The 109,535-nt window shown below is 68.6% G+C and carries 112 protein-coding genes, 3 tRNA genes, 1 pseudogene and 1 riboswitch (2 of these 117 running past the window's edge); of the genes and pseudogenes, 52 read left to right on the forward strand and 64 right to left on the reverse strand.

Annotated elements, in window-relative coordinates; translation table 11 throughout:
* Both L2U69_RS04860 and L2U69_RS04865 read left to right on the forward strand, forming a co-directional pair.
* Positions 1–492, forward strand: partial view of a type 1 glutamine amidotransferase gene (locus tag L2U69_RS04860; RefSeq protein ID WP_236105424.1) — the 3' portion only. The gene continues 240 nt to the left of window position 1, outside the view; only the last 492 of its 732 coding nucleotides appear in the window; the start codon falls outside the window, past its left edge; its stop codon occupies positions 490–492.
* A 55-nt stretch (positions 493–547) separates the two neighbouring features.
* Positions 548–1,735, forward strand: a complete 1,188-nt coding sequence (locus L2U69_RS04865; protein WP_236105425.1) for a type 2 periplasmic-binding domain-containing protein — start codon at positions 548–550, stop codon at positions 1,733–1,735.
* Positions 1,736–1,823: 88 nt separating this feature from the next.
* Here the strand turns inward: L2U69_RS04865 and L2U69_RS04870 are convergent, their stop codons facing one another.
* The 7 genes from L2U69_RS04870 to L2U69_RS04900 all read right to left on the reverse strand — a co-directional run bounded on the left by L2U69_RS04870 (position 1,824) and on the right by L2U69_RS04900 (position 8,092).
* Positions 1,824–4,190, reverse strand: a complete 2,367-nt coding sequence (locus L2U69_RS04870) for an efflux RND transporter permease subunit (RefSeq protein WP_236105426.1) — start codon at positions 4,188–4,190, stop codon at positions 1,824–1,826.
* Positions 4,191–4,415: 225 nt separating this feature from the next.
* Positions 4,416–5,096, reverse strand: coding sequence for a TetR/AcrR family transcriptional regulator (locus L2U69_RS04875; protein ID WP_236105427.1), 681 nt, complete (start codon positions 5,094–5,096; stop codon positions 4,416–4,418).
* 58 nt (positions 5,097–5,154) lie between these two features.
* A complete protein-coding gene (locus L2U69_RS04880; protein ID WP_236105428.1) occupies positions 5,155–5,628 on the reverse strand; it encodes a hypothetical protein in 474 nt (157 codons plus the stop codon).
* A gap of 66 nt (positions 5,629–5,694) precedes the next feature.
* Positions 5,695–6,180, reverse strand: coding sequence for a DoxX family protein (locus L2U69_RS04885; protein ID WP_236105429.1), 486 nt, complete (start codon positions 6,178–6,180; stop codon positions 5,695–5,697).
* The gene (locus L2U69_RS04890) at positions 6,177–6,974 is read right to left on the reverse strand and encodes an HvfC/BufC family peptide modification chaperone (RefSeq protein WP_236105430.1); all 798 of its coding nucleotides are present in this window, start codon (positions 6,972–6,974) and stop codon (positions 6,177–6,179) included. The genes L2U69_RS04885 and L2U69_RS04890 overlap by 4 nt, the downstream gene beginning before the upstream one ends.
* Positions 6,961–7,824 carry an MNIO family bufferin maturase gene (gene bufB / locus L2U69_RS04895; protein WP_236105431.1) on the reverse strand — a complete coding sequence of 288 codons (864 nt, stop codon included), beginning with the start codon at positions 7,822–7,824 and terminating at the stop codon, positions 6,961–6,963. The genes L2U69_RS04890 and bufB overlap by 14 nt, the downstream gene beginning before the upstream one ends.
* A 4-nt stretch (positions 7,825–7,828) precedes the next feature.
* Positions 7,829–8,092 (reverse strand): BufA1 family periplasmic bufferin-type metallophore, encoded by a 264-nt coding sequence (locus tag L2U69_RS04900; protein ID WP_236105432.1) that lies wholly within the window; start codon positions 8,090–8,092, stop codon positions 7,829–7,831.
* A gap of 192 nt (positions 8,093–8,284) precedes the next feature.
* Here L2U69_RS04900 and L2U69_RS04905 point away from each other — a divergent pair, with 192 nt between their 5' ends.
* The 4 genes from L2U69_RS04905 (at position 8,285) to L2U69_RS04920 (ending at position 10,884) form a co-directional block, all read left to right on the forward strand.
* Positions 8,285–8,872, forward strand: a complete 588-nt coding sequence (locus L2U69_RS04905; RefSeq protein WP_236105433.1) for a sigma-70 family RNA polymerase sigma factor — start codon at positions 8,285–8,287, stop codon at positions 8,870–8,872.
* A gap of 19 nt (positions 8,873–8,891) precedes the next feature.
* Positions 8,892–9,560, forward strand: coding sequence for an NrsF family protein (locus tag L2U69_RS04910; protein ID WP_236105434.1), 669 nt, complete (start codon positions 8,892–8,894; stop codon positions 9,558–9,560).
* An 85-nt stretch (positions 9,561–9,645) separates the two neighbouring features.
* Positions 9,646–10,167 (forward strand): gamma carbonic anhydrase family protein, encoded by a 522-nt coding sequence (locus tag L2U69_RS04915; protein ID WP_236105435.1) that lies wholly within the window; start codon positions 9,646–9,648, stop codon positions 10,165–10,167.
* A gap of 84 nt (positions 10,168–10,251) precedes the next feature.
* The gene (locus L2U69_RS04920; protein ID WP_236105436.1) at positions 10,252–10,884 is read left to right on the forward strand and encodes a glutathione S-transferase family protein; all 633 of its coding nucleotides are present in this window, start codon (positions 10,252–10,254) and stop codon (positions 10,882–10,884) included.
* A 36-nt stretch (positions 10,885–10,920) separates the two neighbouring features.
* Here the strand turns inward: L2U69_RS04920 and mscL are convergent, their stop codons facing one another.
* The 3 genes from mscL to L2U69_RS04935 form a co-directional block, all read right to left on the reverse strand.
* Complete coding sequence (gene mscL, locus L2U69_RS04925) at positions 10,921–11,346, reverse strand: large conductance mechanosensitive channel protein MscL (protein ID WP_236105437.1); 426 nt, start codon at positions 11,344–11,346, stop codon at positions 10,921–10,923.
* A gap of 88 nt (positions 11,347–11,434) precedes the next feature.
* Positions 11,435–11,902, reverse strand: coding sequence for a GNAT family N-acetyltransferase (locus L2U69_RS04930; RefSeq protein ID WP_236105438.1), 468 nt, complete (start codon positions 11,900–11,902; stop codon positions 11,435–11,437).
* A complete protein-coding gene (locus tag L2U69_RS04935) occupies positions 11,899–12,252 on the reverse strand; it encodes an ArsC family reductase (RefSeq protein ID WP_236105439.1) in 354 nt (117 codons plus the stop codon). Before L2U69_RS04935 ends, L2U69_RS04930 begins: the two co-directional genes overlap by 4 nt.
* 66 nt (positions 12,253–12,318) lie before the next feature.
* Here L2U69_RS04935 and L2U69_RS04940 point away from each other — a divergent pair, with 66 nt between their 5' ends.
* A complete protein-coding gene (locus L2U69_RS04940) occupies positions 12,319–14,169 on the forward strand; it encodes an SLC13 family permease (protein ID WP_236105440.1) in 1,851 nt (616 codons plus the stop codon).
* On the opposite strand, the gene L2U69_RS04945 is transcribed toward L2U69_RS04940, so the two are convergent.
* The gene (locus L2U69_RS04945; RefSeq protein ID WP_268967218.1) at positions 14,153–14,626 is read right to left on the reverse strand and encodes a low molecular weight protein-tyrosine-phosphatase; all 474 of its coding nucleotides are present in this window, start codon (positions 14,624–14,626) and stop codon (positions 14,153–14,155) included. The genes L2U69_RS04940 and L2U69_RS04945 overlap by 17 nt on opposite strands.
* A 113-nt stretch (positions 14,627–14,739) precedes the next feature.
* On the opposite strand from L2U69_RS04945, the gene L2U69_RS04950 reads away from it, so the two are divergent.
* Positions 14,740–15,720: an SLAC1 family transporter gene (locus tag L2U69_RS04950; protein WP_236105441.1), complete on the forward strand. Its 981-nt coding sequence runs from the start codon at positions 14,740–14,742 to the stop codon at positions 15,718–15,720.
* Here L2U69_RS04950 and L2U69_RS04955 read toward each other — a convergent pair.
* From L2U69_RS04955 to L2U69_RS04970, 4 genes are all read right to left on the reverse strand, one after another.
* Entirely contained in the window at positions 15,717–16,100 is a 384-nt protein-coding gene (locus tag L2U69_RS04955; RefSeq protein WP_236105442.1) for a rhodanese-like domain-containing protein, read from the reverse strand. The genes L2U69_RS04950 and L2U69_RS04955 overlap by 4 nt on opposite strands.
* Positions 16,101–16,127: 27 nt before the next feature.
* Positions 16,128–16,781, reverse strand: a complete 654-nt coding sequence (locus tag L2U69_RS04960) for a Crp/Fnr family transcriptional regulator (RefSeq protein ID WP_236105443.1) — start codon at positions 16,779–16,781, stop codon at positions 16,128–16,130.
* Positions 16,782–16,861: 80 nt separating this feature from the next.
* Entirely contained in the window at positions 16,862–18,586 is a 1,725-nt protein-coding gene (locus L2U69_RS04965) for a bifunctional protein-serine/threonine kinase/phosphatase (RefSeq protein ID WP_236105444.1), read from the reverse strand.
* A gap of 82 nt (positions 18,587–18,668) precedes the next feature.
* Entirely contained in the window at positions 18,669–19,514 is an 846-nt protein-coding gene (locus L2U69_RS04970) for a formate/nitrite transporter family protein (RefSeq protein WP_236105445.1), read from the reverse strand.
* Positions 19,515–19,940: 426 nt separating this feature from the next.
* Between L2U69_RS04970 and L2U69_RS04975 the strand changes: the two genes are divergently transcribed.
* Both L2U69_RS04975 and L2U69_RS04980 read left to right on the forward strand, forming a co-directional pair.
* Positions 19,941–20,549, forward strand: coding sequence for a TetR/AcrR family transcriptional regulator (locus tag L2U69_RS04975; protein WP_236105446.1), 609 nt, complete (start codon positions 19,941–19,943; stop codon positions 20,547–20,549).
* On the forward strand, positions 20,539–21,435 hold the full coding sequence (locus L2U69_RS04980) for a haloalkane dehalogenase (RefSeq protein ID WP_236105447.1): 897 nt from the start codon (positions 20,539–20,541) through the stop codon (positions 21,433–21,435). Before L2U69_RS04975 ends, L2U69_RS04980 begins: the two co-directional genes overlap by 11 nt.
* A gap of 68 nt (positions 21,436–21,503) precedes the next feature.
* Here L2U69_RS04980 and L2U69_RS04985 read toward each other — a convergent pair whose 3' ends face one another.
* From L2U69_RS04985 to L2U69_RS04995, 3 genes are read right to left on the reverse strand one after another with little or no spacing between them, the layout of a single operon-like run.
* Positions 21,504–21,788, reverse strand: coding sequence for a hypothetical protein (locus tag L2U69_RS04985; RefSeq protein ID WP_236105448.1), 285 nt, complete (start codon positions 21,786–21,788; stop codon positions 21,504–21,506).
* The gene (locus L2U69_RS04990) at positions 21,788–22,609 is read right to left on the reverse strand and encodes a helix-turn-helix domain-containing protein (RefSeq protein ID WP_236105449.1); all 822 of its coding nucleotides are present in this window, start codon (positions 22,607–22,609) and stop codon (positions 21,788–21,790) included. Before L2U69_RS04990 ends, L2U69_RS04985 begins: the two co-directional genes overlap by 1 nt.
* Before the next feature lie 11 nt (positions 22,610–22,620).
* Positions 22,621–23,022, reverse strand: a complete 402-nt coding sequence (locus L2U69_RS04995) for a hypothetical protein (RefSeq protein WP_236105450.1) — start codon at positions 23,020–23,022, stop codon at positions 22,621–22,623.
* A 431-nt stretch (positions 23,023–23,453) separates the two neighbouring features.
* Here L2U69_RS04995 and L2U69_RS05000 point away from each other — a divergent pair, with 431 nt between their 5' ends.
* Positions 23,454–23,825 carry an MmcQ/YjbR family DNA-binding protein gene (locus L2U69_RS05000; protein ID WP_236105451.1) on the forward strand — a complete coding sequence of 124 codons (372 nt, stop codon included), beginning with the start codon at positions 23,454–23,456 and terminating at the stop codon, positions 23,823–23,825.
* Between the two features lie 125 nt (positions 23,826–23,950).
* Here L2U69_RS05000 and guaA read toward each other — a convergent pair whose 3' ends face one another.
* The 8 genes from guaA to L2U69_RS05040 all read right to left on the reverse strand — a co-directional run bounded on the left by guaA (position 23,951) and on the right by L2U69_RS05040 (position 33,284).
* The gene (gene guaA / locus L2U69_RS05005; RefSeq protein ID WP_236105452.1) at positions 23,951–25,531 is read right to left on the reverse strand and encodes a glutamine-hydrolyzing GMP synthase; all 1,581 of its coding nucleotides are present in this window, start codon (positions 25,529–25,531) and stop codon (positions 23,951–23,953) included.
* A 155-nt stretch (positions 25,532–25,686) separates the two neighbouring features.
* The gene (locus L2U69_RS05010) at positions 25,687–26,196 is read right to left on the reverse strand and encodes a tetratricopeptide repeat protein (protein WP_236105453.1); all 510 of its coding nucleotides are present in this window, start codon (positions 26,194–26,196) and stop codon (positions 25,687–25,689) included.
* Positions 26,197–26,377: 181 nt separating this feature from the next.
* A complete protein-coding gene (locus L2U69_RS05015) occupies positions 26,378–26,857 on the reverse strand; it encodes a tetratricopeptide repeat protein (RefSeq protein ID WP_236105454.1) in 480 nt (159 codons plus the stop codon).
* A gap of 125 nt (positions 26,858–26,982) precedes the next feature.
* The gene (locus L2U69_RS05020) at positions 26,983–28,602 is read right to left on the reverse strand and encodes an alpha-amylase family glycosyl hydrolase (RefSeq protein WP_236105455.1); all 1,620 of its coding nucleotides are present in this window, start codon (positions 28,600–28,602) and stop codon (positions 26,983–26,985) included.
* Between the two features lie 117 nt (positions 28,603–28,719).
* On the reverse strand, positions 28,720–29,985 hold the full coding sequence (locus L2U69_RS05025; protein WP_236105456.1) for an RsmB/NOP family class I SAM-dependent RNA methyltransferase: 1,266 nt from the start codon (positions 29,983–29,985) through the stop codon (positions 28,720–28,722).
* 23 nt (positions 29,986–30,008) lie between these two features.
* Positions 30,009–31,475 carry an IMP dehydrogenase gene (gene guaB / locus L2U69_RS05030; protein WP_236105457.1) on the reverse strand — a complete coding sequence of 489 codons (1,467 nt, stop codon included), beginning with the start codon at positions 31,473–31,475 and terminating at the stop codon, positions 30,009–30,011.
* Positions 31,476–31,587: 112 nt separating this feature from the next.
* Positions 31,588–32,307 (reverse strand): RlmE family RNA methyltransferase, encoded by a 720-nt coding sequence (locus L2U69_RS05035; protein WP_236105458.1) that lies wholly within the window; start codon positions 32,305–32,307, stop codon positions 31,588–31,590.
* Positions 32,304–33,284: a Ppx/GppA phosphatase family protein gene (locus L2U69_RS05040; RefSeq protein ID WP_236105459.1), complete on the reverse strand. Its 981-nt coding sequence runs from the start codon at positions 33,282–33,284 to the stop codon at positions 32,304–32,306. The genes L2U69_RS05035 and L2U69_RS05040 overlap by 4 nt, the downstream gene beginning before the upstream one ends.
* Positions 33,285–33,553: 269 nt before the next feature.
* Between L2U69_RS05040 and L2U69_RS05045 the strand changes: the two genes are divergently transcribed.
* Together L2U69_RS05045 and L2U69_RS05050 are read left to right on the forward strand one after the other, a co-directional pair.
* The gene (locus L2U69_RS05045) at positions 33,554–33,817 is read left to right on the forward strand and encodes a helix-turn-helix domain-containing protein (protein WP_329605365.1); all 264 of its coding nucleotides are present in this window, start codon (positions 33,554–33,556) and stop codon (positions 33,815–33,817) included.
* A 126-nt stretch (positions 33,818–33,943) separates the two neighbouring features.
* The gene (locus tag L2U69_RS05050; RefSeq protein ID WP_236105461.1) at positions 33,944–35,680 is read left to right on the forward strand and encodes a SulP family inorganic anion transporter; all 1,737 of its coding nucleotides are present in this window, start codon (positions 33,944–33,946) and stop codon (positions 35,678–35,680) included.
* A 19-nt stretch (positions 35,681–35,699) separates the two neighbouring features.
* Here the strand turns inward: L2U69_RS05050 and L2U69_RS05055 are convergent, their stop codons facing one another.
* Positions 35,700–36,911 carry a hypothetical protein gene (locus L2U69_RS05055; protein WP_236105462.1) on the reverse strand — a complete coding sequence of 404 codons (1,212 nt, stop codon included), beginning with the start codon at positions 36,909–36,911 and terminating at the stop codon, positions 35,700–35,702.
* Positions 36,912–37,117: 206 nt separating this feature from the next.
* Between L2U69_RS05055 and L2U69_RS05060 the strand changes: the two genes are divergently transcribed.
* From L2U69_RS05060 to L2U69_RS05085, 6 genes are all read left to right on the forward strand, one after another.
* Positions 37,118–37,621, forward strand: a complete 504-nt coding sequence (locus tag L2U69_RS05060) for a Csu type fimbrial protein (protein WP_236105463.1) — start codon at positions 37,118–37,120, stop codon at positions 37,619–37,621.
* A 118-nt stretch (positions 37,622–37,739) separates the two neighbouring features.
* A complete protein-coding gene (locus L2U69_RS05065) occupies positions 37,740–38,249 on the forward strand; it encodes a Csu type fimbrial protein (RefSeq protein WP_236105464.1) in 510 nt (169 codons plus the stop codon).
* Positions 38,250–38,306: 57 nt separating this feature from the next.
* Positions 38,307–39,014, forward strand: coding sequence for a fimbrial biogenesis chaperone (locus L2U69_RS05070; RefSeq protein ID WP_236105465.1), 708 nt, complete (start codon positions 38,307–38,309; stop codon positions 39,012–39,014).
* Entirely contained in the window at positions 38,977–41,397 is a 2,421-nt protein-coding gene (locus L2U69_RS05075) for a fimbria/pilus outer membrane usher protein (protein ID WP_236105466.1), read from the forward strand. Before L2U69_RS05070 ends, L2U69_RS05075 begins: the two co-directional genes overlap by 38 nt.
* Complete coding sequence (locus L2U69_RS05080; protein WP_236105467.1) at positions 41,394–41,939, forward strand: spore coat protein U domain-containing protein; 546 nt, start codon at positions 41,394–41,396, stop codon at positions 41,937–41,939. The genes L2U69_RS05075 and L2U69_RS05080 overlap by 4 nt, the downstream gene beginning before the upstream one ends.
* The gene (locus tag L2U69_RS05085) at positions 41,939–42,316 is read left to right on the forward strand and encodes a hypothetical protein (RefSeq protein ID WP_236105468.1); all 378 of its coding nucleotides are present in this window, start codon (positions 41,939–41,941) and stop codon (positions 42,314–42,316) included. The genes L2U69_RS05080 and L2U69_RS05085 overlap by 1 nt, the downstream gene beginning before the upstream one ends.
* An 18-nt stretch (positions 42,317–42,334) precedes the next feature.
* Here the strand turns inward: L2U69_RS05085 and L2U69_RS05090 are convergent, their stop codons facing one another.
* From L2U69_RS05090 to L2U69_RS05100, 3 genes are all read right to left on the reverse strand, one after another.
* Positions 42,335–42,814, reverse strand: coding sequence for a hypothetical protein (locus L2U69_RS05090; RefSeq protein ID WP_236105469.1), 480 nt, complete (start codon positions 42,812–42,814; stop codon positions 42,335–42,337).
* A 121-nt stretch (positions 42,815–42,935) separates the two neighbouring features.
* Positions 42,936–43,012 (reverse strand) — tRNA-Arg (locus L2U69_RS05095).
* Between the two features lie 65 nt (positions 43,013–43,077).
* Complete coding sequence (locus L2U69_RS05100; protein WP_236105470.1) at positions 43,078–43,371, reverse strand: ETC complex I subunit; 294 nt, start codon at positions 43,369–43,371, stop codon at positions 43,078–43,080.
* Between the two features lie 99 nt (positions 43,372–43,470).
* On the opposite strand from L2U69_RS05100, the gene L2U69_RS05105 reads away from it, so the two are divergent.
* On the forward strand, positions 43,471–43,692 hold the full coding sequence (locus L2U69_RS05105) for a hypothetical protein (protein ID WP_236105471.1): 222 nt from the start codon (positions 43,471–43,473) through the stop codon (positions 43,690–43,692).
* 4 nt (positions 43,693–43,696) lie between these two features.
* Here the strand turns inward: L2U69_RS05105 and L2U69_RS05110 are convergent, their stop codons facing one another.
* From L2U69_RS05110 to L2U69_RS05135, 5 genes are all read right to left on the reverse strand, one after another.
* A complete protein-coding gene (locus L2U69_RS05110; RefSeq protein ID WP_236105472.1) occupies positions 43,697–44,878 on the reverse strand; it encodes a pyridoxal phosphate-dependent aminotransferase in 1,182 nt (393 codons plus the stop codon).
* A 95-nt stretch (positions 44,879–44,973) separates the two neighbouring features.
* A complete protein-coding gene (locus tag L2U69_RS19125) occupies positions 44,974–46,152 on the reverse strand; it encodes a CCA tRNA nucleotidyltransferase (protein WP_268967219.1) in 1,179 nt (392 codons plus the stop codon).
* Positions 46,149–46,418 (reverse strand): DUF6111 family protein, encoded by a 270-nt coding sequence (locus L2U69_RS05125; protein ID WP_236105473.1) that lies wholly within the window; start codon positions 46,416–46,418, stop codon positions 46,149–46,151. The genes L2U69_RS19125 and L2U69_RS05125 overlap by 4 nt, the downstream gene beginning before the upstream one ends.
* A gap of 2 nt (positions 46,419–46,420) precedes the next feature.
* Entirely contained in the window at positions 46,421–47,050 is a 630-nt protein-coding gene (locus tag L2U69_RS05130) for a CoA pyrophosphatase (RefSeq protein ID WP_236105474.1), read from the reverse strand.
* The gene (locus tag L2U69_RS05135) at positions 47,047–47,700 is read right to left on the reverse strand and encodes a DUF1285 domain-containing protein (RefSeq protein ID WP_236105475.1); all 654 of its coding nucleotides are present in this window, start codon (positions 47,698–47,700) and stop codon (positions 47,047–47,049) included. The genes L2U69_RS05130 and L2U69_RS05135 overlap by 4 nt, the downstream gene beginning before the upstream one ends.
* 103 nt (positions 47,701–47,803) lie before the next feature.
* Between L2U69_RS05135 and L2U69_RS05140 the strand changes: the two genes are divergently transcribed.
* Genes L2U69_RS05140 through L2U69_RS05155 form a run of 4 tightly spaced genes read left to right on the forward strand, consistent with a single transcriptional unit; the run spans position 47,804 to position 54,505 of the window.
* Positions 47,804–48,802, forward strand: a complete 999-nt coding sequence (locus L2U69_RS05140) for an AAA family ATPase (protein ID WP_236105476.1) — start codon at positions 47,804–47,806, stop codon at positions 48,800–48,802.
* A gap of 41 nt (positions 48,803–48,843) precedes the next feature.
* On the forward strand, positions 48,844–49,740 hold the full coding sequence (locus L2U69_RS05145; RefSeq protein WP_236105477.1) for a DUF58 domain-containing protein: 897 nt from the start codon (positions 48,844–48,846) through the stop codon (positions 49,738–49,740).
* Positions 49,740–52,442 (forward strand): DUF4159 domain-containing protein, encoded by a 2,703-nt coding sequence (locus L2U69_RS05150; protein ID WP_236105478.1) that lies wholly within the window; start codon positions 49,740–49,742, stop codon positions 52,440–52,442. Before L2U69_RS05145 ends, L2U69_RS05150 begins: the two co-directional genes overlap by 1 nt.
* Positions 52,439–54,505 (forward strand): hypothetical protein, encoded by a 2,067-nt coding sequence (locus tag L2U69_RS05155; protein WP_236105479.1) that lies wholly within the window; start codon positions 52,439–52,441, stop codon positions 54,503–54,505. The genes L2U69_RS05150 and L2U69_RS05155 overlap by 4 nt, the downstream gene beginning before the upstream one ends.
* On the opposite strand, the gene L2U69_RS05160 is transcribed toward L2U69_RS05155, so the two are convergent.
* On the reverse strand, positions 54,502–55,176 hold the full coding sequence (locus tag L2U69_RS05160; protein ID WP_236105480.1) for a TetR/AcrR family transcriptional regulator: 675 nt from the start codon (positions 55,174–55,176) through the stop codon (positions 54,502–54,504). The genes L2U69_RS05155 and L2U69_RS05160 overlap by 4 nt on opposite strands.
* Before the next feature lie 181 nt (positions 55,177–55,357).
* On the opposite strand from L2U69_RS05160, the gene L2U69_RS05165 reads away from it, so the two are divergent.
* From L2U69_RS05165 to L2U69_RS05185, 5 genes are read left to right on the forward strand one after another with little or no spacing between them, the layout of a single operon-like run.
* On the forward strand, positions 55,358–57,262 hold the full coding sequence (locus L2U69_RS05165) for a DUF1302 domain-containing protein (RefSeq protein ID WP_236105481.1): 1,905 nt from the start codon (positions 55,358–55,360) through the stop codon (positions 57,260–57,262).
* Positions 57,263–57,282: 20 nt separating this feature from the next.
* Complete coding sequence (locus L2U69_RS05170) at positions 57,283–58,641, forward strand: DUF1329 domain-containing protein (protein ID WP_236105482.1); 1,359 nt, start codon at positions 57,283–57,285, stop codon at positions 58,639–58,641.
* A 14-nt stretch (positions 58,642–58,655) separates the two neighbouring features.
* Positions 58,656–59,630 (forward strand): formylglycine-generating enzyme family protein, encoded by a 975-nt coding sequence (locus L2U69_RS05175; protein WP_236105483.1) that lies wholly within the window; start codon positions 58,656–58,658, stop codon positions 59,628–59,630.
* On the forward strand, positions 59,627–61,276 hold the full coding sequence (locus L2U69_RS05180) for a sulfatase (RefSeq protein WP_236105484.1): 1,650 nt from the start codon (positions 59,627–59,629) through the stop codon (positions 61,274–61,276). The genes L2U69_RS05175 and L2U69_RS05180 overlap by 4 nt, the downstream gene beginning before the upstream one ends.
* Positions 61,277–61,299: 23 nt before the next feature.
* Complete coding sequence (locus tag L2U69_RS05185) at positions 61,300–62,400, forward strand: glutathione S-transferase family protein (protein ID WP_236105485.1); 1,101 nt, start codon at positions 61,300–61,302, stop codon at positions 62,398–62,400.
* A gap of 16 nt (positions 62,401–62,416) precedes the next feature.
* Here L2U69_RS05185 and L2U69_RS05190 read toward each other — a convergent pair whose 3' ends face one another.
* Positions 62,417–62,899, reverse strand: a complete 483-nt coding sequence (locus L2U69_RS05190; RefSeq protein WP_236105486.1) for a chemotaxis protein CheW — start codon at positions 62,897–62,899, stop codon at positions 62,417–62,419.
* Between the two features lie 59 nt (positions 62,900–62,958).
* Positions 62,959–63,294, reverse strand: coding sequence for a hypothetical protein (locus tag L2U69_RS05195; protein WP_236105487.1), 336 nt, complete (start codon positions 63,292–63,294; stop codon positions 62,959–62,961).
* A gap of 146 nt (positions 63,295–63,440) precedes the next feature.
* On the opposite strand from L2U69_RS05195, the pseudogene L2U69_RS05200 reads away from it, so the two are divergent.
* From L2U69_RS05200 to grxD, 3 genes and pseudogenes are all read left to right on the forward strand, one after another.
* Positions 63,441–64,334: pseudogene (locus L2U69_RS05200) on the forward strand (YihY/virulence factor BrkB family protein); the annotation flags it as partial.
* A gap of 120 nt (positions 64,335–64,454) precedes the next feature.
* Positions 64,455–65,873: a homospermidine synthase gene (locus tag L2U69_RS05205; protein ID WP_236105795.1), complete on the forward strand. Its 1,419-nt coding sequence runs from the start codon at positions 64,455–64,457 to the stop codon at positions 65,871–65,873.
* 129 nt (positions 65,874–66,002) lie between these two features.
* On the forward strand, positions 66,003–66,341 hold the full coding sequence (gene grxD / locus L2U69_RS05210) for a Grx4 family monothiol glutaredoxin (RefSeq protein WP_236105488.1): 339 nt from the start codon (positions 66,003–66,005) through the stop codon (positions 66,339–66,341).
* A gap of 75 nt (positions 66,342–66,416) precedes the next feature.
* Here the strand turns inward: grxD and L2U69_RS05215 are convergent, their stop codons facing one another.
* Positions 66,417–67,157 carry a PhoH family protein gene (locus L2U69_RS05215; protein ID WP_236105489.1) on the reverse strand — a complete coding sequence of 247 codons (741 nt, stop codon included), beginning with the start codon at positions 67,155–67,157 and terminating at the stop codon, positions 66,417–66,419.
* 283 nt (positions 67,158–67,440) lie between these two features.
* Here L2U69_RS05215 and L2U69_RS05220 point away from each other — a divergent pair, with 283 nt between their 5' ends.
* From L2U69_RS05220 to L2U69_RS05230, 3 genes are all read left to right on the forward strand, one after another.
* Positions 67,441–69,855 carry a penicillin acylase family protein gene (locus tag L2U69_RS05220; protein WP_236105490.1) on the forward strand — a complete coding sequence of 805 codons (2,415 nt, stop codon included), beginning with the start codon at positions 67,441–67,443 and terminating at the stop codon, positions 69,853–69,855.
* An 85-nt stretch (positions 69,856–69,940) separates the two neighbouring features.
* Positions 69,941–70,387, forward strand: a complete 447-nt coding sequence (locus L2U69_RS05225) for a hypothetical protein (RefSeq protein WP_236105491.1) — start codon at positions 69,941–69,943, stop codon at positions 70,385–70,387.
* A gap of 145 nt (positions 70,388–70,532) precedes the next feature.
* On the forward strand, positions 70,533–70,949 hold the full coding sequence (locus L2U69_RS05230; protein WP_236105492.1) for a cupin domain-containing protein: 417 nt from the start codon (positions 70,533–70,535) through the stop codon (positions 70,947–70,949).
* A 57-nt stretch (positions 70,950–71,006) separates the two neighbouring features.
* On the opposite strand, the gene L2U69_RS05235 is transcribed toward L2U69_RS05230, so the two are convergent.
* The 5 genes from L2U69_RS05235 to L2U69_RS05255 form a co-directional block, all read right to left on the reverse strand.
* Positions 71,007–73,679: a valine--tRNA ligase gene (locus L2U69_RS05235; RefSeq protein WP_236105493.1), complete on the reverse strand. Its 2,673-nt coding sequence runs from the start codon at positions 73,677–73,679 to the stop codon at positions 71,007–71,009.
* Between the two features lie 117 nt (positions 73,680–73,796).
* Positions 73,797–74,459, reverse strand: coding sequence for a DUF2497 domain-containing protein (locus L2U69_RS05240; protein ID WP_236105494.1), 663 nt, complete (start codon positions 74,457–74,459; stop codon positions 73,797–73,799).
* A 109-nt stretch (positions 74,460–74,568) separates the two neighbouring features.
* A complete protein-coding gene (locus L2U69_RS05245; protein ID WP_236105495.1) occupies positions 74,569–75,921 on the reverse strand; it encodes a TolC family outer membrane protein in 1,353 nt (450 codons plus the stop codon).
* Positions 75,922–76,098: 177 nt separating this feature from the next.
* Positions 76,099–76,428 carry a rhodanese-like domain-containing protein gene (locus L2U69_RS05250; RefSeq protein ID WP_236105496.1) on the reverse strand — a complete coding sequence of 110 codons (330 nt, stop codon included), beginning with the start codon at positions 76,426–76,428 and terminating at the stop codon, positions 76,099–76,101.
* Between the two features lie 5 nt (positions 76,429–76,433).
* Complete coding sequence (locus L2U69_RS05255) at positions 76,434–77,087, reverse strand: protein-L-isoaspartate O-methyltransferase family protein (RefSeq protein WP_236105497.1); 654 nt, start codon at positions 77,085–77,087, stop codon at positions 76,434–76,436.
* A 150-nt stretch (positions 77,088–77,237) separates the two neighbouring features.
* Here L2U69_RS05255 and L2U69_RS05260 point away from each other — a divergent pair.
* Positions 77,238–77,311: transfer RNA gene (locus L2U69_RS05260), tRNA-Cys, on the forward strand.
* Positions 77,312–77,438: 127 nt separating this feature from the next.
* Positions 77,439–77,513, forward strand: a tRNA-Asn gene (locus L2U69_RS05265).
* A gap of 63 nt (positions 77,514–77,576) precedes the next feature.
* On the opposite strand, the gene L2U69_RS05270 is transcribed toward L2U69_RS05265, so the two are convergent.
* Positions 77,577–78,002 carry an MAPEG family protein gene (locus L2U69_RS05270; RefSeq protein ID WP_236105498.1) on the reverse strand — a complete coding sequence of 142 codons (426 nt, stop codon included), beginning with the start codon at positions 78,000–78,002 and terminating at the stop codon, positions 77,577–77,579.
* Between the two features lie 164 nt (positions 78,003–78,166).
* On the opposite strand from L2U69_RS05270, the gene L2U69_RS05275 reads away from it, so the two are divergent.
* The 5 genes from L2U69_RS05275 to L2U69_RS05295 all read left to right on the forward strand — a co-directional run bounded on the left by L2U69_RS05275 (position 78,167) and on the right by L2U69_RS05295 (position 84,441).
* Positions 78,167–79,618, forward strand: coding sequence for a cryptochrome/photolyase family protein (locus tag L2U69_RS05275; RefSeq protein WP_236105499.1), 1,452 nt, complete (start codon positions 78,167–78,169; stop codon positions 79,616–79,618).
* Positions 79,615–80,916 (forward strand): NAD(P)/FAD-dependent oxidoreductase, encoded by a 1,302-nt coding sequence (locus L2U69_RS05280; protein ID WP_236105500.1) that lies wholly within the window; start codon positions 79,615–79,617, stop codon positions 80,914–80,916. The genes L2U69_RS05275 and L2U69_RS05280 overlap by 4 nt, the downstream gene beginning before the upstream one ends.
* Positions 80,913–81,701 carry a DUF1365 domain-containing protein gene (locus tag L2U69_RS05285; RefSeq protein WP_236105501.1) on the forward strand — a complete coding sequence of 263 codons (789 nt, stop codon included), beginning with the start codon at positions 80,913–80,915 and terminating at the stop codon, positions 81,699–81,701. Before L2U69_RS05280 ends, L2U69_RS05285 begins: the two co-directional genes overlap by 4 nt.
* Positions 81,698–82,966 carry an SAM-dependent methyltransferase gene (locus tag L2U69_RS05290; protein ID WP_236105502.1) on the forward strand — a complete coding sequence of 423 codons (1,269 nt, stop codon included), beginning with the start codon at positions 81,698–81,700 and terminating at the stop codon, positions 82,964–82,966. Before L2U69_RS05285 ends, L2U69_RS05290 begins: the two co-directional genes overlap by 4 nt.
* A 101-nt stretch (positions 82,967–83,067) precedes the next feature.
* Positions 83,068–84,441 (forward strand): MFS transporter, encoded by a 1,374-nt coding sequence (locus L2U69_RS05295; RefSeq protein WP_236105503.1) that lies wholly within the window; start codon positions 83,068–83,070, stop codon positions 84,439–84,441.
* A gap of 9 nt (positions 84,442–84,450) precedes the next feature.
* Here L2U69_RS05295 and L2U69_RS05300 read toward each other — a convergent pair whose 3' ends face one another.
* From L2U69_RS05300 to L2U69_RS05310, 3 genes are all read right to left on the reverse strand, one after another.
* Complete coding sequence (locus L2U69_RS05300) at positions 84,451–84,924, reverse strand: nuclear transport factor 2 family protein (protein WP_236105504.1); 474 nt, start codon at positions 84,922–84,924, stop codon at positions 84,451–84,453.
* A gap of 1 nt (position 84,925) precedes the next feature.
* Complete coding sequence (locus L2U69_RS05305) at positions 84,926–85,585, reverse strand: ChrR family anti-sigma-E factor (protein WP_236105505.1); 660 nt, start codon at positions 85,583–85,585, stop codon at positions 84,926–84,928.
* Positions 85,586–85,734: 149 nt separating this feature from the next.
* The gene (locus L2U69_RS05310; protein WP_236105506.1) at positions 85,735–85,965 is read right to left on the reverse strand and encodes a hypothetical protein; all 231 of its coding nucleotides are present in this window, start codon (positions 85,963–85,965) and stop codon (positions 85,735–85,737) included.
* A gap of 156 nt (positions 85,966–86,121) precedes the next feature.
* On the opposite strand from L2U69_RS05310, the gene L2U69_RS05315 reads away from it, so the two are divergent.
* The 4 genes from L2U69_RS05315 (at position 86,122) to L2U69_RS05330 (ending at position 89,285) form a co-directional block, all read left to right on the forward strand.
* Complete coding sequence (locus L2U69_RS05315; protein WP_236105507.1) at positions 86,122–86,742, forward strand: NUDIX domain-containing protein; 621 nt, start codon at positions 86,122–86,124, stop codon at positions 86,740–86,742.
* 69 nt (positions 86,743–86,811) lie between these two features.
* Complete coding sequence (locus L2U69_RS05320) at positions 86,812–87,810, forward strand: cysteine synthase A (RefSeq protein WP_236105508.1); 999 nt, start codon at positions 86,812–86,814, stop codon at positions 87,808–87,810.
* A gap of 39 nt (positions 87,811–87,849) precedes the next feature.
* Positions 87,850–88,695, forward strand: coding sequence for a 3-mercaptopyruvate sulfurtransferase (gene sseA, locus L2U69_RS05325; RefSeq protein ID WP_236105509.1), 846 nt, complete (start codon positions 87,850–87,852; stop codon positions 88,693–88,695).
* An 8-nt stretch (positions 88,696–88,703) separates the two neighbouring features.
* Positions 88,704–89,285, forward strand: a complete 582-nt coding sequence (locus tag L2U69_RS05330; protein ID WP_236105510.1) for a GNAT family N-acetyltransferase — start codon at positions 88,704–88,706, stop codon at positions 89,283–89,285.
* Here the strand turns inward: L2U69_RS05330 and L2U69_RS05335 are convergent.
* On the reverse strand, positions 89,282–89,917 hold the full coding sequence (locus L2U69_RS05335) for a TetR/AcrR family transcriptional regulator (protein WP_236105511.1): 636 nt from the start codon (positions 89,915–89,917) through the stop codon (positions 89,282–89,284). The genes L2U69_RS05330 and L2U69_RS05335 overlap by 4 nt on opposite strands.
* Positions 89,918–89,976: 59 nt before the next feature.
* Between L2U69_RS05335 and L2U69_RS05340 the strand changes: the two genes are divergently transcribed.
* Positions 89,977–91,317, forward strand: a complete 1,341-nt coding sequence (locus L2U69_RS05340; RefSeq protein WP_236105512.1) for an oxygenase MpaB family protein — start codon at positions 89,977–89,979, stop codon at positions 91,315–91,317.
* A 99-nt stretch (positions 91,318–91,416) separates the two neighbouring features.
* On the opposite strand, the gene ubiM is transcribed toward L2U69_RS05340, so the two are convergent.
* The 10 genes from ubiM to phnG all read right to left on the reverse strand — a co-directional run bounded on the left by ubiM (position 91,417) and on the right by phnG (position 100,050).
* Positions 91,417–92,616: a 5-demethoxyubiquinol-8 5-hydroxylase UbiM gene (ubiM, locus tag L2U69_RS05345; RefSeq protein ID WP_236105513.1), complete on the reverse strand. Its 1,200-nt coding sequence runs from the start codon at positions 92,614–92,616 to the stop codon at positions 91,417–91,419.
* A gap of 35 nt (positions 92,617–92,651) precedes the next feature.
* Positions 92,652–93,632 carry an alpha/beta hydrolase gene (locus L2U69_RS05350; RefSeq protein WP_236105514.1) on the reverse strand — a complete coding sequence of 327 codons (981 nt, stop codon included), beginning with the start codon at positions 93,630–93,632 and terminating at the stop codon, positions 92,652–92,654.
* Between the two features lie 71 nt (positions 93,633–93,703).
* The gene (locus tag L2U69_RS05355) at positions 93,704–94,396 is read right to left on the reverse strand and encodes a DUF1045 domain-containing protein (protein ID WP_236105515.1); all 693 of its coding nucleotides are present in this window, start codon (positions 94,394–94,396) and stop codon (positions 93,704–93,706) included.
* Positions 94,396–95,532 carry an alpha-D-ribose 1-methylphosphonate 5-triphosphate diphosphatase gene (locus L2U69_RS05360; protein WP_236105516.1) on the reverse strand — a complete coding sequence of 379 codons (1,137 nt, stop codon included), beginning with the start codon at positions 95,530–95,532 and terminating at the stop codon, positions 94,396–94,398. The genes L2U69_RS05355 and L2U69_RS05360 overlap by 1 nt, the downstream gene beginning before the upstream one ends.
* A 22-nt stretch (positions 95,533–95,554) precedes the next feature.
* On the reverse strand, positions 95,555–96,247 hold the full coding sequence (gene phnL, locus L2U69_RS05365; RefSeq protein WP_236105517.1) for a phosphonate C-P lyase system protein PhnL: 693 nt from the start codon (positions 96,245–96,247) through the stop codon (positions 95,555–95,557).
* 2 nt (positions 96,248–96,249) lie between these two features.
* The gene (gene phnK, locus L2U69_RS05370; RefSeq protein WP_236105518.1) at positions 96,250–97,029 is read right to left on the reverse strand and encodes a phosphonate C-P lyase system protein PhnK; all 780 of its coding nucleotides are present in this window, start codon (positions 97,027–97,029) and stop codon (positions 96,250–96,252) included.
* Complete coding sequence (locus tag L2U69_RS05375; RefSeq protein ID WP_236105519.1) at positions 97,019–97,870, reverse strand: alpha-D-ribose 1-methylphosphonate 5-phosphate C-P-lyase PhnJ; 852 nt, start codon at positions 97,868–97,870, stop codon at positions 97,019–97,021. The genes phnK and L2U69_RS05375 overlap by 11 nt, the downstream gene beginning before the upstream one ends.
* Entirely contained in the window at positions 97,867–98,958 is a 1,092-nt protein-coding gene (locus L2U69_RS05380) for a carbon-phosphorus lyase complex subunit PhnI (protein ID WP_236105520.1), read from the reverse strand. The genes L2U69_RS05375 and L2U69_RS05380 overlap by 4 nt, the downstream gene beginning before the upstream one ends.
* 8 nt (positions 98,959–98,966) lie before the next feature.
* Complete coding sequence (phnH, locus tag L2U69_RS05385) at positions 98,967–99,560, reverse strand: phosphonate C-P lyase system protein PhnH (protein WP_236105521.1); 594 nt, start codon at positions 99,558–99,560, stop codon at positions 98,967–98,969.
* A 7-nt stretch (positions 99,561–99,567) separates the two neighbouring features.
* A complete protein-coding gene (gene phnG, locus L2U69_RS05390; protein WP_236105522.1) occupies positions 99,568–100,050 on the reverse strand; it encodes a phosphonate C-P lyase system protein PhnG in 483 nt (160 codons plus the stop codon).
* 80 nt (positions 100,051–100,130) lie between these two features.
* On the opposite strand from phnG, the gene phnF reads away from it, so the two are divergent.
* The 3 genes from phnF (at position 100,131) to L2U69_RS05405 (ending at position 102,689) form a co-directional block, all read left to right on the forward strand.
* The gene (gene phnF, locus L2U69_RS05395; RefSeq protein WP_236105523.1) at positions 100,131–100,862 is read left to right on the forward strand and encodes a phosphonate metabolism transcriptional regulator PhnF; all 732 of its coding nucleotides are present in this window, start codon (positions 100,131–100,133) and stop codon (positions 100,860–100,862) included.
* A 271-nt stretch (positions 100,863–101,133) separates the two neighbouring features.
* Positions 101,134–102,297 (forward strand): alpha-D-ribose 1-methylphosphonate 5-triphosphate diphosphatase, encoded by a 1,164-nt coding sequence (locus L2U69_RS05400; protein ID WP_236105524.1) that lies wholly within the window; start codon positions 101,134–101,136, stop codon positions 102,295–102,297.
* 65 nt (positions 102,298–102,362) lie between these two features.
* A complete protein-coding gene (locus L2U69_RS05405; RefSeq protein ID WP_236105525.1) occupies positions 102,363–102,689 on the forward strand; it encodes a hypothetical protein in 327 nt (108 codons plus the stop codon).
* Here L2U69_RS05405 and L2U69_RS05410 read toward each other — a convergent pair.
* The 5 genes from L2U69_RS05410 to gcvT all read right to left on the reverse strand — a co-directional run bounded on the left by L2U69_RS05410 (position 102,671) and on the right by gcvT (position 107,702).
* Positions 102,671–103,180, reverse strand: coding sequence for a TonB family protein (locus L2U69_RS05410; RefSeq protein ID WP_236105526.1), 510 nt, complete (start codon positions 103,178–103,180; stop codon positions 102,671–102,673). The genes L2U69_RS05405 and L2U69_RS05410 overlap by 19 nt on opposite strands.
* Before the next feature lie 84 nt (positions 103,181–103,264).
* Positions 103,265–104,815 (reverse strand): aminomethyl-transferring glycine dehydrogenase subunit GcvPB, encoded by a 1,551-nt coding sequence (gene gcvPB, locus L2U69_RS05415; protein WP_236105797.1) that lies wholly within the window; start codon positions 104,813–104,815, stop codon positions 103,265–103,267.
* Positions 104,815–106,161: an aminomethyl-transferring glycine dehydrogenase subunit GcvPA gene (gene gcvPA / locus L2U69_RS05420; protein ID WP_236105527.1), complete on the reverse strand. Its 1,347-nt coding sequence runs from the start codon at positions 106,159–106,161 to the stop codon at positions 104,815–104,817. The genes gcvPB and gcvPA overlap by 1 nt, the downstream gene beginning before the upstream one ends.
* Positions 106,162–106,173: 12 nt before the next feature.
* Positions 106,174–106,548, reverse strand: a complete 375-nt coding sequence (gene gcvH, locus L2U69_RS05425; RefSeq protein ID WP_236105528.1) for a glycine cleavage system protein GcvH — start codon at positions 106,546–106,548, stop codon at positions 106,174–106,176.
* Between the two features lie 29 nt (positions 106,549–106,577).
* Positions 106,578–107,702: a glycine cleavage system aminomethyltransferase GcvT gene (gene gcvT / locus L2U69_RS05430; RefSeq protein WP_268967220.1), complete on the reverse strand. Its 1,125-nt coding sequence runs from the start codon at positions 107,700–107,702 to the stop codon at positions 106,578–106,580.
* A gap of 173 nt (positions 107,703–107,875) precedes the next feature.
* Positions 107,876–107,974, reverse strand: a riboswitch (glycine riboswitch).
* Between the two features lie 172 nt (positions 107,975–108,146).
* Between gcvT and L2U69_RS05435 the strand changes: the two genes are divergently transcribed.
* Both L2U69_RS05435 and L2U69_RS05440 read left to right on the forward strand, forming a co-directional pair.
* Complete coding sequence (locus tag L2U69_RS05435) at positions 108,147–108,845, forward strand: tRNA-uridine aminocarboxypropyltransferase (protein WP_236105529.1); 699 nt, start codon at positions 108,147–108,149, stop codon at positions 108,843–108,845.
* Positions 108,846–108,897: 52 nt separating this feature from the next.
* Positions 108,898–109,535, forward strand: the 5' portion of a protein-coding gene (locus tag L2U69_RS05440; protein WP_236105530.1) for a class I SAM-dependent methyltransferase. 52 nt of this gene lie beyond the right edge of the window; the window shows 638 of its 690 coding nt (coding positions 1–638); the start codon lies at positions 108,898–108,900; the stop codon falls past the right edge of the window.

Consider the following 109,535-nt stretch of genomic DNA (forward strand, 5'->3'; position numbering starts at 1 on the left):
TCGCTGATCCGGGCCTTCGACGCCGCCGACCGGCCGGTGCTCGGCATCTGCCTCGGCGCGCAGCTGATCGCCCGGGCCTTCGGGGCGCGCGTCTATCCGCGCGGCCTGACCGAGATCGGCTTCCTGCCGCTGGCCCTGGCACCGGCCGCCGCGGCCGATCCGCTGCTGCGCGACCTCGGTCCCGAGGCCCATGTCATGCAATGGCACGAAGACACCTTCGACCTGCCGCCGGGCGCCGAACTACTGATGACCGGCGCCGACGTCCGGCACCAGGCGTTTCGCCTCCATCGTGCGACCTATGGCTTCCAATGCCATTTCGAGGTGACGGCGGACATTGCCCGCGAATGGCTGCGCCGCAACCTCGACTGGGTGGCCCGCGAGAGACCGGACGTGCTCGATCGTTTCGAGGACGGGCTGCACCGCCACCTGCCCGGCGCCGCCCGTTTCGCATCCGCCGTGACCGACCGCTTCCTGGCCCTGATCGCGCCTTGACGCTTCGCGTGCCGAGGCACTGGACCGCGCCCCGCATCTGTGCAGGATGGCGGTCGTGACCGCCGCAACGCAAAGCCGTCTCCAGCCGAATCGTCGCCAGATCCTGGCGGCCGGCGGTGCGCTTGCCTGCGCGGCCGGCTTCGGCCCCCGCGCCGTCGCGGCACCCCGCCCGTCCCACATCCTGGCCCCCGCCGCCTATGGCGACGAAACCTTCCTCGCCGCCCTTGGCAAGCTCGCGGGCGCCAGCTTCGATCACCAGATGCTGGACGGTGACGATGCCGCCGTCGATGCCCTGCGCCCGCTCGGGCCGACCGCGTCGGCCAGCCAGATCCGCGCCCGCCCCGGCCTCGTCGTCACCGCCCATCCCTGGGCGCGCGGCATCCTCTGGCCCGAAGGGGTGATCGACGCGCTGGCCAAGCAGGTCTCGCCCACCACGATCGAACTGGCGCCGGGCCTCGTGCCCAGCCTGTCGGACCTGGAGACGGGGCTGGAGGGGCGCTATTTCCTGGGCCGGGCCATGGCCTTCGACATGGCCGCCATGGTCGTGGACCGGCGCCGTGTCTCGGTCGACGCGGTCGGCGATTTCGGTCTCGGCATTCTCGACGATCCGGCGTTGCGCGGGCGCTATGCCGTGGTCGACGACCGCCGCAGCCTGCTGGCCATGGCCATGCTCTATGCCGGGCTCGACCCCTTCCGCCTGCAGCGGCCGAGCGAATTACGCCGCTTCGAGCCCGCCTTGCGCCAGCTCGTCGCGCGCGCCGCCGTCGTGGTGCCGACGGCGGCGGAAGCGATCGCCGCCATCGCCGACGGCCGGGCCGACCTGGCGCTGCCCGCCGGCCTCGGTGCCATGGCGCCCGCCCGTCTTTCGGGCCAGGGGCATCTGGCACTGGCTTTGCCGGGCGTCGGGCCGCTGGGCGGGCGGGCCGCCTTCTACTGGGTCGAAATGATGACCGTGGTCACCCAGGCACCGGCCGAGATGAAGGCGGCCATGGCGGCGGCCGAGGATAGCGACGCGGTGCTCGCGCTCGCCCGCGCGGGGGGCGGTCTTCGACCGGTCGCCGGCCTTGCCCTGCCCGCCATCGCCGAGAAGCTGGCGCCCGAGGAACGGTCCGCGCTCGATCTCGATCTGCTGCCCGGCTTTCTTGCGCGCTGCGCCCCTATGGGGCTGGTGGCGGAACGCCGCCGCCTCGCCCCCCTGCTGGCCGAGGTGCTGGCCGGCCCGGCGGCCGATCCCGCCCAATAAGCCTTTCGCCGACCTCAACGAATGGGGTCGGCAACGAGAAAGGGGCGCGGTTTCCCGCGCCCCTCGTCTTGTCGTAACGCCTTGCGGCTCAATGCATGCTGCGCATCAGCGCGACGCGCTCTTCCTCCGACAGCGGCGGGTACTTCTTCGGCAGCACCTGCTGGATGACCGCGATCAGGGCCGGCAGCAAGGTGACCGCACCGATCATGTTCACCATGAACATGAAGGTCAGCAGCATGCCCATGTCGGCCTGGAACTTCAGGGCCGAGAAGCTCCAGGTCGAGACGCCGACCGCGAGCGTGAAGCCGGTGAACATGGTCGCCGACCCGACGTCCTTCAGTGCCTGCTCATAGGCATGGAAGGGCGACTTGCCGAGACGCATGTAGCGCTGGATGCGGTTGTACTCGTAGATGCCGTAGTCGACGCCGATACCGACCGCGATCGCCAGCACCGGCAGGGTCGAGATCTTGAGGCCGATCTGGGCGAGCGTGAGGAACATGTTGCCGATGATCGTCGAGAGGATCAGCGGCAGCACGCAGCACAGCGAGCCGCGCCATTCGCGATAGGTCAGCAGGACGAGGCTGATCACCACGCCGTAGACCCAGAGCAGCATGGGGATTTCCTGCTCTTCCACCACCTCGTTGGTGGCGGCGGTCACACCGATCGAGCCGGCGGCCAGACGGATCTGCATGCCTTCGAGGGTGTTTTCCGGCTTGGCGCGGAATTCCTTCACCGCCGTCACCACCCGCTTGATGGTGACCGCCTTGCTGTCCTTGGTGAAGATCAGCAGCGGCATCACGGTACAGGTCGTGTTCAGGGTCATGGTGGAGGTCGGGATCGGGCCGACCGCCTGCGCCAGAACCGCCGTGTTGCGCGGCAGGAAGTACCATTTCAGGTTCCCTTCGCGCCACATGGTGCCGACCATCTTGGCCAGCAGCGGCAGGCCGATGGTGGACTGCACGCCCTGGACGTTCGCCATCTCCCACTGGAAGCGGTCGAGCACGGCCATGTACTTGTGGTCGACGCAGGCGCCTTCGGGCGTCTCGACGATCACGGTCAGGATGTTCACGCCGATGTCGAAATTCTTCACGACATAGCGGGTGTCCTGATTGTAGCGGCTCTCCGGGCGAAGCTCGGCGGCGCCTTCATGCACGTCGCCGATCTGCAGCCCCTTCGAGACATAGACGCCGACGATGCCGAGGATCAGGCAGCCGGCGACCATCATCCAGGCGTTGCGCGGCTTGGCGATGCGCGCGACATAGGGCCAGACGCGCTCGCGCTTCTCCATCTGCTTCTTCACCTGGCGGGCATATTCGCCGGTGGGCGCGATATAGGACGCCAGCAGGGGCAGCATGATCAGGTTGGAGATGATCTTCAGACCGATACCGATCGAGGCGGTGATCGACAGTTCGCGGATCATCCCGATCGGGATCAGATAGAGGGTCGCGAAACCGGCGAGGCAGGTGAAGAGCGCGATCGAGCCCGGCATCAGCAGGAAGCTGAAGGTGTCGCGCGCCGCCTGGTTCTTGCTCTTGCCGTTGGCGATCTCGGCCGAGACCATGTTGATCTGCTGCACGCCGTGGGAGACGCCGATGGCGAAGACCAGGAACGGCACCAGCACGGCGAGCGGATCGAGCCCGAAGCCGAGCAGATCGAGAATGCCGAATTGCCACACCAGCGAGCACAGCGAGGCCGACAGGGTGACGAAGGTCAGCAGCCACGACCGGCAATAGAGCCAGAGCATCATGACCGTCAGGAGGAAGGCGACGCCCATGAACATGAACACGCTTTCCGCGCCGTCCTTGATGTCGCCCATGATCTTGGCGAAGCCGATGACTTTCACCGAGATGCCGTCCTTCTCGTAGGTCTGACGGAATTTCTCGAGGTCTTCGGCGACGCGGAAATAATCCAGGCGCTGGCGGGTGTCGGGATCGATGTCCTGCAGCTCGGCGGAGATCATCGACGATTCGAAGTTGTTCGCCACCATGCGGCCGACGATGCCGGCCTTCAGCACGTTGGCGCGCACGATGTTCATCTGTTCGGCGCTGCCGTCGAATTCCGCCGGCATGACGTTGCCGCCGGCAATGCCTTCTTCGGTGATTTCGAGGTAGCGGGTGTTCGGCGTCCACAGCGAGGCCAGCGTCGGTCGCGCCACGCCGCGGATGAAGAAGACGTCGTCGGTCGCCTTGCGCAGGACTTCGAGATATTCCGGCGTGAAGATCGTCTTGTCCTTCTCGTTCTCGAGAACGACGACGATGCGGTTGGCACCGGCGAAATCATCCTGATACTTCAGAAAGGTCTCGATGTATTCGTGACCGATCGGGAGCATTTTCTCGAAGCCCGTGTCCATGTGCAGGTGGGAGGCGAAATAGCCCATCACCACCGTCAGGACCGCGAGAAAGCCCAGGATAAACGCCCGGAACTTGAACAGAAAATTCTCAATATGCCGAAGCATCGAGTCTCCCCTTCCCCGCCGGTCATTGAACGACCGATCTTTAGTCGCCGGGATGCTGAACCCGGCTGATAATCTTGGCGAACTACAGTCCGACGGGGGCGCAACTCCCCCGAAGTTTCGCTAATTAGGCCCCCGAAGACGCCGCGTCAACGATCTTGACGAACGTTATGGGAGCCGGAACGGGAAGCGCCCCACTAAAGCACCCGAAACGCGGGAATAAATCCTTCATTCCGGCAACAAGGACCGGATCAGCACCGCCATCGTGTTCCGCGTCTGCCGCGGCGTCAGGCGCTGGATGCGGCGCAGCCCGTACCAGGAATGGAAACCGCCGACGGCCGCGATGCGGGCGACGGTGTCGAGACGCTTCTGCTTGCGCAGACCCGTCAGCTCCGGCCGGAAGGCCACCTCGACCTGGACCCGCAGGATGTATTCGACCTTGCGAAACGTATCGCGCAACGTGTCGGAGACGGGCGTCGCGATCTGCCCCGCCCAATAGAGATTGCCGGATTTCTCGAACAGGTCGGCGCGCTGGCGTGCCAGGGCGGTGATCCGGCCGTCGAGCGGCAGGTCATCGGGCACCGGCCGCACCAGGGGCGCGAACCGTTCCACCCCGAGGGCGACCGCGGCGGAGAACAGCGTCTCGAGGTCGGGGAAATGCTGGAAGATCGAGCGTGTCGAGACGCCGGAGCGTTCGGCGATGACCTTGGCCGGGGGCTTGAACTCCCCTTCCTCCACCAGGTCGATCAGGGCGTCGAGAACGGCGGCGCGGGTGCGCAGCGAACGGGCCAGGCGGCCGTCGATCTTGGCGGGTTCGGCGGCGGCGGCCGCTTCCCCGCCACGCCAGGACTCGTCGGCGGCGAGCCCCCAGGGAAAGCGCCCGCCGCGCTCGGTGGCGGTCTTGTTCAATCTATGCTCCGGTTCCGAGGAAGGCAGGCAGGGAATGGCCACGGGGCGGCGGTCGCCGTCAGAAGCCGCCACAGGGCCGGCCCATGGCATCGACCGCCACGCCGTCCAGGAAATAATCGCCGGCGCATTCCCGGCCGCCGAGGCGGATCTGCGGCGGCGCGCCGGCCCGGCGGGGTGCCGCCGTGACGGGACGAACCGGCACCAGCGGTTCGGCGCGGGGCAGGGCCGCGGCCGCCGGCAGGGCCGTCAGCGGCGGCGGCAGGATCGTCGCGTCCCGCGCCCTCGGCTTCGCCGCCGCGGGCGGCAGCGCCGCCGCCCGGGCCGGTGCCTGGGGATGGTCGGGATCGGCCCAGCGCCGGTGCAGCACCTCGCCGGGCAGGAGCATGTCCTTGGGTTTCTTCGGCGCGGGGCGCGTCTCGATGTCGCGGGTCTCGAGCGGCGGCAGTTCGGCCGCCGCCGTGCCCGGCGCGACGACGGGCGCGGCGATGGCCAAGAACAGAAAAAGGCGTGCGATCCGCTTGCTCCCCGTCATGACCGCCTCGCCCCTTCCGCCAAGCCAGCTCGTTTACCAAGAATGGCCGGCAGGATAGCAGCAGTTCTAGCGCCGCCGCAGGAAAAATCCGGCCAGGCCGTCGACCGAGACGAGACCGCCGCCCCGCACCAGCAGAACGAGCAGGGCACCGCCCCAGAGGAAGAATTCGACCGCGTTGAAATTGATGCCGTCGCCGGTGAAGGGCACGACGAGCTGGATCATGGCGGTAACGCCGAGCAGGATCAGGGCGCCGAAGCGCGTGCCGAGTCCGAGGAACAGCAGCCAGGCGCCCCCGGCCTCCGCCAGCGTGCCGGCCCAGGCGGCGAGTTCCGGCGGCAGCAGGGGCACGCGATAGATTTCCTGGAACAGGAAGACGGCGCTGTCGCTGATGCCGAAGCCGTCGAAGCGGGTGCTGGCGCTCTTCCAGAAGACCAGCCCGATGCCGAGGCGGAGCCCGAGCAGGCCCAGGGGTTCGAGGATCTGCGCCAGCCGGCGCAAAGGTTTCGCCAGGGCGGCCGGCGGCGCGCCCGAAAGGCTCTGGCTGAGGGTCATGGCAAGTCTCCGAGGGATTGAACGTCGTCGTGAAGGCAAAGCAGGCCGAGGCCGAGAGGACGCGCCAGGATCGCACCCGGATCGGCGTCGGCTTCGGCATCGAGGGCGGCATCGAGCGCCGGCCCCAGGGCGCCCGCTGCCGGCGCCAGGGCCCGAAGGAAGGCGGCATCGCCGACGCCGAGGTCGGCGGCCCGGATCGCGCCGGCGCCGTCGCGCCAGACCAACAGGCGCCGGGACTCGGCGATGGTCCGGCCGGGGGTGCCGTCGCGCCCGGCCTGATTGATCTCCCAGATGTGATCGACGGCATGGGCCGTCTCGACGATCGAGACGCCGGGCAGCAGGGCGAGGCGCAGCGCGTCGATCGCATCCGGCCCCATGGAAGCGAGGCGCATGGCCTCGAAGGGGGCCACGGCCGGCGCCAGGGCCGCCCGGTGGCGCGCCCATTCGAATGCCGCGACTTCCGCCACCATGGGCAGGGCGGCGAGTTCCGGCAGGCGGGCCAGGAAACCGGGAAAGCGCGCGCCGAACAGCGCGAGACGCGGGTCGTCCGGCGGGCAGTCGGCGATGAAGCGGGTCGCCAGGGCGGCAAATCCGGCCTCCCCGACGAGGCAGGCGACCACCGGGAAATGCAGCGCCAAAGCCGCGCTCAAGGTGGTGCGCACGTGATTGCGGTGGAGGGACAGGCGGTTCGCCGCCGGCACGCCGCCACCGCCGATCAGGGCCAGCAGCGCCGGATCGGCCGTGCCGCCCCGCAGGCTGGCGGCGAAACGGGCCTGGAAATCAGCCAGCAGCACGGCGCGCCTCGCGGGTGTCGGATGAGAGGAAGTGCCCGATGCGCGCCGCCTCCGCCATCAGGACGTCGAGCGCCGGCAGGTCGCTGTCCCATTCGATCAGCACCGGCGCTTCGGGGCACTTCGGGCGCATATGTCCGAGCAGGGCCAGCGCCGCATCCCCCACGGGGCTGCCGTGATCGTCGATCAGCATGGTGGCGGCGCCGAGCTCGACCACGCTGTGCCCGGCGAGATGAATCTCCCCGACCGCCGCGAGGGGCATGGCCGCGAGCTCGGCCCGGGCATCGAGCCCCAGGTTGCCGGCGCTGACCACGATATTGTTGAGATCCAGCAGCAGGCCGCAGCCGGTGCGGGCGACGAGGGCCGCGAGGAACGCCCCCTCGCCCATCTCGTCCTCCGTGAAATTCATGTAGGTCGAGGGATTCTCGACCAGGATCGGGCGGCGCAGCCGCGTCTGCACCCGATCGACGTTGCGGGCGACGACATCCAGCGCCTCGAAGGTCCGGGGCAGCGGCAGGAGGTCGTTCCAATAGTACCCGCCCTCCACCGACCAGGCGAGATGTTCCGACACCAGGGCCGGCTCCAGCCGGTCCACCAGCGTGGCGAGACGCGCCAGATGGGCGTCGTCGATCCCTGCGGCGGAGCCCAGCGAAAGACCGACGCCATGGACCGAGACGGGTCGATCCCGCCGTACCCTCTCGATCAGGACGGCATCGGGACCGTGAAGCATGTGGTTCTCGGCGTGGATTTCGACCCAGGCCGGGTCCGCCTCGCCGCCCGCGACGGCGGAGAGATGCGGCGCGCGCAGGCCGATGCCGACGGCGCCCGGCGGGATCGACCTGCGCGCGATCACGGGATCAGCCCTCGCTGGAGGTCAGGGAGCCGCCGACCAGCTTCTCGCAGGTGCCGGCGGGCAGGAACAGCCAGGCGTCCTTCTGGCCGTCCATGGTCGAGGTGCCGGCGCAGGACGAGCTGGCGGTCTGGCAGTCGTTCTGGCCCGCCTTGGCGACGCCGTAGCACTTCTCGTTGTCGGCGGCATGGGCACCGCCCGCGACGAGGCCGGCGGCGGCGACGGTGGCGGCGAACAGGGTGGCGGTGGCGGTCCGGGACAGGATGGACATGAAGATCTCCTTGGCTGTGGCGGGCCCCGTTTCGGTCGGCCCTTCGTGGAACGAGAGGCCGTCGACGGCCGGTCTCGTTGGAAGGTTCGGCGCCGCCCCGCGAAAGTTACACACGCCGCCGTCCGGCATTGTTTTCTTGTAAATTCCCGGGCGAGGCGGCACGGTTTGCCGGCTCACGGAGTTTGGTGAATCATGACCGACGAGGCCGATCAGCGCCGGGCGGCCGATCAGGCCCGCGAACTGGCGAACCTGATGGCGGCGGCGCAGGACGGCGACCGCCGCGCCTATGCGGCGCTCCTCCAGGCCGTGACCCCCTATCTCAGGGCACAGGCCCGGCGCTATTTCCGCAACACACAGGACGTCGAGGACGTGGTACAGGAAATCCTGCTGACCGTTCATCGTGTCCGCCAGACCTATGATCCCGAGCGCCCGTTCATGCCGTGGCTGACCGCGATCGCCCGCCGCCGCGTGGTCGATCGCCTGCGCGGCAAGGGCCGCCGCGAAACGCGCGAAATCGTCATTCCGCCGGATCATGAAACTTTCACCGAGGTCGCGGCGAACATTGAACCAGAGGCACCCGATCACAGCGCGCTGCATGCCGCCGTGGCGGCGCTTCCGCCGGGCCAGCGCCTGGCGGTCGAATTGCTGAAGTTCCAGGATCTCTCTCTCAAGGAGGCGTCGGAACGCAGCGGCATGTCGGTGGGTTCGCTGAAGGTGGCGGCGCACCGCGCCTACAAGAGCTTGCGCGCCGCGCTGTCGGGCGGCGGGAATGATGCGTGACGAGGTTGAGAGAACGAAGGTGGCTGCGGATACGAACCGGTTGATCGACACTCTGGTGAGCGAAGCGCGCCCCGTGCGGCGGCTGCGGCCGCCCCTGGTGCGCGCCGCGTTCTGGCTGGCGGTCTCCGTCGCGGTCATCGCCGCCATCGCCTATCTGCATGCCGTCAGGGAAGAGCACGGCCTGCGCCACCTGTTCGGCCAGTTCGCCGATATCGGCTTCACCCTGCAATGGCTGGCCAGCCTGCTCACCGGCGTGACGGCCATCGTCGCCGCCTTCGAGCTGGCCCTGCCCGACCGTTCGCGCGCCTGGCGCCTGCTGCCGCTGCCGGCCGTCGTGTTCTGGTTCCTTTCCATCGGCTATGGCTGCCTGACCGACTGGGTGGAGCGCGGACCGGACGGTTTCGTCGCCGGCCACAGTTTCGAATGCTTCGGCGTGATCGTCGGCACCAGCGTGCCGCTCGGCCTGTTCCTGGCCTGGATGCTGCGTTTCGCCGGCGCCGCCTGGCCGATGGAGACGATCACGGCGGGCGCGCTCGGCACCGCCGCGCTCTCGGCCGCCGGCCTCAGCCTCTACCACGATCTCGACGCCTCGCTGATGATCCTGATCTGGCACGGCGGCACCACCGCCCTTGTCGTCGGCGTCAGCCGCATGGTCGGCCGGCGGATGATGCGCCGCCGGCACGCCTGACGCTTTCGCCGCTCGGCTTTCCATTGCACGGCGCCTCGCTTCGGAGGCATGCTGCGGCCGAAAGCGAAGCAGCGGGGCGCCGGCGATGATCTACGAACTGGGCAACAAGAAGGTCGTGCGCGAGGAAGGATCCTGGATCGCGCCCGGCGCCGTCGTGATCGGCGACGTCGTCCTGAAACAGAACGCCAGCATCTGGTTCAATGCCGTCATCCGGGGCGACAACGATCCCATCGTGATCGGCGAGAACAGCAACATCCAGGACGGCTCCGTCCTCCACACCGACGACGGCGTGCCCATGGTCGTCGGCTCCCATGTCACCGTCGGCCACAAGGTCATGCTGCATGGCTGCATCATCGGCGACAATACGCTGATCGGCATCAATTCTGTGATCCTGAACCGCGCGAAGATCGGCAGGAACTGCATCATCGGCGCCAACAGCCTGATCCCCGAGGGCAAGGAGATCCCCGGCGGCTCCCTGGTGGTCGGCAGCCCCGGGCGCGTGGTGCGCCAGCTTTCGGAGGCGCAGGCCCAGATGCTGACCCTCCAGGCGCTGCACTACGTCGAGAACGCCAAACGCTACGCCCGCGACCTGAAGTCCGCCGAATAGACGATTTCATCCGCCCGTTTCGGTGTCATCCCTTCAAAGCCGGCAGGCGATCCCCAGATAGGGTTGGCAACAGCGGAGATGACGATGTCCGACCGTCCCCAGATCTTCGGCATTCCCACCAGCACCTTCTGCTGGACCATCCGCCTGGTCTGCGCCGAGAAGGGCCAGGCCCACGATTTCGTCGAGATGATCCCGGGCGGGGTGCTGGACGGCGTGCGCCACCCCTTCGCCCGGGTGCCGGTGCTGCGCTTTCGGGGTGTCACGGTCTACGAATCGCCGGCGATCGCGCGTTTCCTCGACCGCGAGCTGGAGGGACCGGCACTCCAGCCCCGCGACAGCCTGGCATTGGCGCGGATGGACCAGTGGATCAGCGCCACCGCCGATTATCTCTATGATTCCATGATCGAGGGCGTGGTGTCGGAGCGCCTGATCGCCCCCCTCGACGGGCGCGAGCCGGACGAGGCGGTGGTCGCCGAACAGGCCGAGATCATGCACGGGCAATTGGGCGTCGTCGACGAGATGCTCTGCGCCGAACGCTATCTGGCCGGGCCCGACATCACCCTGGCCGACCTCTTCCTCGCGCCCGTGATCTATTGGGTCGACAAGACGCCCGAGGGCGCGAGCGCCCTCGACGCCTATCCGACGCTGCGCCGCTGGTTCCGCGGCATCGCGGAACGCCCGGCCTTTCGCGAGACGACGCCCCTGGTCACGGTCTGAGACCCCACGGCCCTGCGCGACAGGGGCGCCCCTTTTTCAGCTTTCCTTCGACTTCAGGACGTCGCGGATCTCGGCCAGCAGGCTTTCGGTCGGAGTCGGGCCCGGCGGCGGCGGGGGCGGCGCGGCTTCCTGCTTCTTCATCATGCTGTTCACCCCCTTCACCAGAAGGAAGACGGCGAAGGCGACGATGACGAACTGGATCGCGACATTGATGAAATTGCCGTAGGAGATGACGGCGGCGCCGGCCTCCTGGGCTGCCGCCAGGGACTCATAGTCCGTATCGGTCAGATTGATGTAGAGCTCCGAGAAATCGACACCGCCGACCAGCAGGCCGATGGGCGGCATGATCACGTCGTTCACGACCGACGTCACGATCTTGCCGAAGGCGGCGCCGATGATCACGCCGACGGCGAGATCGATCACGTTGCCCCGCATGATGAATGTCTTGAATTCCTTCAGCATCGAATGCTCTCTCCTGCTTGCCGGCCCCTTCGCCGCTTCCCCTGCATTAGAATGCAACCCGGACGCAAGGCAATGAATTTGTCGACCGTCAAATCTTTCCACCGGGCGGCGCCAGCCACTTTCGCATGTAGATCCGGTCGAAGCCGCGCTCCACGCGCCGGTCGAACACCCGATAGCCGAGCCGCTCGTAGAACGCGACATTCTCGACCATGCGGGCGTTGGTATAGAGGCTGATGGCGCCGAGGCCGGCCGCTCGGGCCGCGCCCTCGGCATGAGCGATCAGGGCCCTGCCGATGCCCCGGCCCGCCGCCTCGGGCCTTACCGCGACATTGTCGAGCAGCATTTCGCCGTCCTTGCGCACCAGCACCAGAAGCCCGGCGACCCCGCTCGCCAGGACGGCCACGGTCACCCGACCGGCGGCGATGGCGGCGGCGTAATCGTCGGCCATCGGCCCCGGCTCGCGCCCGATGCGGGCGACCCAGGGGCGATAGGCGGCCTCGACACAGGCTTCGATCGCCGCCAGATCGCCGGCCTCGGCCGGCCGGAGGACGGTCATTCGCGGCCCAGCGTCGCCGCGTAGGTCTCGGGCTTGAAGCCCGCGAGATAGCGGCCGTCGAGATCGAGCAGCGGGCGCTTGATCATGCTCGGTTGTTCGACCATCAGGGCGATCGCCCGGTCGCGGTCGAGATCGGCGCGCGCCGCTTCCGGCAGCTTGCGGAAGGTGGTGCCGGCGCGGTTCAGCACCTTGTCCCAGCCGAGCGCGTCGCACCAGCGCCCCAGGCTTTCGGCATCGATGCCCGCCTGCTTGTAGTCGTGGAAGACATAGTCGATGCTGCGCGCCTCGAGCCACTGGCGGGCCTTCTTGATCGTGTCGCAATTCTTGATGCCGTACATGGTGATCGTCATCGCCCGTCCCTTTCCTGCTCTGGCGCTTGATGCCACGGCGGGGCCGCTTGCGCTAGATTTTGCGCCATGACGCTGCAACTCGCCCTCGTGCTCGGCCTCCTTGGCGCCGCCGTGGTCATGTTCGCGCTGAACCGGCCGCGCATGGACGTGGTGGCGCTGATCATGATCATCGCCCTGCCCTTCACCGGCGCCGTCTCGACGGCCGAGGCGCTGTCGGGTTTCGCCGACCGCAACGTGATCCTGATCGCCGCCCTCTTCGTGATCGGCGAAGCCCTGGTGCGCACCGGTGTCGCCCAGCGCCTGGGGGACGCCCTGATCCGCCGCGCCGGCGCCAGCGAGATCCGGCTGATCGCGCTGCTGATGATCTTCGTTTCGCTGCTCGGGGCGATCATGAGTTCGACCGGCGTCGTCGCCCTGTTCATTCCCGTCGTGCTGCGCGTCGCCCGCGGCGCCGGCCTCGCGCCCAGCCGCCTGATGATGCCGCTGTCGATCGCGGCGCTGAGCAGCGGCATGACCACATTGGTGGCGACGCCGCCCAATCTGATCGTTCACGGCGAATTGCTGCGCCACGGCCTCGAAGGCTTCGGCTTCTTCGGCTTCTCCCCCTTCGGCCTGCCGGTCCTGGCGCTGTCGATCGTCTATGTCCTTCTCGTGCGGCGCTGGCTGACGCTTCGCCCGGCCGGCGCACCGGCGCCCAGCCGGGGCCCGGGTTTCGCCGAATGGATCGACGATTACGCGCTGGCCGCGCGGGAGCATCGGCTGCGCGTCGGCCCCGCCTCGCCGCTCGCCGGGCAGGCGCTGCGGGCGCTGCGGGCGCTGGCGCTCAGGGCGAGCGAAGGCGCCAACGTGATCGCCGTCGAACGCGGCATCGGCTTCGGCCGGCACCTGTTGCGTCCCCATGCGGACCTGGTGCTGCACGCCGGCGACATCCTGCTGGTCGACGTTTTCGAACCCGCCTTCGACCTGGACGAGACCATGGCCCGCCTCGGCCTCGAGCCCCTGCCCCTCAGCGGGCGCTATTTCGCCGAGAGCCGCCACGAGATCGGCCTCGCCGAAGTGATGATTCCCGCCACCTCCAACCTGATCGGCCAGACCCTGGCGCAGTCGCGCCTGCGCAGCGAACACGATCTGGTCGCGATCGGGCTGCGCAAGGGCCGCAAGGCCGAGACCACGAACATCGCCAGCCGCAAGCTCGACACCGGCGATACCCTGCTGGTCACGGGGCCGTGGCAGGCGATCCGCAAGCTCGGCGACGATCGCCGCCACCTGATGGTGATCGCGCTGGCGGCGGAAGGCGAGGACGTTGCGCCGGCGGCGGAGCGCGCCCCCTTCGCCCTCGGCGTGCTGGCGCTGGTGGTCGGGGCGATGGTCCTCGGCCTCATTCCCAATGTCGCCGCCGCCCTGATCGGCTGCCTGCTGATGGGCCTCTTCGGCTGCATCGACATGAAGGGCGCCTATCGTTCCATCCATTGGCAGAGCCTGGTGCTGATCGTCGGCATGCTGCCGTTCTCGATGGCGCTGGAACGCAGCGGCGGCCTCGCGCTCGCGGCCGAGGGTTTCATTTCGATCTTCGGCCAGGGCGAGCCCCGGCTGGCGCTGGCCGGGCTCTTCGTGCTGACGGCGGGCTGCAGCCTCTTCATGTCGAACACGGCGACGGCGGTCCTGCTGGCGCCGGTCGCCATCGCCGTCGCGGGCGACATGGGCCTGTCGCCCTATCCCTTCGCCATGACCGTCGCGCTCGCCGCCTCCGCCGCCTATGTGACGCCGGTCTCGTCCCCGGTGAATGCCCTGGTACTCGGCCCCGGCGACTACCGCTTCGGCGATTTCGTGCGCATCGGCCTGCCCCTGGCGGTGCTGGTGCTGGCGGTCACCGTTTTCCTGGTGCCACTGATCCTGCCGTTCAGCCCCGGCGGATGAGATCGAGCAGGCCGGCGGCGCCCGCCGTCACCTCCGCCCAGGTGGTCTCGAAACCGGCGTCGCCGCCGTAATAGGGATCGGCCACCGCCTGCCCCGCCCGCCCCGCCACGTGATCGAGCAGGAGGGAGAGACGCGCCGTCCCGTCCGCCGGGCGAAGCGCCCGCAGGTTGCCGAGATTGGCGTGATCGAGGGCGACGACGTGATCGAAGCGCCTGAAATCCGCCGCCGTCACCTGGCGCCCGCGCAGGCCCGAAATGTCGACGCCGTGGCGGCGCGCCGTCGCCTGGGCACGGCGGTCCGGCGGCTCGCCGACATGCCAGTCGCCCGTGCCGGCGGAATCGACCCGCAGCGCGATCCCCGCCTCGCCCGCCAGATGGCGCAGCGCGCCTTCCGCCATGGGCGAGCGGCAGATGTTGCCGAGACAGACGAAGAGGACGGCGGCGCGATCGGACGGCAAGGCAACACCCATCGGGAAGACTGAACGAGCGGATGTGATTTAGTCACATGACCGGCGCCCAAGCCACCGACAGAATGGCGAAAGCGATGGAACTTCGAATGCGAGAAACGACCATGACCGCCCCGACGGCGGCCGGCGGCATCGTCGCCGGCCGGCTGGAACATCTGCCCCTGCCCCTCTTCGCCGCGCCCATGGGCGTCGGCGGCCTCGGCCTCGCGTGGCGGGAAGCGGCGCGGGTGCTCGGCGCGCCCGAGCTGATCGGCGAGGTGCTGCTGGGGACGGCGCTGGCGAGCTGGCTTCTGATCGCCCTGCTGCACGTCATGCGCGCCCTGAACCACCCCGGCGCCCTGGCCGGCGACCTGCGCCATCCGATCCGATCCGCCTTCGCCGGGGCCGTCAGCATCGGCCTCCTGATCGTCGCGGGCGGCTTCATTCCCTATGCGCCCGCCTTCGCCGCCGGCCTGTGGCTGGTCGCGGTCGGCCTGCATCTGGCGATCGGCATCTGGACCGTGCGCGGCCTGCTGACCGCCCCGCGCGAGGCGGCGACCCTGCTGCCGCCCCTGCTGATCCCCCTGGTCGGCAATATCGTGGCGCCGATCTTCGGCGCGAAGCTGGGCTTTCCGACATTGTCGTGGATGTTGTTCGGTCTCGGCATGCTGCTCTGGGCCGGGATCCAGCCGCTCATCCTCGGCCGGATCGTCTCGGGCCCGCCCCTGCCGGGCAAGCTGCTGCCGACCCTAGCCATCATGCTGGCGCCGCCGGCCGTGGGTGCGGTCGCGCTGTCCGCGCTGACCGGCGGTTTCGACACGGGGCCGCTCGCCCTCCTCGGGCTCGCCGCCTTCGTCGCGGCCGTGCTGCTGGCGATGGCCGGGCGGTTCGCGGCCACCCCCTTCGCCGTATCCTGGTGGGCCTGGACCTTCCCCAGCGCCGCCTTCTCGGTCGCGGTCAGCGGCTTCGCTCACGCCCATGCGGCGCCGGGCGTCACCGTCGCCGCATGGGCCGTCCTGGCCCTGGCGACGGCGATCGGCCTGATCGTCGGCGCGGCGACACTGCGTGCGGCCGCCCTCGGCGAGTTGCTGAAGCCCGAGACCTAAGCGGCCTTGGCGACGTGGCGGATGCCGCCCGTCGCCGGATCGGTCGCGATATAGGGCAGGCCCGCCGTCTTCCAGGCGGCGAAGCCCCCCGCCATATGGGCGAGCGGGGCGATGCCCGCGCCGGCGCAGGCTTCCGCCACCCGGCGCGAGCGCATGCCCGAACCGCAGTGGAAGACGATGCGCTTGCCCTGCTGGGTCGGCAGATAGCCCGGCTTGAAGCTGGCGAGCGGGGAGAGCATCCCGCCCTCGATGTGCTCGAAGGCGAATTCCTGCGGGGTGCGGACGTCGATCAGCACGATCTCGCCCTTCTCCTGCGCGGCAAAGACTTCCTCGGGCGTCCAGCATTCCAGCGGGGTCCCGCTCATATCCTCGACATGCATGATCTTCCTCCTAGATGATCGATTGAGTCACATGGCGGCGACCGCGCCGAGGGCGGCGCGGTCCCGAACTTCGATGGCGCCGCGGCCGAGATTGACCCAGCCGCGCTGCCGGAAATCGTGCAGTTGCCGCGACACGACTTCCCGCGCCGTGCGCAACTCGGCCGCCAGTTCCTGATGGGTCGTGGCGACCGTGCCGTCCGCCGCCGCCATGGCCAGAAGCTTGCGCGCCAGGCGGCCGTCGACCCGGCGAAAGGCGATCTCGTCGATGACCTGGAAAAGCTCGGCCATGCGGCGCGAGACCGCGGTGAAGACGAAACGCCTGAAGGTGGGCGAGACGGCGATCGCCTCCTCGAAGGCGGCGCGCGGCAGGGCCACCGCCTCGACCTCGGTCTCGGTCACGGCTTCGGCGTCGTAATCCTGATAAGCCAGCATGCAGGCGGCGGTCAGCACGCAGCTTTCGCCGCCGTGGGCACGGAACAGCACGATCTCGCGGCCCTGTTCCGACCATTGCTGGACGCGGATGGTGCCCCGGATCAGGAGCAGCATGTCGTCCGGGGCGTGCCCCGGTCCGACGATGGTGGTGCCCGCCGGAAAGCGCCTCGTCCGGGCCCTTCCCGCCAGAATCGCCCGCGCCGCCGGTTCCAGGGCCGAGAGGGCGGGGAAATGTTCGATCCAATCCATGGCGCATCCGTCCTTCGCCGCCATCGGAGCAGATCACGGACGGTCCGTCCTTGCGATCGGTCAAATCCGCGCGCCGGCCCTCAGCCGCCGAGCACCAGACGCGCCGCGAGCACCGCCGAGAGGAGCGCGAGCGCGGCCGCCGTTCCCTGCCAGAAGCGCAGGGGATCGCGTTCGATCAAGGGCTTGCGGTTGCGGGCCCGATAGTCCGGGCCCGGTGCCCGCAGCGCCGCCGTGAATTCGGACAGTGCCTCGTGACGGCGGGCGGGATCGGGGTGCACGGCCCGCGCCAGCGCATGATCCACCCAGTCCGGCACCGGGCGACCTTCGTCCCGCGCCGGGCGATAGACCAGACGATGCCGCGCCCGGCCCCGGCCGCGCGCGGCATCGGCGCCGTAGGGCAGCCGCCCGGTCAGCATCTCATAGGCGACGACGCCCAGGGAGAAGAGATCGGCGCGCCAGTCGGCGGCTTCGCCGGCCAGATATTCCGGTGCCGAATATTGCAGGGTGCCCAGCATCGCCTCCCCGGACAGGGGCGGCGTATCGTCCTCGAGGCCGGCGACCCGGACAGCGCCGAAATCGATGATCTTCACCGTGCCGTCGCCATCGACCATGACGTTCTCGGGCCGAAGATCCCGGTGCAGCATCTCGCGCCGGTGGAAGGCGCGGAGCCCGATGGCGATCTGTTCGACGATGCCGCGCACGGCTTCCAGCGAGGGCGCCGGGTGATCGCGCATCCATTGCCGCAGGCTCTGGCCGTCGATGAATTCAGTGACGGCATAGAGCGCGCTGCGCCGCTCGGGCGCCGATGCCGCGGCCATGACATGGGGCGACGCGATGCGCCGCGCGATCCATTCCTCCATCAGGAAGCGGCGGCGCAATTCGTCGCTGTCCAATATGTCGCGCGCCGGAATCTTCAGGGCGACGCGGCCGCCGTCCGCCGTCGCCGCGAGGAACAGACGGGCTCGGGCATCGCCATGGATCTGGCGCAGCACCCGGAAACCGTCGATCACCGCGCCCGGCCGGATCTCGCCCGGCACCGGCAGGTCGGCCCGGACATCCGCAAGCTCGACGGCGCCGGCCGCCGGCAGACCGTCGACGCGCAGCACCTGGACCGTCAGATTGTCCGGGCTGCCGGCTTCGAGGGCCCCTGCCCCGATCAGGCGCGCGATCTCGTCCGGATCGCCGTCGCCCGCGAGGAGGCGGGCGGCGGCGCGCGCGTCCATCCACTCGTGGACGCCGTCGGTGGTGAGCAGGAAACGGTCGCCCGGCGAAACCTCGACGGCGCGATAGTCGATCTCCACCTCGGGCCCGGCGCCGAGGGCGCGGGCCAGATAATTCTCGCCCGGGCCGAGATCGAGGCGGTGATCCTCGGTCAGGGGTTCCAGCGCCTGGCCGGCGAGACGCCAGATGCGGCTGTCGCCGACATGGAACAGATGCGCCTTCCGGCCCTTCAGGATCAGCGCCGACAGGGTGCAGACATGGCCGCGGTCGCGATCGTCCAGCCGGGCGCGGCGGTTCTGGGCATGAAGCCAGGCATTGATGGCGATGATCACCCGCGTTGCCGCGGTCTTCGCCGACCAGGCGTCGGGCGTGCAGTAATAGTCGCTCAGCAGGCTCTTGACCGCGATCTCGGCCGCTTCGGCGCCGACCGGGCTCGAACTGATGCCGTCGGCGATGGCGGCGGCGATGCCCTTGGTGGTCAGTGCCGCGCCCTCCGGCACCAGGGCGCCGTGGAAGTCCTGATGGGCCGGCTTGCGTCCGGCGTCTGACCATTGGCCGATCGCGACCGAGAGGCGTGACATCATGGATCATCCGGCAGGGCGCGGCCCCGCCAGGGGCATGCGGGGCCGCTGGGCGGCCCGAAGGCCGCCGGTTGAATGCCGGTGATTACTCGCCGGGGACGCCGATCGGGCCACCCTTGACCGCCGGCATGCGCTTCGGCGAGGTCTTGTAGTGGGTCGCATAGAGGGTGGCGCCGACGAAGGTGAGGCCGCCGACGAGATTGCCGAGCACGGTCGGGATCTCGTTCCACAGGAAATAGTCGCCCCAGGTGAACTGGCCGCCCAGCATGATGCCCGAGGGGAAGAGGAACATGTTCACGATCGAATGTTCGAAGCCCATGTAGAAGAACACCAGGATGGGCATCCACATGCCGATCACCTTGCCCGAGACCGAGGTGGACATCATGGCGGCGACGACGCCGGTGGAGACCATCCAGTTGCACATCACGGCGCGGACGAAGAGGGTGAGCATGCCGCCGGCGCCATGGGCGGCATAGCCGAGGGTGCGGCCCTCGCCGATGTGGCCGATCTTCTGGCCGATGGCATTCGGCGCTTCCGAGAAGCCGAAGGTGAAGACGATCGCCATGAACACCGCGACGGTCATTGCACCGGCGAAATTGCCGATGAAGACGAGTCCCCAGTTGCGCAGCACGCCGCCGAGGGTGACGCCCGGCCGCTTGTCGAAGAGGGCGAGCGGCGCCAGCGTGAAGACCCCGGTCAGCAGATCGAAGCCGAGCAGATAGAGCATGCAGAAGCCGACGGGAAAGAGCAGCGCGCCGATCAGCGGCTCGCCCGTGTTCACCGTGATGGTGATCGCGAAGGCCGCCGCCAGGGCCAGGATGGCACCCGCCATATAGGCGCGGACCAGCGTGTCCTTGGTCGACATGAAGATCTTGGATTCGCCGGCGTCGATCATCTTCGACACGAATTCGGTGGGGGCGAGATAGGCCATTTCAGGGTTCCTCTGGTTCGGGTTCGGAAAAGGCGTCAGTCCGTCTAAACGTCGTCCAATTCGGCCGCTCGCCATGGGTGGATGGGATCGGGAGAGGAACCCGCCTGCCGCGACACCGGCGTTGAAACGCGAAAAAGGCCGCGCCTCAGAACCCCGGGCCATGCCCGAAGCGCCGAAGTCGCAGCCCCATTGCCGCGCGCCGTATCTAGCGAAATGGCCGCGCCGTTGCGGCCCAAGAAGATTCTTTCTGCCGCTTTTTTCGGCAGACCGGATCTCGTGCATCATTCTTAGGCCAAGGAAAGGATTTCCGCAAGCGCGATGTTGCACCACGGCATGATCGACGCCGGGCCGGCACGCCATCGGACGCGGTTGACAGGCTCCCCCGGTCGCGACAGTCTCGTATTACGTTCATCATACGAGTCGAACATGAGGAAACGATCCGAAGCGACCAGACGGTCGGAGGCCAAGGAAGCGGCGCGCACCCGGATCCTCGGGGCCGGCGCCGCCCGCATTCGCGGCCAGGGGCTGGAGGGGGCGGCGATCGCGCCGATCATGCGCGATGCCGGCCTGACGCACGGCACCTTCTATGCCCATTTCCCCGACAAGGACGATCTGGTGGCGGCCGCCTTTCGCCACGCCCTCTCGATCGGCCGCCCGGCCTGGACCGAGGGCGCGGATGCGGACTGGGACCACCGCCTGGCCCGCCTCGCCCGGCATTATCTGACCGAAAAGCACCGCGACACGCCGGAAGAAGGCTGCGCCTTCGCCGCCCTCGGCGCCGATGCCGCCCGCGCGCCCGACGGCTTTCGCCATGTCTTCGGCGAGGAACTGGAGAAATCGGTCGAGGCGGTCGCGGCCCAGCCCGGGAACGGCCCCGATGCCGGTGCGCGCCGCGCCGACGCCATCCGCCTGCTGGCGCTCTGCATCGGCGGCATGACGCTGGCGCGCGGCGTCGGCCCCGGCCCGCTGTCCGACGAAATCCTGCGGGTCTGCCGCGATGCCCTCGCCCTCAAAGGAGAATCCGATGACCAGTGAACTGGGCACCGCGCCCTTCGCCGAAAAGCGCTTCATCGAGGTGAAGGGCAAGCGCATGGCCTATATCGACGAGGGCGAAGGCCCGGCCATCGTGTTCCAGCACGGCAATCCGACGTCGTCCTATCTATGGCGGAACGTCATGCCCCATCTGCGCGGCCTCGGCCGGCTCGTCGCCTGCGATCTGATCGGCATGGGCGATTCCGAGAAACTCTCCCCCTCCGGCCCAGACCGCTATCTCTACGAGGAACAGCGGGATCATCTCTTCGCGCTGTGGGACAAGCTGGACCTCGGCGATCAGGTGGTGCTGGTGCTGCACGACTGGGGTTCCGCCCTCGGCTTCGACTGGGCGTCCCGGAATGCGGCGCGGGTGCAGGGCATCGCCTATATGGAGGCGATCGTCGCCCCCATGCTGTGGTCGGACTGGGAGCCCGGCACGGCCCGCGTGTTCCAGGGTTTCCGCTCGGAGGCCGGCGAGGCGATGATCCTCGACGCCAATACCTTCGTCGAGCGGGTCCTGCCCGGTTCCATCGCCCGCACCCTCCGCCCGGAAGAGATGGCGGAATACCGCCGCCCCTTCCTCACCCCCGGCGAGGACCGCCGCCCGACCCTGAGCTGGCCGCGCAGCATTCCGATCGAGGGCACGCCCGCAAGCGTCACCGCGATCGCCGAAGGTTACAGCCGCTTCCTGGCGGAAAGCCCGATCCCGAAGCTCTTCGTCAACGCCGAACCCGGCGCCATCCTGACCGGCCGGTTGCGCGATTTCTGCCGGACCTGGCCGAACCAGACCGAAGTGACGGTCAAGGGCATCCATTTCGTCCAGGAGGACAGCCCGGACGAGATCGGCACGGCCGTGGCCGAATTCGTCGGGGGGCTGCGGGGAATGTGATCCCGCCCATCCGGCGCCTTCGGCGGCCTGAAGGGTGCCGGGGCCGCGCCTCGTACCGATTGCGCCGTTCAGACCGGCAACGACGCCGCAAGACAGGCGAAGGTCAGCACGAGACAGATCCCCGCCAGCCAGAGCCACAGGCTCTGGCCATCGGAGAAACGCTGCTGGATGATGAGTTTACGGGCTTCCTCTATGTCTTCGCCCGACATGGCGCCCTTCTTGAGAAGATCCTGAAGCGCCCGGAAATCCCGGCTCTGGGCGACAAGGTCGATCAACGGGATGAAGAGAAAGATCGAGGCCGCCAGCGCGAAGACACCGGAAAGCCATCCGAGATTCAGGCCGATCCAGGACATCACGCGGACAACGGCACGCCGAGCGAGCGGGCCACCTCCACGGTCAAGGGCACGGTCATGAAGTCGAACCTGTCGTCGCCCGTATTGGCCACATCGATGTGCGCGTGATCGCCGGCGACCACGACCTGCGGGGACGTCGAGACATTCGCCTTCGACGCGCGCCGCACCGTGCCGGGCCCGGCGATCGCCACGACGATCAGGCCTCGCTTGGCGGCGAGCGTGCCGACCTGGCCGGGCGCGGCGGACCAGAAGCCGCATACGCCCCGATCGAACAGATTCGCCCTGCCCGACCGCGACGCGACGAGTCTGCCGATGGCGGCCCGTGTTTCCTCGAGTATGGGACCGCGTATCAGCGAACGGATCAGCGCGGTGCATATTTCGAGATTCTCGGTCTCGTCGGTCAACAGCAACGCCTGGTCGCCACCGACCCGCTCCACCCAGTCCTCGATCGCCGGCAATTGCGGCGCATCCATCACGAACTTGACCCCGAGCGACGAAAGAAGCGGCCGAAGTTTCCGGTAGCTCGGCCCCTCCGGCATCTTCCCGCTCTCGATCTCGCTGATCTGTCCCTGCTTGAGACCGGCACGGTCGGCGAGTTCGGTCTGGGTGAGGCCACGGGTCTCTCTGGCGCGCCTCAGGACCACGCCGATCTCGATCGCCGCCGGGTCGAAGGTCTCGAAACCGAGCCCATTCGGGCGGTCCCGGATCGAATCCAGCATGCCCGCGAGATCGGTCGCGTTCCGCATCTCCTTGTCGTGCATGGGCAGCCGCGCCTTGCCGACCCGAGCGAGTCCGCGGTTCTTTCCGGCGATGTCGGTCATGACGGCATCCTTCAGGTCAAAGACAGGACGCGCGGCTCAATCACTCGGGTCCACCACATTTCGGGATCATCGTCGGGATAGCGATAACAGGCCGAGATCGCACAGATCCTGATCGATCCGTCACTCCGCAGGCTGGCCGCGAATGCGAGCGACGGCGTATCCGGGAGCCGGTAGACGTTCCAGTCGTCCGTCATTTTCCACAGAGCGACATTCGCGAGATAGTCGATCATGGCCTTGGCGGACTTCCGTTTGAGCTGCACCTCCAAATAGTCCAAAACGAAACTTCGAAGACGGGATTGAGCCGCACCGTCCCCGACGGCGAGCGCCGCCTTTCCGGCGTCGTTCCAATCCGGCGCGAAAGCGCCGAGACGGCCGCTGTGGTCGACGAAATATTCGATCGAGACCCGGCTCATCACGCCCTCAATATAATGAATTCGTTATAAAACACAAGCCCGCCGACCGATCGCCCTCAGAACCGATCGCCCTCAGAACCGGTCGCCCTCGGAACCGGTCGCCCTCGGAACCGGTCGCCCTCGGAACCGGTCGCCCTCGGAACCGGTCGCCCTCGGAACTTGCCATCGTCCCCGGGCATTCGGCCACGCCCCCAGATTGTATCGAAGAACGCGGTCCCTGTCAGAATTCGAACATGCAACGCGGCGGCCCCAGGTCTCGACCGCGACGGTGATCGTCCCCGCCCTGTCGACGGACGCGACGCCGAACGGCGTGCGCGTCGCCCGGACCTCGCCCGGCCGGATGGAGACCCGGGTCGCCGTTGCGCGTGCCGGGCCGCTCGCGGAAGATACGGGCACGGATCGCGACGGCGGCACCATGCCGATGGTCCGACATGACGGAAGGAGTCCCCTCGACGATCATGACCCGCGACGACTTCAACCACTTCTGCGCCAGCCTGCCGGCCGCGAGCCACGTGGTGCAATGGGGCGGCTCCGACGTCTGGAAGCTGGGCGGCAAGGTCTTCGCCATCTGCGGCCTTCACGGCGGCGTCACCTTCAAGGTCTCGGAAACCGCCTTCGAGATCCTTCGCGAAATGCCGGGGCTGCGCCCCGCCCCCTATCTCGCCTCGCGCGGCCTGAAATGGATCCAGCACCATGGGAAACCGGGCCTCGGCGACGAGGACCTGCGGCACTATCTGACGGAATCATACCGCATGATCGCGGCGGCCCTGCCCCGCAGGACGCGGGCGGCACTGGGGCTGTGAGGGCCGGCACGGCGGCCGGCATCAAGGGCGACCCTGCACCAGTCGCTTTATGCGCTCGACCGCCGTCTGGCGAAAGCCGGCCCGACAACCGGCACGCCCACCCGTCGGCTCGGGTGACCTCCCGCTCACTCCCACTCGATGGTCCCCGGCGGCTTCGAGGTGATGTCGTAGACGACGCGGTTGATGCCCTTGACCTCGTTGATGATGCGGGTCGCGACGCGGGACAGGAAGGCGTGTTCGAAGGGGTAGCTGTCGGCCGTCATGCCGTCGACCGAGGTGACGGCGCGGAGCCCGCAGACCTGATCGTAGGTGCGGCCGTCGCCCATGACGCCGACGGTGCGGACGGGAAGCAGCACGGCGAAGGCCTGCCAGATCTCGTCGTAGAGGCCGGCGTTGCGGATCTCCTCGAGATAGATCTTGTCGGCCTTGCGCAGGATATCGAGCTTCTCCGCCGTGATGTCGCCCGGCATGCGGATGGCGAGGCCGGGCCCCGGGAAGGGGTGGCGGCCGACGAAGGCGGCGGGCAGGCCGAGTTCGCGGCCCAGCGCCCGCACTTCGTCCTTGAACAATTCGCGCAGGGGCTCGACCAGTTTCATGCGCATCCGCGCCGGCAGGCCACCGACGTTGTGATGCGACTTGATGGTGACCGAGGGGCCGCCCGAGAAGGAGACGCTTTCGATCACGTCCGGATAGAGCGTGCCCTGGGCCAGGAAATCGGCGCCGCCGATCGCCTTCGCTTCCTTCTCGAAGACGTCGATGAAGGTGGCGCCGATGATCTTGCGCTTCTGTTCGGGGTCGGTCACGCCCGCCAGCTTGTCGAGGAAGAGGTCGCTGGCGTCGGAATGCACCAGGCGAATGTTGTAGTGATCGCGGAACAGGGTCACCACCTCCTCCGCCTCGCCGGCGCGCATCAGGCCGGTATCGACGAAGACGCAGGTGAGCTGGTCGCCGATCGCCTCGTGCAGGAGGACGGCCACCACCGAGGAATCGACGCCGCCGGAAAGGCCGCAGATCACCTTGCCGTCGCCCACCTGTGCGCGCACGCGCGCGATCTCGGCTTCACGGAAGGCCTGCATGGTCCAATCCGCCTTGCAGCCCGCGACCTCGTGAACGAAGCGCGAGATGAGCCTGGCGCCTTCGGGCGTGTGCACGACCTCGGGGTGAAACTGGACGGCATAGATCCGGCGCTCGTCGTCGGCGATGGCGGCGAAGGGCGCGCCGGGCGAGGTGGCGACGACGCGGAAGCCCGGCGGGATCGCGGTCACGCGGTCGCCGTGGCTCATCCACACCTGGGGCGCGTCGCCCTTGGCCCAGAAACCGTGGAACAGGCGGCAATCGTCGATGATGTCGAGATGGGCGCGGCCGAATTCGCGGTGATCGCCCGGCTCCACCCTGCCGCCCATCTGGTGGCAGATCACCTGTTCGCCATAGCAGATGCCGAAGATCGGTCTGCCCGAATTCAGGATCTCGTCCGGCGCCAGCGGCCCGTTCTCGTCCGTCACCGAAGCCGGGCTGCCGGAGAGGATGACCGCCCTGGGATCCAGGCGCTCATACCCCTCCATCGCCTTGGCGAAGGGGACGATCTCGCAATAGACCCCGGCCTCGCGGACGCGGCGGGCGATGAGCTGGGTCACCTGCGAGCCGAAATCGACGATGAGGATGGTGTCGGTGGCGGAATGGACGGGAGGAAGGGCGGTGTCGGACATGGCGGGCAAGCTACTGTCAAGCGACAGCGCCGTAAACGGCGATTTTCGGCGCCCTGCCCCACCCGATCGGCAAAGGACGGAATCGGCATCCCATGGTCTCATCCGTGGGGTTTGGCCCTGGCCTCGCCCCACGTCGCCCACGGCCCGCCCAGACGTCAGGCACCGGACGCCATCACCACCCGATAGGCCGCGACGGCGGCCCGCAGATCGGTGAATTCGGCGCAGCCCGCCGGGCACAGGCGGCCCAGGGCCGCGAGCTGTTCCTCGGCCTTTTCGATCCGGCCCTGACCGAGGAACACCGAACCCAGGCGCGCGCGGGCTTCGAGATGATCCGGCGCAAGGGCGAGAGCCCGCTCGAAATGGCGCTTCGCCTCGCGCAGATTGCCGAGTTCCTGGAAGGAACGGCCGATCAGGCTTTCGAGATCGGCGCCCTCGGCGCCGGCCACCATGGCGGCGCTGAGGTGGCGGATGGCGGACGCGTGGTCGCCGGCGGCCGAGGCGGCCTCGCCGAGGGCGCGGTGGCCGGCGGCGGGATCCGCGATCTCGGCGGCGAGCGCGCCGGCGGAAAGGTCGAGAACCGCCAGGCTGAAGGCAAGGCCGGCGGCGGTGAGAAGCGATTTGAACATGATGTGGTCCTCGGGGATCTGGGGGAGGATCGCGGCCATCACGGCCGCGACATGAGAGGACCCTACCCGCCGCCCCGGTCCCGCGCTGTTCCACCGGGAACAGGGCCGGGCCCGGGACATGAAAAAAGCCGGCAGCGACGCCCATCGGCATCGGCCGGCCCGATCGTCCGGACGGCGCGGGGGGATGAGGGCCGCGCCGTCCGGAAGCGATGGTTGGAGATCAGCCGGGATTGGCGGCCTTATAGGCGTCGATCGCCGCCTTCAGTTCGTCCAGCTCCTCGCAGCCGGTGGGGCACACGCGCCGCAGTTCGACCAGACGGCCCTCGGCCTTTTCGAGCTGCTTCAGCTCGAGGAAGGCTTCGCCCAGATATTCATGGGCGCCGCGGTGGTCCGGATCCAGCTCCAGGGCGCGCCAGTAGTGCTTCCTGGCTTCGTCGTAGTTGCCGAGCTTGCGGTTCGAGAAGCCGAGCAGGTTTTCGGCATCGGCGCTGTTCGGATCGGCCTCGACGGCGGCGGTCAGGTGACGGATCGCGGTCCTGTAATCCTTGGCGTCGACGGCGGCCTTGCCGGCGGCGTAATAGTCGGCGGCGGCGGGGGCCGGTTCGACGGTCTCGGTGCCGGCCGCGAGCGCGACGCCCGAGATGCCGACGGTGACGAGGGAGAAGGCAAGGCCGAAAGCGGCGAGCGGCGACTTGATCATGGGGTTAGTCCTTCGCTTGGGGAATTGCCTCGAAGCCGGTCCGGCCTCGAAGTCGAGAGAACCCTATGCCCTGGACCGGCGCCTCGTTGTTCCCCGGGGAACAGCCGGTGGAACGGGTGGCGCCGTCATGCCAATGCCGTAAAATGCGCCCCCCAGGGCTCGAGCACCAGAAGTCCGTCGCGCCGCACGCCGCCGAAACCGTGCCCAGCCAGATCCTGCCCCATGGGCAGGCCCGCCACCGGCACCGACAGCGCCTCGTCGCCCAGGTTGAACAGGCAGAGCACGCCGCCGTGATCGTTCCGCCGCTCGAAGGCGAGCAGCGCGGGCGGTCCCGCGTGGAACACCATGCGACCGGTGCGGAACACCGGATGGCGCTTCCGCCAGTCCAGGAACTGGCGCATGCGGTTGAGGGGCGAGCCCGGCTCGAAATCCTGGGCATCGACGGCATGGGCGCGATAGTCGTCCGGCAGGGGCAGCCAGGGCTCGACGCGGCTGAAGCCGCCGTGCTCGCCCGCCGCCAGCCAGGGCATGGGCGCGCGGGCCCCGTCGCGCCCCTTGAAGGCGGGATAGAATTCGACGCCGTAAGGGTCGCGCAGGCGTTCGAAGGGAATGTCGGCATCCGGCAGCGCCAGTTCGCTGCCCTGATAGAGGCAGACCGAGCCGCGCAGACATGCCAGCGCCGCCTGAAGCGTGATGGTGAAACCCGGATGGTTCCGCCCCTGGTGCAGCCGGGTCGGCGAGCGCATGAAGTCGTGATTGTCGAGGGTCCAGCACGGATGGCCGTCGCCCGGCGCATGGCCCAGGATCTCGGCCAGGGACCGGATCGCGGCGCCGTCCAGGTGATGGGCCCAGAGCAGCCAGGAGCCGTAGGCGAGATGCAGCCGGCCGGGCGCCGTGTAGGCACGGTGAAGACGTCCCCCGTCCCGCTCCTCCAGCTCGCCGAGAAGGACGCGGTCGCCGAATTCGTCGGCAAGTGCGCGCAGGCGCTCGACGAAGGCGAGCGTTTCGGGCCGGCCGATGTCGTAGACGTGTTCCTGGAAGAAATAGGGGTTGAAGTTCATGCGCGTGCCGCCGACCGGTTTCGCGGCCGGCGGATTGTCGCGCAGGTCGAGGTCGTGGATGTAGAAGGGACAGGCGTCGAGCCGGAAACCGTCGATGCCGAGGTCGAACCAGAAGCGGCAGGTGTCGAGCAGCGCGTCCTGCACCGCCGGATTGCGGCAGTCGAGATCCGGCTGGGACGCCAGGAAATTATGCATGAAATATTGGTTGCGGCGCGGTTCCCACTGCCAGGACGGGCCGCCGAACAGCGACAGCCAATTGTTGGGCGGCGTGCCGTCGGGCTTGGGATCGGCCCAGACGTACCAGTCGGCCTTGGGATTGCTGCGCGAGGCGCGGCTCTCGCGGAACCAGGGATGACGGTCGGAGGTGTGGCTGAGCACCTGATCCATCATGACCTTGAGGCCGAGGTCGTGGGCCCGGTCGATCACCTGCTTCACGTCGTCGAGGGTGCCGAACAGCGGATCGACCGCCTTCATGTCCTCGATGTCGTAGCCGAAGTCGCGCATGGGGGACTTCTGGAACGGCGAAATCCAGATCGCATCGACCCCCAGCCGCGCGACATAGTCCAGCCGCTCCGCGATCCCCCGAAGATCGCCCACGCCATTGCCCGACGTATCCATGAAGGAGCGCGGATAGATCTGATAGATCACCGCGCCCTGCCACCAGGGGGTCTCCCCTGCCGCCATGCTGCCCCCTTCCCCGCTCACCCCGACTTCCCCCCGGGGTCCCGCGTGCGATGGTAGGGGCGAGCGGGATACCGTCCAACGGCGTTCGTCCCCAGCTTTGGGACAGTCGTTCGAAACTCAGCCCGGATTTCGGCCGAGCGCCGCGACGAAGAAGCCGTCGGTGCCATGGGCGGCGGGATCGAGCGCGATGCCGAGGCGGCCACCGCTGATGCCCGGCGGCAGCGTTTCGTGGTCGAGTACGGTGAAATCGCCGTGGCGGCCTAGAAAGGCTTCCACCACATCCTCGTCCTCCTCGAGGAAGAGCGAACATGTGGCATAGACCAGGCGCCCGCCCGGCTTCACCAGGCGCGCCGCCGCATCGAGGATGCGGCCCTGCAGGCCGGCCAGTTCCCGCACGCGCTCGAGGGTCACGTTCCAGCGCGCCGCCGGATTGCGCCGCCAGGTGCCGGACAGGCTGCACGGGGCATCGACCAGCACCCGGTCGAATGCCCCGGCCTCGCGGTCCAGCAGATCGTCGGTGATGACGGCGCGGGTGACGAACCCCTCGATCCCGGCCCGCGCCAGGCGCGGCATCATGCGCGACAGGCGCCGCTCCTCGACGTCGAGGGCGAGCAGACGCCCCTGCCCCGCCATGTCGGCGGCAAGGGCCAGGGTCTTGCCCCCGGCCCCGGCGCAGAAATCGGCGACGGCCATGCCGGGCCGCGCGTCGCAGGCGAGCGCCACGAGTTGCGAGCCTTCGTCCTGGACCTCGATCCGGCCTTCGGCGAAGGGGGCCAGGCGGCCCAGCCGCTCCCGCCCGGCGACGCGGACACCGGCAGGCGCGAGTGCGCAGGGCTCGACGCTCAGGCCGAGGGCCGCGAGTTCCGCCATGGCGCCCGCCCGGTCGATCTTCGCCGTGTTGACGCGAAGATCCAGGGGCGCGCGCCCGGCCATGGCGGCGACGGCCGCCGCGAGGCGCGTGCCGAAACGGCGCAGCAACAGGGGATGCAATTCCTCGGCATAGTCGCCCGCCACCCAGGGCGGGGCCGGCCGCGGATCCGAGAGGGCGGCGAGGGCCGCGCGTTCCGCATCGCTCAGGGGGGCCGGGGCATGGCCTTCGCCCGTCGCCCAGGCCGCCACGGTTTCGGCATCGGCGGCCCCGGTCAGGACCGCCGCCGCCATGGCGAGGATGCGGGGCGTATCGCCGCCGCCGGTCAGATGGATCAGGGCCCCCCGTCGCCGCACCGCGTACCAGACCAGGGCGGCGATGGCGGCCCGGTCTTGCTTGCCGGCATAGCGCCGGGCGCGGAAATAGCGGTCGACCACCTGGTCCGCCGCCTCGCCGCGCGCGCCGATCTCGGCCAGCAGTTCGATCGCGGCCGACAGCCGCGCGGCGGGACGCATGGGGTCCTATCGGGCGCGCGGGATCAGCGGCCGCCCTGGGGGTAGTTCGGGCTTTCGCGGGTGATGGTCACGTCGTGGACATGGCTTTCGCGCAGGCCCGCGCCGGTGATGCGCACGAATTGCGCGCGTTCCTGGAACTCACCCACGGTCGGCGCGCCGGTATAGCCCATGGCGGCGCGAAGCCCGCCGACGAGCTGGTGGATCACGGTGTGGACCGAGCCCTTGTAGGGCACCTGGCCCTCGATGCCTTCCGGCACCAGCTTCAGGGTGTCCTTCACCTCTTCCTGGAAGTAGCGGTCGGCGGAACCGCGCGCCATGGCCCCGACGGAGCCCATGCCGCGATAGGCCTTGTAGGTCCGGCCCTGATAGAGGAAGACCTCGCCCGGGGCCTCGTCCGTGCCGGCCAGCAGGGAGCCGACCATGGCGACCGAGGCACCGGCCGCGATCGCCTTGGCGAAATCGCCGGACAGCTTGATGCCGCCGTCGGCGATCACCGGCACACCGGCCTCGCGGCAGACGGCGGACGTGTCCATGACGGCGGTGAGCTGGGGCACGCCGACGCCGGCGACCATGCGCGTGGTGCAGATCGAGCCCGGCCCGATGCCGACCTTGATGGCGTCGGCGCCGGCATCGATCAGGGCGCGGGCGGCGTCGGCGGTGGCGACGTTGCCGGCCACCACCTGCGCTTCGTTCGACAGTTTCTTGATGCGGGCGACGGCATCGACCACGCGCTGGGAATGGCCATGGGCGGTATCGACCACCAGAAGGTCGCAGCCGGCGCCGATCAGCGCCTCGGCCCGGGCGAAACCCTCGTCGCCGACGGTGGTGGCGGCGGCGACGCGCAGGCGCCCGGCGGCATCCTTGGCCGCGTTCGGGTGCTGCTGCGACTTTTCGATGTCCTTCACCGTGATCAGGCCGATGCAGCGATAGGCGTCGTCGACCACCAGCAGCTTCTCGATCCGGTACTTGTGCAGAAGCTTCATCGCCTCCGCCCGGTCGATGCCGTCCTTCACCGTGATCAGGTTGTCCTTGGTCATCAGCTCCGAGATCAGCAACTGGTCGTCGGTGGCGAAGCGGACGTCGCGGTTGGTCAGAATGCCCACCAGCTTGCCGTTGGCGGGTTCGACCACCGGAATGCCCGAGATCGAATGGCGGCGCATCAGGGCGTGAGCGTCGGCAAGGGTCCGGTCCGGGGCGATGGTCACCGGATTCACCACCATGCCCGACTCGAATTTCTTCACCTGGCGGACCTGATCGGCCTGCTGCTCGATATCCATGTTGCGGTGGACGACGCCGATACCGCCGGCCTGGGCCATGGCGATCGCCATATTGGCTTCGGTCACCGTGTCCATGGCGGCGGAAATCAAGGGGATGTTCAGCTCAATACCCCGGGTCACCCTGGTGCGGGTGTCGACCTGGGCCGGCAGGACGCTGGACGCGGCGGGGGTGAGCAAGACGTCGTCGAAGGTTAGAGCTTCGCGGATCTGCATCGAATCCTCCGTTGCAGCAAAGAGCAGGGTCCTCAAATCGGGGTCGCGCTCTATAGCACGGGGCGCCCTCCGGGCCTAGCGGTCAGACGCAGGCCCGCCATGCGCCGAGCGGTCAGGCTCTGAAACCCGTGGCGACCACATACATTTCGGACGAATCGCTGCGGCTGGCGGGCGGTTTCATGTGTTTCACCACGGCGAAATGCTTGCGCATGGTGGCCATGAGCTGGTTCTCGGACCCGCCCTGCAGGACCTTGGCGATGAAGGCGCCGCCGGGCTTCAGCACGTCGACGGCGAAATCGAGGGCGGCTTCGCACAGCGCCATGATCTTCAGATGGTCGGTCGCCTTGTGGCCGGTGGCGGCGGCCGCCATGTCGGACAGCACCACATCGGCCGGCCCGCCCAGCAGGGCGCGGAGCCTTTCGGGCGCGTCTTCCGCCAGGAAATCGAACTGAATGACCTCCGCCCCCGGCACCGGCACGACTTCGGTCAGGTCGATGCCCACCACCTTGCCATTGGGCGCGCTGTCGCCGGGGCGCGAGCGCACTCGCTCGCTCGCCACCTGGCACCAGCCGCCGGGGGCCGCGCCCAGATCGACGACGACGGCGCCGGCGCGCAGCACATGCAGCTTGTCGTCCATCTCGATCAGCTTGTAGGCGGCGCGGCTGCGATAGCCGTCGCGCTTGGCGGCGGCGACATAGGGATCGTTCAACTGGCGTTCCAGCCAGCGCGCGGAGGAGACGGTGCGCTTCTTCGCCGTCTTCACCCGGACGTGGAGCCCGCGCGCCGCGCCGGATTTGCCGCCGCCGCCCTTACTGCCCGAACGCGCGGTCATCGTCCGATCCCCGCCATCAGGCCCATCAGCACGCCTTCGCGCAGGCCCCGGTCGGCGATGCGCAGGCGCCGTTCGGGCCAGGCCTCGACGATGGCGTCGAGAATGGCGCAGCCCGCCAGTACCAGATCGGCGCGGTCGCGCCCGATGCAGGGATTGGCCGCCCGCGCCTCGAAGGGCATGGCACGGATGTCGGCGATCACGGCGCGGATCTCTTCCCAGTTCAGCCAGCTGCCGTCGACGCGGGAGCGGTCGTAGCGCGGCAGGCGCATGCGCACGGCGGCAAGGGTGGTGACGGTGCCCGAGGTGCCGAGAAGCTGGAAGCCGTGGTCCGTCACCGCCCGTTCCACCGGATGCTGGCGCGCGAAGGCGGCGAGCGCGCCGCGCACCTCCGCCACCATGCGGGCATAGACCGTGTCGTCGACGGAGACGCCGCCGAAATGTTCCGCCAGGGTGACGACGCCGATGGGCAGCGACGTCCAGTCCAGCATCTCCGCCCGGTCGGGCCCGGTGACCGACAGCCAGGCGAGTTCCGTCGACCCGCCGCCGATGTCGAAGACCAGCGCGCGGCGCCGGTCGGGATCGAGCAGCGGCGTGCAGCCGACGACGGCGAGCCGCGCCTCTTCCGCCGGCGAGATCACTTCGAGGTCGATGCCGGTCTCGCTGCGCGCGCGGTCCAGGAATTCGGTGCCGTTGGTGGCGCGGCGGCAGGCTTCGGTGGCGATGGCGCGGATGTGGGTGACGCGGCGGCGCTTCATGCGCCCGGCGCAGATGCGAAGCGCTTCGATGGTGCGGTCGATGGCGGCATCGGCGATCCGCCCCTGGGAAGCGATGCCCTCGCCCAGGCGGACGATGCGGGAAAAGGCGTCGACGATGCGGAAGGTGCCGTGGCGCGCCGGTTCGGCGATCAACAATCGACAGTTGTTCGTGCCGAGATCGAGCGCGGCGAAGACCGGCGGATCCGAAAATTCCGATTTCATGTCCGGCGCGACCGGGCGCGACACGCCGGGCGCCGGTAGTGGCCCTTCCGGGCGAACATCCGACAATTGAGACCTCTGACCACCGGCACGGCAAAGGCCGTACCACTTAAGTGTCATGATAGCAGCATTCCCGCACCGCCGTGAAGCCCCGCCCCGGCGGCGGGCGGCGGTGCCGACAGACCATCGCCACCCCTGAATACTGAGGGTCAGATCAGCAAATCAGACATATCAGATGTCACATATGATATATTATACATGATCCGCCCATGATGACCGCCGCGCAAATGCGGGCCGCCCGCGCCCTTCTCGGTATCGACCAGAAAGCCCTGGCCGAACTGTCGGGCCTGTCGCTGCCCACGATCCAGCGCATGGAGGCCAGCGAGGGCAATGTTCGCGGTGTGGTCGAAAGCCTGACCCGGGTGGTCGAGGCCCTGGACCGCGCCGGTGTCGACCTGATCGGGGACAATGTGCCGAGCATCGGCGGCGGGCGGGGTGTGCGCCTGAAGGCGCCGAAACCGGCCGAGACTCCCTGACCGGTGGAAGACGCGACGGCGACCGAAGGTCGAAAGCCGACGATCCCGCCGCGCTGGTAGCGGCCTGGACGCATCCCGCCCCCTTCCTTCCGAGGACGGATCGTCCCGTTTCGTGGAGTATCCGTCATGGCCGCAAGGCCCGCCGAACCCGGCTTCATCGAATTGTTCACGCCCAAGCTGGTGACCATCCTGCGGGAGCGTTACGGCCTTGCCGACCTCCGCGCCGATGCCGTCGCCGGCCTGACCGTGGCGATCGTCGCCCTGCCGCTGTCGATGGCGATCGCCATTGCCTCGGGCGTCACGCCCGATCGCGGTCTCTATACCGCCATCGTCGGCGGTTTCCTGGTTTCGGCGCTCGGCGGCAGCCGATTCCAGATCGGCGGCCCGGCGGGCGCCTTCATCGTGCTGGTCGCGCTGACCGCGCAGGTCCACGGCGTCGACGGATTGCTGCTCGCCACCGTCATGTCGGGGATCTTCCTTGCCGCGATCGGTTTCCTGCGCCTCGGCACCTACATCAAGTTCATTCCCTATCCGGTCACCGTCGGCTTCACGGCCGGGATCGCCGTGATCATCTTCGCCAGCCAGATCAAGGAATTGCTGGGCCTGACCCTGGCGGGGCCGGAACCCGCCCCCATCATTCCCAAGCTCGAGGCCATGGCCGGCGCCCTGCCCACGGCCAATCCCGCCACCATCGCCATCGCGATGCTGACCGTCGCCGTCATCATCGGGCTGAAGCGGCTGCGGCCCCATTGGCCCGGCATGCTGATCGCGGTCACGGTGGCGGCGCTTGCGGCGCTCGGCCTCGACCTGCCGGTGGAGACCATCGGCACCCGCTTCGGCGGCATTCCGCAGAGCCTGCCCCTGCCCCATCTGCCGCCAGTGAGCCTGGACAAGATCGTCGAGATGCTGCCCGCCGCGCTCTCCTTCACCCTGCTCGGCGCGATCGAGAGCCTGTTGTCCGCCGTCGTCGCCGACAGCATGAGCGGGCGGCGCCACCGTTCGAACTGCGAACTGGTGGCGCAGGGTGTCGCGAATGTCGCCTCGGGCCTGTTCGGCGGGATCTGCGTGACCGGGACCATCGCCCGCACCGCGACCAATGTCCGGGCCGGGGCGCGCGGGCCGATATCGGGCATGTTGCATGCCCTGTTCCTGCTCGCCTTCGTGCTGCTGGCGGCCCCCCTCGCCTCCGCCATTCCGCTGGCGGCGCTGGCCGGCGTTCTTGCCATCGTCGCCTGGAACATGATCGAGCGCCACGCCTTCGCCGTCCTGTTCCGCACCTCGCGCGGCGATGCGATCGTGCTGATGGCGACCCTGCTGCTGACGGTGTTCCGCGACCTGACCGAAGGCATCGTGGTGGGATTCACCCTGGGCGCGCTGCTCTTCCTGCACCGCATGGCGCAATCGGTGGAAGTCGAGTCCGAAGTGCCCCTGATCGCCGAGGATCGGGCGGACAGCAACGGCAACGGCGGACGCACGCCCTATGATTCCGCCGCCGCCAGCGATCCGGACGTGGTCGTCCACCACATCGCCGGCGCCTTCTTCTTCGGCGCGGCGGCGAGCGTCGCCGCGGTGCTCGACCGCATAGGCCAGAGCCCGCGCGCCTATGTCCTGGACTTCGCCGGCGTCCCCTTCCTGGATTCGACGGCGGCGGCGACCATCGAGGGCTTCCTGCGCAAGGCCGAAAGGAGCGGCGCCGAAGTCTATGTCGCCGGCGCGCGCCCCGCCGTCCGCCGGGTGCTGATCACCCATGGCGTCCGCCCACCCCGCGCCCATTTCACTGCGCGCGTCGCCGACGCGACGGAACGCGCGCACCGCCACTTGGCCAGCCTCGTCGCCGAGCCCGGAACGGCGGATCCGGCCTGATACGTCTCACCTGATCGTCTCATCGGCGCTTGGGCGGCACCTTCATGTCGCGCAGCTTGATGCCTTCGAGGGCGATGCGGAAGGCGCCGCCGCCTTCGCCCGCGCTGTCCGGCGGATCGATCCCCGAATATGTCCCCACGAGGGCGCCGTCCGGTCCGACCTCGAAGCGGACCACATATCGTCCCGGGCGGTCGCCGGCCATGTTCACGCTCTCGAACGAGACCCGGTCGTCGTCCTCGTGACGCAACTCGCCCGGCAAGGGGATGAACTTCTCGGGCTTGCCCTCGCCCGGCTTCGCGAAGCCGATGGCGATGCCGACGCCGGGCAGGCGCCTGGTCCAGATCTCGGCCTCGGGCGGCAGCGTCATGCCGCCCTCCTCCCACATCTCCTCGAGCGTCAGTTTCAGCTTCCATTTGCCGAGCAGGGCGGCGTCGAGGAACAGGTCCTCGAACAGGACGGCCCGGTAATAGCCCTTGGCCTTGGCTTCTTCGTGGAGCTGTTCGGGCGTGTGCCAGAACTTGAAGGAGACGTCGAGATCGATCTGCGCCGCGCGCCAATAGACGACATGGACCAGGGTGATGCAGTCGAAGCCGCTCTCGATCTGGTCGTAGGGCAGCGCCGCCGCTTCACTGTTCTTGATGCCGTCGATCCATTCGACGCGCCGTTCCACGGACGAGAAATTAGTTGTTTCGAGCTGAAAATGGCTGCCCTCGTAGGGAACGTTCGCGCGGGCCGCCTCCAGGGCTTCGCGCACGATCGCCCAGCGGCGCGGATCGTCGGTGCCGAGGCCGGGCCAGGCGATGGCCCCGCCCGTCTTCGCCTCCCAATGAAGCGACGCCGGCAATTTGCCGGCCTGCGCGCCGTTCGGCAGATAGCCGGTGAACTGCTCGGTGAAGGAGCGCAGCGTGGTGCCGCGCCCGCCGATGGCATCGACCACCAGATGGCTGTCGGCGAGGCCGTAGTCGCGCGAGCGGATCAGCACCGCGTCGTAGACATCGGCGAAATCCGCCTGGATGTCGGCCGGCAGTTCCTCCCAGCGCCCGATATAGATGCCGGCATGGCCCGGAAAATGGACGATGTTGCCGAGCACCACGTCGCCCGGCACGATGCCGATGTCGAAATCGCCGGATGCCCGCGCCGGACCGCCCATCCCGAAGACGGCGATCCAGAGCGCCGCGACGACGGCGCCGCCCCATGTTCTCCATGCCCGAGTTCTCGATGACCGTCGCATGGTCCCCTCCCCGTCTGTGCTCGTTTCTCCCGATGAGCCTGAACGACGGACAACCGTAGAGCGCCCGCCCGCCGAGGACAAGGCGGGCGCCCGGAAGCGTCGGACGGACCGGCGGAAACGCTTCGGCCGGAAACGCCGGGCTTGCCAAGCCCGACCGCCCCGGGGAAACAATGTGTCATCGTCGCGGGATTGATCGTGGGACCGCCATGCCGACCGAAATGCGCCAGACACCGCGCCTCGCCGCACTTCTGATCGCCGGCGCGCTCTGGGCCGCGCCCGCCGGGGCGGCCGATACGTCGTCGACCACGGTCACCATGACGGTGAACGCCAATTGCATCGTCACCGCCAACGATCTTGCCTTCGGTGCCTATAATCCGATGGCCCCCGGCCCGACCGACGGCGCCACCACGCTGCAGGTCCGCTGCACCAACACGACCGCCTATGCGGTCAAGCTGAACAAGGGCGCCGGCACCGGGGCCACCGTCTCCCAGCGCCGCATGAGCCATGCGCCGTCCGGCACGCTGGTCTATTCGCTCTATACCGATTCCGGCCGCGGCCAGGTCTGGGGCGACGACAGCGGCGGCGCCTCGGTCTCGGGGGTCGGGACGGGCCTGGCCCAGACGTTGACGGTCTACGGCCGGATTCCCGCGGGCCAATTCTCGACGGCGGGCAGCTATACCGACACGGTTTCGGTGACGATCAACTATTGATCCCTCGGCGTTCACCATGATCCGGTGGCAATCTTAAGCATTTAGTAGCCATTCCCCCATACACTCCTGACGATAAATCGTACGTCGGCGTGCCGATGTTCACGAAAGGAGTCTATGCATGCGTTCTCTGACGCCAGCCTATTTGGCCCTGGGACTTCTGTTCTCGGGTGCCGCCGGTGCCCTGGCCGCGGACTATAACGCGGGCAGTTTCGAGGTCACGGCGACGGTCTCCGATTCCTGCGCGGTGACGCTGAACGATCTCGATTTCGGCGCCTATGACGCCGGCTCGAACAAGACGGGTTCGACCACCCTCGAAATCACCTGCACCACCGGCACCGCCTATCAGGTCGGCGCCGACAAGGGTGCCAACGGCGCGGATACCTCAAACCGCGAGATGAAGCTGACGACCGGTACCGACCTGCTCGGCTATACGCTGACCATCGGCACCAACGGCGGCTCCCATCTGGGCAGCAATTGGGGTGACGACACCGCCGGCGGTTCGGACACGATCGACGGCACCGGGACCGGCGCCGCCGTGACCGTGACCATCGACGGCGACATTCCCGCCAGCCAATATGTGACCGCCGGTTCCTATTCCGACACGGTGAACGTCACGGTCGCGTATTGATGTACGCGGAACATCCTCTAACCTGACCGCCACGCGCGGTTCGGACGGGGGGATGGAATGAAGAGGCTCTGGCCAGTCTTGGCGATGGTGCTGATGGTGGGGCTTGCTGGTCCGACGGCGGCACTCGCCAGTTCGATTCAGGTCTCTCCGATCAGGGTGACGCTGACGGCGGCGCAGCCGGTCATGGCGATCTATGTCACCAACGATGGGGACGCGCCGATCCTGATCCAGGCTTCGGTGCAGCATTGGACGCAGGACGAGGGGGAGGACCTCTATGCCCCGACACGCGACGTTCTGGTCAATCCGCCGCAATTCCGCCTTGCGCCCGGACAGAAACAGATCGTGCGTTTCGGCCTCGTCTCCAGCAATCTCGCCGCCGCCCCGACCGAAGGCACCTATCGCGCCTTCCTCCAGGAAGTGCCGGAAACCCCGCCCAGCGGCGGCGCCACGCTGCGCACCCTGCTGCGTATCTCCCTGCCCGTCTTCGTCGCGCCGGCGGGCGATGCCGTCGTCGCCGGCCGCTGGTCGTCACCCGCGCCCGGCATGCTGCGCTACGAGAATACGGGCAACAGCCATATCCAGTTCGGCGCGATGCGGGTCGTCGCGGGCGAACGAACCCTCGCGACCATCGACGTCGGCGGCTATGTCCTCGCCGGGCAGCATCGCGACTGGAAATTGTCCGGCGCAGGCACCCTGCCGCCGGGTACGCGGATCACGGCCGAAAGCGATGCCGGTGCGATCGATCAGGGCATCGGCGGCGAGTGACGGGCTGATTCCCCTCGTCGCCGGCATCGTCGCCGGTTTCGTCGTGTCCGTGCCGGTCGGTTCGATGCCGGCCGCCCGGGCCGAAACAGCGCCCGACGACGTCTTCCTGGCGGGTTTCGAGGTCAACGGCCGCGCCAGCGATCTCGCCGGCATCCTGCGGCGACGGGGCGACGAATTCCTCATCCGCGATTCGGATCTCGCCACGCTGCGCCTGAACATTCCGAGCGTGCCCGGGATCGAGATCGAGGGTGACGTCTATCGCCCCGTCTCGGCCCTGAAGCCGACCATGGTGCGTTTCGACACCGAACGTCAGGTCCTGATCCTCGACCTGCCGAGCACCGCGATGCAGGCGATCAGCATCGACCTCGGCCGGCGCCCCACGGCTTTGCCGACGTCCGACGACTGGTCGCTGTTCCTCAATTACGAAGCCGCGGTCACCGGTACCGACGACTACGCCCTCGGCAACGGTGCCCTGGAGGCGGCGGTTTCCGGCCCCCAAGGCACCATCGTCGCGAGCGGCCTCGGCCACGCCCGCCTCGACGGCGGATGGGGCGGCGACGGCGGCGTCGCCGGGCCGCCGCGCGGTGTCCGCCTCGAGACCCATTACACCTACGACAATCCGCGCGACCAGACGCGGCTCCGCCTCGGCGACGGCGTCACCGGCCGTTCCAGCATCGGTCAGCAGATCCGCTTCGCGGGCTTCCAGTTCAGTTCCGACTTCAACCTGCGCCCGGGCCAATTCGTCTTCGCGGCGCCGGGACTGAGCGGCTATCTCGACGGCGCCTCCAGCGTGGCGCTCTATGTCGACAACATCCTGCGCTATACGGGGCAATTGCCGGCAGGTCCCTTCTCCTTCAACGATCTGCCGGTGACCACCGGTGCGGGCGAGACGCGCCTGGTCGCGACCGATCTCCTGGGGCGGGAGCAGGTGATCACGTCGAGCTATTACGTCGGCGGCGATTCGCTCGCGGCCGGACGCCAGTCGTTCTCCTATGAATTCGGCGTGGAACGGCGGAACTACGGCAGTGCCAGCAACGATTACGGCGACGGCCTCGCCGCCTTCACCCATCGTCTGGGCCTGACCGACTGGCTGACCGGCGAGGTCCACGGCGAATGGCAGGCGGAACGCTGGCAGGCCGGTCTCGGCGCCGTACTGGTGCTGCCCGCCGTCGGCCAGATTTCCGGCACCTACGCGCGCTCCGACAGCGACGCGCTCGGCCCCGGCTGGCTGTGGAACCTCGAAGCCCAGCGCCTCGGCCGGCTCGGCAGCGTCAGCCTGCAGTGGGAACGGGCCAGCGACAGTTTCAGCCAGTTCGGCACCGGCCTCCTCGACGGCGACGAAGCCCATCTGGTCGGCCGGGCCCAGGCCAATGCCGGCGTGAACCTGGGACGTTTCGGCAGCCTTTCCTTCGGCTACGGCAGGCTTCGTTTTTCCGACGGCACGCGGCCCGAAGTCTCGACCGCCAGCTACGCTCTCCGCGTCACGGAACGCAGCACCCTCAGCGTCATCGGCGCGCGCACCGATACGGACGAAGGCACGGCCGACGACACCGGCCGCAGCGTCGCCGTGACCTGGACCACGGTGTTCTCGCCGCGCCGCAGCGCCAATCTCCAGTATCAGGACAGCGACGGCGACACCCAGGTCACCGTCGGCGTCAACCGCCAGCACGAAGGTCTCTATGGCATCGGCTACGACCTGCGCGGCCATTACGACGCGGACGAAGACCTCGAACTTCTGGGACGTGTCGACTATCAGACCACGGTCGGGAATTTCGGCGCCGTGGGCAGCGTCAGGGACGACCGGGAGGCCGTGCAGGTTTCCGCCAGCGGCGCGGTGGTCGCCGCGGGCGGCGGCGTCTTCGCCAGCGAGCCGATCCATGATTCCGTCGCCGTGGTCACGGTACCCGACTATCCCGAGGTCACGGTCTATCGCGACAATCAGGCGGTCGGCGAGACCGGCGCCGACGGCCGCCTGCTGATTCCCAACGTCCGCGCCTATGAGGAGAACGAGATCCGTCTGGAGCCGCGCGATCTACCGATCGACGCCGGCCTCGATTCCGATCGCGTGCTGATCGTTCCGCGCAACCGGGGCGCCGTGGTCGCCCGCTTCCCGGTGAAGCGCCAGTCGAGCGCGATCCTGGTCATCGAGCGTGCCGACGGCAGCTTCCCGCCGCCCGGCGCCGGCGTCACCTTCGACGGCGGCGTCGATCCCTCCTTCACCGGCTATGACGGCGAGGTTTTCGTCTCGGACCTGAGCGCGGCGGTGACCGGCACCATCGCCTATGGCGGTCTGACCTGCCGTTTCGAGGCCCCGGCGAAGCCGAAGGACGCCGGCGCCCTGCCCCGGCTCGGCCCTTTCCCCTGTACCGAGGAGGCACGATGACGCGCCGCCTGCCGATCCCGGTGCTTATCGCCGCCGTGCTCGCCTGCGGTCTCGCGCTGCTGGCGCCGAGGCCGGCGCAGGCTCTAACGCGCCTCTGCGGCCTGATCGCGACATGCACCTGCAACATGTCCGTGCCGTCGACGATCAACTTCAACACCTACGACCCGTTTTCGGCCACGGATCTCACCACAGCCGGCTCGGCCTCGGTCTCCTGCAGCAGTTCGGGGCTCATCTCGGGCAGCATCACCTATACGCTGACCCTCAGCCAGGGCGCGCACGGCACCTATGCGGCGCGCAGGATGGCGCCTTCGGTCGGCACGATCCAGGCGCAGTACAATCTCTATACCAACAGCGGCCATACGACCGTTCTCGGCGATGGGTCGGGAACCACGGCCATCTTCTCGGCCAGTTGCAGCGGCGCCTTGCTGTTCGGCTCGTCCTGCAACAATTCGCACAACTACTACGGCAAGGTGCCGGCGGGCCAGACCACCCTGGTGCCGGCGACCTATTCCGACACATTGGTCTGGAGCCTCGATTTCTGATGCGAGACCGGTTGCGCATTCCCGCCCTTCTCGCCGCCATCGCCCTGGCGGTCCCCGCCATGGTCGCCCAGGGCGACGACATCGGCACGCCGGCCCGCCATTCCCGCGTCAGCGATTTCGCCGTCGACACCATGCGCATCACGGCGGAAGTCGAGCCGCGCTGCGGCGTTTCCACCGGCCTTCCCGACGCGGCCGGAACCGCCGCCGTCGGCGTCGACTGTGCCACCGCCATCACCTGCGTCGCCGTCGCCCGCGTCGGCGAAACCGGCGATCGCCTGGCCATCGAGCGCAAGGGCCGTGGCCGCTGCCACTACCGCAACATCGTCCGCCTTGCCGACAACGGCCCCGGCGCGCGCCTGATTCTCGTGGATTTCTAGGGGGTCATCGCTTCGGGGTCAGGGCTTCCGCCGGAAGAACTGGAAGACCGGCGCGCGCTTGTCCTTCGGCGCCGCGTCGCCCTCGGCATGGGCGATGCGATAGGCGCGACCCTGCGGCAGCCAGACGGCGCCGTTCGGATCGCTCACGTCGTAGAAGCCGACATCGTGTTTCGCCGCCAGCGCCAGCCCGTGCTTGTAGGCCTGCTCGGCCACGTCCCAGCGGAAATCGACATAGATCGCATGCGGCGAGAAACTGTAGCCGGTGATCCAGGGCGTATCGAAGGCGGGGTCGTCTTCCGCCACGGCCTGGGGCCCGTTCATCGCCGGAAAGCGTTCGAGCATATCGAAATACCAGGCCCGCAGGCCCGGCGCGGTTGTGGCCGGGTCGAAGGGATCGAAATCCCCCTCTTCCTCCATCACCCGATCGTACCAGTCGAGAAAGGCACGCCGCTCGGAAGGCACGGCGCCCGGCTCGAATACCATCAGATCGTAACTCATGCCTGCGCCCCGTTCCGTCGATCCGCGCCGACCATAGCACTGGCGGCCCGTCGATACACCAAAGGGTAGCAGAATTTTCGCCTTCACCGTCGGCCGCTTCACGCGGATCGGACAGAAAGAATGGCGACCCCGGCAGGGCTCGAACCTGCGACATCCCGCTTAGAAGGCGGGTGCTCTATCCAGCTGAGCTACGGGGCCAAGGGGTTTGGGCCGCGGGGTTGGCCTCTTCGGGGGCCAGGGATGCGGATCACCAGCGACGCGGATCAGCGGACCCGGTCGTATTTGAAGTTGTCGGCGTAGGCCTTGATCTTCGGGGTCAGGGTTTTCGGCTCCTGCACCTCGAAGGGGATGCGGTGCTTCTCGCAATACGCCGTGGCCGCTTCCTTGCTCTCGAAGGTCATGCGCACTTCGCCGTTCATGTCCGTGGTGCCGGTCCAGCCCATGAGCGGGTCGAGACGGCGGATCGCCTCCGGCTCGAATTCCAGGACCCAGCGGCGGCTGTTGGCCTTGCCGGACTGCATCGCGTTCTTGGTCGGCAGATAGATCCGAGCCTGCATTTGGCTTAACCCCATCGAGCGTGCATACGCATTTCACCTTTGCCGAGAACATGGTCTGATCACCGCGTCCGCGTCAACCACGGAAGGGATTCGGAGACCATGGGCCGCATCATCGTCATCGCCGCCCTGGTCGCCATCGGCACGATGGTCGCGGCCTGGGTCGGCGGCATGATCGGCAAGGCCCAGCGCCGCCTGAACCGGCCGAGCGACAGCCTGCCCCGTCCCCGCGGCCGGCGGGAACGGCTGCGCGACCTCCTGATCGGGCTCGGTATCATGGGCGCGCTGATCGTCCTCGGCCTGCTGCTCCAGACTCCGGGCTGATCGCTCAGGACTTGGCGTGACGCTCCGCGACGCGGAGGATGCGGCGGCAGGCTTCCTCCATCACCGGCAGGTCGTAGGTCATGGAGAGACGGATATGGCCGCCCGCCTCCGGCCCGAAGGCGTCGCCGACGAGGGTGGTCACGCGCTCTTCGTCGAACAGGCGCTCGGCGAAGGCCTCGGCCGACAGGCCGGTGCGGCGCACGTCGACCATGACGAACATGCCGCCTTCCGGGCGGTGGCAGGCCAGATGCGGGCTCTGCCCCAGGCGTTCGTAGACCAGGCGGCCGCGCGCCTTATAGGCGTCGCGCATCCGGTGCTGGGGTGCCTGATCGCCCTCGATCGCCTCGATCGCCGCCGCCTGGATGAAGGGCGGGCAGGAATAGATCATGCACAGCACCAGCTTGGCGTAATGGGCGATGAAGTCCTTGGGGCCGACCGCCCAGCCGAGGCGGAAGCCGGTCATGGCATGGGTCTTCGACAGGCTGCAGACGGTGACCGCGCGCTCCGCCATGCCGGGCAGGCTGGCGGGGCTGATGTGCGGGCGTTCGTGGGCGAGGCCGGCATAGACTTCGTCGGTCAGGACCCAGAGGTCGTGCCGTTTCGCGACTTCGGCCACCGTCTCCACCTCTTCCGCCGTCATCACCGTGCCGGTCGGATTGTTCGGCGTGGTCAGCAGGATGCCGCGCACCCCCGGTTCGGCCGCCGCCCGGCGCAGATCGTCCGGGTCGAGGTGGAAACCGCGCTCGGGATAGAGCGGCACGTCGACGATGGTGCCGCCGGCGGCCCCGATCAGCGCCTCGTAGGTGACGTAGCGGGGCGAGGGCACGATCACCTTGTCGCCGGGGCCGAGCAGGACCTGGGCGGCGGCGAACATGGCGGCCTGGGCGCCGGCGATCACCACCACGTTCTCCGCTTCCGCCGGCTGGCCGGTCAGGCGGGTGTGATAGCGCGCGATGGCGGCGCGCAGGCGGGGATCGCCCTCGATATTGCCGTAATGGGTCTCGCCCGCGTCGAGCGAGGCCTTGAGCGCGGCGGAGATGTTGGGCGCCGTGTCGTAATCCGGATCGCCGACCGACAGGAGGATCACCTCCTCCCCCGCGCGCTGGGCCTGGACCCCACGGAAATGAATCTGCCAGGCGGTGGAGCCCTTGCCGCCCAACCGCTCCACCCGAGACGAGAAATGCATGACGAAACCCGTGCTGAAAACGAGGTCAGCTTAGCGGTGGCGCCCCCGCTCCGCCACCGCCGCCACGGCATGGCCGGTCTTCGGCGAAAGGGGGCTCAGCGACCGAGATCCTCGCGCAGGCGGGAAAGGCAGGCGGCACGGTCCGGGCGCAACCCTTCCGCCAGCCACCAATCCTCGACGGCGCGCAGCCGCGCCCCCATCTCCGGCCCCCGCGCCAGGCCGAGCGCGGCGGCATCGGCCCCCTTCAGGGGGAAGGCGGGCACCTCGATGGCGGCGGCATGGGCGGCGCGCGCGCCCTCGCCCGCCAGGGTCAGGCGGTCGACCGCCGCCTGCCGGCCGGCGCGGTGAATCAGGGCGCGCAGGCCCTCGTCCGCCGCCGGCACGGGCGCGGGCTCCAGGGCCGCCGCCAGCCGCGCGGTCATGGCCCGCGACAGGCGCAGCCGCGTCCCGATCACGGGGCCGAGGGCCGGCTCGTCCGGCAGCAGGGCGGCGAGGCGGAGCAGGCCGTCGCCGAGCCCGAGACCCGCCAGGCGGCGCATGCGCGCCGTATCGGCCGCTTCGGGCAGGATCACGGCGAGCACGCCGGACGCTTCCATGAGGTCGACCGCCAGGGCGGCGCGCGGCAGGATCAGGGTCTTCAGGAGTTCGCTGGCGATCCGCTCGGCGGAGAGACGGCGCAGGTCTTCCCGCGCGGCGGCAATCGCGGAAAGCGCCTCTTCATCCGCGGCACCCTTGGCGAAGCGGGCGTGAAAGCGAAAGAAGCGGAGCGCGCGGAGATAATCCTCGGCGAGGCGCTGTCCGGCATCGCCGATGAAGCGCACCACCCCGGCGTCGAGATCGGCGAGACCGCCGACCGGGTCGAACAGGGTGCCGTCCGGATCGGCATAGAGGGCGTTGATGGTGAAGTCGCGGCGCTGGGCGTCGGCATGCCAATCGTCGGTGAAGGCGACGACGGCATGACGTCCGTCGGTCTCGACGTCATGGCGCAGCGTCGTTACCTCGACCGGCTGATGGTCGGCGACCACGGTGACGGTGCCATGGGCGATGCCCGTGGGCAGGGCCTTCAGGCCGGCGGCCCGGGCCAGGGCCATCACCGCCTTGGGCGGATCGGGGGTGGCGATGTCGATGTCGGCCGGCGCCTCGCCCAGAAGCGCGTCGCGCACGCAGCCGCCGACGAAGCGCACCGGCGTGCCCCCGGCGGTCAGGGCCGCGACCACGGCGCGGACCGCTTCCGCGTCGCGCCAGCCGCCCGGGGGAAGCCGATCCGGGATCATTCGGCCTCGATATGGCCGGGGATCAGGCGGCCGTCCTCCAGCCGCGCCGGGACATAGCGCCCGCCCGCCGGATCACCCCCCAGGAAGGCTTCGCCGAGCGTCACCAGGATCACCAGGAAGGTGCCGACGGCGACGATCGGGATCCATGGCACCGGGCGCTTCTCCGGCGGCTGGCGCAGGCGCCAGCGCTCGAAGCGGATCCACAGCTTGAAGGCGACATAGGGCAGAACCATCGCCAGGACATAGAGGAGGATGATACGGCCCATGGTCAGATCCTGCCCAGGCGGCGCGCCAGATTGACCAGCATGCCAGCCGTCGCCCCCCAGATGTAGTGCTCGCCGTAAGGCATGGCATAGAAGAAGCGCTCCACCCCCATATAGTGGCGGCTGTGGCGCTGCTGGTTGATCGGATCCATCAGGAAATCGAGAGGAACTTCAAATATTTCCGCGACTTCGTTGGGATCCGGCTTCAACTCGAAACCGGGCGTCAGGAAACCGACCACCGGGGTGACGTGAAAGCCGGTCGAGGTCTCGTAGCTGTCGAGATAGCCGCCGATGGAGACAAGGCCGGGGTCGAGGCCGATCTCCTCCTCCGCCTCGCGCAGCGCGGCATGGACCGGGTCGCGGTCCTCCGGTTCGATCCGCCCGCCCGGAAAGGAGACCTGGCCGGCGTGGTTCTTCAGATGCTCGGTCCGGCGGGTCAGGAGCACGGTCAGGCCCGGCTCGCGCTCCACCAGGGGGACGAGGACGGCGGCGGGGCGGAGGCTCCGGTCCGTCGGCACCACGGCGCGAAGGTCCGGGTTCAGGTCGAAATCGCCGATCGCGGGTGCCGCCGGCCGAAGGATGTCGGCCGGGTCGAGCGAATGGCGCAGCCGCGCCGTGATGTCCTCGCGGGTCACGCGGGCGCCCCGTCCATCCGCCCGATCGGCCAGAAGCGCCCGGCGGAACGCAGGCCCAGCACGGGTTCGCCGTCGGGGCCCGGCCGCTCCTCGGCCGCGTTCACGAGGTCGTAGAAGACGGCGCGGGCGATCAGCCCGTCGAGCCGGTCGCGCACCCGTGCATAGGGCGAAGGCTCGCCGGTCGCGGGATCGATCTCGACGCGGAGGGGATGGTCGTCGTCCAGGGTGAATTCGTCCTCCACATTGGTCCGGAAGCGAATCACGCGGTCGTCCCCCTCCCCCTCGATCTCGGCCCCGACGATGACGAAGGGCGCGTCGGCGACACGGATGCGCACCTTCTCGACCGGGGTCACGAGGTAATAGTGACCGTCGTCCTCGCGCCGCAGGATGGTCGAGAACAGGCGCACCAGGGCGGCGCGGCCGATGGGCGATTTCAGATAGTGCCAGGAGCCGTCGCGCCTGATCTCCATGTCCATGTCGCCGCAGAAGGGCGGATTCCAGAGGTGGATGGGCGGCAGGCCGCGCTTGCCCGCGCCGGCCGCCTTGGCCGCCGCCGCCAGGCCCTGCGCGTCATGGGCCGCCCCGGTCGGGGCCCGGGGGGCGGTCTGGGGGGCGGTTCTGGCCTCGGCTCGATGATCGCTGGTTCCCATATCCTCGCTCTCCCCTTCTACGACCCCGCTCCACGGCATTGTGGTTCTGTCGCCTGTTTTCGGGTTAGCCTCAAGACTGTCCTTAACGAATATAGTGGGCACCATGGCGAACGTCAGCGATGGCCGCGAGGCACTCGAGCAGGAAATCGATCTTCTGGGATCCCGGCTCGCCAGCCTGAAGGCCGCCATCGGCGAGGTCGTGTTCGGTCAGGACCTCGTCATCGAACAGGCATTGGTCACCCTTCTGGCCGGCGGGCACGGCCTGCTGGTCGGCGTGCCGGGCCTGGCCAAGACCCGGCTGGTCGAGACCCTGGGCACCGTCCTCGGCCTCGCCGAGCGGCGCATCCAGTTCACCCCGGACCTGATGCCGGCCGACATCCTCGGCTCGGAAGTCCTGGAGGAAGGGGAGGACGGAAGGCGCTTCTTCCGCTTCGTGAAGGGCCCGGTGTTCTGCCAGTTGCTCATGGCCGACGAAATCAACCGCGCCAGCCCGCGCACCCAGTCCGCCCTTCTCCAGGCGATGCAGGAGGGCGAGGTTTCGATCGCGGGCGAGCGCCACGCCCTGCCCCGGCCGTTCCATGTGCTCGCGACCCAGAATCCGCTGGAACAGGAAGGCACCTATCCCCTGCCCGAGGCCCAGCTCGACCGTTTCCTCCTGGAGATCGCCGTCGACTATCCCGACCGCGCGGCCGAGAAGCGCATGCTGCTGGCGACCACCGGCGCCGAGACGCCCAGGGCCCGCGCCGTGCTGGAGCCCGGCGAACTGGCCGCCGCCCAGTCCCTGGTGCGGCGCCTGCCGGTCGGCGATTCCGTGGTCGAGGGCATTCTGGACCTCGTCCGCGCCGCCCGCCCCATGGGCGAGGGGCGCGCCGACATCACCCGCCTGATCGCCTGGGGCCCCGGCCCCCGCGCCGCCCAGGCCCTGATGCTGGCGAGCCGCGCCCGCGCCCTGATCGACGGCCGGCTGTCACCGTCCAAGGACGACGTGGTGGCATTGGCCGCCCCCGTGCTGCGCCATCGCATGGCGCTGACCTTCGCCGCGCGCGCCGAGGGGGTGGGCATCGACCAGGTGATCGATCGCCTGGTCGAGCCCCTGCGCTGAACCGAGGCCCGACAACGGTGCCCGAGTCGCCGCGCCAGAGCATGTCCCCGGGCCAAGGCGTATCCGCCCTCCAGGCCGAGGCGCTCGGCGCCGGCCTGCCGCCGCTGCTGGTGGAGGCCGAGCGCGTGGCGGCCACGGTCGAACAGGGCGTGCACGGGCGGCGCCGGGTCGGCGCGGGCGACAGTTTCTGGCAGTTCCGTCCCTATCGCGCGGGCGACGAGATCCGCGACATCGACTGGCGCCAGTCGGCGCGCAGCGCCCGCGTCTTCGTCCGCGAACGGGAATGGGAGGCGGCACAGACCGTGTTCCTGTGGGTCGACCGCTCCGCCTCCATGGATTATGCCGGCGACCGCCGCCTGCCGACCAAGGGCGCGCGCGCGGCCCTGCTCGGCCTCGCCCTCGCTTCCCTGCTGGTCCGGGCGGGGGAACGGGTCGGCCTGATCGACCGCGACCCCATCGGCCACAGCGGCCGCGCCTATCTCCTGACGCTGGCCGAGATCCTGTCGCGGCCGAGCCCGCCGAACGCCAGCCTGCCGCCCGCCGCCGAACTGCCGCGCGACTGCCGCGCCGTGATCGTCGGCGACCTGCTGCGGCCGGAGGCCGAGCTCATCCGCCTGGTCGAAGGCTTCGCCGCGCGCGGCGTGCGCGGCCATCTGGTCCAGGTTCTCGATCCGGCGGAGGTCGATTTCCCCTTCACCGGGCGCAACCGCTTCGTCGGCCTCGAAGGCGAGGGCAATCTGCTGATCGGGCGCGCCGAATCCCTGGCCGAGGCCTATCGCGAGCGCCTGGCCGCCCATCGCGACGGGGTCGAACGCCTCGCCCGGCGCACCGGCTGGACCGTGATCCAGCACCGCACCGACCATTCGCCGTCGCCCGCCCTGCTCGCCCTCTTCCTCGCCCTCGCCGATCTGGGCCAGCGGTCGCTGGGGAGGCGATGATGTTCGGCCTCGGTGCCATCGGCTTTTCCGCCCCCTGGGTGCTGATGGGGCTGGTCGCCCTGCCCGCGATCTGGTGGCTTGTGCGCCTGGTGCCGCCGGCGCCGCGCCAGACCCGTTTCCCCGCCCTGCAACTGCTGCTCGACATCGCCCAGCGCCAGGAGACGCCCGAGCGCACACCCTGGTGGCTGATCCTGCTGCGTCTCGTCCTCGCCGCGCTGATCATCGTCGGGCTGGCGGGACCCGTGCTCGATCCGGTGCGGGGGGGCGACGGCAGCGGCCCCCTCCTGATCGTGGTCGACGACGGCTGGGCCGCCGCGACCCATTGGAACAAGCGGATCGAGGCGCTGGAGGCCCGGATCGCCGCCGCCGAGACGGCGGACCGTCCCATCCGCCTGCTGCTGACCGCGCCCGACGGCGACGACCTGCCCGTGGCCCCGCCGCTTCTGGACCGCGCCGAACTGCGCGGCGCGGTCGCCAGCCTGCAGCCGAAGCCCTGGGCCGTCGACCGCCGCGCCGCCATCGCCGATCTCGATCAGCTTTCCCCCGACGCGGTTTCCGAGACCCTGTGGCTGGCGGACGGGCTGGAGGACGGCGCCGCCGCCGATTTCGCCCGCCGCCTGAGACAATTCGGCCCGGTGACCCGCCTCGACATGGCGCCCGGCAACGCGCCCTTCGCCCTGGGAGCGCCGGCGCCGGCCGATCAGGGCATCGAGATCGAGGTCGCGCGCCCCATCGGCGACGGTCCCCGCCGCCTGACCCTGCTGGCAAGGGACGAGAACGGCCGCGTGCTCGGCCGGCGGACGGTCGAGGTCGGGGCGGAGGAACCGGGCCGCAGCACGGAGATCGAATTGCCCACGGCGCTGCGCAACAAGGTCACGCGCGTCAACATCGCCGAGGAAGAGACGGCGGCCGCCGTCCGCCTGCTCGACGGGCGCTGGCGGCGCCGCGCCGTCGGCATCGCCTTCGAGGGCGGGGACGAGGCGGTGCGCCCCCTGATTTCCGAAGCCTTCTATCTGGAACGCGCGCTCGCCCCCTTCGCCGACGTCCGCCGCGCCCCCCTCGCCGATCTGCTGCGGGCGCCGCCGTCGGTCATCCTGCTGCCGGACGTCGGCCAGGTGCCGGCGGCGCTGCGCCCCGGGCTCGAGGATTTCATCGACAAGGGCGGCATTCTGCTCCGCTTCGCCGGGCCGCGCTTCGCCGTCTCGGCAGACGACCTGCTGCCGGTGAAGATCCGCCTGGGCGACCGGGCGCTGGGCGGCGCCCTGTCCTGGACCGAACCGGCGGCGATCGCCCCCTTCCCGCCCGACAGTCCCTTCGCCGGCCTGGTGCCGGGCCCGGACGTCCGGGTGCGCCGTCAGGTCCTGGCCGAACCCGCCTTCGACCTCGACGAGAAGACCTGGGCGCGCCTGACCGACGGCACGCCCCTGATCACCGGCGCGCGGCGCGGCTCGGGCCTGATCGTGCTGGTCCATACCTCGGCCAACAACGACTGGTCCGATCTGGCGCTCTCCGGCCTCTTCGTCGACATGCTGCGCCGGATCGTCGACCTCTCGGACGGCGAAGCCGCCGCCGCCGAGGACGAGCGCGGCCTGCCGCCCTTCGCCAATCTGGACGGCTTCGGACATTTGGGCGGCGTCCGCCCAGGGGCCGGGCCGATCACCGCGGGGGCGCTGGCCGAGACCACGCCCGGCCCGCGCGCGCCGCCCGGCTATTACGGTGACAGTTCCGCGAGGCGGGCCCTCAATCTGTCGCCGTCGCTCGACGGCCTTGCCCCCCTGCCCGAGATGCCGGGCGTCGCCGTCGAACTGCCGGAGCGCGCGCCGGCGCGGCCGCTAGGCCCCTGGCTGCTGGTCGCGGCCCTGGTGCTGGTCGCCGTCGATCTGCTGATCGCCCTTCGCCTGTCGGGGCGGCTGGTGCCGACCGCGCTCGGCGCCTTCCTGCTGGCGGTCGGCGTCCTGCCGCCGCCCGAGGCGCGGGCGATCGACGCCGCGGACGCGGCCGCCACCATCCACCTCGCCTATGTCGTCACCGGCGACAATACCACCGACATGATGAGCGAGGCGGGCCTGCGCGGCCTTTCGGCCGCCATCACCCAGCGGACGGCGGTGGAACCGGGCAGCCCGGTCGGCCTCGACCTCGAGACCGACGAACTGGCCTTCTATCCCCTGATCTACTGGCCCATGGCCGAAGGCTACGAGCCGGGCCCGGTGGCGATGGAACGCATCGATTCCTATCTGAAGTCGGGCGGCGTGGTGTTGTTCGATACCCGTGACGTTACGCGTGGCGCCGGCGCCGTGCCCGGCCTCGGCGGCACGGCGGGCGAAGCCCTGCTGCGCCGGACGCTGGCCCAGCTCGACGTGCCGGCGCTCGTGCCCCTGCCGCCCGATCACGTGCTGACCAAATCCTTCTATCTGCTGCAGAGTTTTCCCGGCCGCTACGAGGGCGGGCCGCTGTGGGTCGAGGCCGACGCCTCGCCCGAGAACGACGGCGTCTCGGGCTATGTCATCGGCGGCAACGACTGGGCGGCGGCCTGGGCCGTCGATCAGCGCGGCCATCCCCTGGCGGCGCTGGAACCGGGCGGCCCGCGCCAGCGCGAGATGGCGCTGCGCTTCGGCGTCAATCTGGTGCTCTATGCCCTGACCGGCAACTACAAGGCCGATCAGGTCCATGTGCCGGCGCTGCTCGAAAGGCTGGGGCAATGAGTTTCGGCCTGCTGACCGCCCCCCTCGTCCCCCTCTGGGTGATCGCCGCCGCCGCCGTGGTGCTGCTGCCCCTGGTCGCGCTGGCGATCCAGCGGCGCAGCCGGGGCGGGCTGACGCGGCTGTTCCTCGTTCTCGGCCTGCTGGCGATCCTGATCAACCCGATCGCCAGCGAGGAGGACCGGCGGGCGCTCGGCGACATCGTGCTGCTGGCCGTCGACCGCTCGCCGAGCCAGGGCATCGACGGCCGGAGCGAGCAGACCGATGCCGCCGTCGCCGCCCTGAAGGCCCGGCTGTCACGCCTGAACGACGTCGAATTGCGCGAGACCACGATCACCGCCGATGCCAGCGGCACGCCCATCGTGGCCGGCCTGCAGCGCGCCCTCGGCGATATTCCGCGCGACCGGCTGGCCGGCACCATCCTGGTCTCGGACGGGCTGGCCGCCGACGCGGCGCTGGCCCTGACGCCGGGCCTCGGCGATGCCCCCGTGCATCTGCTGGCGACCGGCCGCCCGGGCGAGCGCGACCGCCGCCTGACCATTCTGGAGGCGCCGTCCTTCGCCGTCATCGACCGCCCGGTGCAAATCCGCCTCCGCGTCGACGAGGGCGCGCCGGGCGAGCGCATAGCCGGCCTGCCCGCCACCATCACCATCGCCGCCGACGACCGCGTGCCCCTGACCCGGCAGGTGCCGATCGGCGTGCCCGTGACCATCGAGGTGACGCCGGACCGGCGCGGTCCCAACATCTTCGACCTGGCGGTGAACCCGGGCCCGTCGGAACTGACGCCGGCCAACAACCGCGCCATCGTCACCGTGAACGGCATCCGCGACCGGCTCCGCGTGCTCCTCGTCTCGGGCGAACCGCATATGGGCGAACGGGCGTGGCGCAACATCCTGAAGTCCGACCCCTCCGTCGACCTCGTCCATTTCACCATCCTGCGCCCGCCGCAGAAGCAGGATTCGACCCCCGTCGTCGAACTGTCGCTGATCGCCTTCCCGACCCGCGAATTGTTCGAGGAGAAACTGGAGGAATTCGATCTCGTCATCTTCGACCGCTATCGCCAGCACGGCATCCTGCCCGCCAATTATCTCGGCAATGTCGTCGATTACGTCGAGAACGGGGGCGCCCTGCTGATCGCCGCCAGTCCCGATGCCGATACCCCCTTCGGCCTCTACGACAGCGCGCTCGCCCGCATTCTGCCGGCCCAGCCGCGCGGGCCTGACGTGGTCCAGGCCTTCCGTCCCGCGCTGACCACCAAGGGCCGGCGCCATCCGGTGACCGCCCTGCTGCCCCATGCCGGCGGCGTCGGCGCGGATCCGACCTGGGGCCGCTGGCTGCGCATGTCGGACATGGAAGCGACATCGGGCGACGTGGTGATGACCGGCGCCGGCGGGCGTCCCCTCCTCGCCCTGGACCGGGTCGGCCGGGGCCGGGTCGCGCTCCTTGCCTCGGACGAAGCCTGGCTGTGGCAGCGCGGCTTCGAGGGCGGCGGGCCCCAGGCCGAACTGCTGCGCCGGATCGCCCATTGGTCGATGCAGGAGCCGGACCTCGAGGAAGAGGTGCTGCGCGCCACCGCCCGCGACGGCTCGATCGAGATCGAACGCCGCAGCCTGCAGCCCGATCCGCCGCCGGTCGACGTGGAGGCGCCGTCGGGCGCCACCCGCAACCTGCGCCTGGAGGATCACCCGGACGGTGTCGCCACGGCGACCGTGCCGGCCGACGAACAGGGCCTGTGGCACGTCTCGGACGGGACGCGGGTGGTCAGCGTCGCGGTCGGCGACACCGGCGGGCGGGAGATGGCGGACGTCCGCGCCGATCTCGCCCCCCTGACCCCGCTGGCGGAGGCGAGCGGCGGCAGCGCGCGCTTTCTTTCGAGTGGCGGCATGCCCGACATCCGCCGCGTCCGCCCCGACCGCGCGGCCGCCGGATCGAGTTGGATCGGCCTGCGCCGGAACGGTGCCTATGAGGTGACGGCGATCGCCCAGGTGCCGCTGCTGCCGGCGGCGCTGGCGCTCGTGCTGGCGCTCGGCCTCCTGATGGCGGCGTGGTGGCGCGAAGGGCGCTAGGCCAATTCCCGCTTCATTCCCGCGCCCGTCGTCGAGCGGCCCCGCGGCGCCAGTGTCTCGGGCACGATCATGCTCTTGTACATCGCCTTGCAGGTGGCGATGGCGGCGTTCACGAATTCATCCCGTTCGAACGCGCCGGGCGACAGCAGGCGCCATGTCGTCAGCATGGTGACCGAGACCTGAAGCATCATGTTCAGGGCCAGGCTCTGGCGATCCGGCGGCAGGTCGGTCAGATACCGCAGCGAACACTGGATCATCATCTTCATACCCGGCAATTGCAGGCCCGGCGTGATCTCGACGATGTTGAAACTGTTGCGGGCGACGATCTGGCGCAGGAAGCGCAGATAGGCATCGCCCCATTCGCCGGTCTCGGCCTCGTCGATCAGGGGCTCGATCACGCCCCGCACGCAGGTGGCGAAGCTCGGCTTCGGATCCGTCAGGCCGCGCGGGTTGATGATCTCCATGCGGCGCGCGTCGATCCCTTCGAGGTGGCGGTAGAGAATCGCCAGATAGAGCCCCTCGCGCGAGCCGAAATGATACTGCAAGGCCCCCTGATTCTTCTGGCCGGCCGATGCCAGGATCTCGGCCGTGCGCACGGCATCGAGATCGCGTTCGGCGAACAGCTTCAACGCGCTTGTCAGAATCGCCTCGCGGCCACCGGCCTTTTTCATCCTGCCTCCAGGGTGCCTCGCCGACACCCGCCCACGCTAGTGTCTCCCTTCGATCAGATCAAGCCGGAGCGGCCTTGGTCATCCGCCAAATTTAAAGGTTTTCTTTATTAAGGGAATCCACTAATTTCTCGCCATGGACCCGGCGAACGAACAAGCCGGGCCGACATGGGGAGGGCGGCATATGCGATCCAAGAGGACTCTGGGGGCCTGGACTGTGGTCCTGGGGCTGACGCCGGCGACGGTCTTCGCCTGGGAGACGGAACTGGGCGACGCCTCCGTCGCCGTTCAGACGTCGCTCTCGGTCGGTGCCCAGATGCGCATGGAAGAGCGCAGCCCGAGCAATTACTGCATGTTCAACGGCGGCAACTATCCGACCATCAACTGCAACATCGACGACGGAAATCTCAATTTCGACCAGTACGACATCGTCGCCGCGCCCGCCAAGATCACCAGCGAAGCGACGGTGAAATGGCGGAACCTGAGCGCCTACGTCCGGGGCACCGCATTCTACGACATGGTGCTCCAGGACAACGACCTGGCGGTGAACGGCCCGCCGACGCGCGATTACCGGGGCGAGTTGGCGCCGCGTGCCGACGATGCGGCCGCCTATGGCTACGAAGTGCAGGATGCCTATGCCCAGGCCGCCGTCGATCTGTTCGGACGGACCCTGAACATCCGCCTCGGCCAGCAGACCATCACCTGGGGCGAGGCACTGGTGACCCAGAACGGCATCGGCGTCGTCAATCCCCTGGATCTGTCGAAAATCCGTGTGCCGGGCGCCGAGCTGCGCGATGCCCTGATCCCGGTGCTGGCCGCCTTCGCGAACTACAATGTGGGCAGCGGGCTGAGCATCGAGGGGTTCTATCAGTTCAAGTTCCGGCCCTACGCTCTCGAGGTGCCCGGGACCTTCTTCTCGACCTATGACTTCGTCGGCGCCGGCGGGCGCGGCGTCGGCATCGGCGGCGACTACGACGAATTCGACCCCGATTCGACACTGGTCTCCTTCCCCCTGCACGAGGACATCCGACCCGAGGAGGAGGGCGAGAATTTCGGCGTCGCGCTGCGCTACTACTCGCCGGAGCTGAACGATACCGAATTCGGCTTCTACTACATTCACTACACGAGCCGCACGCCCGTGCCGCAGCTCACGGCGCCCGGCGCCGACGACTACGAGACATTGCCGCCCGGCCTTCCCCTGCTGCTCGGACCGTTCGTTCCCCCGGGCGGCGTCTCCTTCACGGGCGGCAATTCGCCGTTCCAGGATCTGATCATCGGCCTGCCGGTGGTCTCGCCCCTGGCGCCGGTCCAGGCCAACGCCCGCGCCAGCAAGCTGCAGTTGACCTATCCCACCGGCATCGACGCCTTCGGCATCAGCTTCAACACGACGGTCGAGGCGACAGGCACCGCCCTGAACGGCGAGGTCTCGTTCAAGATCGACGTCCCGACACTGATCGACGAGACGACCTGGGTGGGCGATTTCGTCAACGGCCTCTCGGAACTGCCGGTGGCCGGCCCGACCCAGCTTGGCACCAACACCTACCGGCCGGGCGCGCAGTCCAGCATGGGCCGGCCGCATGACGTGCTGACACTGATCCTGCGCGGCACCCAGATCTTCTCGGCGTCCGATTTCCTGCCCCGCGTGCTCGGCGCTTCCGGCGCCCTTCTCATGGCCGAGGCGGGCGTGATCCATGTCGACATTCCCGATGCGAGCGTCCTCGCCTTCGACGCGCCCGGCACCTATCGCACGCCCGGCACCGGACAGCCGGAGGACGGCCTGTACTTCAAGGAAGATTACGCGACGGCATGGTCCGGCGGGCTGACCACGCTTCTCCAGCTGACCTATCCCGACGTTCTGCCGAATCTGAACATGTCGACGGGTTTCGCCCACACCATCGGCCTCGGCGGCAACACGCCCCTGCCCGGCGGCTTCGTCGAGCACGTGAACACCCTGAACCTCTTCGTGCAGTTCGACTACCTGCTCGATTGGCGGCTGCAGCTCAACTACGCGCTCTCCTTCGGCGGCGGGCGCCAGAACATCACTTCCGATCGCGACTTCGTCGGCGTCTCGCTCAGCTATCAATTCTGATGGCGTAAAGGATCCGTATCATGAACCCCATCGCCAGCCTGCTCATCGCCACGATCGCCGTCGTTTCCGCCGCCGAAGCCGCGGACGTATCGCGTCTCGGCGGCGATCTGACTCCCCTCGGCGCCATCGCCGCCGGGAATGCGGATGGTTCCATCCCGGCCTGGAACGGCGGGCTGACCGCGCCGCCGCCGGGGCTCGCGGCGGACGCCCGCCGGGCCGATCCCTTCGCCAGCGAGACGCCGCTGTTCACGATCACGGCAGCCGACGCCGACCACTATGCCGACCTGCTGCCCGACGGCCAGAAGGAAATGCTGAAGGTCTATCCCAACTACAAGATCCCGGTCTATCCGAGCCATCGCACCTGCGGCTACGCGAAGGCGGTCTATGACGGCACGAAGCGGAACGCCGAGATCGCCAAGCTGACGCCCAATGGCAACGGCCTGCTCGGCGGCACCATCGGCATCCCCTTCCCGTTCGCGACCAGCGGCATCGAGATGTTCTGGAACCACCGCATGCGGCCGCGCGGCGGCTTCAAGTTCCGGCGCAACTTCGCCGTCGCCGCCGTCTCGCGCACCGGCGACTACAAGCTGATCAAGGTCCGCGACGAGGGCATCATCCACCTGATGGGCCCCGGCCTGAAGGCGCCCGGCGACGTCGAGGACATCTCGGCGCTGAACAACGTCTGGATCACCTATATGGCGACGACGACCTCGCCCGCGCGCCTCGCCGGCCAGATCACCCTGGTCTACGACAACATCAACGACGACGTCGGCCCGCGCCAGGCATGGCAGTACAACCCCGGAACCCGGCGCGTGCTGCGCGCGCCCGATCTCGCCTTCGATGCGCCGGGCAACAATTCCGACGGACTCGGCACCGTCGATCAGTTCGACATCATGAACGGCTCGCCCGAGCGCTATACCTTCAAGCACCTCGGCGACCGCGAGGCGATCATCCCCTACAACACCTATCGCGCCGGCAACGTCACGTACAAGGAACTGCTGACGGGTCAGCACGTCAACCAGGACGTCATGCGTTACGAACGCCACCGCGTCCACGTGGTCGAGGCGACGCTGCGCGAGGGCGCGCGGCACATCTATTCGCGCCGCGTCTTCTTCCAGGACGAGGACAGCTGGGCCTTCGCCGCCGCCACCCTGTACGACGGCAGGGACGCCATCTGGCGCTATCAGGAAGCCCCCGTCGTCAGCGCCTATCAGGTGCCCTATTGCGGCTCCGCCTTCGAGCTCAGCTATGATCTCCAGTCGGGACGCTACCTCGCGGCCGTGATGACGAACGAGGAAAAGCCGGCGGATTGGAACGCCGAGGACGTGGATCCCGAGGATTTCACCCCCGACGCCCTGCGTTCGCTCGGCATGCGCTGACGGGTGTCGCCGCGATGTCCTCCGCGCTCCATCGCCTGCTGCTGGCGGCGGCCACGGCAACCTGTGCCGTCACGGCCGCCCTCGCCGCCTATCAGCGACCGACGCCGGCGGACGTGCCGGCGCCGGGACAATGTTTGCCGGACGTTGCCATGCCCGATCCCGGGGCTCCACGCAGGGGCATGGTACGTCTGGCCGGCGGGGCGGCGATCCTGGGCGCCTCCCCCCTTCTGCCCGAAGAAGGACCGCCCCGCCGCGTCACCCTCGATCCGTTCTGGATCGATCCGACGGATGTGACCAACGCCCAGTTCGCCGCCTTCGTCGCGGCGACCGGTTATGTCACCAGGGCGGAACGGGGTCCGGCGCCGTCGTCCCTGGTCTTCGTCGGCGCGCGGGAGTCCGTCGATCTCAACGATCCCGGGCAATGGTGGGCCGTCGTGCCCGGCGCCGACTGGCGCCATCCGGGCGGCCCCGACACGTCGATCGAGGGCATGGCGCATCTGCCCGTGGTCCATGTCGCCTATGAGGATGCGCTTGCCTATGCCCGCTGGCTCGGTCGCGACCTGCCGACCGAGGCCGAATGGGAATATGCCGCGCGCGGCGGCCTCGAGGGCGCGACCTTCGCCTGGGGCGAAACCCGGCCCGGCGACGGCACCCGGCTGGCCAATACCTGGCAGGGCGTCTTTCCCCTGATGGACATGGGCACCGACGGCTACAAGGCGCGGCCCTCGCCGGTCGGCTGTTTCCCCGCCAACGGCTTCGGCCTCTACGACATGGCCGGCAACGTCTGGCAATGGACCCGGGACCGCGGCGCCGCCGGCCATGTCGTCAAGGGCGGCTCGTTTCTCTGTTCCGACAACTACTGCTTCCGCTATCGCCCGGGCGCGCGGAGCGAGGCGGCGTCCGGCGACGGCACGTCGCACATCGGCTTTCGCACCGTCTATCGCGACGGCGATTCCCTTCCCCAAGATCGAGAGGAAACCCAACGATGAAGCGCATCCTTCTGGCGGCGGCGGTTCTTGCCGCCGTCCTCGCCGGCACCTTCTTCGCCATCGGCGGCCGTGAAGGCGTGATGCTGCTGGTCCTGCCCTGGATGACGCCCGACGTCGCGCCGCACCGCGAGGTCGCCTGGACGCCGGGGCCGGACGCGGCGCCCACGGGCGACCGTCCGCCCAATGTCGTCGTCATCCTGGCCGACGATCTCGGCTTCAACGACGTCAGCTTCTACGGCGGCGGTGTCGCCGGGGGCACGGTGCCGACGCCCAACATCGATTCGATCGGCCGCGACGGCGTGAACTTCACCAGTGCCTATGCCGGCAACGCCACCTGTTCGCCGTCGCGCGCCGCGATCATGACCGGGCGCTACGGCACCCGTTTCGGCTTCGAATTCACCGGCGTGCCCGTCGAATTCGCCCAGATGGTCGGCCATTTCGACCCCGACACCCCGATCCGCCCGATCTATCACGCCGACCGCGAGGCCGAGGTGCCGCCCTATCAGGACCAGGGCCTGCCGACGAGCGAGATCACGATCGCGCGGCTGCTGTCGAAGGCCGGCTATCGCACCCTGCATCTCGGCAAGTGGCATCTGGGCGAAAGCCCGCAGTTCACGCCGCAGGCCCATGGTTTCGACGAATCCCTCGGCTTCTACTCGGGCGCCTCGCTGTTCCTGAAGAAGGACGATCCCGACGTCGTGAATTCGATGCAGGACTTCGACCCCATCGACAAGTTCCTGTGGGCGGCGCTGCCCTACGGCGTCCATTTCAACGGCGGCGAATTGTTCGAGCCGAAGGGATACATGACGGACTATCTGACGGACGAGGCGATCAAGGCGATCGACGCCAACCGCAACCGGCCCTTCTTCATGTATCTCGCCTATAACGCGCCGCATACGCCGCTTCAGGCCACGCGCGAGGATTACGAGGCGCTGTCCCACATCGAGGACCACACCATGCGGGTCTATGCGGCCATGATCCGCTCCCTCGACCGCAACGTCGGCCGCGTCCTCGAGGCGCTGAAGGAACGGGGCCTCGACGAGAACACCCTGGTCGTCTTCACCAGCGACAACGGCGGTGCCCACTACATCGGTCTCGACGATCTCAACAAGCCCTATCGCGGCTGGAAGGCGACCTTCTACGAGGGCGGCATCCGCGTGCCCTTCTTCATGCGCTGGCCCGGCCGGATCCCCGCCGGCTCGACCTACGCCGCCCCGATCAGCCATTTCGACATCTTCGCGACGGCGGCGGGCGCCGCCGGCCAGCCCGTGCCCGACGACCGCGTCATCGACGGCGTCGATCTCATGCCCTTCCTGACCGGCGCCGCCGCCGGCCGGCCGCACGACCGCCTGTTCTGGCGGTCCGGCCCCTATTGGGTGGTACAGTCGGGGAATTGGAAGCTTCAGGTCACGGCTCATCCCGAGGCCGTCCGGCTCTACGATCTCGACACCGATCCGGGCGAGCGCGACGATCTCGCCGCCAGCCGGAAGGACAAGGTGGCGGAACTGCGCGCCATGCTGGACGCCTTCGAGAAAGAGCAGGCAAAGCCCCTGTGGCCGTCCCTGGTCGAGGCGCCGATCACCCTGGACCAGCCCCTGAACCGGCCCTGGCACGACGGCGAGGCCTATATCTACTGGTCGAATTGAGCCCCGATCGCGACGAGGAAATCATGACCGCGCCCTATATCCTCCACGGCTGGCACCTGTCCTATTACAGCGGCAAGATGCGCGGCTACCTGCGCTACAAGGGCATTCCCTTCGTCGAGAAGAAAATCGATGCCCTGACGCTGCTGTGGCGTATCCCGGCCAGGACCGGCGTCGTGGTGATGCCGGTGGTCCAGACCCCCGAAGGCCGCTGGCTGCAGGACACCACCGACATCATCGCCGAACTGGAGCGCTGCTTTCCCGCCCGGCCGGTGCTGCCGCAGACGCCGCGCCAGCGTCTGGCCGCCATGATGATCGAGGCCTGGGCGGACGAATGGTGGATTCCCCCGGCCCTGCACTATCGCTGGTCCTTCCCCGAGAACTACGCCCTGTTCGAGCACGACGCGGGCACGGCGCTCGCCCCTTTCGGGCCGGGCCTGCTGCAGCGGCTGCTGGCACGCCGCGCCGCCCGCACGCTGCGCGGCTATCTCGACGCCATCGGCGTCGTGCCCGAGCAGCACGCATTGATCGAGCGCTGGACCGTCGCCATGCTGGATGCCCTGGAGCACCATTTCGAGGCCCATCCCTATCTTCTCGGCGGCGCGCCCAGCCTGGCGGATTTCGCGCTGATCGGGCCGCTCTACGCCCATCTGGGGCGGGATCCGGCGCCGCTGCGCGATCTCGTCACGCCGCGTCGCCGGCTGCGGGCGTGGATCGAGCGCACCCACGACGGCCGGGGCGCCGAGGGGACGTGGCTGCCGGACGACGCCCTGCCGGCCACGCTGACGCCCGTGCTGCGCTCGATCTTCGGTGAATTCTTCCCGCTGGCCCGGACGATCGGGGACAGTCTGACGAAGACGGTGGCGGCCATGGCGGCGGGCGAGAAGAAACTGTCGCGCACCCTGGGTCCCGTCACGACCACCATGCAGGGCGAACCGTTCCGCCGCGACGCGCTGCCCTATACCCTGTGGATGGCCCAGCGCATACAGGACGAATACCGTGCCATGAACGAGAACATGCGCGGCACCGTTCAGGGCTGGCTCGGCGACCATGACGCCACCGGCATCCTCGACGACGATTTCGGCCCCCGCCTGCGCCGGGACGGCCTGGGGGCCGCGCTGGCCTGAGGCGGCGCGGCGGGCGTCAGCCCTCGATCTGCATGATGCGGTCGACGCGAAGCGCCACCAGAAGCTCGTTCTGGAGGCGGAAGACGCCGTCGGCGAGATGGCGCCAGCGGGCATCCATGGTGGGGGGATTGGCCTCGAATGTATTGTCGGCCAGTTCGATCACTTCGCCGACCGCATCGACCAGAAGCGTATAGGTCTCGCCCCGATGGCTGACGGTGACGCCGACCCGCTTCTGTCCGGTGGTCAGGGGCGGCACGCGCAGCACTTCGCGCATGTCGATGGCGGTGACGATCTTGCCGCGCAGGTTGATCAGGCCCGCGACCTCGGGCGCCGCCAGCGGCACCTTGGTCACCTTCTCGGGCACGACGATGTCGTGGACGTCGAGAATGGGCAGACCGAAGAGTTGGCCCGCCACGGTCATGGTCACGAACTGGCGCCGGTCGCCGGCCGCGCCCTGCTTCGGGCCGGTCTTCCGTTCCTCAATCATCGTGTCGGGCATGGTCGTCGGGATTCCTCGCTGTTCCGAAACGAGGCTAGGCAAAGAGAATTAAGACCGGCCTAACGGCCGATCAGCCGCTGCCACCAGGATTTCCGGGGCGCGGGCTTGGGCGCCGGGTTCGGGGCAAGGCGCGGTTCCGCCGTGCGCGCCATGGCGACGCCTGTCTGCGTGCCGCGCTTCGGCGCCTTCCATTCCCACAGCGTCGTTGTCATGAAGGTATTGGTCTGATCGTCGAACCGCTCGATGTTGACGCGGACCCCCGCGTGCTGGCCGCGCAGTCGCTGGCCGTGGTCCAGGGCGTCCTCCCGCTCCTCATGGACGTCGACCACGGTCCACCGGCCGGACCGCAGGATCAGCACTTCGTAGACCCGCTTCTTTTCGCTCAGATCCGTCATCACCTCGCACCGTCGTTCGAATGCATGCCTGGCGTTTCGCATGCCGGGAAACCGGCGCCGCAAGTCCGTCTCGCGGCGGCCATTCCCGCACAATGCGCAAGGATCCCTTGACCATTGGTTACCAGGACCGGCATTCCTAGGGTACCATGTCTGACGTCGAGACAAAGCAGTCCGGCACGCGTCCGGGGCCGGTCACGCGTCAGGGGGCGGTGTTGCGCCTCGTGCTGGCGCCGCTGTTCCTTGCCGGGCGTATCGTGAAGGCGCTGTTCCGCGCCCTGCTGCGTGCCAGCCGCGAGGACGCGACCCATCTGGCCGCCTATCTCGCCTTCACCGGCCTTCTCGCGATGTTCCCCTTCCTGATCGCGCTGGCGGCGCTGGCGGGCAGCCTGGGCACGGCGGCAAGCGCCGAACAGGCGGTGCAGACCCTGTTCACCTTCCTGCCCGAGGACGTCGCCAAGACCCTGGCGCCGGCGGTGCGCGAGGTTCTGACCTCCCGGCACAATTCGAACGTCCTGACCATCGGCGTCCTGGTCACGCTCTATACCGCCGGCAATGGCGTCGCGGCCCTTCGCGTCGCCCTGAACCGGGCTTACGGCGCCGTCGAGCACCGCTGGTTCGTGACCGTCACCGCGATCCACCTGGGCCTCGTGGTGGTGGGCGCCGTCGCCATGATCGGCATTTCCTTCGCCGTCATCCTGGGACCGCAGATCTGGGATTTCCTGGTGAAACCCTATGCGCCGCCGTCCTGGGGCCGGCCCTTGTGGGACGTCGCGCGCTATGGCGCGGGCACCCTGATGGTCTTCCTGTCGCTGGTCGCCATGCATTGGCTGTTGCCGGCCCGACACCTGAAGATCCGCACCATCATGCCGGGTGCTTTTCTGACTACCTTCGGCTGGATCATATCGGCCAGTCTGTTTTCGCTCTTCCTGCGCAACCTGGGTAACTATAATGTCACCTACGGGAGCCTCGGCTCCATCGTGGTCGTGCTGGTATTCTTCTACGCGAGCGCGACTCTTCTCTTGATCGGTGCCCATTTCAACATGGCGCTGTTCAAGATCGAACCCACATCCCCCCCACCCCGTAAACCACTAGTTACAATGGGTGCCATAACCGAGCGTGGCCGCCGCGCCTTACGCTCGCTGTTCAGGAGAACGTTGACCATGGACCGCCAGACGATGCATACGGCTTTCGCCGGACGGGTCGTGATGATCGGCTTCGGCTCGATCGGCCAAGGGGTGCTGCCGCTGATCTTGCGACACATCGACATGCCGGCCAGCCGCATCACGATCATCAACGCCGTCCAGGACGGCGCCGCGGTCGCTGCGGAATATGGCGCCACCTTCATCGAGGAAAAGCTGACCCCCGACAATTACGTCGGCATCGTCGAGCCCCTGCTCGAGGACGGCGACTTCCTGGTCAACCTCTCGGTCGACGTCTCCTCCCTCGACCTGATCGAACTGGCGCAGAAGCGCGGTGCCTTCTACATCGACACCTGCATCGAGCCCTGGCTCGGCGGCTATACCGGCAAGGGCCTGAGCGAAACCGAGCGGTCGAACTATGGCCTCCGCGAAAAGGCGCTGGCGCTGAAGGCGAAATATGAGGGCGGCCCGACCGCCGTCGTCACCCACGGCGCCAACCCGGGCCATGTCAGCCATCTGGTCAAACAGGCCCTCCTCGACATCGCCGCCGCCTGCGGCGCCCCCGCCGAAAAGCCGGCCACGCGGGACGGCTGGGCGAGGCTGGCGCAGAGCCTCGGCGTGAAGGTCATCCACATCGCCGAGCGCGACAGCCAGAAGGCCGACGTGCCGAAGGCGATCGGGGAATTCGTCAACACCTGGTCGGTCGACGGCTTCGTCGGCGAAGGCTGCCAGCCCGCCGAACTCGGCTGGGGCACCCACGAGAAGACCTTCCCGCCCGACGGCGGCCGTCACGAGATCGGCAAGGGCGCCGCGATCTTCCTGAAGCGCCCCGGCGCCTCCCAGCGCGTGCGCACCTGGACGCCGCTGGAAGGCCCGTTCCACGGCTTCCTGATCACCCATTCGGAATCGATCTCGCTCGCCGACTATCTGACGGTCGAGGAGAACGGCGAGGTGGTCTATCGCCCGACCAGCCACTACGCCTATCACCCGGCGGACGACGCCGTGCTCTCGGTCCACGAGCTGGCCGGCAAGAACTGGAAGATGCAGGACAGGAAGCGCCTGATGATGGACGAGATCGTCTCGGGCTGCGACGAACTCGGCGTGCTGCTGGCCGGCCATGCCAAGGGCGCCTATTGGCTCGGCTCCCAGCTCGACATCCAGACCGCGCGCGACCTTGCGCCCCACAATGGCGCCACCACCCTGCAGGTGACCGCCGCCGTCCTCGCCGGCATGGTCTGGGCGATCGAAAATCCGGGCCGGGGCATCGTCGAGCCCGAGGAAATGGACTTCGAACGCTGCCTCGACATCGCCGGGCCCTATTGGGGTCCACGCGTGGGCGTCTTCACCGACTGGACTCCGCTCCAGGGTCGGGGCGAATTGTTCCCCGAGGATGTCGACACCAGCGATCCCTGGCAGTTCAAGAACATCAGGGTGATCTGAGGCGGGCCGGGCGGCGGCGCATGCCGCCCATGTCCCCGCATTTTCGGGCCGCATCTTGCGTGCGGCGCGGCGGGGCACTAGCTTTGTCTATCGATCCAACCTACCGCGCCTGCGGTTTGGAGTTTGCTCATGAGCGAAGAAGTCCTCGACCGTATCCGTCGCGACATCGACGAGCATGCCGTCGTCCTCTACATGAAGGGGACGCCCATCTTCCCGCAGTGCGGCTTTTCCGCCGCCGTGGTCCAGGTGCTGGGCCGGCTGGGCGTGAAGTTCAAGGGCTTCGACGTGCTGACCGACCCCTCGCTCCGGGAAGGCATCAAGCGCTTCTCGGACTGGCCGACCATTCCCCAGCTCTATGTGAAGGGTGAATTCATCGGCGGCTGCGACATCATCCGCGAGATGTATCAGACCGGCGAGTTGCAGGGCCTGTTCGCCGAAAAGGGCATCGCCTACAACGACGCCGCCTGATTTCTGGCGGGTTCAAGGAAAACCCAGCCGGGTCACCCCGGCTGGGTTCTTCATTTCAAGGGCGGCGTTGCCGCCTCAGAGCACCCCGAGCATGGACGCCACCAGCGGGTGGCGCACGATGTCGCGGTCCGACAGGCGGACCACGGCGATGCCGTCCACCGTCTCCAGCCGGCGCGCGATGTCGGCAAGGCCCGAGACGCCTTCGAGCAGGTCGCTCTGGTCCGGGTCGCCGGTCAGCACCATGGTCGAATGCCAGCCGAGACGGGTCAGCAGCATCTTGATCTGGGCATAGGTGCAGTTCTGCGCCTCGTCGATCACGACGAAGGCACCGTTCAGCGTGCGCCCGCGCATGAAGGCGACCGGCGCGATCTCGATCGAACCATTGGCCAGATAGGCCTTCAGCCGCTTCGAGCCGAGACGCTCGTTGAGCGCGTCATAGAGCGGCTGGAGATAGGGCGCCAGCTTCTCGTGCATGTCGCCCGGCAGGTAACCCAGGCTTTCCCCCGCCTCGACCGCGGGGCGCGAGAGGACGATACGGTTGACGTTGCCCGCCTCCAGCGCCTCGACGGCCTGGGCGATGGCGAGATAGGTCTTGCCGGTGCCGGCGGGACCGAGGGCGAGTGTCAGATTGTGGGTCTGGATCGCATCCATCAGGAGACGCTGGTTGTCACTCTGCGGCCGCACCTTGCGGACGTAGCGCTGCTCCCTGTCGTCCTCGTCGACTGGATCCCAGCCCGAAACGTCCTGGAACAGGGTACGCACCTTGCCTTCATGGGCGTCATGCTGGGACTTGGCGCGGGCGGCTCTCTTGGTCATGCGGCACTCCTCGACATCGATAAGGGAGGAAGGCGGTCGCCCCTGCCCGCCCCGCCGCCCACCGGCGCGCGCGCAATAAAAAAGCCGCCACGAACGGGCGGCTTCACTTCGCGCGTCGACGGTGCGGCGACGGAAAGGACGGGAGGCGACATGTGGCGAGACGGGTTCAGGGTCGAATACCTTTCACCTCGGTTCACAACGTCACTATTATGCGCGACACCAGACGATTGTCGTCAACATTTTGCGCTGTAACAAAAAAATAGCACAAGTGACGGGGGTTCAAGTGTCCAAGCGCAGCATCTTCAGATGGAGTCTGATCGGCTTCGCCACGCTGATTGCCACATTGGTGATTACAGTGGCGGCAATCACCCTCTGGCTCGCCCGGTCGGTCCCGGCGAGCGACGGAGATGAGGTGGTGGCGGGGCTGGGCGCCCCCGTGACCATCATGCGTGATTCGCGGGGAATTCCCCACATCCTTTCCGCGTCCCGCGCCGACGCCTTCTTCGCCCTCGGCCGCCTGCATGCCGAGGACCGCCTGTTCCAGATGGAGATGTTCCGCCGCTTCGGCCGGGGCGAAATGGCGGCGGTCGCCGGGCGTGCGGCGCTCTCCCTCGACGTCTATGCCCGGACCCTGGGCGCCGCCCGCCTCGCCGACGCCGAATACGAAAGCGCCAGCCCCGAGCTGAAGTCGGTGCTGGAAGCCTATGCCGCCGGCGTGAATTCCTGGATCGCGCATCGCGACCGCCCGCTGGCACCGGAATTCACCCTGCTGATGATCGAGCCCGCGCCCTGGCGCCCGGCCGACAGCCTGTTGATGGGCAAGCTGCTGGGCCTGATGCTGACCGGCAACTGGCGGACGGAGGCGTCGCGCGCCCGCCTCGCCGCCCGCCTCGACGGCGAGACCCTGGAGTTCCTGACCCCGCCGGTCGGCGGCGCGCCCATGATCGACGGCGGCGGCCGGCTCGACCCCTTCGTCTCGCACGAGGCGATCGAGGCGATCGACCGGGCGCTGGCCCTGATGCTGCCGGCGGCGGATCTGACCGGGCCCGGCGCCTCCAACGCCTGGGCGGTGGACGGCACGCGGACCGCGACGGGCAAGCCGATCCTGGCCAACGACCCGCATCTCGGCCTGATGGCGCCCGGGCTCTGGTATCTCGTGCATCTCTCGGCACCGGATCTGTCCCTGGTCGGCGCCACCCTGCCCGGCATTCCCATGCCGCTGCTGGGCCACAATGGCGCGGTCGCCTGGGGCATGACCACGACCGGGGGCGACGGCGCCGATCTCTTCATCGAGACCGTCGATCCGGCGGATGCCGGGCGCTATCTGACCCCCGACGGCAGCGAAGCCTTCACCGAACGCCGGGAGACGGTCGATATCCGCTTCGGCGATCCGGCGACCATCACCATCCGCGCGACGCGCCACGGCCCCGTGGTCTCCGACCTCTCGGCCGGCGACCTGCCGCGCGACGAGGGGACGGTGATCGCGCTCTCCCATGTCGCCCTGCTGCCCGGCGACCGCACGCCCGAGGCGCTTGCCGCCTTCATGGACGCCGGCGATGCCGACGCCTTCCTCGAGGCGGCCCGGGATTTTCACAGCCCGCAGCAGAACCTGACCTATGCCGATACCAAAGGCACCATCGGCATGATCGCCGCCGGGCGCCTGCCCGTCCGCAAGTCCGGCGACGGCCGCCTGCCGGCCGACGGCGCCGCGGGAGCAGGCGATTGGACCGGCTTCGTTCCCTTCGCCGCCCTGCCCCAGGTGCGCCGCCCCGGCAGCGGCGTGGTGATGAATGCCAACAATGCCGTCACCGGGCCCGACTATCCCTTCCTGATCGGCAAGGATTACGACGTGCCCTATCGCGTCGAGCGCATCGCGGAACTGCTGCGGTCACGGCCCAAGGACTACACGCTCGACGATGCGGCGGCGGGCCAGGCCGATACGCTGTCGCCCTTCTCGGCCGAATTCGTGCCGCGCCTGATCGAACTGCACGGCCCCGCCGAAGGGCGCGCGGGCGACGCCATCGCCCTGCTGCGGGATTGGGACCATCACATGGACGGCGACAGGCCCGAGCCGCTGATCGCCATGGCCTGGAGCCGCGCCCTCGTGGCGCGCCTGTTCGAAAGCCGGCTGGGTCCCGATTTCCGGGGCTGGACGGGGCTGCGCCCGATCCAGCTTCGCGCCGCCCTCGGCGATCAGGATCAATGGTGCGACGATCCGGCGACGGAGACGGCGGAAACCTGCGCGACGCTGGTGCGCGCGGCACTGGCCGACGCGCTCGACACGATCTCCGCCCTGCAGGGCAGGGACATGGCCGGCTGGCGCTGGGACAAGGCGCATTTCGCCGACATGCAGCATCCGATCCTGCGCTTCATGCCGGTGGTCGGGGACATGATCGCCATCCGCCCGCCGGTCGGCGGCGGAGAGGATACGCTGCTGCGCGGCGCCATGAACTTCGGCAGCGCGACGACGCCCTTCGCAGACGTCCATGCCGCCGGCTTTCGCGCGATCTACGATCTCGCCGATCTCGACCGTTCGCGCTTCATGATCGCCACCGGCCAGTCCGGCAATCCCTATTCGCCCCATTGGGACGACATGGCGCCGCTCTGGGCCGCCAACGCCTATATCGAGATTCCGACCCGGGAAGCGGCGATCCGCCAACGGGCCGCGGCGACACGACGGCTGTTGCCTTCGCCGTGACCTATGTCACAGAATGGGCGCGATTGCTGCGTATGCTAACGCTACTGGAGTGATATTCGTCCAAGCGATTCGCGAGGAGCGATCCATGACGCCGACCCGCCGGAGAAGACTGTCGATCCCGCTCGGATTGTCGATGGCCTTCCTCGCGCTGCCGGCGACCAGCGACGTGGTCGGCGTATCGGTTTCGGCAAGCGACATGCCGATCAGCCATGTCGAGGACCGCGACCGGGACATCAATTCCGTGATCGGCCGGCATTTCGAGGGCGGCGGCTTCTTCTATACGGTGGTGGATGCCGCATCGGACCCCTTTCTGCCGGGGCTCTGGCGCTATCGGGTCGCCTGGAAGACCGACGAGGATACGAATTGGCGCGCCATGTGCCGCCCGTCGCGGAGTTCGACCGGCTGGGCCTATGTCCTGCCGGGCGAAGGCTCGCCCCGTTTCGTGTGCGAGGACGCGACCATGGTCCGCTGCCTCACCAGGACCGACGTGGCGACGGTCCGCCAGGCGATGGATCGCTGCATCGCCGGCTGAACGGCCGATTTCGCGATCGCCGCCACGCAAACCATCTTGCCGCAGTGCGGCATATTCATGGACACTGATCGGTGGCCCATATCACCTGATCCCTGATCACCAGACCTCTGATCACGGGCCCTTTCGGCGGTAAAGGAGCGCGTCCATGACGAGTGAAAGCACCACCTTCTCCCATGTCAAAGCCGGCGATACCCCCTTCGTGTCCGGTGGGCTTCGCGACTTCTTCCTCTATCGCGATCTCGGCATCGCCGAGGCGACGGGCGGCAAGGTCATCGCCCATCTGGTGAAGGCGAACGAAGCGCCGGAGGCCGGCACCGGCTGGCACCGCCACCAGGCCGACTTCCACATCGTGATCATGCTGAAGGGCTGGGCCCGTTTCATGTATGAGGACAAGGACACCCTGGTCGAGGCCGGCGACTGCGTTCACCAGCGCCCGGGCATCACCCATTTCCTCTACGATTATTCCCCCGACATGGAATATCTGGAGATCGTCGGCCCGGCCGATTTCGGCACGCTGGACGTCGAGGGGCCCTGCCCGGTGCCCGCTCCCAAGCCCTGGTGAGCCGACCGGCGCCCCACCCCGTTCGGGTCGCGGGGCGCCGGCCCGTTCACGGCGCCATTACAGGCTGGCGATGAGCCGGGCCAGGGCGTCCGACAATTTGCCCCTGGTCTGAAGCGCGGCCTCGCGCCGCTCCTGCTGTTCCTCGATGACTTCGGGCGGGGCCTTGGCGGTGAAGGCGGGATTGGCCAGCTTGGCCTCGATCTTGGCCAGGTCCTGTTCCGCCTTGCCGATTTCCTTCTCCAGGCGCTTGCGCTCCGCCGCGAGGTCGATGACGTCGCCGAGCGCCAGGGCCGCCGTGGTCCCCGCCACGACGAGCTGGACCGAGCCCTTGGGCGCCGCATCGGCGAAGGCGATCGATTCGAGCCGGGCGAGGCGCGAAATCAGGTCGCCATGGGTGCCGACCCGGGCGCGGACATCGGCATCGGCCGCCACCAGCACCAGGTCGAGACGGGCGCCGGCCGGCACATTGGCTTCGGCGCGGAGCGCGCGGATCTCCGTCACCAGGCCGATCACCCAGCCGACCTCGGCATCGGCCGCCGGATCCGCCAGCCCGGCATCCGCCACCGGCCAGGGCGCCAGCACCAAATCGGTCTCGCGGGTGACCGCCGCGCCTTCGGCCATCTTGCGCCACAGCTCTTCGGTGATGAAGGGCATGAAGGGATGCAGCAGGACGAGGATACGGTCGAGGACATGGGCCGCTGTCGCCCGCGTCTCCGCCTTCACCGCCTCATCCTCGCCGTTCAGCAGCGGCTTGATCAGTTCGAGATACCAGTCGCAGAAGGTGCCCCAGACGAATTGATAGACCGCCCCGGCCGCCTCGTTGAAGCGATAGGTCTCGAGCGCGTCCACGACGGCCGCCGTCACGCGCTCCGCCTCGCCCAGGACCCAGCGGTTGATGGTATGGCCGGCGGCGGCCGGCGCGAAACCGGGCGCCAGCCGGCATTCGTTCATCTCGCAGAAACGCGCCGCGTTCCAAAGCTTGGTCGCGAAGTTGCGATAGCCCTCGACCCGCTGGGTGGCGAGCTTGATGTCGCGCCCCTGGGCCGCCATGGCGGCCAGGGTGAAGCGCAGGGCATCGGCGCCGAAGCGGTCGATCAGGTCGAGGGGATCGATGACGTTGCCCTTCGACTTCGACATCTTCTGGCCCTTCTCGTCGCGGACCAGGGCGTGGATGTAGACGGTGTGGAACGGCACTTCCTTCATGAAGTGCAGCCCCATCATCATCATCCGCGCGACCCAGAAGAAGATGATGTCGAAGCCGGTGACCAGGACGTCGGTCTTGTAGCGCCGCTTCAGGACGTCCGTCTCCTCGGGCCAGCCGAGCGTCGAGAACGGCCAGAGCGCCGACGAGAACCAGGTGTCGAGCACGTCCTCGTCGCGGGTCAGCGCGGTCTCCTGCCCGTAATGCGCGGTGGCGGCGGCCTGGGCCGCTTCCGCCGTCTCCTCGACGAAGACATGACCGTCGGGCCCGTACCAGGCCGGGATCTGATGGCCCCACCAGAGCTGGCGCGAGACGCACCAGGGCTGGATGTTGCGCATCCATTCGAAATAGGTCTTGTCCCAGTTCTTCGGCACGAAGCTGGTATCGCCCTGTTCCACCGCCGCGATCGCCGGCTTCGCCAGGGTGGCGGCATCGACATACCATTGATCGGTCAGCATCGGCTCGATGACGACGCCGGAGCGATCGCCGTAGGGCTGCATCAGGACGTGGTCCTTGATCTCGACCAGGAAGCCCTGGGCCTCCAGATCCCCGACGATCTTCTTCCGCGCCTCGAAACGGTCGAGACCGCGATAGGCCGCCGGAATGAAGTCGGCATCGACGATATGGGCGTGGACGTCGAGGACGGCGATCTGTTCGAGATCGTGACGCTTGCCGACCTCGAAATCGTTGAAGTCGTGCGCCGGGGTGATCTTCACCGCGCCGGTCCCCTTCTCGGGATCGGAATAGTTGTCGGCGACGATCGGGATGCGCCGGCCGGTCAGCGGCAGGATCACCGACTTGCCGACCAGATTTGTGTAACGCTCGTCGTCCGGATGGACCGCGACGCCGCTGTCGCCCAGCATGGTCTCGGGCCGCGTGGTGGCGACCACGATCGACTCTTCGCTGTCCTCCACCGGATAGCGGATGTGCCACATCTTGCCCTTGGTCTCGCGGCTCTCGACCTCGAGATCGGAGATCGCGGTCAGGAAATGCGGATCCCAGTTGACCAGGCGCTTGTCCTTGTAGATCAGGCCTTCCTTGTAGAGCGTGACGAAGACCCGGCGCACGGCGGCGGACAGCCCGTCGTCCATGGTGAAGCGCTCGCGGCTCCAGTCGCAGGACGCGCCGAGGCGGCGGAGCTGGCGGGTGATGGTACCGCCCGAGACTTCCTTCCAGGCCCAGATCCGGCGCACGAATTCCTCGCGCCCCAACTCGCGGCGCGAGACGTTCTCGCCCGACTGGGCCAATTGCCGTTCGACCACCATCTGGGTCGCGATGCCGGCATGGTCGGTGCCCGGCTGCCACAGCACGTCGCGCCCGCGCATGCGCTCGAAGCGGCACAGAATGTCCTGCAGCGTATTGTTCAGGGCATGGCCCATGTGCAGGCTGCCGGTGACGTTGGGCGGCGGAATGACGATGGTGAAGGGTTCGCCGCCCGCGTTGCGGCCGGCCTTGAAGGCCCCGGATTTCTCCCAGCCCTCGTAGAGCCGGGGTTCGATGTCGGCGGGATCGTAGGTCTTGTCGAGCATGTTCGAATCTCAAGACCGGCCGCCCGTCGCGAGACGACGGGGCACCGGCCGTTCACAATGCGGGACCGCGACGGGTCCGTGTCAAAAAAAGCGGGGCCAGGGACGGCCCCGGGAAGATCACTTGGAACCGCGACCGGTGATGCGCGCCAGTTCCTGCGCCACGGCACGTTCCACGAGCGCCGGCAGATTGGCGTCGAGCCAGGCCTTGAGCATGGGACGCATCAAGTCCTCGGCCATCTGCTCCACCGTGCGGCCGTCGCCCGATACGGGCGGGGGCGGCGGCGCCGGGCGGGCGGCATCCTCGAGCTGGGCGAAGGCGTTGCGGGCCTGATTGGCGACAGGCGCCGATACCAATTGTTCGGTCGGCGAAGCGTCACTCGGCATTTCGGGGTCCTCTCGGGGCTCTTCCGCGGGCGGCATCTCTGCCGGTTCGGCGAAATTGTCCAGCGGCGACGGGTCGGGCTCGATCGGCGGCGCGGCGTCTTCCTCGACCATCGGCGCGGGCGCCGGTTCGGCCGGCGGCGGCTCCGGCGCCTCGGCCACGGCTTCTTCCGCGGGCGCGGGGGTGCCGGCACCATGCGGCGGCAGCGAGACCACGCTGCCGTCGTCCGCCACCATTTCCGTCAGTTCCAGAACGGAATCGGTGGTTTCGGCCGCCGCCGTGTCGCGCGCCTCGCCATCCTCCGCGATGATGCGGCGGATCGACGCCAGGATGTCTTCCATCGACGGGTCGGCCTCGCCCTTGGCGCCGTCACCTTCCCGCTTCAACTCGTCGCTCATTCCTCGTCCCCGCGCCTGGGCGGCGCATCGAAGGGTTCATGCGCCGCAGATGCGCCGCTTTCAGCCGTTCAAACTACGTGACCTGAAAGCCGATGGGAAGGCCGGGCCGTCAGTCGGTGCCGATCCAGCGCCCGCGGGTGGCGTCGTAATGGGTGGTCGGGTCGTAGCGGTCGCCGGTGATGCTCAGGTTTTCCGCGCTGAGGCGGCCGACCGAGGCGAGAAGCTGGAAGGCGGCGGTATATTCGACGCCCTGCGCCCGGATCAGCGAGACCCGGGAATTCAGCAGTTCGCGTTCGGCGTCGAGCACGTCGAGCACGGTGCGCGAACCGACCTCCGCTTCCTGGCGAACACCTTCGAGCGCCAGCGTATTGGCCGCGACCGCCTGCTGCTGGGCGACGATCACTTCGCGCGCCGCCTGATACTGCTCGTAGGCGTTGGAAGTCGATTCGACGACGCTGCGCTGCGCCTCCGTCACCTGGGACAGGCGCTGGCTGGCGGTCTGCTTCTGCTGGCGGATCGTCGCGTATTCCGAACCGGACTGATAGAGCGGCACGGTGACCTGAACCTCGATCGAAGCCTGATCGGTCTCGTCGACCGAAGAGCTCTGGTTCTCGGCATGGGCGATCTCGCCCACCAGGCTGACCTGCGGCTTGATCGCCGAGCGGGCGACGTCGATCGCATCGCGCGCCGCCGATTCGCCGTAGCGGGCGGCGATCAGGTCCGGGTTCTCTGCAAGCGCGATGGCGCGCGCCTCCTCGGTCGAGGGGGGCAGCGGCGGCAGGGCCGGCAGCGGCTCCAGCACGCCCGGGGCGGCGCCGACGACGCGCTCGTAATTCTGCTTGGCGGCGGTCAGATCCGCCTCGGCCTGGCGAAGCTGCGCCATCGATTCCGCGAGGCGTGCCTCGGACTGGGCGACGTCGGTCCGGGTCAGTTCGCCGACGCGGAAACGGTCGCGGCTGGCGTCCAGGTTCCGGCGCAGCACCTCGACGTTCTTCTGGTTGAGTTCGACCAGCCCCTGATTCGTGATCACGCCGACATAGGCCTGGACGACGGCGAACAGCACGCTCTGTTCCGTGGAGCGGAGCTGGGCGCGGCCGGCCTGGATCTGATTGTCGGCGGCGCTGGTCTCGGCGATGGTGCGGCCGCCGCGATAGAGCGGCTGGGTGCCGCGGATGCCGACGGACCAGGGATTGAGGTCCGAATCCACCTTGACGCCTGTGCCCGCGACCGTGTTTTCCTGCGACAGGTAACCGCCGCTGCCGCTGACCACCACGGTCGGGCGCCAGCCGGACAGGGCCTTGGCGATCTCCTCGTCCGTGGCGCGCAGCGCGGCGCGCTGGGCCTCCAGGGTGGGGTTGCTGGCATAGGCCATCGCCAGGGCGTCGGAGAGGGACTCCGCAAGGGCGGGAGCGCCACCGCTCAACGCCATCAGAGCCACGAGGCTAACCAGTCGCTTTGCCATATCGATCGTCCTGCGAAAGCCGGCGGCCGGGAACGCGGCGCCGTTAACACCGTAAACTATAGGTCGCGCCCTGCCGTGGCAACACATGGGGGGTGGCGGCAGACCCGCGATAGGAGAATAGAATGAACGTTCATTCTAGCCGAAGGTCAAGCCCTATCGCCTCCACCCGCCATGGGCTCAATAGCGGGCCATTGTGGGTTCGACGACGGCCGCCCAGCGGTCGATGCCGCCGGTCAGGTTGGAGCAGGACGTGACGCCCTGGCCGCGCAGCCAGAGCGTGGCGCGCAGGCTGCGCATGCCGTGATGACAGATGACGACGATGTTCTGACCCGCTCCCGCCCGGGCGGGATCGAAATCGGCCGGCACGCGGCCGAGGGGTATGTTGACCGCCCCCTCGATGCGGCAGATCTCGAATTCCCAGGGCTCGCGCACGTCGAGCAGGAAGAGGTCGTCGCCGGCGGCGCGGCGCGCCGCCAGATCCTCGACCGACAGTTCGAGCTCGGCCATGGCGATCAGAAGACGAAGGCCGGCGGGGTCTCGAAACCGGGCAGGATCGGGGTCGCGGCGTCGAACAGGGGCCGGTTGCCCACGGCGCCCGCCGACTTGGTATAGAGCATGGCGACACCCATCGGGCCCTTGCGCAGCACGGCGACCAGGCGCCCGCCCTCGGCCAATTGGCCGAAGAGATCGGCCGGCACCGCCGGGACCGAGGCTTCGATCAGGATGACGTCATAGGGCGCGCCCGCCGCATGGCCCTTGGCCAGATCGCCGCCGATCACGGTGACGTTCTCGAGGCCGAGGCCGGCGATGGCGGCCTTGGCCTTGTCCGCCAGCTCCGCCTCGGGCTCGACGGCGGTGACGCTGGCCGCGAGATGGCCGAGCACGGCCGCCGTGTAACCGGTGCCGACACCGAGGTCGAGCACCCTGTCGCCCGGCTTGATCGCGCCTTCCTGGAGCATGCGGGCGAAGACGCGCGGCTCGATCAGATAGCGGCCGGCGCCCAGCGCCAGATCCTCGTCGACATAGGCGACCGGCTTCAGCGCGTCCGGCACGAAGATTTCGCGCGGCACGGCCATCAGGGCATCGTGGATCCTGACGTCGGTAACCTTGTTCGGCTTGATCTGGCTGTCCAGCATCAGGCGCCGGAGGGCGGCGAAATCGGCCATGTTCGTGATCCGCTTCTATGATGATGTCCGACTTATAAGGGCTCCCACCGGCCCTGACAACGACGGCCAGAGTGGAATTGCTGCATTGCCCGCGCCATGCTTTATTGCGTTGCCCTGGGGGCTCTGCTATATCCGCCCCCTCTCGCGCGGGGCGACGTGGCGGAATGGTTACGCAGCGGACTGCAAATCCGTGTATACCGGTTCGATTCCGGTCGTCGCCTCCAGCGAGCTTGGCCGAAAGCGGCGCAAGTTCGGCGCGACGGGACATAGGGTCTTTGCAGCGGAACGATTCGGCTGTATAAGGCCCGCCTCCGCTTCGGCGGGAACGGTTTTGCCGGCTTCGCCGGCTGTTCCCCGGTAGCTCAGCGGTAGAGCAACCGGCTGTTAACCGGTTGGTCGCTGGTTCGAATCCGGCCCGGGGAGCCATATTCGAGGGGTCGAAGCCATCGCTTCGGCCCCTCGCTTCGTTTCAGGTCACTGAAATTCAGGTCACAGGAATACGGTGACGATCGACCAGATCGCGGCGACCAGCAGCGCGATCCAGGTCAGCAGGATGCCGTAGAGCCGGCCGGGCGAGCTTTCGGCCGTCATGTTCAGGCCGATGCCATGCGCCACCCGCCCGACGAAGAGTGCGGCGCCCAGCGCATGGATCAGCCAGGCCGGCTGGCCCGCGATCTCCAGCAGCGCGATCAGCATCAGGGTCAGCGGCACATATTCGACATTGTTGGCATGGGCGCGGATCGCCCGCTGCAGCGGGCTGTCGACCTCCGCCCCCGGCCCGAAGATCACATTCGCCTTCATGCGCTGAAGCCCGACCCGGAAGGCCAGCGCGAAAGTGACCAGGGCATTGAGCCCGGCATAGAGCAGCGTCCAATGCGGCGGATGTGCCAGAAGCTGCGTGACGGCGTCGTCCATGTAAGGTTCCTCCCCTCGTTCGGCGCCAGTCTGCGGGGCGGGGCGGCACTGGCAAGGATTTTCGTCGGTCGCGCCATTTCGTCCGGCCCACCCTTTCGGCCAGGCACGAGGGATCCAACGCCGGCACCACGGCGTATCAGACTCGACACTTCAGTGATGCCGAGATGCCCAGAGCCGACACCACCGCCCCCGTCCTCGTCTGGTTCCGCCGCGACCTTCGCCTCGCGGACAACCCTGCCCTCGCCTATGCCGCCGGCACCGGCCGTCCCGTCGTGCCGCTCTTCATCCTCGACGAGGGTGACGAGACGCTCGGCGGGGCCGGGCGTTGGTGGCTGCACCAGAGTGTCGCGGCTTTGGCCCGGGAGCTGCGCGCATCCGGTCACACGCTCGTGCTGCGGCGGGGCGATGCCGCCCGCATGGTCGCGGAGGTGGCGCAGGAATGCGGTGCCGCCGAAGCGGTCTGGAACCGGCTCTATCACCCGGCGGCGATCGAACGCGACACCGGCATCAGGACGGCACTGACGGCAAGGGGCATCGCCGCCACCAGCTTCAACGCGGCCCTGCTGTTCGAGCCCTGGACGATCGCCAGCAAGGCGGGCACGCCGTTCCGCGTCTTCACGCCGTTCTGGCGCGCCTGCCGGGCGGCTCCGCCGCCGGACGTGCCCGGCCCGCCCCCCCGCGCCACGGCCTTTGCCGGCCGGATAGCCAGCGACGCCCTGGACGATTGGCATCTGCCGCCGCGCCGCCCGGACTGGGCGGCGGGCTTCGTGCCCCATTGGACGCCCGGGGAGGCGGGCGCGGCGGATCGCCTGCGCCGCTTCATCGCCGATCATCTTTGCACCTATGCCCGCGACCGCGACCGGCCGGACCTGGCGGCGACGACGCGGCTCTCGCCCCATCTCGCCTTCGGGGAGATCGGGCCCCGCCAGGTCTGGCACGCCTTGCATCACGCCGTGGACCGCGAACCCGCATGTGCCGGCGGCGCCGAGCGCCTGCTGTCGGAACTGGGCTGGCGCGAATTCTCGTATCATCTGCTGTGCCATGCGCCCGAAATGGCGACCACCCCGCTCAGGTCTGAATTCACCGCCTTTCCGTGGCGCCGCGACGATGCGGCGCTGTCCGCCTGGCAGCGCGGCCTGACCGGCTATCCGATCGTCGATGCCGGCATGCGCGAATTGTGGCGCACGGGCTGGATGCACAATCGGGTGCGCATGATCGCCGCCTCCTTCCTGGTGAAGGATCTGCTGCAGCCCTGGCAGGCGGGCGAAGCCTGGTTCCGCGACACGCTGCTCGATGCCGATCCCGCCAGCAATGCCGCGAGCTGGCAATGGGTCGCCGGCTGCGGCACCGATGCCGCCCCCTTCTTCCGCGTCTTCAACCCCGTGCTCCAGGGCCGCAAGTTCGATCCCGCCGGCGACTATGTGCGCCGTTTCGTGCCGGAACTCGCCGCCCTGCCGGCCGAGGCCGTCCACGAACCATGGGCCCATGGATCCACCCTCGCCCGTGCCGGCATCGTGCTCGGCCGGGATTATCCTGCCCCCATCGTCGACCACGGCTTCGCCCGGGCCCGCGCCCTCGAAGCCTTCGCCACCCTCAAGGAGAACGACGCCGCATGATCACGGGCAGGAGAATCGCCGTCATCGGCACGGGCATCAGCGGCCTGTCCGCCGCCTGGCTGCTGCGCGAACGCCACGACGTCACGGTCTACGAGAAAGAGGACCGCCTGGGCGGCCATGCCCATACGGTCGCGATCGACTACGATGGCACGCCGATCGCGGTCGACACCGGCTTCATCGTCTACAACGAGGCGAACTACCCCAACCTGACCTGGCTGTTCCGCACCCTCGGCATTGCGACGCAGGACAGCGACATGAGCTTCGCCGTCTCGGCGCGCGGCGGCAGCCTGGAATGGGCGGGCGACAATCTGCGCAGCCTCTTCGCCCAGAAGCGGAACCTGGCGCGGCCGCGCTTCATCGCCATGCTGCGCGACATCCTGCGTTTCAACGCGGACGCGCAGCGCGACCTGGCGGCGGGAAACCTCGCCGGTCTCAGCCTCGGGCGGTATATCGAGGCCGGGCGCTACGGCCCCGGCTTTCGCGAGGATTACCTGCTGCCCATGGGCGCCGCCATCTGGTCGACGCCGGCGGCCGACATGCTGCAGTTCCCGGCGGAGAGTTTCCTGCGCTTCTTCGCCAATCACGCCCTGCTGCGCGGCTTCGAAGACCGCCGGCGATGGCGCACGGTCACGGGCGGCAGCATCCGCTATGTCGAGGCGATCGGCCGCGATCTCGGCGCACGCGTCCGCCTGTCCTGTCCGGCGGTGCGGATCGAGCGTGACCGCTTCGGCGTCACCGTGATCGACGACAGGGGCGGCCGCGACCGCTTTGACGAGGTGGTCGTCGCCACCCACGCCGATCAGGCGCTGCGCCTCGTCGACGCCCCGTCGCCGATGGAAGCCGCCCTGCTCGGCGCCTTTCGCTATTCGCGCAATAACGCCGTCCTGCATCGGGACCCCGGCCTGATGCCGCGCCGCCGCGCCGTCTGGTCGAGCTGGAACCATCTGACCGGCGCGGGGGACGCCGAAGGCGCCGTCAGCCTGACCTATTGGATGAACCGCCTGCAGGGCATCGATCCGGCAAAGCCCCTGTTCGTTTCGCTCAACCCGCCGGCGCATCTGGCGGAATCCGCGGTCTTCGCGCGCTTCGACTACGAACATCCGATGTTCGACGCCGGTGCCGTCGCCGCCCGTGCCCGCCTGCCCGAGATCCAGGGCCGGGAACGGCTGTGGTTCGCCGGCAGCTATTGCGGCGACGGCTTCCACGAGGACGGGCTCAACGCCGGCATCGCCGCCGCGGCCACCCTGGGTGCCCCGCCCCACTGGCTGGCGCCCGGCCTGAGGGCGGCGGCGGAATGATCGACCGGGGCAACATCGCCATGGACGGCGCCGGCCTCTATCACGGTCGCGTGTTTCACGGCCGGTTCCGGCCGCGCCGCCACCATTTCCGCTATCGCGTGTTCTCCCTGCTGCTCGACATCGACCGGATCGGCGAGGTCGCGGCCCGAAGCCGGCTGTTCTCGTGGAACCGCTTCAATCTCCTGTCCTTTCACGACCGCGACCATGGACCGCGCGACGGCGGGCCGCTGCGCCCCTGGATCGAGAGCCTCCTGGCCGCGCACGGCATGGAACGGCTGGCGGGCGGACGCATCCGCCTGCTGTGTTTCCCGCGCCTCTGGGGTTTCGTGTTCAATCCGCTGTCGGTCTATTACGTCGAGGACGGCGAGGGCCGGATCGCCGCCGTGGTGCATGAGGTGAACAACACCTTCGGCGAAAGCCATTGCTATGTCCTGCCGGCCGTGCCCGACGCCGACGGCGCGATCGCGCAGGCGGCGGACAAGTGCTTCCACGTCTCCCCCTTCATCGCCATGGACGTGCGCTACCGCTTCCGCCTGTCGGCACCGGGCGCGCGCCTGCGTCTGGTGATCGATGAATTCGATGCCGAGGGCCGCCTGCTCACCGCCAGCCTGTCGGGCCGGCGCCGCCCCTTCACCGACCGCCATCTTCTGGTGGCCGTCGCGGCCCATCCGCTCATGACCCTGAAGGTGGTCGCCGCCATCCATTGGCAGGCGCTGCGCCTCTGGTTCAAGGGCGTGGCCATTCATCCGAAACCCGCAAAGCCCCCCGCCGGAGCGCGCCCATGAGCCTGACCACCACCACAGCCATCCGACACCCCGGCCTTTCCGCCTTCGCCGACGGCGTGATCGAGCGCGAGGCGGCGCTGGCCCTGCCCGGCCTGTCGCGCTGGTTGCGGGTGCTGCTGCGCCTTGCCGGCCATATGGAGGAAGGCACGGTGCTGCTGGGCCTGCCGGCGGGGCCGACCGTGGTGCTGCGCGGGCGCCGGCCCGGCCCCGTCGCCGAAATCAGGCTGCACGATACGTCGGTTGCCCGGCGGGTCCTTCTGAAGGGCGGCCTCGGCTTCGCCGAATCCTATCTCGACGGGGCCTGGGACAGCCCGGACCTGGCCGCCCTGCTCGCGCTCGCCAATGTGAACGAGGCGCTGCTCGACCGGGTACTGGACGGCATGCCCTGGGCCCGGCTGCTGTCCCGCCTCGGCCATCTCGCACGGCGCAACAGCCGCGCCGGCAGCCGGCGCAACATCGCCTTTCACTACGATCTCGGCAACGACTTCTATCGGGCCTGGCTGGACGAGACCATGACCTATTCGGGCGCCGTCTTCCCCTCGGGCGTCGAGGACCTCGCCATCGCCCAGACCATCAAATACGACCGCCTCGCCGCCAAGCTGGATCTACGCCCCGACGATCATCTGCTCGAGATCGGCTGCGGCTGGGGCGGGTTCGCGGAACGCGCGGCCAGCCATTGGGGGGCCAGGGTCACCGCCGTCACCATCTCGGCCGCGCAACATGACTACGCCCGCCGCCGCATCTTCGAAGCCGGCCTCGCGGAGCGGGTGGACATCCGCCTGCAGGACTATCGCGACGTCAGGGGCCAATTCGACAAGGTCGCCTCGATCGAGATGTTCGAGGCGGTGGGCGAAGCCTATTGGCCCCGGTTCTTCGAACGCCTGTCGGCGGCGATGAAGCCGGCGGCCACGGCGGCGCTGCAGGTGATCACCATCGACGAGCGCTATTTCCCGCGCTATCGCCGCAACGTCGACTTCATCCAGCACTATGTCTTTCCCGGCGGCATGCTGCCCTCGCCCGAGGCCTTCGCCCGCGCGGCGGCCGGTGCCGGCCTCGCCGTCACCGGGGAGAGCCGCCACGGCGCCGACTATGCCCGCACCCTGCGGCTCTGGCGCGAGCGCTTCCTCGGCACGTTCGAGGGTCTGCGCCCGCTCGGCTTCGACGACCGCTTCCGCCGGCTCTGGACCTATTATCTCGCCTATTGCGAGGCGGGGTTCCGCACCGCCTCGATCGACGTCGCGCAATTCGCCCTGCGCCGAACCTGAGGAAAGGCCCGAAACCGGGCGGTGAATTCGCGCTAGGTTCACGGCCCCGCCAGCCCTATGGTATGGGCCCTTTCGAGTCCGGCACCGGGTGACGATCGAGCGTGGTTGAAAAAGATAAATCGCGGCTGCCGGCCGCGCAGGTCTGGATCTACGGCCTGCCCGCCCTGGCACTGACCGCCGTCGGCATTCCCCTGCTGCTGTTCCTGGTGCCCTTCTATACGGAGGAAAAGGGCCTGCACCCCGAGGTGGTGGGCTATGTCCTCTTCACCGTGCGCCTGGCCGACGCCGTCTTCGATCCCACCTTCGGCACGATTTCGGACCGGCTGCGCACCCGCTGGGGCCGGCGCCGGCCCTGGATGGTGATCGGCGGCGCCCTGCTGGCCATCGCCATCTGGCACGTCTTCCTGCCGCCCGAAGAGGTCGGCTGGCAGTATTTCGCGCTCTGGACCGTCCTGCTCTACGGCAGTTGGACCATGGTGATCGTGCCCTATGTCGCCTGGGGCGCCGAGCTCACCGGCAATTTCGACGAACGCACGAGGGTCGCCGGCATCCGCGAAGTCTTCCTGCTGGTCGGCACCGTGCTCACCGCCGGCGTGCCGACCATCCTGAAGCTCTTCGGCGTGACCGGCCAGACCGCGACCATGGCCGCCATCGGCATCTTCGTCATGGTGATCCTGCCCGTCTCCGTCGGGCTGATCCTGTGGCGCGTGCCGGAACCGCCGGTGCTCGCCGCCCGGGGCCAGCACCACGGCTGGCGCGCCAGCTTCGACGCGGTCCGCAAGAACGGGCCCTTCATCCGCCTGATCAGCGCCTTCCTCCTGAACGCGACGGCCCAGGCCATGGTCGCCACGCTGTTCTTCTTCTACGTGAAGTTCGTGCTGCAAGACCCTGATTTCGGGCCCATGCTGCTGCTCACCTACTTCCTAGCCGGCATCGTCGCGGTGCCCGCCTGGATGTGGCTGGCGGAGCGTTTCGGCAAGCATCGGACATGGGCCTTCTCGATGATCTCGTCGGCCGTCGCCTTCCTGATCACGCCGTTCCTCGGCGCGGGCGACGTCTGGATCTTCTTTGTCATCACCATCTTCACGGGGTTCAGCCTCGGCTGCGACCAGATCCTCGCCTCTTCCATGCAGGCGGATGTGGTGGACATCGACTCGATCCGGTCCGGCGAACAGCGCGCCGGGCTCTATTTCGCGATCTGGAACATGGTGACCAAGCTGGCGTCGGGCATCGCCGCCGGCATCACCCTGCCCCTGCTCGGCCATTTCGGCTTCCGGCCGACCGAGACCGGCGACAGTCCCCAGGCGGCGATCATCGCCCTGATCGCGCTCTTCGCCGTGGTGCCGCCGGTGCTGCGGCTGCTGTCGGTGCGGATCATCTGGAACTACCCGATCACCCGCGAGCGCCACGCGAGGCTCCGCGCCATGATGGAGCGGAAACTGGCCCGCCAGGCCGCGCGCAGGAAGACGGCCTGAGCCGGCCCCTCAGGCGACCCGCAGCCGCCGCCGGATCAGGCGCAGCAGGGTGCCGATCACGGGCAATGTCTCGTAGAACTGGCCGGCCGCGTCCCAATGATCGGCATGGGCGGCAACGACGCCGCGCCCGCGATCGAGATCGAGCAGGCTCATCCCCTCGATCACGCGCAAGGGCGCACCGCGACCACGGCGCAGGCGATAATCCATGCGCCACAGCAGAGCCGCGCGCGCATCGTCCTCGAAACGGGCGGTCACCTTGAAGACGACGTCGGTACAGTCGCGGAAGAGATGGGCGAAGATCGCCTTGGTCGGCCCGAGGCCGAGGACGGCGTTGAAGGGGTCGCGAAAGGCGATGTCGGGCGCCATCACGGTATCCAGCCTGTCCAGGGTTTCCGCCGTCAAGCCTTCGAGCACGGCGACATAACGGCCGAGCAGATCGGTCCCGCCGGCGGCCCGGAGCGGTGGCGGCCCTGCCCCGACCATCTTAGTCGCGCCTGCCGCTCAGGACGTTCAGCATGCGGGCGACGGGCCCGGTGAAATGCGGCACCGCCCGGGTCAGGCAGAAGCAGATGCAGTCGCCGCCGGCATCCGCCGTCGGCCGGTGATGGATGCTGGGGTCGGCGAAGCAGATGTCGCCCGGACCGTAGTGGGCATGGCCATCGTGGAAGCCGCCGGTCAGCACGAGGGTCATTTCACCGTCGGTATGGGTGTGGCGGGGAACACTGCGCCCGCCCCTGATCTTCATCAGTTCCGCCTGCATGCCGTGTTCGCTGTCGATGACATGGCGCCGGACCCCCGGCAGGAGCGGTCGCCAGCGCAGCCCATCCGCATCGCAGTGGAGATAGGCGCGCAGCGACGGCGGCAGGATGCCGCGCTCCGCGCCGGACGGCGGCGCGAGGGGCGGAAATGTCGCCGGGGGCATGTCGACGATCTTCCGGATCATGCCGGCCGCCGCTTCGGGCGTCAGGTCGGCGGGCTCACCCTGTTCCAGGGCCAGGGCGCCGACGCCGCTCAACCATCGAAGCTGGCGCCGGCAGTCCTCGCAATAGTCGGCATGAATGTCGATCAGAAGATCCTGCAGACCGCCGCCGGGCGCGGCCGCATGGTCGATCAGCATTTCCGGAAAGGGATGAGACCAGGTCATCGCAAACGTCGATCCGCATCGTCACGCTCGAAATCTGTCCTGAATACGACGCGATGCGCGGCGCGGATCATGCTGCGTCCGCGAAAAATGAATCCAAATCCCGCCGGCGCGATCGCCGGCGGGATTCGGGCCCTTCCGGTCTTCGCGGCTCAATCGTCGTCGTCGGCCGTCATGGCGCCGATTGCGGCACCGCCGGCGCCGCCGATCAGGGCACCGCCCACGGCGCTGCCGCCGGTGATCGCGCCGATGGCGGCGCCGGCACCGGCGCCGATGGCGCCGCCCGACAGGGCGCGCTGTTCCTGATGGTTCAGACCGGAGCAGGCGCCGAGACCGAGCACGGCAACCAGGGAAAGCGCGGCGATCGTCTTGGACTTGAACATGGCTCGTCCTCCTATCAGACTTGCTGGGTCGCTTGCCTTTCGGCAGGCCCCCTCGCCCCCTGCGCATAGAACCAACGGAATTGCCCGCCCAAGGTTCCGATGCGCCGCATCTTCCGCCAACCCTTTGTCGTATCAGCTTTTTTCGGAGTGTCCTGGATGGACAGGAAAGTCGAAGTCTCGTCCCTCGAGATCGTCCACGGCGGTTTCTACCCGAAGGTGGTGGTACGCCTTCGCTATCGCCGCTTCGACGGTTCGATGAGCGCGGAAGTCAGCCGCGACATGCTGGAACAGGGGCTGGCGGCGGTCGTGCTGCCCTATGATCCGGCGCGCGATCTGGTCCTGCTGATCGAGCAGTTCCGCCCCGCGCCCCTGCTGCTGGACGACGACCCCTGGCTGTTCGAGGCGGTCGCCGGCCGCACCGAAGCGACAGAGGATGCGGCGGTCACGGCCCGCCGCGAGGCGGTGGAGGAAGCCGGCGTCGACATCATCGACCTTGCCGAGGTGGCGGCGGTCTATCCTTCCCCCGGCTGCCTGAAGGAACGCGCCACCATCTTCGTCGGCCGCTGCGACCTGTCGCCGGGGGACGGGGGCGTCCACGGCCTCGACGCCGAGGAAGAGGACATCCGCACCCACATCCTGCCGTTCGAGGCGGCCATGGCGCTGGCCGGCCAGGGCAAGCTGCGCAGCATGCCGGCCCTGCTGGCGCTCTATTGGCTGGCCCTGAACCGCGACGACCTGCGCCGGCGCTGGGCCGATCCGCCACGCCGCGAGGCTTGAACCGGCCCTGTCGCGCCATTAGGTTCAGCGGTAACCAAACCCAGAACATAAAGACGGGCGCAACCGCGCATGGCGATTCGCGAAGACTTCATCGACACCATCGGAAATACCCCCCTGATCCGCCTCAGGGCGGCATCGGCGGCAACGGGTTGCGAGATCCTGGGCAAGGCCGAATTCCTCAACCCCGGCGGTTCGGTCAAGGACCGTGCCGCCCTCTTCATCGTGCGCGATGCCGAACGCCGGGGCCTGTTGCGGCCGGGCGGCGTGATCGTCGAGGGCACGGCGGGCAATACCGGCATCGGCCTGTCGCTGGTCGGCAATGCGCTCGGCTATCGCACCGTGATCGTGATGCCCGAGACCCAGTCCCAGGAAAAGAAGGACATGCTGCGCCTCGCCGGCGCCGACCTTCGACTGGTGCCGGCGGTGCCCTACGCCAACCCGATGAACTACGTGAAATATTCGGGACGCCTCGCGGAAGAGATCGCGGCGCAGGAGCCGGCGGGGGCGATCTGGGCCAATCAGTTCGACAATGTGGCCAACCGTCAGGCCCATTACGAGACGACGGGGCCGGAAATCTGGACCGATACCGAGGGCAAGGTCGACGGCTTCGTCGCCGCCGTCGGCTCGGGCGGCACCCTGGCGGGCGTCGCCATGTACCTGAAGGAACGGAATCCGGACGTGAAGATCGCGCTGGCCGACCCGCCGGGCGCCGCCCTCTTCAGCTATTACACCACGGGCGAACTGAAATCCGCCGGCACCTCCATCACCGAAGGCATCGGCCAGGGCCGCATCACCGCCAATCTCGAGGGCCTGTCGGTCGACATGGCCTATCAGATCCCGGATGACGAGAGCCTGCCGGTCGCCTTCGACCTTCTGAAGCAGGAAGGGCTCTGCCTCGGCGGCTCCAGCGGCGTCAATGTGGCCGGCGCCATACGCCTCGCCCGTGACCTCGGCCCCGGCCATACCATCGTCACCGTGCTTTGCGACGGCGGCCAGCGCTATCAGAGCAAGATGTACAATCCCGAATTCCTGAAGGCGCGGAATCTGCCGTCGCCAGATTGGCTTTGACCAGATTATTGGCTTTGACCGAGAACCGGAGCAACCTCTATGCCCAATGCGACAGGCCTCGTGACCACCGAATGGCTTGCCCAACACCTGGATGCGCCGGACGTGCGCGTGGTCGATGCCTCATGGTATCTGCCCGGCGCCAACCGTAACCCCAAGGCCGAATATGCCGCCGGTCACATTCCGGGCGCGGTCTATTTCGACATCGACGAGATCGCCGATCTCACCTCGCCCCTGCCCCATATGCTGCCGCCGGCCGAGAAGTTCTCGGCCCGGGTGCGCAAGCTCGGCCTCGGCGACGGTAACCGCATCGTCGTCTACGACGGCGGCGCGCCCTTCGCCGCCGCCCGCGTGTGGTGGATGTTCCGCGCCTTCGGCCATGACGACGTCATGGTGCTGGACGGCGGCCTGGCCAAATGGCGGGCCGAGGGCCGTCAGGTCGACGATCTGCCGCCGATCCCGCGCGAGCGCCATTTCACGGCGCGCGAGAACACCATGCTGCTGCGCGACTACGACCAGGTGCGCCACAATCTGGTGACCCACAAGGAACAGGTGGTCGACGCCCGCAGCCGCGGCCGTTTCGACGGCACCGAGGCGGAACCCCGCCCCGGCCTGAAGCGCGGCCATATCCCGGGCTCGATCAATGTCCCGGCGTCCGAACTGCTGGATCCCGAAACCGGCGTCTTCCTGGACCATGCCGCCCTCGCCGCCAAATTCGCCGAAGCCGGCGTCGATCCGCTGAAGCCGGTGGTCGGCACCTGCGGCTCGGGCGTCACCGCCGCCATCGTGCTGCTGGCGCTCCATGAGATCGGGGCCCGCGATCTCTCGCTCTACGACGGTTCATGGGCCGAATGGGGCGCGCGCGCCGACGCCCCCGTCGAAGCCTGAGCCCGATCTTGAACGAAGAGGCGCCGCCGCCGGACTGGACACCCGAGTCCGGTCCGGCGCGCGAGAGCCGCATCACCTATCTGGAGATGACGGCCCGCCCGGCCCCGCGCCGGGCCCCGCCACCGATGGAACCCCATGTGCTGATGCGGGTGGAGGAGCCGCCGCTCGCCTATTACCGCTGGCTCTATCACCACGTCGGGCGGGACTGGATGTGGATCGACCGCCGGCGCTGGGACGACGAGCGCCTGACGGCCCGTCTGGCCGATCCCGGCTACGGCCTCTATGTCCTGCACCTCAAGGGGGCGCCGGCCGGCTTCTTCGAACTGGTCTCCCATGACGGCGGCACGAGGATCGACCTCGGTCTGTTCGGCATCATGCCGGAATTCATCGGCCGCAAGCTCGGCCCCTTCATGCTGGATCAGGCGATCCAACTCGGCTGGGAACGCGGCCCTTCGCGCATGACCGTCGACACCTGCACCCTCGACCACCCCCGCGCCCTCGCCCTCTATCAGCGCTTCGGCTTCACCCCCTATGCGACGCGCGACCGCCTGGCCTGGCCGCTGGGGCCTGCTCTCCGGGTGCTGGACTAGGCGCGCGCGAACATCGCCTTCGCCAGCCATTCGGCCTGAACCAGAAGGCGGTCGACCGAATAGGTCTCGGGATCCGTGAGGCGGAGGCGGACGAGGTCTTCGGAGACGGCATGAAGCATGCGGATCGCCAGTTCGCGGTCCGGATTGGCGAGATGGCTGAGATCGGGATCGGCCGTCAGCATGGCCGCTTCCATATGGGCGCGGGTCAGGTGGCGTGCCTCTTCCAGCCGTTCATGGAGTTCCGGCGGGCCGCCCTGGCTCGGCATCAACAGCATGCGCCAGGTGGCCGGCGCGGCATCGACCGCTTCGAGGACGCCCGCGACGCCGGCGGCGAAGCGCGACTGGCCCCTGGCCGGCGGGCGCTGGGCGGCGCGCTCGAAGCCCGCGCCCGCGCGCTCGAACTCCCGGTCGACCATGGCCAGCAACAGGCCCGGCAGATTGCCGAACTGCTGATAGATCAGGGTGCGGGTGATGCCGCAGGCGCGCGCGATCCGCTCCAGCGTGACGGCGTGAAAACCCTCCGTCACCGCGACGTCGCGGGCCGCATCCATGATCTGGCCGCGCCGCTTTTCGAGGGACATGCGCCGGCGGGGCGGTGTCTTCGCGGTGCGTTTCAGGCTTGCCGTTTCCATCGTCGCAGCATAACTTACAAATCATAACTTAATAAATGTAAGTTCCCGGGAGGGCGGATATGGAAAGCCTCGCGTCGTTGCAGGCCCGGGTGGCGGCCCAGGCGGAACGTCTGCCGGCGATGTACGGCAAGGTGGATTTCTCGGTCACGCCGGAGCGTTTCGCGGGCGATCTCGACATTCCGAGCACGCTGCGCGGTGAACGCGCCGAGGCGAACCGCCGCCGCCTGCTGGCCGATCCCGAGACCGTCGCAAGGGCCCGGGCCTATACGATGCTGGGCGATGCTGTCGCCGACGCCTATGCCGCCCTGATGCCGCAATACGGATTCCGCCGCCTGATCGCCATGCTGACCGAGGCTTGCGACAAGGGTGTGGAACAGGTCGCCGACGCGCCGCCGGAACTGGTCGCCTTCATCCGCGCCATGGAGGCGACGCCCGACTGGATCGACATGAGCCTGATCGAGGACGGCGCCAGGGCCAGCCGCAATCCGTCCGCCAATCTGGCGCCCTTCGTGGTGCGCGGCGCCTTCGTCGCCACCTTCCTCAACAAATATTCGGCCCTGCCCATGGCCCTGACCGGCACGCTGTCGCACGAGACGGCGGTGCGCCGGATCAAGGAGACGGCGGCCTTCTTCACGACGACCTCCCTGCCCGGCGCCCTCGGCCGTTTCGGCTCCGGCTTCAAGGCGGCGGCCATGGTGCGGCTGATGCATTCCATGGTCCGCTTCAACGTGCTGCGCGGATCGAGCCGGTGGGATGTCCCGGTCTATGGCATCCCGGTGCCGCAGGTGGACCAGATGCCGGCGGGCACGATCGCCGTCTTCCTGCTGGCCTTCAAGATGATGCGCCAGGGCCGCAGCACCTTCACGCCCCAGGAACGGGCCTTCGTCGAGTTCAACCGCTATCGCTGCTGGCTCCTCGGCCTGCCGGAGGATCTGCTGCCGGCGACGCCCGAAGGCATCAACGACGCCATGACGGTCTACAGCGGCACCTTGCGCGACGGTTACGACGACGAGACCTGCGGCGCCCTGGTGCGCGCCACCATGGCGGCCTATTTCCCGTCCGACCGCTCCCTGAGGAACCGGGTCTACGACTGGCTGGAAAGAAGCTTCGCCCGCGTCTTCTTCAACCGATCGTTCCTGGCCGGCGACAAGACCGGCAAGGCCGCGCTGATGGGGGTGGCGCTCCGGCCCTATGACAGGCTGGTCTTCATCGTCATGGGCTTGCTGATCTATGGGCGGGAGCGGGCCTACAAGCTGGCCCTGCGCGTGCCGGGCCTCCGTGAGATCGCCGACCGCCGCCTGATCGCCAAGCTCGACAGACTGCTGATCGAATACGGCCACGCCGAATACACCACCGACGCCTCGAAATACCGCGAGGCCGCGCCCCAGGCGGCGGAGTAGCAGGCTTTCGTCGTCCCGGCGAAGGCCGGGACCTTCCACCGGAAAAAGCGCCCACTGGTCACGAGATCCCGGCCTTCGCCGGGATGACGCGTTTTTTGCTCAGGCGACCGATTGGGTGAGATGGGCGGCGATCGCCTTTTTCACCGGGGCGAGGCCGTTGGCGACGCGCAGCATGGTCTTGCGCAGGGCCACCGCCGGCAGGGTCTCGTCGGTGAAGATGCCGGCGATCATGTTGGTCGCCTCATAGAGGGGCGCGGTGGCCAGACGGTGCACCCGGTCGTATTCCGCCAGCATGTTGCCGTCGGCGATGTCGAGGCCGATGGCGGCCGATTTGCGGATGCGCATCGAGAGCCGTTCCGCCGACTGCAGGCCGAAATTGAAGCCATGGGCGGTCACCGGATGCATGCCGACCGCGGCATCGCCGACCAGCGCCGCGCCCGGCACCGCGAAACTTTTGGCGAAGACGCCGACCAGGGGATAGCTGTGGCGCGTCGAGACGAGGCGCATGGCGCCCAGGCGGCCGTCGAAGCGCCGCGTCATCTCGGCGTTGAATTCGTCTTCGTCCATGGCCGCGACCTTGGCCATGCGCTCCGGCGGCAGGGTCAGCACGGCGGAGGCCTGAAGCCCGTCTCCCTGCGCGCCGTTGAGCGGCAGCAGGGCGAGGGTCTGGCCATAGCCGAACCATTCCCAGGCGATATGCTCGTGCGGCTTTTCGTGGGCCATGCGGCAGACCAGCATGGTGCGGCCGAAATCGCGCCTGGTGGCGCCGATGCCCAGCATCTCGCGCGTCGCCGAAAAACGGCTGTCGGCGGCGACGACGAGACGGGCCTGAAGCGTCGTGCCGTCATCGAGGTCGAGACGGGTGCCGGCGGCGCCCAGACGCTCCAGCCCCACCACTTTCCGTCCATCGAGGATGGTGGCGCAGGCGCTGTCGCGCACCGCGTCGAAGGCGGCGCGGCGGATCAGATGATTGGGCACCAGGAAGCCGAGCTGATCCTGGCCGACGGTGCTGGCCTTGATGTTGAGGGCGAAGAGCGAGGGACCGTCCATGACGCGGGCATCGCGCAGGGGCGAAATCTCGGCCGCGTCGATCCGGGGCCAGAGGTCCAGATCCTCCATGATCCGGCGGGATTCATGGGTCAGCGCGATTTCCCGCCCGTCGAAGGCGGGATCGGCCAGGGCGGCAAGCGGCTGGGGCTCGATCAGGGTGACGGTGAGGCCGCTGCCCGCCATGGCCCGGGCAAAGCAGAGCCCGGCGGGGCCGGCGCCGACGACGGCGATATCGACATCCATGACCATCTGTCTGCTCCCTTATGCGCAGCCCGCCCGCGCCGTCAGCGGATCGCTTCGCGCAGGAAGGCGCCGATCCGCTCGATCGCGGCCCTGCCTTCGGGGATGTAGCGGGCAAAGGCATGCCAGACATGGGGCATCCGGTGCCAGATGTCCAGTTCGACCGGTACCCCGGCCGCCCGCAGGTTGGCCGCCATGCGCGTCGAATCCGACAATAGCACCTCGTCGGAACCGACATGGATCAGGCACGGCGGCAGGCCCGCGGCATCGCCGAAGATGGGCGAGGCTTCGGGATGCTTCGGATCCGCGCCCTGGAGATAGGTCCGCGCGCCATAGATCACGCCCGGCAGCGGAATCATGGGGTCGCTCGCGGCATGGAGGAAATGCGTATCCCCGGTCACCGTCAGGTCGAGATAGGGGGACATGCCGACCGCCGCGCCCGGCATAGGCAGGCCCAGGGCCTTCAGGCGCATCAGAAGGCCGAAGGTAAGCCCCCCGCCCGCCGAATCGCCCATGACCGCGATCCGCTCCGGCTTCACGCCGAGGTCGAGCAGATGCTGATAGGCGGTCAGGCAATCGTCGATCTGCGCCGGGAAGGCATGTTCCGGCGCCAGACGATAGTCGATCACCAGCATGCGCGCCCGCGCCGCCCGGGCGATGCGCCAGGTGAAGCCGATATGGGTCTTCGGCGAGCACATGACATAGCCGCCGCCATGGAGATAGAGGATGTGGCGGTCTTCCGTCGCATTCTCGGGGTTCAGCCAATGGCCCGGCACGCCGTTCGCGTCGACGTCGACCAGGGCGACGTCGGCGGGCGGCGGCGGCAGGCGCTTCGACAGGCGTTCGACCCTCGCGCGGACCACCTGCACCGGAATGTCGAAGCGCAGGCGGTTCTTGAACATGCGCCGCAGGGTGAAGCGAAGCATCGCCGCGCGCAGGCTGATCCGGCGCGGCGGTGCGCCGTCGACCGAGACCATGAGCGCGCCCCGGCTGCTCTCCGTCAGTTCGTTGCCCGTCGACGACATGTCCACCCTTCCCACGATCTTGCAGTCGAAGTGTTCATAGTGGCGCCGCGACCGGCCGCCTGCAAGGCTGGTCAGGCGCCGAGGGGATGGCGCGATGCGATGGTGAAATCGCCGCCGTTCACCTGTTCGAACAGGCAGATTTCGGTGACGGCGATGGGCCTGCGGCCGAGAGCGCCGAAATGGCCGAGCGCGGCGGCCTCGATCCGCTCCCGCTCCGGCGAGGTCAGGCGCGTCGAAAGCGTCATGTGGAAGCGCCAGTCGTCGAACAGATGGGGATAGCCGAAGCCGGTCAGATTCGCTTCCTGGGACGGGGTCAGGCCATGGGCCCGGCGCTTCGCCACTTCCGCCTCCCCCGCCGGGGCGCGGAAGGGCTCGAGCGCGCGGACGACGTGATCCGACAGGCGGCGCCAGGGCGCCATGTCGCCGTCCGGCACCAGGGCCAGGAACCCGCCGAGGCGCCCGACCTTCAGGGGCGGTGCCTCGAAGGCGGGGAAATCCCGTGCCGCCGCCGTCACGGCGGCACGGAAGTCGTCGGCGCCGCGCCCCGCCGCCAGGCGCAGCGGCGGCTTCAGGGTCGCGTGGAAACCGTAACGCCTCGGATCCGCCGTCAGGTCGGCGAAACGCGCCGGCGTGACCGGGGAGACCGTGGGCTGGGTCCGGGCCTCGCCCGTCGCCGGGTCGCGGCCCAGCCATTGCGCGCCCAGGCGGTGCAGCATCGATCCTTCGGGCGGCGCCCAATAGACCGCGAAGCGGCGATCGCTCATCACATCACCCGAAGGCCGTCGCGCCACACCGTCTCCACCACGGGCATGGCGTCGTGGCGTTTCACCCGAAGCAGGTCCGCCCGCTTGCCGGGCGCGATGCTGCCGATTTCGTCCATGCCGATCGCCTCCGCCGGGTGGGCGCTGACCGTCGCGATGGCGTCGGCAAGGCCGATCCCCATCTCGTCATGCAGGGCGAAGGCGCCGATCAGCATGGAGGCGGGCACATAGTCCGACGCCATGATGTCGAGCACGCCGGCCCGCGCCAGATCGGCGACCGAGACATTGCCGCTGTGGGATCCGCCACGAACCAGATTGGGCGCGCCCGCGATCACCATCATGCCCTGGCCATGGGCCGCCTTCGCGGCCTCCAGGCTGGTCGGGAATTCCGAGAGGGTGATGCCGTCCGCCAGCGCCTCCGCCACTTCTTCCGCCGTCCGGTCGTCGTGGCTGGCGACAGGGACGTTGCGCGCCCTGGACAGCGCGATGATCGCGGCCCGATGCTTGGGACCGACGGCATCGCGGAGGCTGCGGCGCTTCTCGACATAGGCGTCGAATTCGGCGTCGGTCATCTGGGGGTATTGCTGGCGGTATTTGGCGACATTGACGAATTGGCGCTGGCCCGGCGTGTGGTCCATGACCGAGGTCAGGCGCAGGTCCGGATCGTCCACCAGGGACGAGAACAGTTCGACCACCTGTTCGAAGCCGATCTCGCAGCGCAGATGCAGCGCATGGCGGGCCTTGAACATGCCGGCGTCGCGCCCGCCGCGCCAGGCCTCGATCGCCTGGGTGAAGGTCTTCACCCGTTCGCCGTCGGGCCAGACGTCGCCCACCGCCAGACTGTCGAGCACGGTGGTGATGCCGCCGGCCACCACCTGGCGATCATGGGCGATCACCGCCGCCCGTGCCGGCCAGGGCACGCGCACGCGCGGCATCATGTGCTTCTCGATGTTGTCGGTATGGAGATCGACGAGGCCGGGCAGCAACAAGTCGCCTTCGAGGTCATGGGCAGCGGCCAGCCCGCTGATGCCGGGCTGAACCGCCGCGATCCGCCCGTCCCGGACGACGACGGTGGCGCCGTCCAGCACGGCGTCACGCATCACCACCCGTGCATTGGTCAGAACGGTCTCTGCGGTCATCGAAACAAATCCCTCACGACAATCAGGCAGCCTGTTCGGCGGGGCGCATGGCGAACAGGCGGGTCGCGATGCGCGTGCGCATGGTCTGATCGTGGCAGATAGCGACCATGGCGGCGCCCCTGCCCCGCGCTTCCCCGATCAGATCGGCCACGACCTCGGCATTGGCGGCGTCGAGGGAGGCGGTCGGCTCGTCGAGGAGGAGCAGCGGCCAATCGACCAGGAAACCGCGCGCGATGTTCACGCGCTGCTGCTCCCCGCCCGAAAAGGTCGCCGGCGGCAGGGACCAGAGTTTCTCCGGCAGGTTCAGGCGGCGCAAGAGGGTGGCGGCGCGGTCCCGGGCTTCGCCGGTGGAAACGCCGCGTGCCCTGGCCGGTTCCGCCACGATGTCCAGGGCGGAGACGCGCGGCACCACGCGCAGGAACTGGCTGACGTAGCCGATGGTGTCGCGCCGCAGCGCCAGCACCTGGCGCGGTTCCGCCGTCGCGATATCGGTCCCGGCGATCCGGACATGGCCGGTCGAGACCCGATAGGTGCCGTAGATCACCTTCAGCAGGGTCGATTTGCCGACGCCGGACGGCCCGTCCAGCACCACGCATTCGCCGGGGGCGACATCGAGATCGACATGGTCGAGCACGTCGAGGCGAAGCCCGCCACGCAGATGCTGCACGAAATGCTTGGAGACGCCGCGCAGCGCCAAGGTCGTTTGAGGGTTCATCGTCATGCCGCCAGCACCGAGGAGACGAGAAGCTGGGTATAGGGTTCGCGCGGATCGTCCAGCACCTGATCGGTCAGCCCGCTTTCGATCACGCGGCCGCCCTGCATCACCATCAGGCGATGGGCGAGAAGCCGCGCGACGCCGAGGTCATGGGTGACGATCACCACGGTCAGGCCGAGATCGGCGACCAGCCCGCGCAGCAGGTCGAGGAGACGTGCCTGCACCGAAACGTCGAGGCCGCCCGTCGGCTCGTCCATCAGGACGAGACGGGGCCCGGAGACGAGATTGCGCGCGATCTGCAGGCGTTGCTGCATACCGCCCGAAAAGGTGGTGGGCCGATCGTCGACGCGGCCCGCCTCAATCTCCACCCGTTCCAGCCAGTCGAGGGCGGCGGCGCGGATCCGGCCGTAGTGGCGCGCGCCATCGGCCATCAGGCGCTCGCCGACATTGCCGCCCGCCGTGACCGCGAGACGCAGGCCATCCCTCGGGTTTTGATGCACGAAGGCGAGTTCGGTGCGGCCGAGGTGGCGGCGGCGGGCTTCGGAAAGGTCGTTCAGGTCGACCATGTCGCCGCCCGCCATGCGGTAATGGATGGTGCCGGCGTCCGGCGCCAATTGTCCGCCCAGCAGCTTGAGCAAGGTCGTCTTGCCCGAACCGGACTCGCCGACGATGCCGAGCACCTCGCCGGGCCAGAGACGGAAGGAAACATCCCGCACGCCACGCCCGTTGCCGTAGTCGAGGGCGAGGTCGCGGACCGAGAGCAATGCATCGTCACGCGTCATGGCCGGCCTCCGCCTGGCGCTCGGCGCAGTGATCGGTGTCGGAACAGACGAACATGCGCCCGCCCTTGTCGTCGGTCACGATCTCGTCGAGGAAGCTTTCGGTATCGCCGCAGAGCGCGCAGGGCGTGCCCGGATGATCGATGTCGAAGGGGTGATCCTCGAAATCCAGGCTGCGCACCGGGGTATGGGGCGGGATGGCGTAGATCCGCTTTTCCCGCCCCGCCCCGAACAATTGCAGGGCCGGACAGTCGGAGAGTTTCGGATTGTCGAACTTGGGGATCGGGCTCGGGCTCATCATGTAACGGTCCGCGACCTCGACCGGATAGTCGTAGGAGCGCTTGATCTTGCCGTGGATGGCGATGTCCTCGTAGAGCTCGACCTGCATCACGCCGTAGTCGCCGAGGGCGTGGAGCGCGCGGGTCTCGGCCTCGCGCGGCTCCAGCCAGCGCAAGGGTTCCGGGATCGGCACCTGATAGACCAGGATCTGGTCCCCGGTCAGGGGCGTTTCGGGCACGCGGTGACGGGTCTGGATCACGGTTGCCTCCGCCGTCCGCGTGGTGGTCGCCACGCCCGCCGTCCTCGCGAAGAAGCGGCGGATCGAGACCGCGTTGGTGGTGTCGTCCGCGCCCTGGTCGATGACCTTCAAGGTGTCGTCGGCCCCCAGCACCGAGGCCGTCACCTGAATGCCGCCGGTGCCCCAGCCGTAGGGCAAGGGCATCTCGCGCGAGGCAAAGGGCACCTGATAGCCGGGCACCGCCACCGCCTTCAGGATGGCGCGGCGGATCATGCGCTTGGTCTGTTCGTCGAGATAGGCGAAATTGTAACCCTCGGTGCCGCTCATTCCGCCGCCTCCCTGTTCTCGTCCCGCCGCGCCGCGCGCAATGCCCGGACCAGCTGGAGCTCGGCCTGGAAGTCGACGTAATGGGGCAGTTTCAGGTGCTGCACGAAGCCCGACGCCTCGACGTTGTCGGCGTGGGAAAGGACGAATTCCTCGTCCTGGGCCGGACCCTGGATCGCTTCCCCCAGTTCCTCGGCCCTGAGCGCCCGGTCGACCAGGGCCATGGCCATGGCCTTGCGTTCGCCCCGGCCGAAGACGAGGCCGTAGCCGCGGGTGAATTGGGCCGGACGTTCGGCATCGCCCTTGAACTGATTGACGCTCTGGCATTCGGTCACCACCAGATCGCCGATGTCGACCGCGAAGCCGAGTTCCGGCACATCGACCTCGACCGAGACCGCGCCCTGGCGGATCTCGCCGGCGAAGGGATGATTGCGACCGTAGCCGCGCTGGGTCGAATAGCCGAGCGAGAGCACGAAGCCTTCGTCACCGCGCGCGAGGCCCTGAAGGCGAAGCGGCCGGCCGGCGGGATAGGTCAGCGGTTCGCGCGTCAGATCGGGCACCGGGCCGCTCTCGTCGGCGGGCGGCGTCTCGCGTTCCATCAGGCCCTCGTCCGCCAGCAGGTCGAGGACGCGGGGCATGGCGGGGTCCAGGGGCTCGGCCGTCGGTGCCTCGGGCGCCTCGCCGTCCGCCGCCAGGGCGAAGTCGAGCAGGCGGTGGGTATAGTCGTAGGTCGGGCCCAGCACCTGCCCGCCCGGCAGATCCTTGAAGGTCGCCGAGATGCGGCGGTCGATGCGCATGGCGGCGGTATCGACCGGCATGCTGGCACCAAAGCGCGGCAGGGTGGTGCGATAGGCGCGCAACAGGAACACCGCCTCGATCACGTCGCCCTGGGCCTGTTTCAGCGCCAAAGCCGCGAGATCCCGGTCGTAGAGGGAGGCTTCTGCCATCACCCGGTCGACCGCCAGGCCCAATTGTTCGGCGATCTGGTCGGGCGTGACCTCGGGGATCGCGGGATCGCCGCGCCGCTCCTCCGCCAGCCAGTCGTGGGCGGCGTCGATCGCCGCTTCACCGCCTTTTACCGCGACATACATGGCCGCCCCTATCGGATCGCGACGGTGCGGGGCAGGCCCGCGACCCGGTCGCCACAGCAGAGCAGAAGATCGACCCCCAGCGGGAAATCCGGCCGCTGGTCGGCCCAGGCATGCTTGAAACCCGCCGGCAGGCCCGCGACACGGAGCACGGTCTCGCCCGCGATGCCGGGGCCGGAGAGGGTCAGCACCTCCCCCGTCTCGAGCGACGAGACCTCGACGATCACGGTCGCCGCCCGGTCGGGGAAATCGGCGGTGCCCGCCGCGAAGCGCGACAGGGGCAGCAATCCGGCCGCGGGCACGACGGCGAAAGCGGCGTCGCCCGTGGTCGCGGCCAGCGGCGCGCCGCAGGAACCGGCGACGAAGGCTTCCGCCGCCCTGCCCGCGCCCGCCAGATGGACCGGCGTATCGAGATCGGCCAGCACGGCGAGCACGGTCGCCGCCGCCGGCGAAAGCCCGGCCGGGGCCCGCGCCGGCCGCGCCAGCCGTTCCACCCGGCCCGGCCGCGACAGCACCGACAGAACCGCGCGGAAGCCCGCCTGGGCCTGATGGACCGGCTCCTCGAAACCGGCCGAAAGCCCGTCGATCAGCGCCGCGTCGGACATCGCCCCCTCAGACATCGCCTCTGACCATCGTGAAGAAGTCGACCCTTGTGGCCGCCGCCTTGGCGGCGCGTTCGGCCCGCGCCGCTTCGATCCGGGCCGCGAGCGGCGCGACCAGATCGCGTTCCAGACCGGGGCCGTGCGCCGGATCCTGCAGCAAGATGTCGAGGCGGGCGACCAGTTCCGCCTTGGCCCGGTCGCGCCCCGCGACCATGCCGACGCCGATGCGCCCGGCCTCGTCCGAAAGGGTGCAGCGGCTGACCGTCATTTCGCCGAGATTGAACCGCTCCCCCGTGCCGCCGGCGCGCCCGCGCACCATGACGAGGCCGGTTTCCGCCGGCTTCAGCACGCGGACGGCGGGGGCGCCGCCCGCGACGCCCGCCAGCGCATCCGCCAGCATCTGACGCGGGGCCCGCGCCAGCAGACCGAGACGAAGGCGCCGGGCCGAAGCCGGGCCGTCCGCCGCCGCTTCCGTTTTCTCGACCGTGTTCATGAGCCCTTCGCCATATTGTCTAGTCGTCTAGATGACTGTAGAATGCCTGCCGAAATCGGTCGGGACAAGGGGGATCTATCGTGCCATTGGTCGACGAAAGACGCGGACGCGGCCTCGCCATCTGGGCGCAGATCGCCGAAACCCTGCAGGACGAGATCAAGCGCGGCGTCGCCAAGCCGGGGGAACGTCTGCCGCCGGAGGCCGAACTGGCCGCGCGCTTCCGCGTCAACCGCCATACGCTGCGCCGGGCCGTCGCCGCCCTTCAGGAAGCGGGCGTGGTGCGCATCGAACAGGGCCGCGGCACCTTCGTCGCGGAGGATGTCATCGATTACGCGCTGGGCCAGCGGACCAGACTGTCCGAGAACATCCGCAAGCTCGACCGAACCCCCGGCTCCACCTTCCTGCGCGGGCTGGAACTGCCGGCGCCCGCCCGCATCGCCAAGGCGCTGGCCATCCGCGCCGGGCGGCCGCTGATCCTGCTGGAGACGCTGTCCTTCGCCGACGGCCGCCCGCTCAGCGTCAGCGCCCATTATTTCCCGAAGGCCCGCTTCGACGGTATCATCGAGGATTACCGCCGCCTCGGTTCGATCACCAAGGCCCTGGCGGAACGAGGCATAGACGACTATCTGCGCAAGGTGACCAGGATCACGGCGCAATTGCCGGATGCCGCCGATGCCCATCTGCTGCAACAGCCGCGCAATCAGCCGATTCTGGTGTCGGAGGCGGTGAACGTCGACCTTGCGGGCACGCCGATCGAATTCGGCTACAGCCGATTCTCGGGCCCTCGCGCCCAATTCACCCTGGAAAACTGACGCCGCCATGTCGCCGCACCCGCCCCGTCCTCGACATAGGTCTAGACGACTAGAATGATGATTTGATGACACATGGGTGAACCATCGGCTTCAAAACATGGATGTCATACGCCAAACATCCATATTCATCGAGATCTTTCAATGCGTTAACGGCATATCAAAGTTGACGCATGGGTGCGTACCGACACGCGAAAGTCACGCGATCTGTAACCACCCTGCAATCCAACGTCGCTAGGCTCGGGCGACGAACATCAACGGAGCGGACACGCCGATGCGCGTCGAAATCAGGGGGGGCCGCATTCTCTGGCCCGACGGAACGATCGAGGAAGGATCGCTCGCCATCGAGGGCGGGCGCATTGCCGGGCCCACGCGGGCGACCGGCTTTTCGGCGTTCCGCGTGATCGACGCCAGCGGCCTGCTGGTCCTGCCCGGCATCGTCGACCTGCACGGCGATGCCTTCGAGCGCCAGATCATGCCGCGTCCCGGCGTCGAAGTGTCGCTCGGCGTCGCATTGCAGGAGACCGACCTGCAGATCGTCGGCAACGGCATCACCACCGCCTTCCATGCCGTCACCTGGTCGTGGGAACCGGGCCTTCGCGGCCGCGACATGGCGCATCGCCTGAAGGAAACCCTGACCGACATGCGCGGCCGCCTGTCCGCCGACACCCATATCCACCTGCGCCACGAGACCTTCAATCTCGATGCGGAAACCGAGATCCTGCAATGGCTGCGTGAGGGCAGCGTCCGCCTGCTGGCCTTCAACGACCATACGCCGTCGCTTCACAAGCTGCTGGGCCAGCCCGCCAAGCTGCACAAATACGCGGAGCGGGCGAAAATGCCGGTCGACGACTTCGAGGACCTTCTGGCCCGCGTCTGGGCCCGGCGCAGCGAGGTGCCGGCATCCATCCGCCGCCTCGCCCGGGCCGCCGCGGAGGCGCGCGTCGCCGCCGCCTCCCACGACGACATGAACGGGGCACAGCGCCTGTCCTTCCACCAGATGGGCTGCGCCATCAGCGAGTTCCCGATGACCGAGGACGCGGCGGAACAGGCCCGCGACCTGGGCGATCCCATCGTCCTCGGCGCGCCCAACGTCATGCGCGGCGGCAGCCACAACGGCGCGATCGCCGCCGCCCCCATGGTGGCGCGCGGCATGTGTCAGGTCCTGGCGTCCGACTATTATTATCCGTCGCTGCTGCATGCCGCCTTCCGTCTGGCGCGGGACGGCGTCCTGCCCTTCGCCGAAGCCTGGGCACTGATCTCCGCCAACCCGGCCCAGGCCGCCGGCATGACCGACCGGGGCGCGATCCGCCCCGGCGCGAGGGCCGATTTCGTGCTGGTGGACGACGAACACCCCGCCCTGCCCCGCGTCGCCGCGACCGTGGTCGCCGGGCGCCCGGTGTTCCAGGCCAACCGTCACCTCGTTTCGGGTTTCTGAGGCGCCCTGGCGAGCTGTGGCCGGCATCACAGACGCGGGCGGTTCGCCCCCGTCATGATGGCGCCATGACCATCAGCTACTTCGGCCACAGCGCCCTGCCGCGCCGGCAAACCCAGGACCTGATCGACGCGCTGCGCCGTCGGAACGGCGATCTGTTCGTCACGCGCTTCCATCTGCACGACGCCACGCCCCTCGGCCCTTTCGGTGCCGAGATCGCCCGCGATTTCGGTATCGAGGCGCGCAGCCGTTTCATGATCGCGGTCACCGACAAGGAACGCCTGGACGGACTCGACGACGCACTCGACCGGATCTACCGCGCCTTCGGCGCCGGCCGGCTGATCATCAGCTGGGAACTGGATAGGGTCCGGCCGCCCTACCAGACGAACTCATAGCGCGCAGGCATCGTAATCCGCATGAGTTGGACGCCCAGCGCCTCCGGAATCGGGGGAAGCTCGGTGCCGCAATAGGCCTTGCCGGTATAATCGTCGAGCGACTGCGTGCCGCTGGAATGCATCATCTCGCACGACGTGATGTCGCCCGACTGCGCCACCATGATTTCGTACACCACGGTACCCGAGGCGCGCATGATCGCGCTGCGGGGCGGATACCTCGTGGCCTCGTCGAAACGGTCGATCACCGCCTCGGTCCATTCGTCGAAGATTTTTTCCGCCTCTTCGTCGGAGACCAAAATCTTCTCGGCTTCCACCGCTTCGAAATAGACCCTGCCGGCTTCGAAAAACGCCTTCTCCTCTTCAGCCATTGGCTGGAGGGAAGAGGCGGCGACGGCCTTGGTCGGATCCTGATGGTCGCCCTTGACGACCGGCGGCTTGCCCTGGCACGCGGCGACCAGAAGCAAGGGAAGAAGGGGCGCGACCGCCCGCATGCGATTCATCCACATGCGAGCATCATACACGCTTGGAACATCCTTAAATAGAACGGAAGCCGCCGGCGACAGCGGCATTTCGTCTTATTCGGCCGCTTTCGCCGGCGCCGGCGGCGTCCAGCGCAGGATGGGTTTGCGCGCCGCCGCCGTCTCGTCCAGGCGGCGGCGGGGAGCGTAATGAGGCGCGCCGGCGAAGCGTTCCGTCTCGCCCGCCTTCGCCGCCTCGGCCAGCGTGCGCATCACGGCGATGAAGGCATCCAGGCTCTCCCGGCTCTCGCTTTCCGTCGGCTCGATCAGCATGGCGCCATGGACGACCAGGGGGAAATACATGGTCATCGGGTGGTAACCCTCGTCGATCATCGCCTTGGCGAAATCGAGGGTGGTCACCCCCGTATCCTTCAGGAAGCGATCGTCGAACAGCGCCTCGTGCATGCAGGGGCCGTCGAAGCTCGGCGTCATCACGTCCGACAGGCGGGCCTGGATGTAATTGGCCGCCAGCACCGCGTCCGAGGCCGCCTGGGCGAGACCATCCCCGCCGTGGCTCATCATATAGGCGAGGGCGCGGACGAACATGCCCATCTGACCGTGGAAGGCGGCCATGCGCCCGAAACTCTGCCCCGCCGCGTCCTCGAGCAGGGCATAGCCGTCCGCCGTCCCGACCACCCAAGGCAAGGGCGCGAAGGGCGCCAGGGCTTCGGACAGGACCACCGGCCCCGCCCCCGGCCCACCGCCGCCATGGGGCGTGGAAAAAGTCTTGTGCAGGTTGATGTGCATGGCGTCGACGCCCAGATCGCCCGGCCGCACGCGCCCGACGATGGCGTTGAAATTGGCCCCGTCGCAATAGAAGAAGCCGCCGACGCCATGAACGGCCTCGGCAATCTCCATGATCTCGCGCTCGAACAGCCCGCAGGTATTGGGATTGGTCAGCATGATCGCGGCGACGTCGGGGCCGAGCTTCGCCTTGAGGGCGGCGAGATCGACGCGGCCGTCGGCCGTTCCCGGCACGGGATCGACCTTGAAGCCGCAATAGGCGGCGGTCGCCGGGTTGGTGCCATGGGCGCTTTCCGGCACCAGGATGCGGGTGCGGCTCTCGCCCTCGCCCCGCGCCACCAGGGCGGCGCGGATCGCCATGATGCCGCAAAGCTCGCCATGGGCGCCGGCCTTGGGGCTCATGGCGACCGCCGGCATGCCGGTCAGCACCATCAGCCAATGGGCGAGCGTGCCCATGAGTTCGACCGCGCCCCGGGTGGTCGAGGCCGGCGCCAGCGGATGCAGATCGGCGAGGCCCGGCAGGCGCGCCAGCTTCTCGTTCAGGCGCGGGTTGTGCTTCATGGTGCAGGAGCCGAGCGGATAGAGCCCCATGTCGATCGCATAATTCCGCCGCGACAGACGCACGTAGTGCCGGACCACCTGGGGTTCCGACAGGCCGGGCAGGGCGATGGCCGCCTTTCGCGCCAGGCCGCCCAGACGGTTTTCCACCGCCGGCACCTCGGGCAGATCGACGCCCGAGCGCCCGTCCTGCCCCAGTTCGAAGATCAGCGGTTCCTCGTGATCGAGGCCCCGGTGCCCCAGCACGGTCCGCACCGGCGCCGCTGCCGCATCGCCCGGCGCCGTGGCCCTTCCCTGACGGTTCATCATGCCAGCACCTCGGCGAGCGCGGCGGCGAAGGCTTCGATCTCCGCCGGCGTGTTGGTTTCCGTGACGGCGACCAGAAGATGGTTCGCCAGTTCCGCCCGTCCGGGCCAGAGGCGCGCCCCCGGCACCCCGGCCAGGATGCCCCGGGCCACCAGGGCCTCCACCACCGGGGCTGCATCCGTCGGCAGCTTCAGGGTGAATTCGTTGAAGAAGGCGCCGTTCAGCACCGTAACCCCGGGCACGGCGGCGAGCCTGTCGGCCGCCCGCACCGCGCGGGCGTGGTTGAGCGCGGCAAGCCTGGTCAGCCCCGCCTCCCCCAGGAGGGAGAGATGGATGGTGAAGGCGAGCGAACAGAGGCCCGAATTGGTGCAGATGTTCGATGTCGCCTTCTCGCGCCTGATGTGCTGCTCCCGGGTCGAGAGGGTGAGCACATAACCCCGCCGCCCCTCCGCATCCACGGTCTCGCCGCAGAGCCGGCCGGGCATCTGGCGGACGTATTTGGCGCGGGCGGCGAAGAGGCCGAGATAGGGCCCGCCCCAGTTGAGACCGACGCCCAGGCCCTGCCCCTCGCCGACCACGATGTCGGCGCCCATCTCGCCCGGCGGCACCAGCGCGCCCAGCGCCACCACCTCGGTCACGGCGACCACCAGCAGCGTACCCGCCGCCCGCGCACTCTCCGCCAGGGCGGAGAAATCGCGGACATGGCCGAAGACGTCCGGATATTGCACGACGACGCAGGCGGTGGCGCCGTCGACGGCGTGCACCAGATCCTCCCCACCTTCGGGGCTGGGTGCCGCCTGCACGATCTCGGTCTCATGCAGGGCGCCCAGGGTCTTCACCACCTCGGCGTAATGCGGGTGCAGATTGCCGGACAGCACCACGCGCTTTCGCCCGGTGATGCGGCGCGCCATCTCGACCGCCTCGGCGCAGGCGGTCGAGCCGTCGTACATGGAGGCATTGGCCACTTCCATGCCCGTCAGCAGCGCCACCTGGGTCTGGAACTCGAAGAGATACTGCAGCGTGCCCTGCGCGATTTCCGGCTGATAGGGCGTATAGGAGGTCAGGAATTCCGAACGCTGGATCAGATGGTCGACCGCCGCCGGAATGTGATGACGATAGGCGCCGGCCCCCAGGAAGGACGCCAGTTCGCCCGAATGCCGGTTCTTCGCCGCCATGGCGGCGATCGCCTTCTCGACCTCCCATTCGCCCTGATGGGCGGGCAGGTCGACGGGCCCGGAAAGCCGGGCCGCCGGGGGCACGTCACGAAACAGATCGTCGACGGTGGCGACGCCGATCGCCGCCAGCATCTCGGCCCGGTCGGCCCCGGTCAGGGGAAGGTAACGCATGGCAACTCCACCTCAGTCGAGCGACGCGACATAGTCCTTATAGGCGGCGGCATCCATCAGGCCGTCCAGTTCGGCGAGGTCGGACAGTTCGACCTCGAAGAACCAGCCGTCGCCTTCCGGCGAGGAATTGACCAGCGACGGCTCGGCCTCCAGATGCGCGTTCGAGGCCGTGACCTTGCCCGTCACGGGGGCGAAGACTTCCGAGGCCGCCTTGACGGATTCGACCACGGCCGCCTCGCCGCCCTTCTCCAGCAGAACCCCGGCCGCCGGCAGGTCGACGAAGACGACGTCGCCCAATTGGCCCTGCGCATAATCGGTGATGCCGACGCGGCCGGTGCTACCGGTGACGGCGATCCATTCGTGATCCTCGGTGTATTTGACGGTCATGACGGTCTCTCGGGGCTTGGCATCGTGTTTCAGGGCTTGGCGTAGCGATGCGGGGTGAAGGGAAGCGTGGCGACTTCGGCCGGCAGCGGCTTGCCCCGGACGAGAAGGTCGATCCTGGTGCCGGGCGCGGCATATGCGGGCGGGACATAGCCCATGGCGACCGGCCCTTCGACCGACGGCCCGAAGCCGCCCGAGGTGACGATGCCGATCTCGGGTCCGCCGTCGGGCGCGGCGATCGCCACGCCTTCCCGCGCCGGTGCCCGGCCGAGGGGACGGATGCCGACACGCTTGCGCGAAACGCCGTCCTTCAGCGCGGCGAGGACCCGGGCCGCGCCCGGAAAATCCGCCGCCGCGCGCCGGCGCTTCGGCACGGTCCAGGCGAGCGAGGCTTCGATCGGATCGGTCGTCGTGTCGATGTCGTGACCGTAGAGGCAGAGCCCGGCTTCGAGCCGCAGGCTGTCCCGCGCGCCGAGACCGATCGGCGACGCCCCCGCGCCGAGGAGCGCCCGGGCGAGGTCGACGGCGCGCCCGGCCGGCACCGAAATCTCGAAACCGTCCTCGCCGGTATAGCCGGAGCGCGAGAGGAGACAGGGCACGCCCGCGATCTCGACCGGCGCCGCCGTCATGAAGGTGAGGTCGAGGGCGGCGGGGCCGAGCCCCCGCATGATCGCCGCCGCCCCCGGCCCCTGCAGGGCGAGAAGGGCGCGATCGTCGAGCCGGGTGAGCGTCGCCCGGCCCGCCAGCCTTTCGGCGATATGGGCGAAGTCCTGATCCTTGCAGGCGGCATTGACGACCAGGAACAGGCGGCTGCCGTCCGTATCGTCCACCGGCCGCGTCACCATCAGATCGTCCAGAATGCCGCCGTCTTCCGCCATCAGGAGGGTGTAGCGGATCTGCCCCGGTTTCAGCCCCGCGATGTCGCCGGGCACCAGGGTCTCGAACAGGGCGGCGACGTCCGGGCCGTCCAGCCAGGCCTGGCCCATGTGGGAGACGTCGAACAGGCCGGCGCCGGCCCGCGTGGTCTTGTGTTCGGTCAGGATGCCGGCGGGATATTGCACCGGCATCTCATAGCCGGCGAAAGGCACCATCTTGCCGCCCAGTTCCAGATGCAGATCGTGGAGCGGCGTTCGCTTCAACTCGGTCCCAGGCGCCAAGAGCACTCTCCCCCTCAGAGACAATGGATGCCGGCCCGCAACGGTGGTCCCGTTCGGTGCCGCCCCCTCTGTCGGATGGACCTGAGAGATTGACCGGCGAAGACTTCACCGGCTTACCCCTTGGGTGAGGCGGGCGCCATATCGAACGCGCCCGGCCTGCTTTCCAGAGTGCCGTCTTCCCCGCGGTCCTTCTGCCTGAGAGTTTCCGGGGCGGTTGCTCCTTCGGCGCCGGGGCTGCCCGAGGGCGCCCCGATCTCTCCCACTGGGAATATGTGCATCGGGAATCCGGCAGACGCCCGACATGAACAGAAGGATACGGGCCGGCGCGAAACCGTCAACCGCCGACATGCTGCACGCGCACAATTTCCGGCCCCGTGTCGCAGCGGCACCGCCTGCAATATTCGCGTGAGTCCGCGCCCGGATTTCGGGCATGATCCCGCCACCATGACCGACGACATGAACGAAATTCCCCAGGCCGCCCCGGAAGAGGAAGCCTGCCCGCGCTGTGGCAAGGTGCCGAAGCTCTGCGTCTGCGAGGGCATCACGCCCATCGCCAACAAGGTGGAACTGCTGATCCTCCAGCACCCGCAGGAACAGGACAAGGCGCTGGGCACGGCGAAACTCGCCCTTCTCCATCTCGAGAAGGCGCATTTCCGCATCGGGCTTTCCTGGGCCAGCCTGTCGAAGGCCCTGGGACGCGAGGCCACGCCATCGAAATGGGCCGTGCTCTACCTCGGCTCGACCGAGGTCAAGACCCTGCCCAAGGACCGCGAGATCGTCGCCGTCGACGCCAAGGGCGTGCCGCTGGCCGACCAGTTCGATCCCCTCAAGGGCGTGCAGGGCGTCATCCTGCTGGACGGCACCTGGTCCCAGGCGAAGACGCTGTGGTGGCGGAACCCCTGGGTTCTGAAATGCCGGCGCTTCGTGCTCAACCCCGGCAAGCCCAGCGCCTACGGCAAACTGCGGAAGGAACCCCGCCGCGAAAGCCTCTCCACCCTCGAAGCCGCCGCCATGCTGCTCTCGCGCCTCGAGAAGAACCCGGCGATCGAGGACGCCATGCGCGCCAGCTTCGACAAGCTGCTGACCGCCTACAAGGCCGAGCAACCGAAGAAGGACTGGCGTAGGCGGCCGGGGCGGCGCTGAGATCAGGCGATACGTTCAAGACGTCCGGCGCGGAACGTGTCATTCCAAAGGCATGACCGATCCGCGTCCCCCGACCCCTCGCTTCACGCCGGCCCTCGGCTTTCGGAGCCTGACCGCCGCCTATGATCTCGCCATTGCCCTTGCCACGCGCGAAGGAATCTGGCGGCGCCGGATGCTGGCGGCCCTGACCGCGACACCGGGGCAGACCGTGGTCGATATCGGTGCCGGCACCGGCAGCTTCGCCCTGATGCTGGCGCGGCAGCGACCCGGCGTCCGCATCGTCGCCATCGACCCGGACCCGGCGGTTCGCGCCATCGCCGAACGGAAGTTCGCGCGGGCAGGCATCGCAATCGACTATGTCACGGCCGGCGGCGAGGACGCCCCGGCCGCGATCACGCCGGGCAGCATCGACTGGGTCACCATTTCCCTGGTCCTTCATCAATGCCCGCAGGCGGTGAAGCAGGCGATCCTCCACAATGCCTTCGCCCTGCTGCGGGAGGGTGGGCGGCTGCTGATTTCCGATTATGGCGTGCAGCGCGGCCCGCGGGCGCGCCTCGGTTTTCAACTGGTCCGCCTGCTCGACGGTTTCGAGAATACGCGGGCCAATATGGCGGGAATGCTTCCGACGATCATGAAGGCGGCGGGCTTCGCCGAGGTACGGGAGGAGATCGCGACACCGACGCCGAGCGG

Source organism: Zavarzinia marina, from assembly GCF_021568905.1.
Taxonomy (GTDB): domain Bacteria; phylum Pseudomonadota; class Alphaproteobacteria; order Zavarziniales; family Zavarziniaceae; genus Zavarzinia; species Zavarzinia marina.

What these genes read in the sequence shown, in the direction of transcription:
- L2U69_RS04870 (WP_236105426.1), bottom strand. Translation starts at nt 4,190, where the DNA reads ATGCTTCGGCATATTGAGAATTTTCTGTTCAAGTTCCGGGCGTTTATC.
- L2U69_RS04880 (WP_236105428.1), bottom strand. Translation starts at nt 5,628, where the DNA reads ATGACGGGGAGCAAGCGGATCGCACGCCTTTTTCTGTTCTTGGCCATC.
- L2U69_RS04885 (WP_236105429.1), bottom strand. Translation starts at nt 6,180, where the DNA reads ATGACCCTCAGCCAGAGCCTTTCGGGCGCGCCGCCGGCCGCCCTGGCG.
- L2U69_RS04900 (WP_236105432.1), bottom strand. Translation starts at nt 8,092, where the DNA reads ATGTCCATCCTGTCCCGGACCGCCACCGCCACCCTGTTCGCCGCCACC.
- L2U69_RS04905 (WP_236105433.1), top strand. Translation starts at nt 8,285, where the DNA reads ATGACCGACGAGGCCGATCAGCGCCGGGCGGCCGATCAGGCCCGCGAA.
- L2U69_RS04915 (WP_236105435.1), top strand. Translation starts at nt 9,646, where the DNA reads ATGATCTACGAACTGGGCAACAAGAAGGTCGTGCGCGAGGAAGGATCC.
- L2U69_RS04920 (WP_236105436.1), top strand. Translation starts at nt 10,252, where the DNA reads ATGTCCGACCGTCCCCAGATCTTCGGCATTCCCACCAGCACCTTCTGC.
- mscL (WP_236105437.1), bottom strand. Translation starts at nt 11,346, where the DNA reads ATGCTGAAGGAATTCAAGACATTCATCATGCGGGGCAACGTGATCGAT.
- L2U69_RS04930 (WP_236105438.1), bottom strand. Translation starts at nt 11,902, where the DNA reads ATGACCGTCCTCCGGCCGGCCGAGGCCGGCGATCTGGCGGCGATCGAA.
- L2U69_RS04935 (WP_236105439.1), bottom strand. Translation starts at nt 12,252, where the DNA reads ATGACGATCACCATGTACGGCATCAAGAATTGCGACACGATCAAGAAG.
- L2U69_RS04940 (WP_236105440.1), top strand. Translation starts at nt 12,319, where the DNA reads ATGACGCTGCAACTCGCCCTCGTGCTCGGCCTCCTTGGCGCCGCCGTG.
- L2U69_RS04950 (WP_236105441.1), top strand. Translation starts at nt 14,740, where the DNA reads ATGACCGCCCCGACGGCGGCCGGCGGCATCGTCGCCGGCCGGCTGGAA.
- L2U69_RS04955 (WP_236105442.1), bottom strand. Translation starts at nt 16,100, where the DNA reads ATGCATGTCGAGGATATGAGCGGGACCCCGCTGGAATGCTGGACGCCC.
- L2U69_RS04960 (WP_236105443.1), bottom strand. Translation starts at nt 16,781, where the DNA reads ATGGATTGGATCGAACATTTCCCCGCCCTCTCGGCCCTGGAACCGGCG.
- L2U69_RS04965 (WP_236105444.1), bottom strand. Translation starts at nt 18,586, where the DNA reads ATGATGTCACGCCTCTCGGTCGCGATCGGCCAATGGTCAGACGCCGGA.
- L2U69_RS04970 (WP_236105445.1), bottom strand. Translation starts at nt 19,514, where the DNA reads ATGGCCTATCTCGCCCCCACCGAATTCGTGTCGAAGATGATCGACGCC.
- L2U69_RS04975 (WP_236105446.1), top strand. Translation starts at nt 19,941, where the DNA reads ATGAGGAAACGATCCGAAGCGACCAGACGGTCGGAGGCCAAGGAAGCG.
- L2U69_RS04980 (WP_236105447.1), top strand. Translation starts at nt 20,539, where the DNA reads ATGACCAGTGAACTGGGCACCGCGCCCTTCGCCGAAAAGCGCTTCATC.
- L2U69_RS04985 (WP_236105448.1), bottom strand. Translation starts at nt 21,788, where the DNA reads ATGTCCTGGATCGGCCTGAATCTCGGATGGCTTTCCGGTGTCTTCGCG.
- L2U69_RS04990 (WP_236105449.1), bottom strand. Translation starts at nt 22,609, where the DNA reads ATGACCGACATCGCCGGAAAGAACCGCGGACTCGCTCGGGTCGGCAAG.
- L2U69_RS04995 (WP_236105450.1), bottom strand. Translation starts at nt 23,022, where the DNA reads ATGAGCCGGGTCTCGATCGAATATTTCGTCGACCACAGCGGCCGTCTC.
- L2U69_RS05000 (WP_236105451.1), top strand. Translation starts at nt 23,454, where the DNA reads ATGACGGAAGGAGTCCCCTCGACGATCATGACCCGCGACGACTTCAAC.
- guaA (WP_236105452.1), bottom strand. Translation starts at nt 25,531, where the DNA reads ATGTCCGACACCGCCCTTCCTCCCGTCCATTCCGCCACCGACACCATC.
- L2U69_RS05010 (WP_236105453.1), bottom strand. Translation starts at nt 26,196, where the DNA reads ATGGCCGCGATCCTCCCCCAGATCCCCGAGGACCACATCATGTTCAAA.
- L2U69_RS05015 (WP_236105454.1), bottom strand. Translation starts at nt 26,857, where the DNA reads ATGATCAAGTCGCCGCTCGCCGCTTTCGGCCTTGCCTTCTCCCTCGTC.
- L2U69_RS05020 (WP_236105455.1), bottom strand. Translation starts at nt 28,602, where the DNA reads ATGGCGGCAGGGGAGACCCCCTGGTGGCAGGGCGCGGTGATCTATCAG.
- L2U69_RS05025 (WP_236105456.1), bottom strand. Translation starts at nt 29,985, where the DNA reads ATGCGTCCCGCCGCGCGGCTGTCGGCCGCGATCGAACTGCTGGCCGAG.
- guaB (WP_236105457.1), bottom strand. Translation starts at nt 31,475, where the DNA reads ATGCAGATCCGCGAAGCTCTAACCTTCGACGACGTCTTGCTCACCCCC.
- L2U69_RS05035 (WP_236105458.1), bottom strand. Translation starts at nt 32,307, where the DNA reads ATGACCGCGCGTTCGGGCAGTAAGGGCGGCGGCGGCAAATCCGGCGCG.
- L2U69_RS05040 (WP_236105459.1), bottom strand. Translation starts at nt 33,284, where the DNA reads ATGAAATCGGAATTTTCGGATCCGCCGGTCTTCGCCGCGCTCGATCTC.
- L2U69_RS05045 (WP_329605365.1), top strand. Translation starts at nt 33,554, where the DNA reads ATGACCGCCGCGCAAATGCGGGCCGCCCGCGCCCTTCTCGGTATCGAC.
- L2U69_RS05050 (WP_236105461.1), top strand. Translation starts at nt 33,944, where the DNA reads ATGGCCGCAAGGCCCGCCGAACCCGGCTTCATCGAATTGTTCACGCCC.
- L2U69_RS05055 (WP_236105462.1), bottom strand. Translation starts at nt 36,911, where the DNA reads ATGCGACGGTCATCGAGAACTCGGGCATGGAGAACATGGGGCGGCGCC.
- L2U69_RS05060 (WP_236105463.1), top strand. Translation starts at nt 37,118, where the DNA reads ATGCCGACCGAAATGCGCCAGACACCGCGCCTCGCCGCACTTCTGATC.
- L2U69_RS05065 (WP_236105464.1), top strand. Translation starts at nt 37,740, where the DNA reads ATGCGTTCTCTGACGCCAGCCTATTTGGCCCTGGGACTTCTGTTCTCG.
- L2U69_RS05070 (WP_236105465.1), top strand. Translation starts at nt 38,307, where the DNA reads ATGAAGAGGCTCTGGCCAGTCTTGGCGATGGTGCTGATGGTGGGGCTT.
- L2U69_RS05075 (WP_236105466.1), top strand. Translation starts at nt 38,977, where the DNA reads ATGCCGGTGCGATCGATCAGGGCATCGGCGGCGAGTGACGGGCTGATT.
- L2U69_RS05080 (WP_236105467.1), top strand. Translation starts at nt 41,394, where the DNA reads ATGACGCGCCGCCTGCCGATCCCGGTGCTTATCGCCGCCGTGCTCGCC.
- L2U69_RS05085 (WP_236105468.1), top strand. Translation starts at nt 41,939, where the DNA reads ATGCGAGACCGGTTGCGCATTCCCGCCCTTCTCGCCGCCATCGCCCTG.
- L2U69_RS05090 (WP_236105469.1), bottom strand. Translation starts at nt 42,814, where the DNA reads ATGAGTTACGATCTGATGGTATTCGAGCCGGGCGCCGTGCCTTCCGAG.
- L2U69_RS05100 (WP_236105470.1), bottom strand. Translation starts at nt 43,371, where the DNA reads ATGCAGGCTCGGATCTATCTGCCGACCAAGAACGCGATGCAGTCCGGC.
- L2U69_RS05105 (WP_236105471.1), top strand. Translation starts at nt 43,471, where the DNA reads ATGGGCCGCATCATCGTCATCGCCGCCCTGGTCGCCATCGGCACGATG.
- L2U69_RS05110 (WP_236105472.1), bottom strand. Translation starts at nt 44,878, where the DNA reads ATGCATTTCTCGTCTCGGGTGGAGCGGTTGGGCGGCAAGGGCTCCACC.
- L2U69_RS19125 (WP_268967219.1), bottom strand. Translation starts at nt 46,152, where the DNA reads ATGATCCCGGATCGGCTTCCCCCGGGCGGCTGGCGCGACGCGGAAGCG.
- L2U69_RS05125 (WP_236105473.1), bottom strand. Translation starts at nt 46,418, where the DNA reads ATGGGCCGTATCATCCTCCTCTATGTCCTGGCGATGGTTCTGCCCTAT.
- L2U69_RS05135 (WP_236105475.1), bottom strand. Translation starts at nt 47,700, where the DNA reads ATGGGAACCAGCGATCATCGAGCCGAGGCCAGAACCGCCCCCCAGACC.
- L2U69_RS05140 (WP_236105476.1), top strand. Translation starts at nt 47,804, where the DNA reads ATGGCGAACGTCAGCGATGGCCGCGAGGCACTCGAGCAGGAAATCGAT.
- L2U69_RS05145 (WP_236105477.1), top strand. Translation starts at nt 48,844, where the DNA reads ATGTCCCCGGGCCAAGGCGTATCCGCCCTCCAGGCCGAGGCGCTCGGC.
- L2U69_RS05150 (WP_236105478.1), top strand. Translation starts at nt 49,740, where the DNA reads ATGTTCGGCCTCGGTGCCATCGGCTTTTCCGCCCCCTGGGTGCTGATG.
- L2U69_RS05155 (WP_236105479.1), top strand. Translation starts at nt 52,439, where the DNA reads ATGAGTTTCGGCCTGCTGACCGCCCCCCTCGTCCCCCTCTGGGTGATC.
- L2U69_RS05160 (WP_236105480.1), bottom strand. Translation starts at nt 55,176, where the DNA reads ATGAAAAAGGCCGGTGGCCGCGAGGCGATTCTGACAAGCGCGTTGAAG.
- L2U69_RS05165 (WP_236105481.1), top strand. Translation starts at nt 55,358, where the DNA reads ATGCGATCCAAGAGGACTCTGGGGGCCTGGACTGTGGTCCTGGGGCTG.
- L2U69_RS05170 (WP_236105482.1), top strand. Translation starts at nt 57,283, where the DNA reads ATGAACCCCATCGCCAGCCTGCTCATCGCCACGATCGCCGTCGTTTCC.
- L2U69_RS05175 (WP_236105483.1), top strand. Translation starts at nt 58,656, where the DNA reads ATGTCCTCCGCGCTCCATCGCCTGCTGCTGGCGGCGGCCACGGCAACC.
- L2U69_RS05180 (WP_236105484.1), top strand. Translation starts at nt 59,627, where the DNA reads ATGAAGCGCATCCTTCTGGCGGCGGCGGTTCTTGCCGCCGTCCTCGCC.
- L2U69_RS05185 (WP_236105485.1), top strand. Translation starts at nt 61,300, where the DNA reads ATGACCGCGCCCTATATCCTCCACGGCTGGCACCTGTCCTATTACAGC.
- L2U69_RS05190 (WP_236105486.1), bottom strand. Translation starts at nt 62,899, where the DNA reads ATGCCCGACACGATGATTGAGGAACGGAAGACCGGCCCGAAGCAGGGC.
- L2U69_RS05195 (WP_236105487.1), bottom strand. Translation starts at nt 63,294, where the DNA reads ATGACGGATCTGAGCGAAAAGAAGCGGGTCTACGAAGTGCTGATCCTG.
- L2U69_RS05205 (WP_236105795.1), top strand. Translation starts at nt 64,455, where the DNA reads ATGGACCGCCAGACGATGCATACGGCTTTCGCCGGACGGGTCGTGATG.
- grxD (WP_236105488.1), top strand. Translation starts at nt 66,003, where the DNA reads ATGAGCGAAGAAGTCCTCGACCGTATCCGTCGCGACATCGACGAGCAT.
- L2U69_RS05215 (WP_236105489.1), bottom strand. Translation starts at nt 67,157, where the DNA reads ATGACCAAGAGAGCCGCCCGCGCCAAGTCCCAGCATGACGCCCATGAA.
- L2U69_RS05225 (WP_236105491.1), top strand. Translation starts at nt 69,941, where the DNA reads ATGACGCCGACCCGCCGGAGAAGACTGTCGATCCCGCTCGGATTGTCG.
- L2U69_RS05230 (WP_236105492.1), top strand. Translation starts at nt 70,533, where the DNA reads ATGACGAGTGAAAGCACCACCTTCTCCCATGTCAAAGCCGGCGATACC.
- L2U69_RS05235 (WP_236105493.1), bottom strand. Translation starts at nt 73,679, where the DNA reads ATGCTCGACAAGACCTACGATCCCGCCGACATCGAACCCCGGCTCTAC.
- L2U69_RS05240 (WP_236105494.1), bottom strand. Translation starts at nt 74,459, where the DNA reads ATGAGCGACGAGTTGAAGCGGGAAGGTGACGGCGCCAAGGGCGAGGCC.
- L2U69_RS05245 (WP_236105495.1), bottom strand. Translation starts at nt 75,921, where the DNA reads ATGGCAAAGCGACTGGTTAGCCTCGTGGCTCTGATGGCGTTGAGCGGT.
- L2U69_RS05250 (WP_236105496.1), bottom strand. Translation starts at nt 76,428, where the DNA reads ATGGCCGAGCTCGAACTGTCGGTCGAGGATCTGGCGGCGCGCCGCGCC.
- L2U69_RS05255 (WP_236105497.1), bottom strand. Translation starts at nt 77,087, where the DNA reads ATGGCCGATTTCGCCGCCCTCCGGCGCCTGATGCTGGACAGCCAGATC.
- L2U69_RS05270 (WP_236105498.1), bottom strand. Translation starts at nt 78,002, where the DNA reads ATGGACGACGCCGTCACGCAGCTTCTGGCACATCCGCCGCATTGGACG.
- L2U69_RS05275 (WP_236105499.1), top strand. Translation starts at nt 78,167, where the DNA reads ATGCCCAGAGCCGACACCACCGCCCCCGTCCTCGTCTGGTTCCGCCGC.
- L2U69_RS05280 (WP_236105500.1), top strand. Translation starts at nt 79,615, where the DNA reads ATGATCACGGGCAGGAGAATCGCCGTCATCGGCACGGGCATCAGCGGC.
- L2U69_RS05285 (WP_236105501.1), top strand. Translation starts at nt 80,913, where the DNA reads ATGATCGACCGGGGCAACATCGCCATGGACGGCGCCGGCCTCTATCAC.
- L2U69_RS05290 (WP_236105502.1), top strand. Translation starts at nt 81,698, where the DNA reads ATGAGCCTGACCACCACCACAGCCATCCGACACCCCGGCCTTTCCGCC.
- L2U69_RS05300 (WP_236105504.1), bottom strand. Translation starts at nt 84,924, where the DNA reads ATGGTCGGGGCAGGGCCGCCACCGCTCCGGGCCGCCGGCGGGACCGAT.
- L2U69_RS05305 (WP_236105505.1), bottom strand. Translation starts at nt 85,585, where the DNA reads ATGACCTGGTCTCATCCCTTTCCGGAAATGCTGATCGACCATGCGGCC.
- L2U69_RS05310 (WP_236105506.1), bottom strand. Translation starts at nt 85,965, where the DNA reads ATGTTCAAGTCCAAGACGATCGCCGCGCTTTCCCTGGTTGCCGTGCTC.
- L2U69_RS05315 (WP_236105507.1), top strand. Translation starts at nt 86,122, where the DNA reads ATGGACAGGAAAGTCGAAGTCTCGTCCCTCGAGATCGTCCACGGCGGT.
- L2U69_RS05320 (WP_236105508.1), top strand. Translation starts at nt 86,812, where the DNA reads ATGGCGATTCGCGAAGACTTCATCGACACCATCGGAAATACCCCCCTG.
- sseA (WP_236105509.1), top strand. Translation starts at nt 87,850, where the DNA reads ATGCCCAATGCGACAGGCCTCGTGACCACCGAATGGCTTGCCCAACAC.
- L2U69_RS05335 (WP_236105511.1), bottom strand. Translation starts at nt 89,917, where the DNA reads ATGGAAACGGCAAGCCTGAAACGCACCGCGAAGACACCGCCCCGCCGG.
- L2U69_RS05340 (WP_236105512.1), top strand. Translation starts at nt 89,977, where the DNA reads ATGGAAAGCCTCGCGTCGTTGCAGGCCCGGGTGGCGGCCCAGGCGGAA.
- ubiM (WP_236105513.1), bottom strand. Translation starts at nt 92,616, where the DNA reads ATGGTCATGGATGTCGATATCGCCGTCGTCGGCGCCGGCCCCGCCGGG.
- L2U69_RS05350 (WP_236105514.1), bottom strand. Translation starts at nt 93,632, where the DNA reads ATGTCGTCGACGGGCAACGAACTGACGGAGAGCAGCCGGGGCGCGCTC.
- L2U69_RS05355 (WP_236105515.1), bottom strand. Translation starts at nt 94,396, where the DNA reads ATGAGCGATCGCCGCTTCGCGGTCTATTGGGCGCCGCCCGAAGGATCG.
- L2U69_RS05360 (WP_236105516.1), bottom strand. Translation starts at nt 95,532, where the DNA reads ATGACCGCAGAGACCGTTCTGACCAATGCACGGGTGGTGATGCGTGAC.
- phnL (WP_236105517.1), bottom strand. Translation starts at nt 96,247, where the DNA reads ATGAACCCTCAAACGACCTTGGCGCTGCGCGGCGTCTCCAAGCATTTC.
- phnK (WP_236105518.1), bottom strand. Translation starts at nt 97,029, where the DNA reads ATGACGCGTGACGATGCATTGCTCTCGGTCCGCGACCTCGCCCTCGAC.
- L2U69_RS05375 (WP_236105519.1), bottom strand. Translation starts at nt 97,870, where the DNA reads ATGAGCGGCACCGAGGGTTACAATTTCGCCTATCTCGACGAACAGACC.
- L2U69_RS05380 (WP_236105520.1), bottom strand. Translation starts at nt 98,958, where the DNA reads ATGTATGTCGCGGTAAAAGGCGGTGAAGCGGCGATCGACGCCGCCCAC.
- phnH (WP_236105521.1), bottom strand. Translation starts at nt 99,560, where the DNA reads ATGTCCGACGCGGCGCTGATCGACGGGCTTTCGGCCGGTTTCGAGGAG.
- phnG (WP_236105522.1), bottom strand. Translation starts at nt 100,050, where the DNA reads ATGAACACGGTCGAGAAAACGGAAGCGGCGGCGGACGGCCCGGCTTCG.
- L2U69_RS05400 (WP_236105524.1), top strand. Translation starts at nt 101,134, where the DNA reads ATGCGCGTCGAAATCAGGGGGGGCCGCATTCTCTGGCCCGACGGAACG.
- L2U69_RS05405 (WP_236105525.1), top strand. Translation starts at nt 102,363, where the DNA reads ATGACCATCAGCTACTTCGGCCACAGCGCCCTGCCGCGCCGGCAAACC.
- L2U69_RS05410 (WP_236105526.1), bottom strand. Translation starts at nt 103,180, where the DNA reads ATGCGGGCGGTCGCGCCCCTTCTTCCCTTGCTTCTGGTCGCCGCGTGC.
- gcvPB (WP_236105797.1), bottom strand. Translation starts at nt 104,815, where the DNA reads ATGAACCGTCAGGGAAGGGCCACGGCGCCGGGCGATGCGGCAGCGGCG.
- gcvPA (WP_236105527.1), bottom strand. Translation starts at nt 106,161, where the DNA reads ATGCGTTACCTTCCCCTGACCGGGGCCGACCGGGCCGAGATGCTGGCG.
- gcvH (WP_236105528.1), bottom strand. Translation starts at nt 106,548, where the DNA reads ATGACCGTCAAATACACCGAGGATCACGAATGGATCGCCGTCACCGGT.
- L2U69_RS05435 (WP_236105529.1), top strand. Translation starts at nt 108,147, where the DNA reads ATGACCGACGACATGAACGAAATTCCCCAGGCCGCCCCGGAAGAGGAA.